Source organism: Gordonia sp. C13 (genome assembly GCF_023218005.1).
GTDB classification, from domain to species: domain Bacteria; phylum Actinomycetota; class Actinomycetes; order Mycobacteriales; family Mycobacteriaceae; genus Gordonia; species Gordonia namibiensis.
The window spans coordinates 57,672-170,900 of sequence record NZ_JALPSY010000006.1 but is presented as its reverse complement, the minus strand read 5'-3'; the positions used below and the strand labels follow the sequence as shown (position 1 = coordinate 170,900).

General features: G+C 68.0%; 106 protein-coding genes, 1 pseudogene and 1 riboswitch (2 of these 108 running past the window's edge). Of the genes and pseudogenes, 48 read left to right on the top strand and 59 right to left on the bottom strand.

Features of this window, described 5'->3' with window-relative positions; all coding sequences use genetic code 11:
- Positions 1 to 378: the 3' portion of a hypothetical protein gene (locus tag M1L58_RS07735; protein ID WP_248658424.1), read on the top strand. It extends 63 nt beyond the left edge of the window; only the last 378 of its 441 coding nucleotides appear in the window; its start codon lies off the left edge, out of view; it ends in the stop codon at positions 376 to 378.
- Positions 379 to 397: 19 nt separating this feature from the next.
- Here M1L58_RS07735 and glpK read toward each other — a convergent pair whose 3' ends face one another.
- Positions 398 to 1,885 (bottom strand): glycerol kinase GlpK, encoded by a 1,488-nt coding sequence (gene glpK, locus M1L58_RS07730; protein WP_248658466.1) that lies wholly within the window; start codon positions 1,883 to 1,885, stop codon positions 398 to 400.
- Between the two features lie 75 nt (positions 1,886 to 1,960).
- On the opposite strand from glpK, the gene glpD reads away from it, so the two are divergent.
- Together glpD and M1L58_RS07720 are read left to right on the top strand one after the other, a co-directional pair.
- Entirely contained in the window at positions 1,961 to 3,703 is a 1,743-nt protein-coding gene (gene glpD / locus M1L58_RS07725; protein ID WP_006865915.1) for a glycerol-3-phosphate dehydrogenase, read from the top strand.
- 116 nt (positions 3,704 to 3,819) lie between these two features.
- Positions 3,820 to 4,242, top strand: coding sequence for a pyridoxamine 5'-phosphate oxidase family protein (locus tag M1L58_RS07720; protein ID WP_006865914.1), 423 nt, complete (start codon positions 3,820 to 3,822; stop codon positions 4,240 to 4,242).
- Positions 4,243 to 4,256: 14 nt separating this feature from the next.
- Here the strand turns inward: M1L58_RS07720 and M1L58_RS07715 are convergent, their stop codons facing one another.
- Positions 4,257 to 5,048, bottom strand: coding sequence for a DNA-formamidopyrimidine glycosylase family protein (locus tag M1L58_RS07715; protein ID WP_248658423.1), 792 nt, complete (start codon positions 5,046 to 5,048; stop codon positions 4,257 to 4,259).
- The gene (locus tag M1L58_RS07710) at positions 5,041 to 9,675 is read right to left on the bottom strand and encodes an ATP-dependent helicase (protein ID WP_248658422.1); all 4,635 of its coding nucleotides are present in this window, start codon (positions 9,673 to 9,675) and stop codon (positions 5,041 to 5,043) included. Before M1L58_RS07710 ends, M1L58_RS07715 begins: the two co-directional genes overlap by 8 nt.
- A gap of 10 nt (positions 9,676 to 9,685) precedes the next feature.
- Positions 9,686 to 9,864: riboswitch (cobalamin riboswitch) on the top strand.
- Between the two features lie 36 nt (positions 9,865 to 9,900).
- On the opposite strand from M1L58_RS07710, the gene M1L58_RS07705 reads away from it, so the two are divergent.
- The 4 genes from M1L58_RS07705 to M1L58_RS07690 all read left to right on the top strand — a co-directional run bounded on the left by M1L58_RS07705 (position 9,901) and on the right by M1L58_RS07690 (position 12,846).
- Positions 9,901 to 10,134 carry a CbtB domain-containing protein gene (locus M1L58_RS07705; RefSeq protein WP_006865909.1) on the top strand — a complete coding sequence of 78 codons (234 nt, stop codon included), beginning with the start codon at positions 9,901 to 9,903 and terminating at the stop codon, positions 10,132 to 10,134.
- Between the two features lie 36 nt (positions 10,135 to 10,170).
- Entirely contained in the window at positions 10,171 to 10,998 is an 828-nt protein-coding gene (locus M1L58_RS07700) for a CbtA family protein (protein ID WP_248658421.1), read from the top strand.
- A 12-nt stretch (positions 10,999 to 11,010) separates the two neighbouring features.
- The gene (locus M1L58_RS07695; protein ID WP_248658420.1) at positions 11,011 to 11,535 is read left to right on the top strand and encodes a histidine phosphatase family protein; all 525 of its coding nucleotides are present in this window, start codon (positions 11,011 to 11,013) and stop codon (positions 11,533 to 11,535) included.
- An 84-nt stretch (positions 11,536 to 11,619) separates the two neighbouring features.
- The gene (locus M1L58_RS07690) at positions 11,620 to 12,846 is read left to right on the top strand and encodes an acyl-CoA dehydrogenase family protein (RefSeq protein ID WP_039880074.1); all 1,227 of its coding nucleotides are present in this window, start codon (positions 11,620 to 11,622) and stop codon (positions 12,844 to 12,846) included.
- Between the two features lie 44 nt (positions 12,847 to 12,890).
- On the opposite strand, the gene M1L58_RS07685 is transcribed toward M1L58_RS07690, so the two are convergent.
- The 7 genes from M1L58_RS07685 to M1L58_RS07655 form a co-directional block, all read right to left on the bottom strand.
- Positions 12,891 to 14,270, bottom strand: a complete 1,380-nt coding sequence (locus tag M1L58_RS07685) for a hypothetical protein (protein ID WP_248658419.1) — start codon at positions 14,268 to 14,270, stop codon at positions 12,891 to 12,893.
- A gap of 18 nt (positions 14,271 to 14,288) precedes the next feature.
- Positions 14,289 to 14,714, bottom strand: coding sequence for a DUF7144 family membrane protein (locus M1L58_RS07680; protein ID WP_248658418.1), 426 nt, complete (start codon positions 14,712 to 14,714; stop codon positions 14,289 to 14,291).
- A gap of 186 nt (positions 14,715 to 14,900) precedes the next feature.
- Positions 14,901 to 17,678 carry a molybdopterin-dependent oxidoreductase gene (locus tag M1L58_RS07675; RefSeq protein WP_248658417.1) on the bottom strand — a complete coding sequence of 926 codons (2,778 nt, stop codon included), beginning with the start codon at positions 17,676 to 17,678 and terminating at the stop codon, positions 14,901 to 14,903.
- 4 nt (positions 17,679 to 17,682) lie between these two features.
- Complete coding sequence (locus tag M1L58_RS07670; protein WP_248658416.1) at positions 17,683 to 18,495, bottom strand: FAD binding domain-containing protein; 813 nt, start codon at positions 18,493 to 18,495, stop codon at positions 17,683 to 17,685.
- Positions 18,495 to 19,850 carry an 8-oxoguanine deaminase gene (locus tag M1L58_RS07665; RefSeq protein WP_248658415.1) on the bottom strand — a complete coding sequence of 452 codons (1,356 nt, stop codon included), beginning with the start codon at positions 19,848 to 19,850 and terminating at the stop codon, positions 18,495 to 18,497. The genes M1L58_RS07670 and M1L58_RS07665 overlap by 1 nt, the downstream gene beginning before the upstream one ends.
- Positions 19,851 to 19,936: 86 nt before the next feature.
- Positions 19,937 to 21,433: an MFS transporter gene (locus M1L58_RS07660; protein ID WP_248658414.1), complete on the bottom strand. Its 1,497-nt coding sequence runs from the start codon at positions 21,431 to 21,433 to the stop codon at positions 19,937 to 19,939.
- A 118-nt stretch (positions 21,434 to 21,551) separates the two neighbouring features.
- Positions 21,552 to 22,352, bottom strand: coding sequence for an SGNH/GDSL hydrolase family protein (locus M1L58_RS07655; protein WP_248658413.1), 801 nt, complete (start codon positions 22,350 to 22,352; stop codon positions 21,552 to 21,554).
- Between the two features lie 423 nt (positions 22,353 to 22,775).
- On the opposite strand from M1L58_RS07655, the gene M1L58_RS07650 reads away from it, so the two are divergent.
- Positions 22,776 to 26,165, top strand: coding sequence for a pyruvate carboxylase (locus tag M1L58_RS07650; protein ID WP_248658412.1), 3,390 nt, complete (start codon positions 22,776 to 22,778; stop codon positions 26,163 to 26,165).
- Positions 26,166 to 26,305: 140 nt separating this feature from the next.
- Here M1L58_RS07650 and M1L58_RS07645 read toward each other — a convergent pair whose 3' ends face one another.
- The 4 genes from M1L58_RS07645 to uraD all read right to left on the bottom strand — a co-directional run bounded on the left by M1L58_RS07645 (position 26,306) and on the right by uraD (position 29,249).
- Positions 26,306 to 27,544, bottom strand: coding sequence for an HNH endonuclease (locus M1L58_RS07645; protein WP_248658411.1), 1,239 nt, complete (start codon positions 27,542 to 27,544; stop codon positions 26,306 to 26,308).
- Positions 27,545 to 27,760: 216 nt separating this feature from the next.
- Positions 27,761 to 28,375 (bottom strand): nucleoside/nucleotide kinase family protein, encoded by a 615-nt coding sequence (locus tag M1L58_RS07640; protein ID WP_248658410.1) that lies wholly within the window; start codon positions 28,373 to 28,375, stop codon positions 27,761 to 27,763.
- A gap of 5 nt (positions 28,376 to 28,380) precedes the next feature.
- Entirely contained in the window at positions 28,381 to 28,707 is a 327-nt protein-coding gene (uraH, locus tag M1L58_RS07635) for a hydroxyisourate hydrolase (protein WP_154882841.1), read from the bottom strand.
- Positions 28,704 to 29,249: a 2-oxo-4-hydroxy-4-carboxy-5-ureidoimidazoline decarboxylase gene (uraD, locus tag M1L58_RS07630; protein WP_248658409.1), complete on the bottom strand. Its 546-nt coding sequence runs from the start codon at positions 29,247 to 29,249 to the stop codon at positions 28,704 to 28,706. The genes uraH and uraD overlap by 4 nt, the downstream gene beginning before the upstream one ends.
- A gap of 72 nt (positions 29,250 to 29,321) precedes the next feature.
- On the opposite strand from uraD, the gene M1L58_RS07625 reads away from it, so the two are divergent.
- Together M1L58_RS07625 and M1L58_RS07620 are read left to right on the top strand one after the other, a co-directional pair.
- Positions 29,322 to 29,894, top strand: coding sequence for a nucleotidyltransferase family protein (locus tag M1L58_RS07625; protein ID WP_248658408.1), 573 nt, complete (start codon positions 29,322 to 29,324; stop codon positions 29,892 to 29,894).
- A 208-nt stretch (positions 29,895 to 30,102) separates the two neighbouring features.
- Positions 30,103 to 30,825 (top strand): hypothetical protein, encoded by a 723-nt coding sequence (locus M1L58_RS07620; RefSeq protein ID WP_248658465.1) that lies wholly within the window; start codon positions 30,103 to 30,105, stop codon positions 30,823 to 30,825.
- Between the two features lies 1 nt (position 30,826).
- On the opposite strand, the gene M1L58_RS07615 is transcribed toward M1L58_RS07620, so the two are convergent.
- The 3 genes from M1L58_RS07615 to M1L58_RS07605 are packed head-to-tail and all read right to left on the bottom strand — an operon-like array spanning position 30,827 to position 34,451.
- Positions 30,827 to 32,932: a xanthine dehydrogenase family protein molybdopterin-binding subunit gene (locus tag M1L58_RS07615; RefSeq protein WP_248658407.1), complete on the bottom strand. Its 2,106-nt coding sequence runs from the start codon at positions 32,930 to 32,932 to the stop codon at positions 30,827 to 30,829.
- Positions 32,929 to 33,939: an FAD binding domain-containing protein gene (locus M1L58_RS07610; RefSeq protein ID WP_248658406.1), complete on the bottom strand. Its 1,011-nt coding sequence runs from the start codon at positions 33,937 to 33,939 to the stop codon at positions 32,929 to 32,931. Before M1L58_RS07610 ends, M1L58_RS07615 begins: the two co-directional genes overlap by 4 nt.
- Positions 33,936 to 34,451 carry a (2Fe-2S)-binding protein gene (locus M1L58_RS07605; RefSeq protein WP_248658405.1) on the bottom strand — a complete coding sequence of 172 codons (516 nt, stop codon included), beginning with the start codon at positions 34,449 to 34,451 and terminating at the stop codon, positions 33,936 to 33,938. Before M1L58_RS07605 ends, M1L58_RS07610 begins: the two co-directional genes overlap by 4 nt.
- Before the next feature lie 74 nt (positions 34,452 to 34,525).
- Here M1L58_RS07605 and M1L58_RS07600 point away from each other — a divergent pair, with 74 nt between their 5' ends.
- A complete protein-coding gene (locus M1L58_RS07600; RefSeq protein WP_248658404.1) occupies positions 34,526 to 35,848 on the top strand; it encodes an NAD(P)/FAD-dependent oxidoreductase in 1,323 nt (440 codons plus the stop codon).
- 35 nt (positions 35,849 to 35,883) lie between these two features.
- On the opposite strand, the gene M1L58_RS07595 is transcribed toward M1L58_RS07600, so the two are convergent.
- Both M1L58_RS07595 and M1L58_RS07590 read right to left on the bottom strand, forming a co-directional pair.
- On the bottom strand, positions 35,884 to 36,372 hold the full coding sequence (locus tag M1L58_RS07595) for a 5' nucleotidase, NT5C type (RefSeq protein WP_248658403.1): 489 nt from the start codon (positions 36,370 to 36,372) through the stop codon (positions 35,884 to 35,886).
- Positions 36,373 to 36,389: 17 nt separating this feature from the next.
- A complete protein-coding gene (locus tag M1L58_RS07590) occupies positions 36,390 to 37,265 on the bottom strand; it encodes a TY-Chap domain-containing protein (RefSeq protein ID WP_248658402.1) in 876 nt (291 codons plus the stop codon).
- 347 nt (positions 37,266 to 37,612) lie between these two features.
- On the opposite strand from M1L58_RS07590, the gene M1L58_RS07585 reads away from it, so the two are divergent.
- Positions 37,613 to 38,740: a nitronate monooxygenase gene (locus tag M1L58_RS07585; protein WP_232715544.1), complete on the top strand. Its 1,128-nt coding sequence runs from the start codon at positions 37,613 to 37,615 to the stop codon at positions 38,738 to 38,740.
- Positions 38,741 to 38,761: 21 nt separating this feature from the next.
- Here M1L58_RS07585 and M1L58_RS07580 read toward each other — a convergent pair whose 3' ends face one another.
- The 5 genes from M1L58_RS07580 to M1L58_RS07560 all read right to left on the bottom strand — a co-directional run bounded on the left by M1L58_RS07580 (position 38,762) and on the right by M1L58_RS07560 (position 44,363).
- Positions 38,762 to 39,091 (bottom strand): rhodanese-like domain-containing protein, encoded by a 330-nt coding sequence (locus M1L58_RS07580; protein WP_248658401.1) that lies wholly within the window; start codon positions 39,089 to 39,091, stop codon positions 38,762 to 38,764.
- Between the two features lie 33 nt (positions 39,092 to 39,124).
- Positions 39,125 to 39,541 carry a MarR family winged helix-turn-helix transcriptional regulator gene (locus M1L58_RS07575; RefSeq protein WP_248658400.1) on the bottom strand — a complete coding sequence of 139 codons (417 nt, stop codon included), beginning with the start codon at positions 39,539 to 39,541 and terminating at the stop codon, positions 39,125 to 39,127.
- Positions 39,542 to 39,647: 106 nt separating this feature from the next.
- Positions 39,648 to 41,102, bottom strand: coding sequence for an aldehyde dehydrogenase family protein (locus tag M1L58_RS07570; RefSeq protein ID WP_248658399.1), 1,455 nt, complete (start codon positions 41,100 to 41,102; stop codon positions 39,648 to 39,650).
- Positions 41,103 to 41,133: 31 nt separating this feature from the next.
- Complete coding sequence (locus M1L58_RS07565) at positions 41,134 to 42,633, bottom strand: GMC family oxidoreductase (RefSeq protein WP_248658398.1); 1,500 nt, start codon at positions 42,631 to 42,633, stop codon at positions 41,134 to 41,136.
- Positions 42,634 to 42,860: 227 nt separating this feature from the next.
- Entirely contained in the window at positions 42,861 to 44,363 is a 1,503-nt protein-coding gene (locus M1L58_RS07560; protein WP_248658464.1) for a PAS domain S-box protein, read from the bottom strand.
- 207 nt (positions 44,364 to 44,570) lie between these two features.
- Here M1L58_RS07560 and M1L58_RS07555 point away from each other — a divergent pair, with 207 nt between their 5' ends.
- The 6 genes from M1L58_RS07555 to M1L58_RS07530 all read left to right on the top strand — a co-directional run bounded on the left by M1L58_RS07555 (position 44,571) and on the right by M1L58_RS07530 (position 49,783).
- Positions 44,571 to 45,746 carry a flavin-dependent monooxygenase gene (locus tag M1L58_RS07555; RefSeq protein ID WP_248658397.1) on the top strand — a complete coding sequence of 392 codons (1,176 nt, stop codon included), beginning with the start codon at positions 44,571 to 44,573 and terminating at the stop codon, positions 45,744 to 45,746.
- A gap of 62 nt (positions 45,747 to 45,808) precedes the next feature.
- Positions 45,809 to 46,171, top strand: a complete 363-nt coding sequence (locus tag M1L58_RS07550; RefSeq protein ID WP_248658396.1) for a hypothetical protein — start codon at positions 45,809 to 45,811, stop codon at positions 46,169 to 46,171.
- 86 nt (positions 46,172 to 46,257) lie between these two features.
- The gene (locus M1L58_RS07545) at positions 46,258 to 47,535 is read left to right on the top strand and encodes an aromatic ring-hydroxylating oxygenase subunit alpha (RefSeq protein ID WP_248658395.1); all 1,278 of its coding nucleotides are present in this window, start codon (positions 46,258 to 46,260) and stop codon (positions 47,533 to 47,535) included.
- Entirely contained in the window at positions 47,528 to 48,025 is a 498-nt protein-coding gene (locus tag M1L58_RS07540) for an aromatic-ring-hydroxylating dioxygenase subunit beta (protein WP_248658394.1), read from the top strand. The genes M1L58_RS07545 and M1L58_RS07540 overlap by 8 nt, the downstream gene beginning before the upstream one ends.
- A gap of 14 nt (positions 48,026 to 48,039) precedes the next feature.
- Complete coding sequence (locus M1L58_RS07535) at positions 48,040 to 48,792, top strand: SDR family NAD(P)-dependent oxidoreductase (protein ID WP_248658393.1); 753 nt, start codon at positions 48,040 to 48,042, stop codon at positions 48,790 to 48,792.
- Between the two features lie 40 nt (positions 48,793 to 48,832).
- Positions 48,833 to 49,783: a PDR/VanB family oxidoreductase gene (locus M1L58_RS07530; protein ID WP_248658392.1), complete on the top strand. Its 951-nt coding sequence runs from the start codon at positions 48,833 to 48,835 to the stop codon at positions 49,781 to 49,783.
- 12 nt (positions 49,784 to 49,795) lie between these two features.
- On the opposite strand, the gene M1L58_RS07525 is transcribed toward M1L58_RS07530, so the two are convergent.
- The 3 genes from M1L58_RS07525 to M1L58_RS07515 all read right to left on the bottom strand — a co-directional run bounded on the left by M1L58_RS07525 (position 49,796) and on the right by M1L58_RS07515 (position 52,041).
- The gene (locus M1L58_RS07525; protein ID WP_248658463.1) at positions 49,796 to 50,428 is read right to left on the bottom strand and encodes a response regulator transcription factor; all 633 of its coding nucleotides are present in this window, start codon (positions 50,426 to 50,428) and stop codon (positions 49,796 to 49,798) included.
- 11 nt (positions 50,429 to 50,439) lie between these two features.
- On the bottom strand, positions 50,440 to 50,682 hold the full coding sequence (locus tag M1L58_RS07520) for a hypothetical protein (RefSeq protein WP_248658462.1): 243 nt from the start codon (positions 50,680 to 50,682) through the stop codon (positions 50,440 to 50,442).
- A gap of 63 nt (positions 50,683 to 50,745) precedes the next feature.
- Complete coding sequence (locus M1L58_RS07515; RefSeq protein ID WP_248658391.1) at positions 50,746 to 52,041, bottom strand: amidase; 1,296 nt, start codon at positions 52,039 to 52,041, stop codon at positions 50,746 to 50,748.
- A gap of 158 nt (positions 52,042 to 52,199) precedes the next feature.
- Here M1L58_RS07515 and M1L58_RS07510 point away from each other — a divergent pair, with 158 nt between their 5' ends.
- From M1L58_RS07510 to M1L58_RS07500, 3 genes are read left to right on the top strand one after another with little or no spacing between them, the layout of a single operon-like run.
- Positions 52,200 to 53,657, top strand: coding sequence for an MFS transporter (locus M1L58_RS07510; protein ID WP_248658390.1), 1,458 nt, complete (start codon positions 52,200 to 52,202; stop codon positions 53,655 to 53,657).
- Positions 53,658 to 53,696: 39 nt separating this feature from the next.
- Entirely contained in the window at positions 53,697 to 54,869 is a 1,173-nt protein-coding gene (locus M1L58_RS07505; protein WP_248658389.1) for a flavin reductase family protein, read from the top strand.
- The gene (locus tag M1L58_RS07500) at positions 54,866 to 55,429 is read left to right on the top strand and encodes a nuclear transport factor 2 family protein (RefSeq protein WP_248658388.1); all 564 of its coding nucleotides are present in this window, start codon (positions 54,866 to 54,868) and stop codon (positions 55,427 to 55,429) included. The genes M1L58_RS07505 and M1L58_RS07500 overlap by 4 nt, the downstream gene beginning before the upstream one ends.
- Before the next feature lie 89 nt (positions 55,430 to 55,518).
- On the opposite strand, the gene M1L58_RS07495 is transcribed toward M1L58_RS07500, so the two are convergent.
- From M1L58_RS07495 to M1L58_RS07470, 6 genes are all read right to left on the bottom strand, one after another.
- The gene (locus M1L58_RS07495; RefSeq protein WP_248658387.1) at positions 55,519 to 55,881 is read right to left on the bottom strand and encodes a hypothetical protein; all 363 of its coding nucleotides are present in this window, start codon (positions 55,879 to 55,881) and stop codon (positions 55,519 to 55,521) included.
- Positions 55,882 to 56,076: 195 nt separating this feature from the next.
- Positions 56,077 to 57,867, bottom strand: coding sequence for an acetyl/propionyl/methylcrotonyl-CoA carboxylase subunit alpha (locus tag M1L58_RS07490; protein WP_248658386.1), 1,791 nt, complete (start codon positions 57,865 to 57,867; stop codon positions 56,077 to 56,079).
- A gap of 210 nt (positions 57,868 to 58,077) precedes the next feature.
- Complete coding sequence (locus M1L58_RS07485) at positions 58,078 to 59,613, bottom strand: condensation domain-containing protein (RefSeq protein ID WP_248658385.1); 1,536 nt, start codon at positions 59,611 to 59,613, stop codon at positions 58,078 to 58,080.
- Positions 59,610 to 60,059, bottom strand: coding sequence for a SufE family protein (locus M1L58_RS07480; RefSeq protein ID WP_248658384.1), 450 nt, complete (start codon positions 60,057 to 60,059; stop codon positions 59,610 to 59,612). Before M1L58_RS07480 ends, M1L58_RS07485 begins: the two co-directional genes overlap by 4 nt.
- A gap of 13 nt (positions 60,060 to 60,072) precedes the next feature.
- Positions 60,073 to 60,969, bottom strand: a complete 897-nt coding sequence (locus tag M1L58_RS07475) for a sulfurtransferase (RefSeq protein WP_248658383.1) — start codon at positions 60,967 to 60,969, stop codon at positions 60,073 to 60,075.
- A gap of 191 nt (positions 60,970 to 61,160) precedes the next feature.
- Positions 61,161 to 61,466 carry a hypothetical protein gene (locus M1L58_RS07470; RefSeq protein WP_248658382.1) on the bottom strand — a complete coding sequence of 102 codons (306 nt, stop codon included), beginning with the start codon at positions 61,464 to 61,466 and terminating at the stop codon, positions 61,161 to 61,163.
- Between M1L58_RS07470 and M1L58_RS07465 the strand changes: the two genes are divergently transcribed.
- Positions 61,465 to 62,190 (top strand): metalloprotease, encoded by a 726-nt coding sequence (locus M1L58_RS07465; protein WP_248658381.1) that lies wholly within the window; start codon positions 61,465 to 61,467, stop codon positions 62,188 to 62,190. The two genes, M1L58_RS07470 and M1L58_RS07465, sit on opposite strands and share 2 nt — an antisense overlap.
- A gap of 493 nt (positions 62,191 to 62,683) precedes the next feature.
- Here M1L58_RS07465 and M1L58_RS07460 read toward each other — a convergent pair whose 3' ends face one another.
- The 5 genes and pseudogenes from M1L58_RS07460 to M1L58_RS07440 form a co-directional block, all read right to left on the bottom strand.
- A complete protein-coding gene (locus M1L58_RS07460; RefSeq protein ID WP_248658380.1) occupies positions 62,684 to 63,379 on the bottom strand; it encodes a Maf family protein in 696 nt (231 codons plus the stop codon).
- A 3-nt stretch (positions 63,380 to 63,382) separates the two neighbouring features.
- Positions 63,383 to 63,619 carry an acyl-CoA carboxylase subunit epsilon gene (locus M1L58_RS07455; RefSeq protein ID WP_248658379.1) on the bottom strand — a complete coding sequence of 79 codons (237 nt, stop codon included), beginning with the start codon at positions 63,617 to 63,619 and terminating at the stop codon, positions 63,383 to 63,385.
- Between the two features lie 11 nt (positions 63,620 to 63,630).
- A complete protein-coding gene (locus M1L58_RS07450; protein ID WP_006359257.1) occupies positions 63,631 to 65,259 on the bottom strand; it encodes an acyl-CoA carboxylase subunit beta in 1,629 nt (542 codons plus the stop codon).
- A gap of 190 nt (positions 65,260 to 65,449) precedes the next feature.
- Positions 65,450 to 66,550: pseudogene (locus tag M1L58_RS07445) on the bottom strand (LLM class flavin-dependent oxidoreductase).
- Between the two features lie 144 nt (positions 66,551 to 66,694).
- Positions 66,695 to 67,462: a GntR family transcriptional regulator gene (locus tag M1L58_RS07440; protein WP_248658378.1), complete on the bottom strand. Its 768-nt coding sequence runs from the start codon at positions 67,460 to 67,462 to the stop codon at positions 66,695 to 66,697.
- 94 nt (positions 67,463 to 67,556) lie between these two features.
- On the opposite strand from M1L58_RS07440, the gene M1L58_RS07435 reads away from it, so the two are divergent.
- Complete coding sequence (locus tag M1L58_RS07435) at positions 67,557 to 68,348, top strand: biotin--[acetyl-CoA-carboxylase] ligase (RefSeq protein WP_248658377.1); 792 nt, start codon at positions 67,557 to 67,559, stop codon at positions 68,346 to 68,348.
- 1 nt (position 68,349) lies between these two features.
- On the opposite strand, the gene M1L58_RS07430 is transcribed toward M1L58_RS07435, so the two are convergent.
- Positions 68,350 to 69,003: a hypothetical protein gene (locus tag M1L58_RS07430; protein ID WP_248658376.1), complete on the bottom strand. Its 654-nt coding sequence runs from the start codon at positions 69,001 to 69,003 to the stop codon at positions 68,350 to 68,352.
- 113 nt (positions 69,004 to 69,116) lie between these two features.
- On the opposite strand from M1L58_RS07430, the gene M1L58_RS07425 reads away from it, so the two are divergent.
- Genes M1L58_RS07425 through M1L58_RS07415 form a run of 3 tightly spaced genes read left to right on the top strand, consistent with a single transcriptional unit; the run spans position 69,117 to position 71,789 of the window.
- Positions 69,117 to 69,698, top strand: coding sequence for a PH domain-containing protein (locus tag M1L58_RS07425; RefSeq protein ID WP_245548579.1), 582 nt, complete (start codon positions 69,117 to 69,119; stop codon positions 69,696 to 69,698).
- Positions 69,695 to 70,375 (top strand): response regulator transcription factor, encoded by a 681-nt coding sequence (locus M1L58_RS07420; RefSeq protein ID WP_248658375.1) that lies wholly within the window; start codon positions 69,695 to 69,697, stop codon positions 70,373 to 70,375. The genes M1L58_RS07425 and M1L58_RS07420 overlap by 4 nt, the downstream gene beginning before the upstream one ends.
- Positions 70,376 to 70,418: 43 nt before the next feature.
- Complete coding sequence (locus tag M1L58_RS07415; RefSeq protein ID WP_248658461.1) at positions 70,419 to 71,789, top strand: sensor histidine kinase; 1,371 nt, start codon at positions 70,419 to 70,421, stop codon at positions 71,787 to 71,789.
- Here the strand turns inward: M1L58_RS07415 and M1L58_RS07410 are convergent.
- A complete protein-coding gene (locus M1L58_RS07410; protein ID WP_248658374.1) occupies positions 71,761 to 72,321 on the bottom strand; it encodes a GtrA family protein in 561 nt (186 codons plus the stop codon). The two genes, M1L58_RS07415 and M1L58_RS07410, sit on opposite strands and share 29 nt — an antisense overlap.
- Before the next feature lie 78 nt (positions 72,322 to 72,399).
- On the opposite strand from M1L58_RS07410, the gene M1L58_RS07405 reads away from it, so the two are divergent.
- Both M1L58_RS07405 and purE read left to right on the top strand, forming a co-directional pair.
- Positions 72,400 to 73,713, top strand: coding sequence for a 5-(carboxyamino)imidazole ribonucleotide synthase (locus M1L58_RS07405; protein WP_282578440.1), 1,314 nt, complete (start codon positions 72,400 to 72,402; stop codon positions 73,711 to 73,713).
- A complete protein-coding gene (gene purE, locus M1L58_RS07400) occupies positions 73,710 to 74,231 on the top strand; it encodes a 5-(carboxyamino)imidazole ribonucleotide mutase (RefSeq protein ID WP_006360458.1) in 522 nt (173 codons plus the stop codon). The genes M1L58_RS07405 and purE overlap by 4 nt, the downstream gene beginning before the upstream one ends.
- Here the strand turns inward: purE and M1L58_RS07395 are convergent.
- The 4 genes from M1L58_RS07395 to M1L58_RS07380 all read right to left on the bottom strand — a co-directional run bounded on the left by M1L58_RS07395 (position 74,228) and on the right by M1L58_RS07380 (position 78,284).
- Positions 74,228 to 75,082: a dienelactone hydrolase family protein gene (locus tag M1L58_RS07395; RefSeq protein ID WP_248658373.1), complete on the bottom strand. Its 855-nt coding sequence runs from the start codon at positions 75,080 to 75,082 to the stop codon at positions 74,228 to 74,230. The two genes, purE and M1L58_RS07395, sit on opposite strands and share 4 nt — an antisense overlap.
- A gap of 6 nt (positions 75,083 to 75,088) precedes the next feature.
- Positions 75,089 to 75,463 carry a nitroreductase family deazaflavin-dependent oxidoreductase gene (locus M1L58_RS07390; RefSeq protein WP_248658372.1) on the bottom strand — a complete coding sequence of 125 codons (375 nt, stop codon included), beginning with the start codon at positions 75,461 to 75,463 and terminating at the stop codon, positions 75,089 to 75,091.
- Positions 75,464 to 75,540: 77 nt separating this feature from the next.
- Positions 75,541 to 76,281 carry a TIGR03089 family protein gene (locus M1L58_RS07385; protein WP_248658371.1) on the bottom strand — a complete coding sequence of 247 codons (741 nt, stop codon included), beginning with the start codon at positions 76,279 to 76,281 and terminating at the stop codon, positions 75,541 to 75,543.
- The gene (locus tag M1L58_RS07380) at positions 76,269 to 78,284 is read right to left on the bottom strand and encodes an LCP family protein (protein WP_248658459.1); all 2,016 of its coding nucleotides are present in this window, start codon (positions 78,282 to 78,284) and stop codon (positions 76,269 to 76,271) included. Before M1L58_RS07380 ends, M1L58_RS07385 begins: the two co-directional genes overlap by 13 nt.
- Before the next feature lie 515 nt (positions 78,285 to 78,799).
- On the opposite strand from M1L58_RS07380, the gene rfbD reads away from it, so the two are divergent.
- Genes rfbD through M1L58_RS07365 form a run of 3 tightly spaced genes read left to right on the top strand, consistent with a single transcriptional unit; the run spans position 78,800 to position 81,814 of the window.
- Positions 78,800 to 79,735: a dTDP-4-dehydrorhamnose reductase gene (gene rfbD, locus M1L58_RS07375; protein ID WP_248658458.1), complete on the top strand. Its 936-nt coding sequence runs from the start codon at positions 78,800 to 78,802 to the stop codon at positions 79,733 to 79,735.
- Positions 79,736 to 79,739: 4 nt separating this feature from the next.
- Positions 79,740 to 80,636: a glycosyltransferase family 2 protein gene (locus M1L58_RS07370; RefSeq protein WP_248658370.1), complete on the top strand. Its 897-nt coding sequence runs from the start codon at positions 79,740 to 79,742 to the stop codon at positions 80,634 to 80,636.
- Positions 80,637 to 80,680: 44 nt separating this feature from the next.
- Positions 80,681 to 81,814: a sugar phosphate nucleotidyltransferase gene (locus M1L58_RS07365; protein WP_154882873.1), complete on the top strand. Its 1,134-nt coding sequence runs from the start codon at positions 80,681 to 80,683 to the stop codon at positions 81,812 to 81,814.
- A gap of 84 nt (positions 81,815 to 81,898) precedes the next feature.
- Here the strand turns inward: M1L58_RS07365 and M1L58_RS07360 are convergent, their stop codons facing one another.
- Positions 81,899 to 82,546, bottom strand: coding sequence for an O-methyltransferase (locus M1L58_RS07360; RefSeq protein WP_006360466.1), 648 nt, complete (start codon positions 82,544 to 82,546; stop codon positions 81,899 to 81,901).
- Positions 82,547 to 82,823: 277 nt separating this feature from the next.
- On the opposite strand from M1L58_RS07360, the gene sigE reads away from it, so the two are divergent.
- The 4 genes from sigE to tatB all read left to right on the top strand — a co-directional run bounded on the left by sigE (position 82,824) and on the right by tatB (position 86,216).
- The gene (gene sigE, locus M1L58_RS07355; protein WP_248658369.1) at positions 82,824 to 83,444 is read left to right on the top strand and encodes an RNA polymerase sigma factor SigE; all 621 of its coding nucleotides are present in this window, start codon (positions 82,824 to 82,826) and stop codon (positions 83,442 to 83,444) included.
- Positions 83,445 to 83,675: 231 nt separating this feature from the next.
- Positions 83,676 to 84,197, top strand: coding sequence for a hypothetical protein (locus M1L58_RS07350; RefSeq protein ID WP_006865859.1), 522 nt, complete (start codon positions 83,676 to 83,678; stop codon positions 84,195 to 84,197).
- Entirely contained in the window at positions 84,194 to 85,732 is a 1,539-nt protein-coding gene (locus M1L58_RS07345; RefSeq protein ID WP_248658368.1) for a S1C family serine protease, read from the top strand. The genes M1L58_RS07350 and M1L58_RS07345 overlap by 4 nt, the downstream gene beginning before the upstream one ends.
- Positions 85,733 to 85,748: 16 nt before the next feature.
- On the top strand, positions 85,749 to 86,216 hold the full coding sequence (tatB, locus tag M1L58_RS07340; protein ID WP_248658367.1) for a Sec-independent protein translocase protein TatB: 468 nt from the start codon (positions 85,749 to 85,751) through the stop codon (positions 86,214 to 86,216).
- A gap of 9 nt (positions 86,217 to 86,225) precedes the next feature.
- Here tatB and M1L58_RS07335 read toward each other — a convergent pair whose 3' ends face one another.
- From M1L58_RS07335 to M1L58_RS07320, 4 genes are all read right to left on the bottom strand, one after another.
- Positions 86,226 to 87,371: an Mrp/NBP35 family ATP-binding protein gene (locus M1L58_RS07335; RefSeq protein WP_040535543.1), complete on the bottom strand. Its 1,146-nt coding sequence runs from the start codon at positions 87,369 to 87,371 to the stop codon at positions 86,226 to 86,228.
- A 69-nt stretch (positions 87,372 to 87,440) separates the two neighbouring features.
- Entirely contained in the window at positions 87,441 to 88,565 is a 1,125-nt protein-coding gene (locus M1L58_RS07330; RefSeq protein ID WP_248658366.1) for a lytic transglycosylase domain-containing protein, read from the bottom strand.
- A 451-nt stretch (positions 88,566 to 89,016) separates the two neighbouring features.
- Positions 89,017 to 89,541, bottom strand: a complete 525-nt coding sequence (locus M1L58_RS07325) for a DUF1003 domain-containing protein (protein ID WP_006865854.1) — start codon at positions 89,539 to 89,541, stop codon at positions 89,017 to 89,019.
- Entirely contained in the window at positions 89,538 to 90,851 is a 1,314-nt protein-coding gene (locus tag M1L58_RS07320; RefSeq protein WP_040535540.1) for a magnesium transporter MgtE N-terminal domain-containing protein, read from the bottom strand. Before M1L58_RS07320 ends, M1L58_RS07325 begins: the two co-directional genes overlap by 4 nt.
- Positions 90,852 to 90,949: 98 nt before the next feature.
- On the opposite strand from M1L58_RS07320, the gene M1L58_RS07315 reads away from it, so the two are divergent.
- From M1L58_RS07315 to M1L58_RS07295, 5 genes are all read left to right on the top strand, one after another.
- Positions 90,950 to 91,438 carry a general stress protein gene (locus tag M1L58_RS07315; protein WP_006865852.1) on the top strand — a complete coding sequence of 163 codons (489 nt, stop codon included), beginning with the start codon at positions 90,950 to 90,952 and terminating at the stop codon, positions 91,436 to 91,438.
- A gap of 319 nt (positions 91,439 to 91,757) precedes the next feature.
- Positions 91,758 to 93,119, top strand: a complete 1,362-nt coding sequence (locus M1L58_RS07310) for an extracellular solute-binding protein (protein ID WP_154882878.1) — start codon at positions 91,758 to 91,760, stop codon at positions 93,117 to 93,119.
- Positions 93,116 to 94,324 carry a carbohydrate ABC transporter permease gene (locus M1L58_RS07305; RefSeq protein WP_308221794.1) on the top strand — a complete coding sequence of 403 codons (1,209 nt, stop codon included), beginning with the start codon at positions 93,116 to 93,118 and terminating at the stop codon, positions 94,322 to 94,324. The genes M1L58_RS07310 and M1L58_RS07305 overlap by 4 nt, the downstream gene beginning before the upstream one ends.
- Positions 94,325 to 94,328: 4 nt before the next feature.
- The gene (locus M1L58_RS07300; RefSeq protein WP_006865849.1) at positions 94,329 to 95,159 is read left to right on the top strand and encodes a carbohydrate ABC transporter permease; all 831 of its coding nucleotides are present in this window, start codon (positions 94,329 to 94,331) and stop codon (positions 95,157 to 95,159) included.
- Between the two features lie 3 nt (positions 95,160 to 95,162).
- Positions 95,163 to 96,344 carry an ABC transporter ATP-binding protein gene (locus M1L58_RS07295; RefSeq protein WP_248658365.1) on the top strand — a complete coding sequence of 394 codons (1,182 nt, stop codon included), beginning with the start codon at positions 95,163 to 95,165 and terminating at the stop codon, positions 96,342 to 96,344.
- A gap of 31 nt (positions 96,345 to 96,375) precedes the next feature.
- Here the strand turns inward: M1L58_RS07295 and M1L58_RS07290 are convergent, their stop codons facing one another.
- Positions 96,376 to 97,233 (bottom strand): chromosome partitioning protein ParB, encoded by an 858-nt coding sequence (locus M1L58_RS07290; RefSeq protein WP_248658364.1) that lies wholly within the window; start codon positions 97,231 to 97,233, stop codon positions 96,376 to 96,378.
- Positions 97,223 to 97,927, bottom strand: a complete 705-nt coding sequence (locus tag M1L58_RS07285; protein ID WP_248658363.1) for a metallophosphoesterase family protein — start codon at positions 97,925 to 97,927, stop codon at positions 97,223 to 97,225. Before M1L58_RS07285 ends, M1L58_RS07290 begins: the two co-directional genes overlap by 11 nt.
- A gap of 58 nt (positions 97,928 to 97,985) precedes the next feature.
- Here M1L58_RS07285 and M1L58_RS07280 point away from each other — a divergent pair, with 58 nt between their 5' ends.
- The 3 genes from M1L58_RS07280 to M1L58_RS07270 are packed head-to-tail and all read left to right on the top strand — an operon-like array spanning position 97,986 to position 99,616.
- Positions 97,986 to 98,576, top strand: a complete 591-nt coding sequence (locus tag M1L58_RS07280) for a suppressor of fused domain protein (RefSeq protein WP_248658362.1) — start codon at positions 97,986 to 97,988, stop codon at positions 98,574 to 98,576.
- A gap of 36 nt (positions 98,577 to 98,612) precedes the next feature.
- A complete protein-coding gene (locus M1L58_RS07275) occupies positions 98,613 to 99,377 on the top strand; it encodes a HemK2/MTQ2 family protein methyltransferase (protein ID WP_248658361.1) in 765 nt (254 codons plus the stop codon).
- Complete coding sequence (locus M1L58_RS07270) at positions 99,374 to 99,616, top strand: CDGSH iron-sulfur domain-containing protein (protein WP_232715725.1); 243 nt, start codon at positions 99,374 to 99,376, stop codon at positions 99,614 to 99,616. The genes M1L58_RS07275 and M1L58_RS07270 overlap by 4 nt, the downstream gene beginning before the upstream one ends.
- A gap of 24 nt (positions 99,617 to 99,640) precedes the next feature.
- Here M1L58_RS07270 and M1L58_RS07265 read toward each other — a convergent pair whose 3' ends face one another.
- The 3 genes from M1L58_RS07265 to M1L58_RS07255 form a co-directional block, all read right to left on the bottom strand.
- On the bottom strand, positions 99,641 to 100,687 hold the full coding sequence (locus M1L58_RS07265) for an iron-containing redox enzyme family protein (RefSeq protein WP_248658360.1): 1,047 nt from the start codon (positions 100,685 to 100,687) through the stop codon (positions 99,641 to 99,643).
- Between the two features lie 108 nt (positions 100,688 to 100,795).
- The gene (locus M1L58_RS07260; protein WP_006865841.1) at positions 100,796 to 101,440 is read right to left on the bottom strand and encodes a hypothetical protein; all 645 of its coding nucleotides are present in this window, start codon (positions 101,438 to 101,440) and stop codon (positions 100,796 to 100,798) included.
- A 159-nt stretch (positions 101,441 to 101,599) separates the two neighbouring features.
- The gene (locus M1L58_RS07255; RefSeq protein ID WP_248658359.1) at positions 101,600 to 102,514 is read right to left on the bottom strand and encodes an alpha/beta hydrolase; all 915 of its coding nucleotides are present in this window, start codon (positions 102,512 to 102,514) and stop codon (positions 101,600 to 101,602) included.
- A gap of 95 nt (positions 102,515 to 102,609) precedes the next feature.
- Between M1L58_RS07255 and M1L58_RS07250 the strand changes: the two genes are divergently transcribed.
- Positions 102,610 to 103,161, top strand: coding sequence for a TetR/AcrR family transcriptional regulator (locus M1L58_RS07250; protein ID WP_248658456.1), 552 nt, complete (start codon positions 102,610 to 102,612; stop codon positions 103,159 to 103,161).
- 47 nt (positions 103,162 to 103,208) lie between these two features.
- Here M1L58_RS07250 and M1L58_RS07245 read toward each other — a convergent pair whose 3' ends face one another.
- Positions 103,209 to 104,300 carry a magnesium and cobalt transport protein CorA gene (locus M1L58_RS07245; RefSeq protein WP_006865838.1) on the bottom strand — a complete coding sequence of 364 codons (1,092 nt, stop codon included), beginning with the start codon at positions 104,298 to 104,300 and terminating at the stop codon, positions 103,209 to 103,211.
- 54 nt (positions 104,301 to 104,354) lie between these two features.
- Here M1L58_RS07245 and M1L58_RS07240 point away from each other — a divergent pair, with 54 nt between their 5' ends.
- Positions 104,355 to 104,975 (top strand): MarC family protein, encoded by a 621-nt coding sequence (locus tag M1L58_RS07240; protein WP_006865837.1) that lies wholly within the window; start codon positions 104,355 to 104,357, stop codon positions 104,973 to 104,975.
- A gap of 49 nt (positions 104,976 to 105,024) precedes the next feature.
- Entirely contained in the window at positions 105,025 to 105,993 is a 969-nt protein-coding gene (locus M1L58_RS07235; RefSeq protein ID WP_248658358.1) for a glycine betaine ABC transporter substrate-binding protein, read from the top strand.
- A gap of 3 nt (positions 105,994 to 105,996) precedes the next feature.
- Here the strand turns inward: M1L58_RS07235 and M1L58_RS07230 are convergent, their stop codons facing one another.
- Positions 105,997 to 106,827, bottom strand: coding sequence for an SDR family NAD(P)-dependent oxidoreductase (locus tag M1L58_RS07230; protein ID WP_248658357.1), 831 nt, complete (start codon positions 106,825 to 106,827; stop codon positions 105,997 to 105,999).
- 48 nt (positions 106,828 to 106,875) lie between these two features.
- Positions 106,876 to 108,432 carry a flavin-containing monooxygenase gene (locus tag M1L58_RS07225; protein WP_006865834.1) on the bottom strand — a complete coding sequence of 519 codons (1,557 nt, stop codon included), beginning with the start codon at positions 108,430 to 108,432 and terminating at the stop codon, positions 106,876 to 106,878.
- Positions 108,433 to 108,507: 75 nt separating this feature from the next.
- On the opposite strand from M1L58_RS07225, the gene M1L58_RS07220 reads away from it, so the two are divergent.
- Complete coding sequence (locus M1L58_RS07220) at positions 108,508 to 109,155, top strand: TetR/AcrR family transcriptional regulator (protein ID WP_006865833.1); 648 nt, start codon at positions 108,508 to 108,510, stop codon at positions 109,153 to 109,155.
- A gap of 6 nt (positions 109,156 to 109,161) precedes the next feature.
- On the opposite strand, the gene M1L58_RS07215 is transcribed toward M1L58_RS07220, so the two are convergent.
- Positions 109,162 to 109,641, bottom strand: a complete 480-nt coding sequence (locus M1L58_RS07215) for a DUF4383 domain-containing protein (protein ID WP_006865832.1) — start codon at positions 109,639 to 109,641, stop codon at positions 109,162 to 109,164.
- A gap of 195 nt (positions 109,642 to 109,836) precedes the next feature.
- Between M1L58_RS07215 and M1L58_RS07210 the strand changes: the two genes are divergently transcribed.
- Positions 109,837 to 111,237 (top strand): hypothetical protein, encoded by a 1,401-nt coding sequence (locus M1L58_RS07210; RefSeq protein ID WP_248658356.1) that lies wholly within the window; start codon positions 109,837 to 109,839, stop codon positions 111,235 to 111,237.
- 75 nt (positions 111,238 to 111,312) lie between these two features.
- On the opposite strand, the gene M1L58_RS07205 is transcribed toward M1L58_RS07210, so the two are convergent.
- On the bottom strand, positions 111,313 to 113,229 hold the 3' portion of the coding sequence (locus tag M1L58_RS07205; RefSeq protein WP_248658455.1) for a multifunctional oxoglutarate decarboxylase/oxoglutarate dehydrogenase thiamine pyrophosphate-binding subunit/dihydrolipoyllysine-residue succinyltransferase subunit. Its footprint extends 1,842 nt past the window's final position; the window shows 1,917 of its 3,759 coding nt (coding positions 1,843-3,759); its start codon lies off the right edge, out of view; it ends in the stop codon at positions 111,313 to 111,315.

Below are 113,229 nucleotides of genomic sequence, written 5' to 3'. Positions count from 1 at the left end.
GAGGACATCATCCGGTGTCTGCACCTCCTCGTTGCCACGGTGATGGACGTGACGGGTGCGTCGACACCCGAGATCCGCGACGTGATCCGACAGTGGCGCCAACAGGGCAGCGCCGACCCGGCGGGGGTGGCTGCGTTGAGAGTGGTTGTCGCACAACATGACTTCGACTCGTTCGCGCATCAGCGCCGCGGCGACGTCGACGCCCAGCTCGACTGCTTCCGGCGTGCCCGGGCCCTCGACTGCGCCCTCGCGGCCATGTCGGTGACGACGACGGCCGAGGCTCCGCGGACGGCCATGCGGGAGGCGGCCTACGAGGCTGCCGCAGCACTCGGCGGCAGCGCGGGCGTCGTCGGCGTCCTCGCCGACTTCGTCGCCTGAGTCACGCCGGACCGGTGGGTCACGCCAGGCCGAAGCTGTGCTCGACGGCCCGGTTCCACTCCGCGTACAGGCGGTCCCGTTCCTCCTCGGCCATCGTCGGCTTCCACCGCTTGTCCTCGGCCCAGTTGGCGCGGATCTCGTCCTCGCTCTCCCAGTACCCCACGGCCAGGCCGGCGGCGTAGGCCGCACCCAGCGCGGTGGTCTCGTTGACCACCGGCCGCACCACGGGGACGTCGAGGATGTCGGCCTGGAACTGCATGAGCAGTTCGTTGACCACCATCCCGCCGTCGACCTTGAGTGTGGACAGTTCCATGCCGGCGTCGGCCTGCATCGCCTCGATGACCTCGCGGGTCTGGAAAGCGCTGGCCTCTAGTGCCGCACGCGCCAGGTGGCCCTTGTTGACGAAACGGGTCAGCCCGACGATCACGCCGCGGGCATCCGAGCGCCAGCGCGGTGCGAACAGGCCGGAGAACGCCGGGACGAAGTATGCGCCGCCGTTGTCGTCGACCTCCGCGGCCAGCTTCTCGACATCCGACGCCACCGGGAAGAGGCCGAGATTGTCCCGCAGCCACTGGATGAGCGACCCGGTCACCGCGATCGACCCCTCCAGCGCGTACCGCGCCTGCTGGTCGCCGATGCGGTAGCAGACCGTCGTCAGCAGGCCGTGCTCGCTGAAGACCGGCTCGGTGCCGGTGTTGAGCAACAAGAAGTTTCCGGTCCCGTAGGTGTTCTTGGCCTCGCCGGGGTTCAGGCAGGCCTGACCGAAGGTGGCGGCCTGCTGGTCGCCGAGGATGCCGGTCAGCGGGACGCCGGGCAGCGGGCCGTTCCCGCGCAGCGAGCCGAATTCCCCGGATGAGCTGCGGATCTCGGGAAGCATGGACATCGGGATGCCCATCTCCTCGCAGATCTCCTCATCCCAGTCCAACGTCCGCAGATCCATCAGCATGGTGCGCGAGGCGTTGGTGACGTCGGTGACGTGCTGCCCGCCGTCGACACCACCGGTCATGTTCCACGCGATCCAGGAATCCATTGTCCCGAAGCACAATTCGCCTGCCTCGGCGCGTTCGCGAAGACCGTCGACGTTGTCGAGCAGCCAGCGCACCTTGGGGCCGGCGAAGTAGGTGGACAACGGTAGGCCGGTGCGTTCTCGGAAGCGGTCGGCGCCGACGTCGCCGGCAAGCTCCTTGCACACCTCGCTGGTGCGGGTGTCCTGCCAGACGATCGCGTTGTGGACCGGCTTCCCGGACTCGCGGTCCCAGATCACCGTCGTCTCGCGCTGATTGGTGATCCCGCAGGCGACGATGTCCTTGGCGGTCAGCTCGGCCGAGGCCAGCGCGGCGGCACCCACGCGCCGGGTGTTGCGCCAGATCTCGGCGGCGTCGTGTTCGACCCAGCCGGCCCGCGGGAAGATCTGTTCGTGTTCGAGTTGTTCGACGCCGACGACGCGCCCCTTGTGGTCGAAGATCATCGCCCGGGTGGAGGTGGTGCCCTGGTCGATCGCCGCCACGTATTTGCCTGAACTGCCCACGCCGTCAGTGTCGCACGCTGTGGTGCGGCCCGAGATCAATTAGGCTCGGTGAACATGAACACCGAGTTCAACCCGGACCGGCCGGCGGACATGGGACCGCTCTACCGAGCCGAAGCGTGGCGACGTCTCGGTGAGGAACAGTTCGACGTCGTCGTGATCGGCGGCGGGGTGGTCGGCGTGGGTGCCGCACTCGACGCCGCCACGCGCGGTCTGCGAGTGGCGCTGGTCGAGGCCCGCGACATCGCCTCGGGAACGTCGAGCCGGTCGTCGAAGATGTTCCACGGCGGCCTGCGCTACCTGGAACAACTCGAATTCGGGCTGGTGCGTGAGGCACTCAAGGAGCGCGAGCTCTCGCTGCGGCTGCTGGCCCCGCACCTGGTGAAGCCCCTGCCGTTCCTCTACCCGCTGACGCAGCGGGTCTGGGAACGGCCCTACGTCGCGGCGGGAATCTTCCTCTACGACCGCATGGGCGGCGCGAAATCGGTGCCCGGGCAGAAGCATGTGACCCGCTCGGGTGCCCTGCGCGTGGCCCCCGCGCTCAAGCGCAGCTCGCTCATCGGCGGAATCCGGTACTACGACACGGTTGTCGACGACGCGCGGCACAGCCTCACGGTGGCCCGCACCGCGGCCAACTACGGCGCGGTCATCCGCACCTCGACGCAGGTGATCGGCTTCCTCCGCGAATCCGATCGTGTTCTCGGGGTCCGCGTGCGCGACACCGAGAACGGCGACGTCACCGAGGTGCGGGCCCACTGTGTCATCAACGCCGCCGGGGTGTGGACCGACGAGGTGCAGGCATTGTCCAAGCAGCGCGGGCACTTCAAGGTGCGCGCGTCGAAGGGCGTGCACATCGTGGTGCCGCGCGACCGGATCGTCAGCGAGACCGCGATCATCCTGCGCACCGCAAACTCGGTGCTGTTCGTCATCCCGTGGGAGACGCACTGGATCATCGGCACCACCGACACCGACTGGAACCTCGACCTCGCGCATCCGGCCGCCACCCGGGCCGACATCGACTACATCCTCGAACGCGTAAACGAGGTGCTGGTCACCAAGCTGAACCACGACGACATCGAAGGCGTCTACGCCGGCCTGCGACCGCTGCTGGCGGGTGAGGACGACGAGACGTCGAAGCTCTCGCGCGAGCACGCCGTGGCCACCGTGGCGCCGGGTCTGGTGTCGATCGCGGGCGGCAAGTACACCACCTACCGGGTCATGGCCGCCGACGCCGTCGACGCGTGCAACGACTTCATCCCCACCCGGGTGGCGCCGTCGATCACCGAGCGGGTGCCGCTGCTCGGTGCGGACGGCTACTTCGCGCTGATCAACCAGTGCGAGCATCTCGGGCAGCGATACGGCTTGCACCCGTATCGGATTCGGCGACTCCTCAACCGCTACGGCTCGCTCATCGACGACGTGCTCTACTACGCCCAGGAAGACAGGTCGCTGCTCGCGCCGCTGGCTGCTGCGCCGCAGTACCTGCGCGTCGAAGTGGTCTACGCCGCGATCGACGAGGCCGCACTGCATCTCGAAGACGTCCTGGCCCGGCGGACCCGCATCGCGATCGAGTACTCACACCGCGGCGTCGACTGCGCCGACGAGGTCGCGGACCTGCTCGCACCGATCCTGGACTGGACCACCGAACAACGCGACTTCGAGGTCGCGACCTACATCGCCCGGGTCGAGGCCGAGGTTGCCTCGCAGCAACAGCCCGACGACGACTCCGCCGACGCACTGCGCGCCGCCGCCCCCGAGGCACGGTCGGAGATCCTGGAACCGGTGCCCGTCCCCGAGTGAGATCGTCGGACCCACCGGTTCGGTGACATTGTGTCCCGGACAGGTGGGTCGTTGGTCTCTGTTCGATCCCACTGTCCCGCGGCAGGATCGAGGGTGGGGGAGAGAAGGGACTGGTCATGACAGAGACTCCGGTTCAGGTCCTCGGCCCGCACGAGGCGTGGGAACTGCTCGGCTCCGCCGAGTTGGGTCGTATCGCGTTGAGCGTCAACGGTTCACCCGATATCTTCCCCGTCAACTATCATGCCGCGGACGGCAAGATCACCCTGCGCACCGGCGAGGGGACGAAGCTCTCCGAACTCGTCGTGAACGACCGGGTGGCGTTCGAGACCGACGCCCACACCGACACCGGCGGCTGGAGCGTCGTCGCCAAGGGAACGGCCCGCATCCTGACGTCGTTCGGCGACATCGAGGCGGCCGACAAGCTGCCCCTGCGTCCGTGGATCGCGACGGTGAAATACAACTACGTGGAGATCGCCGTCGACGAGATCACCGCGCGCCGCTTCGAGTTCGGTCCCGAGCCCGAGCGGTATCCCGTCTGACGCCGTTTCGCGTGTCAGGTCTGGCAGCGCGGGCACCAGTAGATGGATCGATCGCCGCCGGTCGACGGGATCTCGCCGCGTCTGATGATCGTCGCGCAGCGGCGGCACAGTTGTCCCTTGCGGCCGTACACCCACATCCGTCCGTTGGGTGAGGTCTGGCCGGTGGTGGTGCGGGCCGAGCGCATCCGGTTGGCCCATAACAGGCGTCGGCTGAGATCGACCATCGGACCGAGATCCACCTCGCCGACCGGGCGTGTAGGGAGAACGCCACGGAGATAACAGATCTCGCTGCGGAAGACGTTGCCGACGCCGGCCATCAGCCGTTGGTCGAGGAGTGCCGCGCCGATGGTCTGCTCCGGGTCGGCGGCGAGGCGTCGGATCGCCTCCTCGCGGTCGAAGTCGTCGGCCAGCAGGTCCGGGCCCAGGTAGGCGAGGGCAGCGTCCGGGTCGGCGAGCAGTTCGAGCGTGCCGAGGTCGAAGCCGACGGCCTCGGTGTCGTCGGTGCGGAGGACGACGCGCGCCTGATAGGCGGGGCGGCGCCACTTCTGGCCCAGGCGATGGACATGCCAGACACCTTCCATCTTCAGATGCGAATGGATGCTGAGCGCGTCGCCCGCACCGGGCTCGCTCTCGCCGACGTCGATGAGCAGATGCTTGCCGCGCGACCGGACGGAGACGACGGTCCGTCCCGACAGGTCCGACGTCGCGAGCGATGGGATGCGGAACTGCGTCGACGTGAGGGTTCGTCCCTCGAGCCCCTGGCGTAACCGGGCGGCCGCGGCGAAGACGGTGTCGCCCTCAGGCATGGGTTCCGTACCGGAGTCGGATGCCGCGCGGCGTCGTGGCGAACCCGGCCTCGACGAGGACCTTCCCGAAATCGGTGGCGCGCACCGGCTCTGAGTCGATCTGGTCGATCGTCAGCCGGGAGATGCGACCGGCGCGCACCAGGGCCACCAGCGCACCGGCGGCGGATTCCAGCGAGGGGATCGAGTCGGTGAACGTCAGCAGCGTCTTGCCGCCACGTTCGACGAAACACACGAGTTCGCCGTCGACGAGCACCACCAGCGCGCCGGGCTTGCGGCCCGGGCGGTGTCCGGCGTCGGCGTCGCGGGATCGGGGCCACTCCAGAGCCGCGCCGTACGGGTTGGCCGGGTCGGTCGCGGCGAGGATGGTCGCCTCGCGCGGTGGCTTGCGGTCGGGGAGGGCGTGGCGCCGCAATTCGTCGACCGTGGCCGGGGAGGCGAACTGCGCGCCGCCGAGACCGTCGACGTAGTAGCCGCGGCGGACCTGGCCGTTGTCCTCGAAGACGGTGAGCGCCTTGTAGACCCGGGCGAAACCGCCGGTCACCTCTTCGGCGACGACGCTGCCGCGCGTGATCACGCCGTAGCGCGTGAGCAGTTGGTCGCACAGGGCCTGTGTGGCAATGGTCGAGTCGATCTCGGGTCGGTCCAGCGCGAACCAGCGTCCGCTCGCGGTCGGCGACACCGGCGGTCCGGAGGCGTGCTCGGTCAGGTATCGCGCGGAGAGACGACCGGCGCGGAGCCGGGGTGCCCGACCCCGGGCGCGGTGCGCGGGCGTCGACCGTGGCGTCGTCGGGTTACGCCGGGGATGCAACAGTGCACGGACGGGCGCGAACGTGTCGTTGCTGACCTGTCCCGCCCAGACCAGGTCCCAGAGTGCTGACTCGATGTCCGCGGCCGGCGTCGTGGTGCCGGTGCTGATGTCCCCGGCGATCTGCGGGAACCGCAGTGCGCCACCGGGTTGGAGTGCCGTGGTGATCGCGTCGTGCACGGCGGTGGTGTCGATCGTGTCGGCCTCGGCGATGGTGAATGCGGCCACGTCGGCAGGGTGCAGGGCCACCCAGCCGTCGGCGTTGCCGATGCGGCCGTGCCCCGACCAGACGACCTCGCCGCTGCTCAGCAGCTCGTCGAGCATGGACGGGGCATAGTCGGAGACACGTGCGGGCAGGATCAGCGACTCCCAGGCCGACGCCGGCAGCGGGTACCCGGCCAGCTGGTCGATGACGGTCGCGACGCCGTCGATCCCGCGCAGCTGGGTGCCGGGCGAACCGTGCTGCCATTCCACGAGGAAGCGGGTGAGTACCTCGGTGCCGACCGGTGCGACCTCGGCCCGGCTCGCGGCGAGCGAACCGCGACGGATCTGACCGAGGACGTCGGTGTGACACCACTGGGTGGTCGGCGCCGCGCCCTGAGCCGGATCGGCGGTGCCGGTCTCGGGCAGAAAATCGCCTTCGACGACGCGCCGTTCCGCGGCCAGGCGGGCCAGGGTGTCGCGGACGACCGCGGTGGCGATGCCGAGGGACGCCGCCGCGTCGGTGACGGTGAACGGCCCGTGGGTGCGGGCGTAGCGCCCGATGAGGTCGCCGACGGGGTCGGGTACCGGTTCGAGGTAGGCGGCCGGGATGCCCATCGGCGCCGGGACCCCGAGTGCGTCGCGCAGCCGTGCGGTGTCGTCGATCGACGCCCACAGGGCGCGCCGGTTGTGGTTGATCGAGATGATCTGTCCGCTGCGGTGCAGGTCGGCCAGCACCTCGGCCACTGCTGCATCTCCCCGGTATCTTTCCTCCACTTCTTCGGTGGTCAGGGGGCCGAGCCAGCGGAGCAGGTCGACGACGTCCTCGGCGTCACGCGCCTGCCGCTCGGGGGAGAGACGTTGCAGGCGGGCGATGACCTCGGCGATGACACCGGGATCGAGCAGTTCGCGGAGGTCGACGCGGCCGAGCAGCTGTGCGAGGAGGCTGGTGTCGAGGGACAGTGCGGCCGCCCGACGTTCGGCGAGCGGAGCGTCGTCGGCATACATGAAGGCGCCGACGTAGCCGAACAGCAGCGACGCCGCGAACGGCGACGGACTCGGGGTCTCGGTCTCCACGACCCGGATGCGGCGCGACCGGATGCGGCCGAGCAGATCGAGCAGTGCCGGGAGGTCATACACGTCCTGAAGACACTCGCGAACCGCTTCCAGAACGATCGGGAAGTCCGGGAATTTCGATGCGACGGAAAGCAATTGGGCGCTGCGCTGGCGCTGCTGCCAGAGCGGCGCGCGCCGACCAGGATCCCGACGGGGCAGAAGCAGTGCGCGCGCGGCACATTCGCGGAACCGAGAGGCGAACATCGACGAGTCGGCAAGACCGTCGGTCACGAGCTGTTCGACCTCGTCGGGATCGAGGAGGAAGACGTCGGCACCCGGGGGTGCGTCGTCGGTGTCGGGGAGACGCAGGATGATCCCGTCGTCGGACGCGGTGGTGGCGCCCTCGATCCCCAGCGTCGCGAGGAGTCGTTGGGAGATGGCGCTCGCCCACGGCGCGTGGACGCGCAGACCGTAGGGCGAGTGCAGGATGACGCGCCAGTCGCCGAGTTCGTCGCGGAATCGTTCGACGACGAGTGTCCGGTCGGTGGGGAGGTGCCCGGTCGCCTCGCGTTGTTCGGCGATGAGGGTGGCGAGGTTGGTGCGCGCGTTCTCGGTGAGTCCGAGACGCTCGGCATGGGTGTCGAGCTTGCCGGGATCGGCGATGGCCCCGGTGAAAGCGCCGATCGCCGCACCGAGTTCGGCGGGACGCCCGATGGCGTCGCCGATCCAGAACGGCAGCCGGCCGGGTTGGCCGAAGGCCGGGGACACCAGGACGCGGTCGTGGGTGATGTCCTCGATGCGCCAGCTGGTCGCGCCGAGGGCGAACACGTCGCCGACCCGCGACTCGTAGACCATCTCCTCGTCGAGTTCACCCACGCGCGTGGACTTCTCGCCGACCATGAAGACGCCGAAGAGGCCGCGGTCGGGGATCGACCCGCCGGAGGTCACGGCGAGGCGTTGGGCGCCTCGGCGTCCCGTGATCACGCCCGCGTCGCGGTCCCAGTTGACCCGCGGCCGCAGTTCGGCGAACTCGTCTGAGGGGAAGCGCCCGGCGATGAGGTCGAGTGTCGCGTCGAAGACACCGCGTCCGAGATCGTGGTAGGGCGCCGCCCGACGCACGACCTCGTACCAGTGGTCGACGTCGAGGTCGTCGACGGCGGCGGCTGCGATGGTCTGCTGCGCGAGGATGTCGAGGGGGTTCTGGGGAACCTTGATCTCCTCGATCGCGCCGTCGAGCATGCGGCCGACGGTGACCGTGCAGTGCAGCAGGTCGGTGCGGTGTTTGGGGTAGAGGATGCCCTGGCTGATCTCGCCGACCTGGTGGCCCGCGCGACCGATGCGCTGCAGGCCGCTGGCCACCGACGGCGGCGCCTCGACCTGGATCACCAGATCCACCGCGCCCATGTCGATGCCGAGTTCGAGCGAACTGGTCGCCACGACGCAGGACAGGCGACCGGCCTTGAGGTCGTCCTCGATCTGAGCGCGCTGCTCCTTGCTCACCGAGCCGTGGTGCGCCCGCGCGAGGACGGCCTCGGCGCCGGAGCTCGCGCCGCTGCCCATCACGAACGCGGGAGCCCCGCCCGCGACCGTCGGGTTGGCGGCGGCCTCGGCTGGGACACCCTGCCGCTCGGCGTGGATCTCGTTGAGCCGGGCGGTCAGTTTCTCGGCGAGGCGCCGGGAGTTCGCGAACACGATCGTCGCCCGGTTGGCCTCGATCTGGTCGACGATCGACGCCTCCACATACGGCCACAGCGATCCGGCCGTGGGGGAGAAGGCGTCGTCGAGTTCGGCGGAATCCGCGCCCTCGGGGCCGGGTGCCGGCGGGATGTTCGCCATGTCCTCGACCGGCACGTCGACGCGGAGATCGAAGGTCTTGTCGGCCTTGGGCTTGACCACCTGGCAGGGCGCCGACCCGGAGAGGAACCCGGCGACCACCTCGGGTGGCCGGACGGTCGCGGACAATCCGATCCGCTGGGCGGGCTTGTCGAGGAGCTCGTCGAGGCGTTCGAGGGTGAGTGCGAGGTGCGTGCCCCGCTTGGTCGCGGCGACCGCGTGGACCTCGTCGACGATGATCGCCTCCACGTCGGTGAGGCTCTCCCGTGCCGCGGAGGTCAGCATGAGGTACAGCGACTCCGGCGTGGTGATCAGGATGTCGGGAGGGGTCTTCACCAGCGCGCGGCGGTCGGCGGCCGAGGTGTCGCCGGAGCGGACGCCGACCGTGATGTTCGGCTCGGGGAGGTCGAGTTCCTGCGCCGCGCGGGTGATCCCGGTGAGCGGTGCGCGAAGGTTGCGCTCGACGTCGACGGCGAGAGCCTTGAGCGGAGAGATGTAAACGACCTTGGTACCGGGGCGGCGCTCACCGGCGTCGGCGGCGAGCCGGTCGAGCGCCCACAGGAATGCCGCGAGGGTCTTGCCGGAGCCGGTCGGGGCGATGACGAGGGTGTTCGCTCCGTCGGCGATCGAGGTCCAGGCGCCCTTCTGGGCTGCAGTCGGCTTGGTGAACGCTCCCGTGAACCATCGCCGGGTGGGGGCGGTGAATCGATCGAGAACAGAGGGGCGGGGCATCTATCCACTATGTCTCACATGTGTGACAGGTCGGGGTATACAGTCGACACACGCCTGTACGGGGAATCCGGTGAGAATCCGGAACGGTCGCGCCACTGTGAACGCCGACTCGGGGACGCGGTCGAGGGATTCGACGGTGCCCCAGAGAAGACGTGAGTCAGGATGCCGTGCCGGCGGTATCTGATCCACAACTCTCCGACGCGAGATCGGCGAAAGGACAATCCCATGACGGGTCCCCGTACGTCCGAAGCAGTCACACCCTCTCCGCGCGCCCTGGCGGTACCGAACCTCTCGGTCGCGAGCGCAGCGCTCTGGCTGAGCCTCACGGTCCTCCTGGCCGGGCTCGCCTACTACTTCCTCGGCTACGACCAGGGGGTCGTGTCGGTGTTCGGCGAGAACACCTACGTGCACGAATTCGTGCACGACTCCCGCCACTTCCTCGGCTTTCCCTGCCACTGAGTCGGCCTGATACCGAAACGGCAGGGACAAGTTCACATGGAGAAGAAATTCATCGGCGCAGGTCTGCTCTCGGGCCTGATCGCCGGCATCATCTCGTTCGTCTTCGCGCGGTTCTACCTCGAACCCGTGGTGTCGAAGGCCGTCGACTACGAGGCCGAGCGCTCGGAAGCCGAAGAGGTGCTGGTACATGCGGCCGGCGGTCATTCACACGGCGAAGGTGGTGAGGTCTTCACCCGCGCGATGCAGGAGAATCTCGGCGCCGGGGTCGGCAACCTGGTGTTCGCCCTGTGCATGGGGGCGTTCGTCGCGGTTGCCTTCACCGTGCTGTGGAGCCATCTGGGCAACCGGTACCCGGCCACCGACGCACGCGCAGTCGCCGGGGCCCTCGGGGCGATCGGGTTCGTCGCCGTGTTCGGTGTGCCGTTCTTCGCGTACCCGGCCAATCCGCCCGCGGTCGGGGACGACGACACGATCGGGGAACGGACGGGTGCATTCCTGACCGTCACCATCGCGTCGGTCGTGCTGATGATCGTGGCCGTCGTTCTCGCGCTGTGGCTGCGGCCGCGGATCGGCGGACTGGTGTCGGCCGTGGTGGGCGGCGCCGCGTACGTGATCGCGGTCGGCATCACCATCGCACTACTGCCGACGTTCAGCGAGGTGCCGGAGCCGGTGCGCAACGACGCCGGCCAGATCGTGTTCCCCGGCTTCCCCGCGGACGTCGTCGCCGACTTCCGCGTGTACACGATCACCAACCAGGTCATCCTCTGGACGGTGCTGACGGTGACCTTCGCGCTGGTCCTCGGCGCGATGGCGCGGTCGGAGAGCCCGGCCACCTCCCGGACGGTCGACGCCGCCCAGAGCTGAGCGCCTTGATTCATGCAGATCATCACCGCCGGGCGCACCGGTCCCAACCGATCGGTGCGCTTCGGCGGTGATGCGCCCCTCGACGACCGCGGTCGCCGCGACATCGAAGCGTTGGCGGCGTCGGTCGTCGGGGCTCTGACCTTCTGTGGGCCGGAACCCGCGACACTCGAGAGCGTCCGGCTCCTGGGCGGTCGGCCCGAGATCGACGAGGAACTCCGCACGCTCGACGTCGGAACCTGGGCGGGATCGGCGCCCGAGGAGATCGATCCTCGCGAGCTGGCGGTCTTCTTCACCGACCCGGCGGCCCGGCCCCACGGCGGCGAGAGCGTCGAGGAGTTCGTGATGCGGGTGCACGACCGGCGCAACACCCTGAACGCCGACGTGGCGACGGTCGTCGTGGCGATGCCTGTTGCGCAGGCACTTCTGTGTGACGACGCCGCGGGGTACTTCCGGGTCGAGATCCGGCCGGCGACCTCCTACTTCTGGCCGGCCCTGAGAATTCGCCCTGAAGAAACAGATTCGAGGGGACGTACCTAGACATCGTGAGTGACTCCTGACACAGTTGAGTCGGCAAAACTGAAACGTGTTCGCCCCGGCGGGCACTGTCTGGGGAGAGTGACGATGTTCGAGTGGTCCGAAGAAGATCTGATGGTGCGGGACGCGTTGCGTGCGTTCATCGACAAGGAGATCCGACCACATCTCGACGAGCTCGAGTCCGGCGTTCTGCCTCCGTACGACATCACCCGCAAGCTGCTCTCGACCTTCGGGGTCGACGCGATGGCCAAGGACGCGCTCGAGAAGGAACTCGAGGCGGAGGCCAACGGGGAGAAGAAGAAATCGTCCGGCGACGGCGGCGGTATGAGCGGCTCGATGTTCATGATGGTCAACATCGAGCTCGCGGGTGTGTGTCTGGGACTCGTCGCCTCGCTCGGTGTGAGCATGGGCCTGACCGCCTCGACGATCCGCGGCAAGGGCACGCTCGCTCAGAAGAAGCGCTGGCTGCCGGAGCTGGTCACGATGGAGAAGGTCGGCGCCTGGGCCATCACCGAACCCGATTCGGGCTCCGACGCTCTCGGCGGCATGAAGACCACCGTCCGCCGCGACGGTGACGACTACATCCTCAACGGCCAGAAGACGTTCATCACCAACGGTCCGTACGCCGACACCATCGTCGTGTTCGCGAAGCTCGACGACGGCAGCGGCACCCCCATGCGCGACCGCAAGGTGCTGTCCTTCGTCCTCGACAAGGGCATGCCGGGCCTCACGCAGGGCAAGCCGTTCAAGAAGATGGGCATGATGAGCTCGCCCACCGGTGAGCTGTTCTTCGACAACGTGCGGGTCGGCAAGGATCGTCTGCTCGGCGAGACCGAGGACACCGGTCAGGATTCGCGCGGCTCCGAAGGCGCCAAGGCCGGTTTCACCGCCGAACGCGTCGGCATCGCCGCGCTCTCGCTGGGCATCATCAACGAGGCCCAGCGGCTGTCGATCGACTACGCCAAGACTCGCAAGCTGTGGGGCCAGGAGATCGCGCAGTTCCAGCTCATCCAGCTCAAGCTCGCCGAGATGGAGATCGCCCGCATCAACGTGCAGAACATGCTCTTCAGCGCGATCGAGCGCGGCAAGGCGGGCAAGCCGCTGAGCCTTTCGGAGGCGTCGGCGATGAAGCTCTACTCGTCGAAGGCCGCCACCGACGTCGCGATGGAAGCCGTTCAGCTGTTCGGCGGCAACGGCTACATGGCCGAGTACCGGGTCGAGCAGCTTGCGCGAGATGCCAAGTCGCTCATGATCTACGCCGGCAGCAACGAGATCCAGGTGACCCACGTCGCCAAGGGGCTGCTGCGCGGCTGACGTTTCACGTTTCAGCTCGAAACCGCGCTCAGCGCGGTTTCGAGCTATGAAATGGATCGTTGAGCGGGACGGATCACGATCTCGACGACGAGCAGGGCGATGAGACCGCACAGAACGATCAGCAGCACCACCAGGCCGGTGGGGTAGTTCCAGAACATCAGCAGCACCGCGGCGACGCCGACGATCGCGGCGCGAAGAGCGACGCGTCCGCGGTAGACCGCCGACTCGAAGGTGTTCGGGGGTCGCGATTTCCGTAGATTCTGCAGCGAGTCGAGTCCGCGGGAGAATCCGTGGCGGACCGCGACGGCCGACGCGGAGCCACCGACCAGGAAGGCGCCGATCGCCACCACGAGCCCCAGAACCGCGACGGCGCGCAAGGCGAGCCGCAACGGTTGGGTGACCGTGTCGGCGATGGCTGCTGCGGCGTCCGGGGACAGGATGTCGGGCGGTATGTCGTCAAGATACAGTGCGCGCGCGACGATCAGCGCGACGGCGAGCGTCAGCATGGCGAGTACCAGCGAGAGGCCGACCACGGAGAATGCCCGCAGGCGCCGACCCCGCGGTGCGACGGCTACGGCGGCCAACGCGCAGGCGATCGTGAGCCAAGGCAGCACGTCGGCGGCGGTGTCGAGTGCCGAGACCGCGTGTTGCGCCTTGACCAGTTCGGGTGAGCGGAACAGGACGAATTGCTTGTCGACCGCCGGGATCTTCTCGGCGAAGCTGAACCCGCGGTCCAGAAGTCGGGCCTTGACGTTGTCGATCACCGTCCCCAGGGCGATGCTCACGGTTCCTGAGTCGTCGACGGTCACCGAGGACGGACCGGCGTCACCGGTGACCACGGCGACGAGGGCGGTGTGCCCCCGACGATTCGCCTCCACCCACAGGGTCTCGAACTGATCGCTCTCGACCAGGGTCGACACCGTCTGCTCGACGAAGCTGCGGGCCTGACCGGCGAGGACGGGCGCCAATCCGTCGACTGCACGATCCACGCGGGGGGCGTTCTCGGTGGCGGGCACGGCATCGGTCAGCGCGTTGAGGGCGGTGGCGGTCAGCTCCTCGACGTCGATCCGGTTGAAGATCTCGTCGGTGACGGTATCGGTGATCTCCTGTTGCAACGCCGGTTCGGAGGCAAGAGGGGACACCATCGTCAGATAGCGGTCGGTGTCGAGCAGCTCCCCACGGACGTAGCGGGACGTCACCGACGCGATTGCCAGCAGGGCGACGAGGACACACAGCACACCTACCGCGAACCAGCGCCAACCCGACCGCCGTGTCTCCGCGTCGCGCGGTGGGGTCGTGCCGGCTGCGGCGCGCAGTGCGGCCACCTCGGCGCGCAGCCGCTCTAGCTCAGCGCGTTCGGAGGTGGTGAGCGCCGCGGAATCCCCGGGCTGATCCTTGGCGGGCCCGGGGATCTCCGTATTCACGGATGGCGCCGATCGGTGTCAGTACTCGGCTCTGGGGTTCCAGGTCGACACGGCCCAGATGACCACCACGTCGAGCGCGATGACCAGGATCGACCACCACGGGTAATAGGGCAGCCACAGGAAGTTGGCGATGATGGACAGGCCGGCGATCACGATGGCGGTGAATCGGGCCCAACCCGCCCCGCCGACGAGGCCGGCACCGACGATGATCGCGATGGCTCCGAGCACGATGTGAATCCAGCCCCACGTCGTGAAGTCGAATTTGTAGACGTATTCGACGCCGCGGATGAACACCTCGTCTTCGGCGACCGCGGCGATTCCCTGGGCGAGCTGGACGACTCCGACGACGATCAGGATGATCGCGGCGCCGATGGACGTCCCCGCGGCGACTCCCTGCTTGGCAGACAGGGTTCCGCGCTCTTCTCCGGGTGCAGTGTGTGTCATGACGCCCTCCTCTGGACTGTGGACAGTGAGGAGTGTGCGACTCGGCGAGATGAATTCGCAGGACTTCCGGAGAACTGTTCGGTATCTGGTCCCGAAATGCACTCTCAAATGAAATGAGTTGGGTGCCGATTCGTGAGGAAATGAGACTCGGGTTTACCGATCAATTGTCGGGTGTTTGTCACACCATTACGTCGGTGCTTTCTCAACGGCTTCGGGATGCGTGAGACGCCAGATCCGGTCTCGCGACATCGGCGTCTCGTACGGACGGACGTCGAGGGCCCGGCGGATGGCGTTGGCCAATGCGGGGGCCACCGGGTTGAAGGGTGACTCCGACATCGACTTCGCGCCGAAAGGACCGAGTTGGTCAGCGGTTTCGGCGAAGTACACCTCGGTGAACGGGATGTCCGCCATCTGGGGGACACGGTAGGTGCGGAACACCTTGGTCACGGGGGATCCGTTGTCGAGCATGATCTCCTCGAAGAGGGCCGCGCCGATACCCTGTGCGACACCGCCTTCGACCTGACCGCGGCACTGCTCGGGGTTCATCACGGTGCCGGCGTCGGATGCGTGGACCGACTGCAGGATGGCGACTGCGCCGGTCTCGGTGTCGACCGCGACACGGAACGCCTGCACATCGAATGCGATGGAACGCATCTCGCCCCGTTCCTCGCCCGTGGCAACGGCGCGCGGACCGTCCGGATACCGCACACGATGACCGTCGTCGACCGCGTCGATCAGGTCCCGGAAACCGATCAGCCGACCGCCGGCCACCGCGCCGTCGGGGTGCAGTTCGACGTACTCGGGGTCGACGCCGGTGAGTCGGCTCGCCGCCTCGACGAGGGTGTCGCGGAGCGCGAGACTCGCGCCGTGCACGGCCTTTCCGGCGACGGTGGTACCCGCGGAGGCGAACGCGCCGGTGTCGTGGGGTACGGCGTCGGTGTCCCCGTGCCAGAGCGAGACCCGGGCCGGATCGGTCGACAGCGCCGACGCCACGATCTGCGTGTGCACCGTGGTGGTGCCGTTGCCGAACTCGCAGGTGCCGACGCCGACGTGGTAGGTGCCTGCGGAGTCGACAGCGACCGTGACATCGGCGAAATGACCACGCGGGGCCATCGTGGCGATCGCGGAGATCGCCATCCCCTCACCGACCCGCCACCGCGGACCAGGCGGGACGGCGGCGCCGTTGCCCCGGCGCAGAGCGGATTCGGCGAGGTCCAGGCACTGGTCGAGACCGTAACTGCCGTACACCAGATCGATCTCGGGGTCGGGGCGGGCGATGAGGAGCGGATCGCCGTCGGCGACGGCATTGCGTCGCCGGAGTTCGAAGGGGTCGATGCCGAGTCGGACCGCGAGTTCGTCCATCGCCGACTCGACGGCGAAGATCACCTGTCCGAGGCCGTAACCGCGGAAGGCACCCGACGGCGGGTTGTTGGTGTAGACGGCCTCGGCGTCGATCCTCTTGACCGGGCAGTTGTACACCGAGACCGATTCGGCGCACGCATGGAACATGACGCCGATCGCGTGGTTGCCGTATGCGCCGGTGTCCGACAGCATGTCCACCCGCAGCGCGGTGAGACGGCCGTCGTCGTCGGCCCCGAGATCCACGGTCACCCGCATCGGGTGACGGTAGGTGGTCCGCGTCATCTCATCGGTGCGGGTCATCTCGTAGACGCAGGGACGTCCGGTGCGGAGCGCGGCGAAGGCGGCGAGATCCTCGGTCAGCATCTCCTGTTTGCCGCCGAAACCGCCGCCCACCCGGCCGCTGAACACCCGGACCTTCTCGGGTGGGAGGTCCAGGATCCGGGCGAGCTCGTCGCGCACGAGGAACGGGACCTGGGTGCTGGTGCGGACCACCAGGCGTCCGGTGGCGTCGGTCCAGGCGATCGAACCGTGGGTCTCCAGCTGTGCGTGCGAGACCCGCCCGGTACGCCATGTTCCGTGCACGGTCGTCGACGACGCCGCGAGCGCCTCGTCGACGTCGCCGCCGAAACCCTCGTGGAATGTGGCGACGATGTTGTGTTCGGCATCCATGACGCGGTCGTCGACGGTGCGGTCCGGATGGATCGCGGGGGCCCCGGGTGCGCGGGCCTCCTCGGGATCGAAGACCGCGGGCAGTTCCTCGTAGGTGACGCGGATCAGCGCGGCTGCCTGCTCGGCGATCCCGGGTGTCGCGGCGACGACGGCGGCGACGCGCTGTCCGACGAAGCGCACGACCGGATCGAAGATCAGTGTGTCGTCGGGATCTTCGAGTCGGTTCTGGTGACGTCCTGTGGAAAACCTTGGCGTCGAGACGTTCTCGTGGGTGAGGATGGTCTCCACGCCGGGAAGGGCGGCGGCGTCGCTCGTGTCGATGGCGACGATGCGCGCATGCGGGTGCGGCGAGCCGAGTACGTGGATGTGCAGTGCGCCGGTGACGGGAACGTCGAAAGTGTAGGCCTCGGTGCCGGTCACGACGCGTCGGGCCGCGGGCGGGGTCACCGAGGTGCCCACGCCGGTGCCCTCACCCGCGCTGCCGCCCGGACGGGGGCGGGTAGGTGCGACGGCGTTGCCGATCGCCTCGCGGATCGACCGGTATCCGGTGCAGCGGCAGATGTTTCCCTTCATCCGCCGCGGCAGGTCACCGAGATCGTCGGGGGTGAGCGTCGACGCGGTGACGATCATGCCCGCGGTGCAGAACCCGCACTGGAAGCCGAAGTTGTCGACGAAGGACTGCTGCACCGGATGGAGGTCCTCGGGTGTGCCCAGGCCGGCGACCGTGGTCACCGACTTCCCGGCGACGCGCTGCGCGGGGAAGATGCAGGAGTGCACGGGTTGTCCGTCGACGAGTACCGAACACGCGCCGCAATCGCCTGCGTCGCAACCCTTCTTCACCTCGAAATGGGCGTGCTGGCGGAGCAGCATCCGGAGGCATTGTCCCGCAGCGGGTTCGGCGTCGATCTTCTCGCCGTTGACCTCGAACTCCATCGTCCTACCCCGTTCCTGTGAGTTCGCGGAGGATCTCCTCGGCGAGGACCGCCGACACCCCACGACGCCAGTCGGCGGACCCGAGCGGATCGGTGTAGTAGCCGGGGGCGGTGGTGATGTCGCGACGCAACCGGTCCGCGGCCGGCGGGCGGGGATATCGCAGTACCGTGGGCCACTCCGTCGCGGCCGTGATCCCGAAGACCGTGGTGCCGTCGGGGTCGATGCGGCCGGTGACGACGGCGCCGGAACGGCCCAGGTCGGCGAGGGCGATCTTGCGGAAACCGGTGACGGCGGCCAACGCGTGTGCGGGGAAGTCGACGGCGCGCAGGACCTCGCCGGGAGCGAGGACGTTGATGCCGTTGCCGATCACCAGGTCGGCGACCGGCACATCGCGGTCGGCGCCGTCGGGATTCCAGATGTGGGCGGTGGCGTCAAGTGCGACGGACAGCGAGACCATCGACGCCGCCGCGAAGGATCGGCAGATGTTCCCGCCGACCGTGGCCATGTTCCAGATCTTGAACGACGCGAGAAGGGCGTTCGCGCACTGGGCGAAGAGTGGATGCGCGCGGAACCCGGGGCGTGGCGGCAGCGCCACCAACTCGGCGATGGTGCAGGTGGCGCCGATGCGGAGGCCGCCGTCGGGCAGGTCTTCGACCGATTGCCAACCCATTTCGCTGAGGTCGACGAGACCGGTCGTCGCGGGCTGGGGTTCGGAGAAGACCCACGTGCCACCGGCCACGAGCTGTTCTCCGGGGGCAGGGAACACCTCGTCGCGTGAACGCGCGAATCGGTACTGGGTGACTGCGGTGAGATCCATCAGCGTGCCTTGTCGAGAAGGCGGCGGTGCTGCGTCGCGACGGCGGTGGTCATCTGTTCGGTGTCGATGGTGAGCAGGTCACTGTCGGCGACCACCTGTCGTCCCTGTACCCACGACGCCTTGATCGGTGGGATCGCTCCCAGGACCAGTGCGGCAACCGGGTCGTCGATGTCGCGGTGGGCGACGGTGGACAGGTCCCACAGTACGAGGTCGGCGAGCTTCCCGGGTTCGATCGACCCGATCTCGTCCTCGCGGCCCAGCACCCGTGCACCGCCACGGGTCGCGAGATCGAGTGCGGTGCGGGTGGTCAGCGCGGTGGGGCCGCCGCGGGCCCGGGCCATGAGGACGGCCTGATGTGCCTCCTCGAGAAGTCGGGCGGACTCGTTGGATGCCGCGCCGTCGACCCCGAGCCCGACAGGTACCCCGGCGTCGACGAGGTCCCGGGTACGACAGATCCCGTTGCCCAGACGGGCATTCGACGTGGGGCAGTGGGCGACACCGGTCGAGGTGGCGGCCAGGCGGGCGATCGCCGCGTCGTCGAATTCGACGCCGTGCGCGAACCACACGTCGGGACCGACCCAGCCGACCGACTCCATGTACTCCAATGGCGTCGAGCCGAAATGCTCGGCGCAGTAGGTGTTCTCGTCGACCGACTCGGCGAGGTGCGTGTGCATTCGAACGCCGAGTTCTCGGGCGAGGACCGCCGACTCGCGCAGCAGGTCGGTGGTGACGGAGAAGGGCGAACACGGGGCGAGAGCGATCCGCAGCATCGAATCCGGGGACGGATCGTGCCAGCGCGCAACGGCATCGGAGCTCGCGGCGAGGATCTCGTCGATCGTCTGGACCACGGTGTCCGGCGGTAGTCCGCCGTCCTTCTCCGACAGGTCCATCGAGCCCCGGGTCGGGTGGAACCGCAGACCGATCTCGCCGGCCGCGGCGATCTCGGCGCCGAGCAGATCGCCACCCTCGCGGGGGAACACGTAGTGATGATCGGTGGTCGTCGTGCAGCCCGACAGCGCGAGTTGGGTCAGTCCGCCCAGAGCTGCGGCGTGGAGGGCCTCTTCGTCGATGCCGGCCCAGATCGGGTAGAGCGTGGTGAGCCACTGAAACAACGTGTGATCGGCCGCAAGGCCGCGTGTGATCCATTGGTAGAGGTGATGATGCGTGTTCACCAGACCTGGCGTCAGCACGCATCCGCGGCCGTCCACGCGGATGGCGTCGCCGGCGTCGATCGGGTCGGTCGACACCGCGACGATCGTCGATCCCTCGATGAGCACGGACGCGCGGGGAAGCTCCCGACGCTGCGCGTCGACGGTGAGGACGAAGGTGTTCTCGATGAGCGTCGCTGGAGCCACGGCGTCACGCTACGTGGATCGGACCGCCCGCGCATCTCGATGTGGCGCGCGTCGCCGCGCCCCGACAGCGACCGCGAGGTCCGGTGTCACACCGGGGTTTCGGTCAACCCGCGGCGTGCCGGGATGGCCATCGCGACCACGGAGGCGACCACGCACGCGGCGAGCGCGATACCGGCGGCCCAGAGGTAGCCGTCGCTCGCCGGGACCTCGACGGGTGAACCGCCCGGATCGGTGATCGTGATCGTCGACCACGTCAGCAGCATGCCGACGACGGCCGAGGCGGTCGAGGTGCCGATGATGCGCATCAGGGCGTTGACGCCGTTCGACTCGCCGGTCTGCTCGACGCTCACCGACTGCATGATGAGTGCCGGCATCGCGGAGTAGGCGATGCCGAGTCCGGCACCGATGCAACAAGCGATGACCACCATGTGGATCCAGGTCAGGGCCCAGGGGCCGGCGATCCCGACGATGAAGACGATGTAACCGACGCCGATGATGACGCCGCCCAGCGCGAGGGAGATCCGCGCGCCGAAGAGTGCGTTGATCCGCCCGCTGATGTGCGAGAACGCGAACATGACGAGACCGCTCGGAGCGAGGATGAGGCTCGCGTGGACCATGTCGTAGCCGAAGCCGTCGGGGCTGTTGGTGGGCGCCATGAGCAACTGGATCGGGATGAGCTGCATGGCATAGAACGCGAAGCCGGTGGCGATCGACGCCAGGTTGGTCATGAGCAGTGGCCGCTCGCCGAGGATTCGGAGGTCGATCAGCGGGTTGGTCCGGCGGAGTTCGATGAGCGCCCAGACACCGAGCAGTACGACGAACCCCGCGAAGCAGCCGAGGGTGAGCGGGTCGCCCCAGCCCCATACCGCGCCCTTCGACAGTGGCAGGAGAAGGCAGATCAGTACGCCGGTGAGGCCGACCGCGCCGAGGAAGTCGAAGCGACCGCCCGACGTGACGGTGTTGGTCGGGACGGTGAGCACGACACCGACGGCCGCGAGGGCGGATGCGGCCGCGCACGACCAGAACAGCGCATGCCAGCTGACGTGCTGCGCGATGGCCGCGGCGAACGGCAGACCGAGCGCACCGCCGATGCCGAGGGACGCGCTCATCGTGCCGACCGCCGAGCCGAGGTATCGGGCCGGGACGATGTCGCGCATGACGCTGATGCCCAAGGCGACGATGCCGAACCCCAGGCCCTGAAGGCCGCGACCCAGGATGAAGACGGGCAACGAGGTGGCGAGCGCGCAGGCGACGGACCCGAGCGCGACGAATCCGAGGCTGCCGAGGATCGCGAGGCGTTTGCCGTACATGTCGCCGATGCGGCCGCCGATCGGCGTCGCCACAGCACCCACGAGCAGGGTGATGGTGATCGCCCAGGTGGTGTTGGAGGCATCGGCGTGCAGCAGGGTCGGCAGCTGAGGGATCAGCGGCACGATGATCGTCTGCATCAGCGCGACGACGATGCCGGCCAGGCAGAGAATGGCGACCGCGGCCCGGGGATGCGTGCGCTCGTCGGTCTCGTCCGGGGAGGTGTGCAGGTTGTCTTCGCCCTGCGATCCGTTGGTCTCGGTCCTGCTGGTCACTCGCTCATCCGGCCCGTCGTACTCATGTGTAGTTCACACCTCCGAACGGCCAGAGTATCCCGACGCACTCCGCAGAGAACGTTTGCGTCCCTGTCCGAGACGAGCGGACGGACGGGTCTCAGCGCGCGAGCAGATCCGCGCCCGACACCGGTTCGGGCCAGCGGGGCGTCACGCCGTCGCCGGAGGAGATGCCACGCACGCGCCGCAGCACCCAGGGGCCGAGGAAGGTGCGTACCCACTCGGCGTTCTGTCGGCGCTGTTCGCGTCGGGTCAACTCGGCAGCCGCCTCCAGTTCGACGGGAGAGATGTCGTGCTGGACGCCGAGCAGCGTCAGGACCTCCGCCGCCATGCGGGTGTGGCCCAGCGGCGACATGTGCAGGCGGTCGGTGTCCCACATGCGGTAGTCGTCGTAGCCCTTGAGTCGCCAGTAGTCGAAGACGACGACGTCGTGCCGCTCGGCGACCTCGCGGAGCAGCTCGTTGTAGATGGCGATGCGGCCGCGCAGCTTGCGGAACACGGGGGCCCAGCCGGTGTCGTAGGCGGTGAAGACGACGACCGTGGCGCCGGTGGCCACCAGTTTGCCGATGGCGGCGTCGTAACGGGCCATCAGTGCGTCGAGGTCCACCGATGGGCGCATGATGTCGTTGCCGCCGGCGTAGAGGGTGACGAGGTCGGGGTTCATCGCGACCGCCGCGTCGAGCTGCTCGGCGATCACGGCGTCGAGCAGGCGGCCACGGATCGCGAGGTTCGCGTAGCTGAAGTTCTCGTCGCGGGCGGCGAGCTGTTCGGCGACCCGATCGGCCCATCCACGCAGACCGTTGGGCCGGGTCGGGTCCGTGTCACCGACGCCTTCGGTGAACGAATCCCCGAGCGCGACGAAGCGTGTGAAGCCCACGGTGTTGACCTCCCGGTCTGTCATGACTGATCCGGGGTCGACGCTAGTTGTGGGCGACCCGCCGGGCCAAAGCCTGCGGCGTGGGTCACTGCCGCGCGGGGCGGGCAGGCCGACCCGTATTGCGGAAATCGGACCGATTAATTCGCAATCCGGATTCCGGTACGAGCGAATTTCGACAGAGCGATCGGTCGGTATTCGACCGTATTTCGCGTTGGTGATCTCTCACCTTGCCCACCTGCGGTGAGAGCGTTACACAACGCCCGCGCAATCTGTTCCGGTTACCTTGTCCGGCAGTCTGTTTCGGTGCGATTCGGGGAGGTCGTGGGGGGTGCTCGGGGTGGGTTGCGGCGTGAGTAGGATCACGTGATGTACTTCATTGGTCCGTCAAGTGAACGGGCCGGCGACAATTCGACGAAAATGCCGCTGCGGGAGAAAAGGGAACACCCGATGTTCGACAAGGTTCTGGTTGCCAACCGGGGTGAGATCGCGATCCGTGCGTTCCGCGCCGCCTACGAGTTGGGTGCGCGCACGGTGGCGGTGTTCCCGTATGAGGACCGCAACTCGGTTCATCGGCTGAAGGCCGACGAGTCCTATCAGATCGGCCTGCCGGGCCATCCCGTGCGGGCGTACCTCTCGGTCGACGAGGTGGTCTCCGCGGCGGTCCGTTGCGGCGCCGACGCGATCTACCCCGGCTACGGATTCCTGTCGGAGAACCAGGGCCTCGCCGCCGCCTGTGCCGAGGCCGGGATCACCTTCGTCGGGCCGAGCGCCGACATCCTGGAGATGACCGGCAACAAGGCCACCGCGGTGGCCGCGGCCAAGGCTGCGGGAATCCCCGTGCTGGCGAGTTCGGAGCCGTCGTCGGATCTCGACGAACTGCTCGCCGCGGCCGAGGACATGCACTTCCCGGTCTTCGTGAAGGCGGTCGCCGGCGGTGGCGGACGCGGCATGCGTCGCGTCGACGACCGTGCCGACCTGGCCGAGGCGATCGCCGCCGCATCGCGTGAGGCGGAGTCGGCATTCGGCGACGCGACGGTGTTCCTCGAGCAGGCCGTGGTCAACCCGCGCCACATCGAGGTACAAATTCTCGCCGATACCCACGGCAACGTCATCCACCTGTACGAGCGCGACTGCAGTCTGCAGCGTCGCCACCAGAAGGTCATCGAGCTCGCGCCGGCTCCCAACCTCTCGGACGACCTGCGGGAGAAGATCTGTGCCGACGCGGTGGCCTTCGCCCGCCACATCGGTTACACCTGCGCGGGCACTGTCGAGTTCCTCCTCGACGAGCAGGGACGCCATGTGTTCATCGAGATGAACCCGCGCATCCAGGTCGAGCACACCGTCACCGAGGAGATCACCGACGTCGACCTGGTGAGCTCGCAGCTGCGTATCGCGGCGGGGGAGTCCCTCGACGATCTCGGCCTGTCGCAGGAGTCCATCCGTATCCGTGGCGCCGCGCTGCAGTGCCGCATCACCACCGAGGACCCGTCGAACGGCTTCCGCCCCGACGTGGGTCGGATCACCGCCTACCGCAGCCCGGGCGGCGCGGGCGTCCGCCTCGACGGCGGCGCCAACCTCGGTGCCGAGGTGAGCGGCCACTTCGACTCGATGCTGGTCAAACTGACCTGTCGCGGACGGGATTTCCCGACCGCGGTGCGTCGTGCCCGGCGCGCGGTCGCCGAGTTCCGCATCCGCGGTGTGGCGACCAACATCCCGTTCCTGCAGGCCGTGCTCGACGATCCGGACTTCCGTGCCGGTCGGGTCACCACCTCGTTCATCGACGAGCGCCCGGGCCTGCTGACCCAGCGCGTGTCGGCGGACCGCGGTACCAAGATCCTGTCGTACCTCGCCGACGTGACGGTCAACAAGCCGCACGGTGAGCGGCCGACCACGGTGTACCCGCGGGACAAGCTGCCCACCGTCGAACGCGCGGTGCTCGCGTCGCCGAAAGACGGTTCGCGGCAGCGTCTTCTGCAGCTCGGACCGGAAGGGTTCGCCCGCGATCTGCGGGAGAACCCGCGTCTGGGCATCACCGACACCACCTTCCGTGACGCACACCAGTCGCTGCTCGCGACCCGCGTGCGCACCACCGGTCTGGTCAACGTCGCGCCTTATGTCGCGGCACTGACCCCGGAACTGCTGTCGGTGGAATGCTGGGGCGGCGCGACCTACGATGTGGCGCTGCGCTTCCTGAAGGAGGATCCGTGGGATCGCCTGGCGCAGTTGCGCGAGGCGATGCCGAACATCTGCCTGCAGATGCTGCTGCGCGGCGCCAACACCGTCGGGTACACGCCGTACCCGACCAAGGTCACCACGGCCTTCGTCGAGGAGGCCACCGACGTCGGCATCGACATCTTCCGGATCTTCGACGCGCTCAACAACATCGACGCGATGCGCCCGGCGATCGACGCGGTCCGCGAGACGGGCACCGCGGTGGCCGAGGTGGCGATGAGCTACACCGGTGACCTGTCGTCGCCGTCGGAGGACCTGTACACCCTCGACTACTACCTGCGGTTGGCCGAGCAGATCGTCGACGCCGGTGCTCATGTGCTCGCCATCAAGGACATGGCCGGTCTGCTGCGTGCCCCGGCGGCGACCAAGCTGGTGACGGCCCTGCGCAAGAACTTCGACCTGCCGATCCACGTGCACACCCACGACACCCCGGGTGGTCAGCTGGCCACCTACATGGCGGCCTGGCAGGCCGGTGCGGACGCGGTGGACGGTGCGAGTGCGGCGCTGGCCGGCACGACCAGTCAGCCCCCGCTGTCGGCGATCGTCGCGGCCACGGCGAACACCGACCGTGACAGCGGCATCGACCTGGCCCGGGTCTGCGACCTCGAGCCGTACTGGGAGGCGCTGCGAAAGGTATACGCGCCGTTCGAGTCCGGGCTTCCGGCTCCGACCGGTCGCGTGTACTCGCACGAGATCCCCGGCGGTCAGCTGTCGAACCTGCGCCAGCAGGCCATCTCGCTGGGACTGGGCAACCGCTTCGAGGCGGTCGAGCAGGCCTACGCCGCCGCCGATTCGATGTTGGGTCGTCTGGTGAAGGTGACGCCGTCGTCGAAGGTCGTCGGTGATCTGGCGCTGGCACTGGTGGGTCGCGGGATCACCGCGTCGGACTTCGCCGCCGACCCGAGCTCCTACGACATCCCGGACTCGGTGATCGGGTTCCTGCGTGGCGAACTCGGCGACCCGCCCGGTGGCTGGCCGGAGCCGCTGCGCAGCCTCGCACTCGAGGGCCGGGCGCCGGCGCCGGAGGTCAAGCAGCTGACCGCCGACGACGAGGCGATCCTGGACAAGCCCGGCCGCGACCGTCAGGTGCGTCTGAACCACCTGCTGTTCCCCGGCCCCGCCAAGGAGTTCGAGGAGCACTACGAGACCTACGGCGACACCTCCCGGTTGTCGGCGAACCAGTTCTTCTACGGTCTCCGCTACGGCGAGGAACACCGCGTCAACCTCGAGCCCGGCGTGGAATTGATGATCGGACTCGAGGCCATCAGCGAACCGGACGAGAAGGGCATGCGCACCGTGATGTGCGTGCTCAACGGTCAGCTGCGTCCGATCGCGGTCCGCGACCACAGCATCGACTCCGCGGTCGCCAGCGCCGAGAAGGCCGACCGGTCCAACCCGAAGCACGTCGGGGCGCCGTTCGCCGGCGTGGTGTCGCTGTCGGTCGATGTGGGCGACGAGGTCGCCGTCGGCGCGACGATCGGCACCATCGAGGCGATGAAGATGGAGGCGGCCATCACCGCCCCCGTCGGCGGCAAGGTCACGCGCGTCGCGATCGGCCCGGTCACCCAGGTGTCGCCGGGTGACCTGCTTGTCGAGATCGGCTGACCTCGCCCCCTCCGGGGTCTCGCTCACGGGTTCCGTTCCCGCTCACTGATTCTGGTAAGCGGGAACGGAACTTGTGAGCGGCAGCGCTTTCACACTGTGGAGTTGTCAAAGAACGAGGCGGTTTCGCGGCTGATGGTGTGTCAGGCGGCGTCGTCGAGTCGCATGGTGCGTCGGTTGTAGGCAGGTAGTGGCCGCCGTTGCGGGTCGATGTCGGCGGGCGGGATGAGCCAGGGGTGGCGGTCGAAGCCGATCATTATGTCCCACCCGTTGTGGTGGACCCGGGTGTGGCAGCGCTGGCACAGCAGGCAACCGTTGTCGAGCTCGGTCTCACCGTCATCGCTCCAGTGCACGATGTGATGAACCTGGGTATGTGAGTGCGGCGCACCGCAACTGATGCAACATCTGTCCCGGATGATGATGGCCTTGCGGATGTGTGCGGGGAACAGGCGTCGTTCACGACCCATCTCCAGGGGCACGGTCTCACCGTCGATGATGATCTCGGTGATGGTGCCGTCGCAGGAGAGTTTCTGCGCGGTGGCCTGGGTGACCGACCCAGTCCAGGGTAGGTGGGCGGGGTCACCACCGTCGGCGGGGATGGTCAAAAGGGTTTGGGTACGTGGAGCGCCGATGCTGTCCAGGGATGCTCCGTGGGCGGCTTGGTCGAGGAGTACTTCGAGGGCGTCGGAGCGTCGTTGATCGGCGGATCGTCGGTCGTCGGCGCCGTCGGGTTCGGGGCGTGGTGTAGCACGTTCGTCGATCATGGCGATGAACTTCTCGCCCACGGCCTGTGTCACGTTGGCATGAATCTCGACGCGGCTGTCGTCGGTGGTGTGGTGCGACAACGTGTCCAGAGACTTGTCGTCGGACGCGGGGATGCCGTCATCGTCGTCGGCGATGGCATTGCCGATCGTCCGCGCGTGTCTCTGTATCTCGGCGGGTGTGGCACCGGACAGAGCCTGGGTGAGGAGTTCGGTTTCGTAGATCGTTCGGTCGTGGTCGGAAAGTGCTGTGGGTGAGCGTTTCCCGATTGTGCTGAGTCCGCGGACGATGGCGTCGACGACTTCACCTGAGAGGCGCCCGTCGGCGGCGCAGGCCTCGACCTTGCTCAGGTCGCCGATGTTCTCGGCGATACGGGCAGCGCGTGTGGCGACGGCGGGCGGGAAACCCATCTCGATCAACAATCTCCCGGTGGTGGAACCGTGTCGCTCCGCCACTTTGAGATCGTCGAGATTGGTTGTGTGCGAACTGAGTAGATGGTCCGCCGTGTTGCGGATCAGTCGAATCATCTCGAGTTGGGCGAAAGTCTTTGCCCCGGTCGGGTCGTCGGCCGGTGGGGTGACCTCGATGAGTTGGTGGAGAATCTGGTCCAGCGGTGCCATGACTCCACTTTACGGGAACATATGTTCGAGCGCAGTCACTTTTCGTGTGCACCAAAGGCGCGAATCATCATGATTTGCAGGATATTTCGTATGGTGAACGGTCGGCGGATTTGTTGACGCGGCACCGTTTCCTTCTTGCTCGTGATGTCCCACCAGCGCGAGAGAAACAGGCGAGCGGAAGGGAAATGGTTACGCGGGAACTGAATTCGTGAGCGGTCAGTCGACGATCGTGTCCGCCCGCGCGCGGGTCGTGGCGATGAGCTCCGCATTGGGCTCGTCGACCGCCTCGACCCATGCGCGGGCCTCGGCGTCCCTCTTCCCGGCTTCGACGTGCCGGCGGAGCAGGCGTTCCCGTCGGGTGGCATCGTCGGCGTCGACGTAGATCAGGCGGTCCAGGAGTGGGCGGACGTCGCGCCATCCGGGTTCTTCGAGACCGAGGTAGTTGCCTTCGACGACCACCAGCCGTGCAGATGCGGGCACGACCAGCGACCCCGAGATCGGCTCTCCCGCAGTATGGTCGAAGTCCGAGACGTAGACGTCGTCCAGACCCTCGCGGATGCGGCGCAGAGTGGCGACGAATCCCGCGACGTCGAAGGTGTCGGGTGCGCCCTTGCGATCGCGGCGGCCGAGCCGATCCAGTGCGGCGTTCGACAGGTGATAACCGTCCATCGGGACGTACCCGACCGAGTCGGGGTCCAGGGTCGAGGTGAAGTCGTCGACGAGGGACCGCGCGAGGGTCGTCTTACCCGCGCCCGGCGGGCCGGTGATGCCCACGACGATCCGCCCCGCACCCGACCCGAGCAGCGCGGCGACGTCGTCGTGGACGGGCATCCGGGTCAGCTACCGCGGTACGTCGAATACGCGAACGGGCTCAGCAGCACCGGGACGTGATAGTGGCGGTCGGCGTCGTCGACCTCGAAGCAGATGTCGATCTCCGGGTAGAACGCCTTGATGTCGTTGTCGGCGAACCAGTTCCCGGTGTCGAAGACCAGATGGTAGATGCCGGGGACGAGGGCCTCGGTGTTGACCTTGCCGATGCGTCCGTCCGAATCGGTGGTGCCCGAAGCCAATTCGGTGCCCGATGCGTCCTGTAGGGACACCTCGACGCCGACGGCAGGGGAGCCCGACGTGGCGTCGAGGACATGGGTGGACAGGCCGGTCATGCGAAGGCTCCCTCGTCGGTGTCTGGTGTCATCAGCATACGGATCAGGCGGCTGCGGTTGATCTTCGCCAGCTCGGTGCGCAGCACGCGGCGTTCGGTCGCGGGGTCGTTGTCCATGCGTTCCTTGAGGATTCCGAGCAGCTCGTCGGCGGGGCGGCCGTTGGCGAACACCAGGTAGACGTGGCCGAACTTGTCCTCGTAGGCCGCGTTGTACTTCGTCAGTTCGTCGATGACCGCTGTGTCCGCGCCGGACACCCCGGACTGTTCACGGGCCGACGAGGCGTTGTCGGGCCGGTCGCCGATCCGGGGATGCCCGGCGAGAGCCTGGTCGATGTCGGTCTCGGCCAGCTCGACCAGTAGGTCGTCGGCCCGATCCAACAGTGCTTGTGGATCGGCGAAGGGGCGCTCTTCCGCGACGCGTTGTGCCCAGGTGAGCGAGCTGCAGCAGGCGAGCAAACGCTTGACGCACGCGTCGGTGGTGAGATCGTTGAAGCGGTCGAGCTGTCCTCGTCCGCCGGGGTCGAGGTCTTCGTCTGGGCGCACGCGTACAGCCTAGGAGGTCCGCCCGAGGACCGCCGATTCACCAACGGCTCCTGGGATTGGGAAGATGGAACGGTGACGGCGTCAGGTGCGGACAACGAGATCGGTGAGGTTCTCGGTGTGGTGCTCGCCGCCGGCGCCGGCAGCCGGTACGGGATGCCCAAGATCCTCGCCCACGACGGCCGCTGGTTGCAGACCGCGGCGGACGCGCTCCGGGCCGGTGGGTGCGCGGACATCGCGGTCGCGATGGGGGCTGCGGTCGTCGAGCCGCCCGCCGGCACCACCGCACTCGTCGTCGACGACTGGGCCGACGGAATAGGTGCGTCGGTGTCGGCGGCGCTCGACTGGGCGAAGCGTCGGCCCGGAGTGGGCGGTGTGGTGCTCACGGTGGTCGACACCCCCGATGTCGGACCCGACGTGGTGCGTCGCATCGTCAAGGCATCCGGAGGGCGGCGCGGGGATCTGGTACGTGCCGTCTTCGACGGCCGGCGGGGGCATCCGGTGTACATCGGCGCCGACCATCTCGGTCCCGCAGCCGAGGTCATCCACGGGGATGTGGGTGCGCAGCGGTACCTGCGAGATCAACAGGTGACCTGCATCGAATGCGGCGACCTGGCCACGGGACAGGACATCGACACCCGGGAATGAGCCTCCCCCTACGGCGTGCCCATTTCGAGACCTTCTCGTCGCCTTTCCGGTGCACGCGGATCCTGCTTCTGCCGATCGTCCGTGCATAGGGTGCAGACAGAGCCCGCGTCGGTACAGCCAGAGCCGGCGCACACCGGGCCCGTCGAAGACCATCACCGTCGAAGAAGGTGATCACGTGGCGCGAGGACACCGCCGTCGAATCGTCGCGATGGTCGCCGCGCTGGCTGCGGGTCTCGGACTGGCCGCGTGCGCGGGATCGCCGGACCAGGCTCCGCCCGATCGCCCCGCCGCCCAGGACTCCCACCTCCCGCCCGGTTTCGACACCACTTTCCGTTGGTCGTCCACACCGGTGCTCGACCCCCAGTCCGCCGAGGGCACCTTCGTCCGCGCTTACGTCGAGTCGTTCGAACTCGCCAACGCCGGGGCGTCGGTCGAGTGGGGATACCCGGGGTTCGCCGAGGCCTCGCCGTCGAACATCGACCAGATGGTGACCGCCTACCCGTCCGAGGTCTCCGCGGCCCAGCGCCAGGTCGGCACCGCGTTCTACACCGGCCTACGACGCGTAGACGACGTCGACTGGACGCGAATCGTGCTGTGCCGTCAGGGATATCGTTCGGTGGAGAGCGATGGGACGTGGGCGGTCGGGTATGACACGTCGCGTCCCGTCGAAATCGACATCCGACGCACCGGGGACCAGCCGCCGGCGGCTCCGCGGGGTGGTCAGCGGACGCCGGAGACCGACGTCTTCGGCGGCTGGTACACCTCGCGGTACGACTTCTCCGCCCTGTATCCCACCCCGACCGCCGACCAGAAGGCTTGCGCGGCAACGCGACAGGTGGGGATGCCGCATTGGCTTCCCGCCCAGGCCGACGAGCCGTGGCCGGTGTCGCCCGCGGTACCGGGCTGGTCGACCTATCCCGGAGTCGGCTGACTCACTGGTCCGGTAAACCCTCGAGCAGGTCGTCGAGGTGCACGGGCAGGTCCCGGACGCGCACGCCGGTTGCGTTGTACACCGCGTTGACGACGGCCGCCGCACTGCCGACGATGCCGATCTCGCCGGCGCCGCGCGATCCCATCGGCGTCGCGTGTTCGTCGGGATCGTCGAGCCAGACGGCGTCGACGTCGGCGATGTCGGCGTGCACGGGCACGTGGTATTCGGCGAGATCCTGGGTGACGACGTGCCCGAAGCGCGGATCGCGGACGCTCTCCTCGAGCAGTGCCATCGAGATGCCGAACGTCATCCCCCCGATGAGCTGGGACCGCACCGTGCGCGGATTGATGGCGCGCCCGATCGAGAACACCCCGAGCATGCGGGGGATGCGGATCTCGCCGGTGTCGACGTCGACGCGGACCTCGACGAAGTGGGCACCGAACGAGGCGATCCGGAATTTCTTCAGATCGGGGTTCTCGTCGGTCTTGGCGCTGACCTCGGCGCCGTCGGCCGGAGCGTCGCCGAACCGGGTGCGAAATCGTTGTGCCGCGGTGACGATCGCCGATCCCCACGACGATGTGCCCGACGACCCGCCCGCGACAGAGCCGCTCGGCAGGGCGCTGTCACCGATCTGCAGGTCGACTTGTTCCGGCTCGATCCCGAGCGCGTCGGCGGCGATGAGCGTCAGTGCCGTCCACGCTCCCGTGCCGATGTCGGTGGCCGCGATCCGCACCGCGTACCGGCCGTCCCGATAGGAGATGGAGGCCTCGTTGCCCGGGTTCACCATGTGCGGATACGTCGACGCCGCGACGCCGTAGCCGATGAGCTGTCGTCCGTCGCGGGTGGTGCCGGGCTCGGCGCGGCGACGGTCCCAGCCGAACCGTTCGGCGCCCTCGCGGAGACATCGGACGAGCTGCCGCGACGACCACGGTTTCCCGCTCTCCGGGTCGTCGGCGGGTTCGTTGCGGATGCGCAGCTCGATCGGATCGAGTCCGACGGCATGGGCGAGTTCGTCCATGGCGACCTCACCGGCGAACATGCCCGGTGCCTCGCCGGGAGCCCGCATCCAGAACGGCGGCGGGACGTCGAGGGGGACGACGTGGTGGTCGGTGCGCCGGTTGGGGGCGGTGTACATCATCCGCGACGAGACGGCCGCCTGCTCGGCGAACTCCTTCGCGTGAGCGGAGTGCGCGTGTGCCTCGTGGATCAATGCGGTGATGTTGCCGTCGCCGTCCGCGGCGATTCGCAGCCGGGCACGCGTCGGCGCACGATGGCCGACGTAGGCGAACATGTGCTGGCGCGTCACCGCGAACTTCACGGCCCGGCCGGGCACCCGCATCGCGGCCATGGCGGCCAGCACGTCGTGCGAATGAGGGGAACCCTTGGACCCGAACCCGCCCCCGACATGCGGCGCGATCACCCGCATCTGTGCGGGTTCGAGTCCAAGGACGGGCGCCAGCGCGGAGACCACGCCCTGCGTCGACTGCGTCGAGTCGTACAGGGTGAGGAGCTTCTCGTCGGGCGCCCACGTCGCGACCACGGTGTGTGGTTCCATCGGGTTGTTGTGCTCTTCCGGCGTGGAGTACCACTCGTCGACCACCACCGAGCCGGACGGAGGGTTGTCGAGGATCCGGTCGGGTTCGCCGCTCTCGGAGGTGGGTTCGAAGCCGCCGTTCACCTTCTCCGGCCGGTACCGATTGGGATGATCGGCGCGGAACTCGGTGTCATGGGGTGCCTCGTCGTAGGACACGGTCACCGAAGCTGCTGCCTCCCGCGCGATTTCGGGAGATTCGGCGACCACAGCGCCGATGAGTTGACCGCGGTAGGCGACCTCCGGCGTCTGCAGGATCGTGAGATCGCCGTCGGAGGTGTCGGCCAGCCGGGGTGCATTGTCGATGGTGAGGACCGCGACGACACCTTCGGTCGATTCCGCTGCGGCGGTGTCCATCGAGGTCACCCGACCGCGGGCGACGGTCGCGGTGATCGGCCACAGGTAGGTTGCGTCGGTGAGGTGTTCGTATGCGTACGGCGCTGTGCCGCGGACCTTTTCGACGCCGTCGATCCGCGCATGGCCGATGGGGGCGGGCGACGATCCGACGACGCTCATCGGGTCAGCTCCTCGAGGACGGCGCTGAGGGTGCGACGGACGAGTGGGATCTTGAACTCGTTCCCGTCCAGGGGCCGGGCGTCGGCGAGTTCGGCATCGGCTGCCTCGGTGAACAACTCGCGCGACGGTTGCCGTCCGCGGAGGACGGCTTCGGCGCGTTCGGCGCGCCAGGGTTTGTGCGCGACGCCGCCCAGGGCGATCCGCGCCTCGCCGATGGTGCCCCCGTCGGTCGTGTCCCCGGCCATGGTGATCTCCGCGCCGACCGAGACCAGTGCGAAGGCATACGACGCCCGGTCGCGGACCTTGCGGTACGTCGAGACGGACCCGGCCGGCGGCGCGGGGATGTCGATCGCGACGATGACGTCGTGCGGGTCGAGGACCGTGTCCAGGTCGGGATGTTCACCGGGGTGGCGGTACAGCGCGCGGACATCGAGTTCGCGTTCGCCGTCCGGACCCTGCACGACGATCCGCGCATCCAGGGCGGTGAGCGCGACGGCCATGTCCGACGGGTGGGTGGCCACGCAGGTGTTCGGGTCGTCGGCGTCGGGAGTGCCGAGGATGGCGTGATAGCGCGTGTAGCCGCCGATCGCCGAGCAGCCGCTACCGGGTGAGCGCTTGTTGCACGGCGTCGTGACGTCCTGGAAGTAGACGCATCGCGTCCGCTGCAGCAGGTTTCCGGCGTTGGTCGCCAGGTTGCGCAACTGCGGTGATGCGCCCGCCAGCAGCGCGCGGGCGAGGATCGGGTAGCGGCGTCGGACCAGGGGATGGGCAGCTGTGTCGGCGTTGCGGGCGGTCGCGCCGAGACGCAGGGAACCGTCGGCGTTCTCACTGATCTGGTCCAGGGGGAGTCGTGAGATGTCCACGAGTGCGGGCGGGTTGGCGACACCGAGCTTCATGTGGTCGACGAGGTTGGTGCCGCCGGCGAGCAGTTTCGCTCCGGGATGGTCGCGGAGGAAGTCGACGGCGCTCGCCACGTCGTCGGCGCGTTCGTAGGTGAAGGGGATCATCCCTCCGCCGCCTGCCGGATCGCCGCGACGATGTTGGGGTAGGCCGCGCAGCGACACAGGTTGCCGCTCATCCGTTCCCGGATCTCCTCGTCGCTGAGGGCCTCGTCCGCCGCGTCGGGGTCGAGGTTGTCGGTGGCGTGGCTGGGGTGCCCGTTCTTCGCCTCGTCGAGCATGCCGATCGCCGAGCACACCTGGCCGGGCGTGCAGTACCCGCATTGGAAGGCGTCCTGGTCGATGAACGCCTGCTGCAGGGGATGGAGATCGCCGGGTTCGGCGAGTCCTTCCGCGGTGACGATCTCGGAGCCCTCGTAGCTGACCGCGAACGACAGGCAACTGATGATGCGCCGACCGTCGACGAGGACGGTGCACGAGCCGCACTGGCCGTGATCGCAACCCTTCTTGGGCGAAAAGATGCCGAGGCGGTCGCGCAGACCGTCCAGCAAGGTGGTGCGGGTGTCGACGACGACGTCGTGGGCCACACCGTTGACCGAGAGAGAAACCCTGGTTTCCACACGGCGCGTGTACCCGGCGACGCGAAGCCCAAACCAATCCCACGGGTCCGTATCAGTCTGGAACAATCGGCGGAATGGCCCCCTCGAGACCCAGAGTCGTCGTCATCGGTGCAGGATTCGCGGGGATGCACTGCGTCCGGCGGCTACGGAATGCCCCGGTCGACGTGACCTTGGTCGATCGCAGCACCAGCCACGTCTTCCAGCCGCTGCTCTACCAATGCGCCACCGGTTTGCTGTCGGAAGGTGCGATCTCGAGTCCGATCCGGCACCTGACCCGGCGCCAGCGCAATCTCGACGTCGTCCTGGGGGAGGCCGCCGACATCGACGTGCAGGCGCGGGAGGTCGTCGTCGACCGTCTCGACCGGTCGTCGTTCCGCCTGCCCTACGACTACCTCGTGGTCGGGACCGGGATGCGGACCGCGTACCGGGGCAACGACCAGTTCGCGAAGTACGCACCGGGGATGAAAACCCTCGACGACGCGCTGACGATCCGCCGCAAGATCATGGCCGCGTTCGAGATGGCCGAGACGATCACCGACCCCGAGGAACAGCGGTCCTGGCTGACATTCGCGGTCGCCGGGGGCGGACCGACGGGAGTGGAGCTCGCCGGTCAGATCCGGGAGCTCGCCACCAGGGCGCTGGAGCGTGAGTACGACGCCATCGATCCCGCCCAGGCGCGGGTCCTGCTGTTGCACGGTGGGGAACGGGTGTTGCCGTCGTTCGACGCCCGGCTCTCGGCCAGTGCCCAACGGACTCTCGACGACCTCGGCGTGGAGACGCACCTCGGCGTGCACGTGACCGACGTCGGTGAGGACTACGTGGAGACCACCCGCAAGGCCGACAAGCACAAGGACCGGTACCCGGCGCGAACGACGCTGTGGACCACCGGCGTCGAGGCCGTCCCGTTCGCCAACACCCTGGCGGCGGCACTCGGCGTCGAACAGGACCGGGCGGGCCGGATCCCGGTGGAGGCGGACCTCTCGGTCCCCGGACATCCCGAGGTGTTCGTCGCCGGCGACATGATGGCGTACAAGGACCTCGCCGGCGTCGCCGAGGTCGCCATGCAGGGTGGCCACCACGCGGGCAAGGTCATCGCCGAAACCGTTGCGGGAAAACAGGAACGGGCGCCGTTCAAGTACCGCGACCTCGGAACCGCCGCCTACATCGCGCGCCGTCGCGCCATCGTGCAGTCGGGACGGTTCCAGATGTCGGGGTTCCCGGGCTGGGTCGCGTGGGGCGTCATCCACATCGCCTTCCTCGCCGGCGTCCGCAACCGCCTCGGCACCGTGATGACCTGGGGTGCAACGCTGATCACCGAATCCCGTCGCGAACGAGCGATCATCTACGGGGACACCGAGACCGCGAGGACGCCGTACGCGCGCCGAGATACGACGTAGTCAAGAGGGTTCGATCGCCGGGCACTCGGGCGTGATCAGGCCTTCGTGCGCATGTATGCGACGACCTTTTCCCAGTCTTCGAAGCCGGCCTGGCCGAAGTGGATGTGCTCGCCCTCGAAGGCGTCGACCCCGCGCATGGTTCGGTCGTCGATGATGAAGTCGCCCTTGTTCAGGTTCTTGTGGTGCGACAGGATGACCCGCTTGTAGGCGGGCGACTTCTTGTCGCGGCCGAAGTGCATCTTCACCCAGAGCAGTTTCTCGGTCCACGCCATGGGGTTGTCCCAGGGCGCGGTCGAGAGGATGTAGGTGTCGAAAAGCTTTGCCAGTTCTTCGTAGGCCTCGATGGCGCCATCCATCGGGTCCATGAGCGAGAAGATGCCGGGGACGTCGTCGAGATCGCCCTCGAACCGCTTGCGCTCGGCGTCGCTCAGCTTGTCGATCCCGGACTGGAAGTCGACGAGGGTGTTGTCCATGTCGACGTAGAGGATCTTCTTCTTCGGCTGCGCTGCAACGTTTTCGGTCACGTCTGCTTCCTATCGGGTCAGTATTCGGTGAGTCGGGGCCGCAGGGACGGCACACGGTTGACGAGTTTCGGTCCGCGAGACCGCGGCACCACCGGGCCGGGTTTACGAACCGGCGGGAGTGCGGCGGGCAGATCGTGGTCGATGAAATCGAACCACTCGTAGACGGCCTGGAACAGGTCGCCCCGGAAAAAGGTGCTGGCATCGATCGAACGGACGGCGTAGAGATCGTTGCCGTGGCGGATCAGTTCGATGTCCGGGCGCTTCTCGGCGAGGTCGGTGAGCGCGGCGCCGGCGAAGCGGCGATGGGCGTTGTCGGCGACCTGCCCGACGATATCGATTCTCGGCTCGTCGTGACTGATGCCGATCGACGACTCGACCTGCGTGGTCGGTAGAAGGATCGTGGCGTCGGACCGGATCGGCAGGCTTCCGCCCGCGTAGGTCTCCAACTCCTCCCGGACCAGGGCCAGCAGCCCCGTCGGACCGAGCTCACTTGTCGAGAGGACCGGAGCCCAGTCGGGGCGGGGGCATCCGAGTTCGGCGAGGAACGACGGGTCGGGCACCGACCACAGCTCGCGAACCGTGCGCACGACCAGGTCGGCGATGGCTCCGGCGCGACCGGGCGTCTCGTGGCAGATGAAACGGCCGTCGCGGAGCCGCCGCCAGCCGAGGTGGGTGAGGAACTCCGCGTCGCCGGCACACGATGACGCGACCGTGCAGCGCAGGCCGCGCGCGTTGCTGATTCGAAGAGCGAACCAACCGTCGTCGTAGAGCGCGCGCATCGGCGTGATGAACGCGGTGTCGTCGCGTTCCATCATCGAGAGCCGGGTGGCGAGGCGGGTCTGGAAACCCTGCCAGGAGTTCTCGACTGCTGTGTCGAATTCGTTGTCGGGCATGACAACTCCTTTCTCGAGCAGCGTCGGCCACCGCGGTTGTCCGCGGAGGGGTCGAGCTCGGTGAATGTGCCCCGAGTCGGAGCGGAAGGCGCCTCACTGAACCGGGAGGATCACCTGACATCTGCAGGATAGGGCAGGGGTGCGACAGTTCTCGTCGAAGTCGTGTCATCCGGTCGACCTCATCTCGACTGGCAGGCCTCGATCGACGTCTGGGAGTCGAGTCGAGGTTCGCCGGTTCGCGGCCCTGGGTCCCGGGACGGGTGTTCCGCGGAACGCTTGTCCGACGGCGCGCAGCCTGGTATCCAGATTAGAACACGTTCTAATTCTGACACTGGCGAGGAGTCTGTATGCACACCCCGATCTGCGATGAACTCGGTATCGAGTTCCCGATCTTCGCGTTCACCCACTGTCGTGACGTCGTGGTCGCGGTCAGCAAGGCGGGCGGCTACGGAGTGCTCGGCGCGGTGGGCTTCACGCCGGAGCAGCTCGAGATCGAGCTGAACTGGATCGACGAGCACATCGGCGATCACCCGTACGGCGTCGACATCGTGATCCCCAACAAGTACGAGGGCATGGACGCGAACATGTCGGCAGAGGAACTCACCAAGTTGCTCCAGTCGATGGTCCCCAACGAAACCCTCGAGTTCGGCCGCAAGCTGCTCCTCGACCACGGGGTGCCGCTCGCCGACGGTGACGACAACTCGCTCCAGCTGCTCGGCTGGACCGAGGCGACCGCTACGCCGCAGGTCGAGATCGCACTGCAGCACCCGAAGGTCACCTTGATCGCCAACGCGCTCGGCACGCCGCCGACGGACATGATCGAGAAGATCCAGGCCGCCGGACGCAAGGTCGCCGCGCTGTGTGGTTCGCCGAAGCAGGCGCGCAAGCACGCCGACGCCGGTGTCGACATCATCATCGCCCAGGGCGGCGAGGGCGGCGGCCACTGCGGTGAGGTCGGTTCGATCGTGCTCTGGCCGCAGGTCGTCAAAGAGGTTGCGCCCGTGCCGGTTCTGGCCGCCGGTGGTATCGGCAGCGGTGAGCAGATCGCGGCCGCACTCGCACTCGGTGCGCAGGGCGCGTGGAGCGGTTCGCAGTGGCTGATGGTCGAGGAAGCGGAGAACACCCCCGTCCAGCAGCAGACCTACATCGATGCGTCGAGCCGCGACACCGTCCGCAGCCGCTCGTTCACCGGCAAGCCGTGCCGCATGCTGCGCAACGACTGGACCGAGGCCTGGGAGAACCCCGAGAACCCCGATCCGCTGGGAATGCCGTTGCAGTACATGGTGTCCGGCATGGCGGTCGCCGCGACGCACAAGCATCCCGACGAGAGCATCGACGTCGCCTTCAACCCGGTCGGCCAGGTCGTCGGGCAGTTCGAGAAGGTCGAGAAGACCTCGGCGGTCATCGAACGCTGGGTGACCGAGTACATCGAGGCGACCGGCAACCTCGACGCGTTCGCGAACGCGACGGCCTAGTTCACGTGACCGGTGGCGGGCTCATTCGCTGAGTTCGCCACCCGCGGCGCGCCAGCCGATCAGGCCGCCGCTCATGTTCACGGCGTCGAAACCGTTCTCCACGAGGAGATTTGCTGCACCGGCGGATCTGATTCCGCCGGTGCAGAACGCTATCAGGAGGGTGTCTTCCGGTAGCTCGATGCACCGCTCGGGCAGCACTTCCAGCGGCATGTGAACCGCATCGGGGATGTGAACCCGGTTCCATTCGAAGTCGCGGCGAACGTCGACGACCAGCGCGCCGTCGTGCACCAGCTGCAGGGCCTCGGTCGCGGACACGGTCGGCGGCCGGCGCAAGTAGTGGCGGACTCTCACAACCTTCAGTTTAACTGAAGGTCGGCTCGGGTGTCAGCTCCCCGGGAAGGACCGCATCATGTGGATGCGGAGGGCTTGCGCCAGTTCGGGGTCGCGCGCGAAGAACTCGGCGTCGAGCCGGGCCACCTCGCCGGCCGCCCGCGACAGGATGTCCTCGCCCGCCGCAGTGATCCGCAGGCTCGACGCGCTGCCTGCGTGCGCGGTGCCGTCGTCGACGAGTCCGGCCTCGACGAAGCCCGACACCGCGGAGTGCACGCTCTGGACCGTGATGCGCGACCGTCGCGCGAGTTCGCTGAACGAGATCCCCGGAGTGCCGCGAATGTGGCCCAGCAGACCGTACTTTCGGGTGTTGAGCCCCAGCGGTTTGAGTGCGGCCGCGAGGTCTGATTCCCAGACCCGGCTCAAGGTGAGCAGCATGATCGTGGGACTGAACGGCGGCGGCTCGGGCATGGGGGCAGGCTAACAGTCGCGACGCCGACGCCGACTGGGCCGGAGCGGGCAAGGTGGGGACGACCACCCCGCCCGCCTCCGGCTTCTCAGTCAGATGGCTGAGGCATCACAACACGATGGTCACCGTTTTGGTCTCGGTGTACGCGAGGATTCCCTCGTAGCCGAGTTCTCGGCCGATTCCGCTGGCCTTCACGCCGCCCCACGGCAACTGGGGTGCGAGTGGCGACCAGCCGTTCACACCGACGGCACCGGCCTCAACCCGAGCCGACACCGTGTGAGCGCGGCTGAGGTCGTTCGTCCAGACGGTGGCCGACAACCCGTACTGGTTGTCGTTCGCGAGGGTGATGGCCTCCTCGTCGGTGTCGAAGGGCACGACGACGCCGACGGGACCGAAGATCTCCTCCCGCGCGACCGTCATTTCGTTGGTGCCGGCCAGCACGGTCGGCTCGACGAAGTACCCCGGTCCCTCGGGAGCGGACCCACCGGTGATCACGTCGGCGCCCTCGCCCACGCCGATCTTCATGTAGTCGAGGACGCGGTCCCGCTGTCGTTCGTTCACCAACGGGCCCATCGTGGTCGCGGCGTCGAACGGGTCCCCGACCACCTGTACCTGCGCGGCCCCCTTGAGGCCGTCGATCACCGCGTCGTACACCTTGCGGTGAGCCAGGATTCGGGTTCCCGCCGCGCAGACCTCGCCCTGGTTGAAGAACAGCCCCATGGCCGTGCCCTGGATGGCCGCGTCGAGATCCGCGTCGTCGAAGATGATCTGCGGGGCCTTGCCGCCGAGTTCGAGCGCGGTTCGCTTGAAGTTGGTTGCCGAGTTCCGCAGGATCGCCCGGCCGGTCTCGGTCGATCCGGTGAAGGAGATCTTCGCGACGCGCGGATGGAGGGCCAGCGCCTCGCCCGCGACCTTGCCCAGGCCCGGCAGGACGTTGACGGTTCCGGGTGGGAATCCCGCCTCGGTGACCAGTTCGGCGAGATGCAGGATGGACAGCGAGGCGTCCTCGGCAGGCTTGATGATCACGGTGTTCCCACAGGCCAGCGCCGGGGCCAACTTCCAGCCGAGGATCATCAAGGGTGCGTTCCAGGGAACGATAGTCGCGACCACGCCCAGTGCTTCACGTCGCGTGTATGCGTGGGTGGGGGCCGGTCCGCCCATGTAACCGTCGTTGGCGATCAGGTCTCCGTTGATCTTGTCGGCCCACCCGGCGTAATAGCGCAGGGAGGCGATGAGATTGGGGATCATCATCGCGGCTCCCATGCCGACCGGCCGGCCCATGTCGATCGATTCCAGGGCAGCCAACCGCTCGACGTCGCGTTCGACGAGATCGGCAAGGGTGTTCAGCAGCACACCCTTGCGGGACGGAGCGAGCGCTCCCCAGTCGCCGCGGAAGGCCGACTCGGCGGCATCGACGGCGGCATCGACGTCGCTCGCGCCGGCGGCGGCGAGTTCGGCGAGCGGTTGTCCGGTCGCGGGGTTGTGGGTGGTGAAGGTCTCCTGTCCGTCGTGCCAGTCGCCGCCGATGTACAGGCCGGTGTGCAGGTTCGAGATGTCGATCATGGTGTCTCTCCTTGATAGGGCGTGCCGGCGGTCAGCGCGCGGCGATCAGTTCGGCGGCACGCTCGGCGATCATGGCCGTGGGCGCGTTGGTGTTTCCGGTTGTGACAGAGGGCATCACCGACGCGTCTGCGATCATCAGATTTGTCACTCCGACTGCACGGAGGTCAGGTGATACGACCGCACCGGGGTCGGTGCCCATCCGGCAGGTACCGGCCTGATGATGGTAGGTGTTGACCGCGCGACGCACCCATGCGGCGAGTGCCTCGTCGCTGTCGTCGACGTCGGGGCCGGGAAGCACGGGGTATGCGCCCCACTCATCGGCGAGCGGCCCCTGGCGGCCCACCTCGCGGCACTGACGTACGGACCTGATGAGTGCAGTCAGGTCTCGCTCGTCGTCGAACAGGTTGAAGTCGATGACGGGTTCCGACGCGGGATCGGTGTCGCGCAAGGTGACGCTTCCGACGCTGTGTGGTCGGATGAGACCGGCGTGCAGAGTGAATCCTGATGCGGGGCCGGACATTCCCTCGTCGTAGTAGAAGGGGACGCTGAAATTGATCGGCTGGGTGTCGGGTACCGGCAGGGTCGGATCGCTCTTCCAGAACCAGTGGGTCTGGGTCACCGGCTGGAAGGGCTGTGGCGGATCGACCGGTCGTTGCGTACCGAAGATCACGGGAACCAGGAAATGGTCCTGGAGATTCCGTCCGACGCCCGGTACGTCAGCAAAGACCTCGATGCCGTGTGCGCGGAGTTCGTCGGCCGGCCCGATCCCGCTACGCAGCAGAACAGTCGGCGACCCGACCGCACCGGCACACAAGACCACGAGTGCAGAGGACAATTCGCGATGATCGCCGTCCCGGTCGATGATCCGCGCGCCGGTGACCACCCCGTCGGCCACGATCAGCGAGTGGACGAGTGCCTCGGTCTCCACGGTCAGGCGCGGATGATCGAGTACGGGACACATGTAGGCAGCCCACGTCGAAAGACGTCTCCCGTCACGGAGATTGAGCTTCATCCGTGAGACGCCCTCTTGGTCGCCCGAGTTGTAGTCGGGGTTGAGCGGAAGCCCGTGGGAGACGGCTGAATCGAGAATGCCCTGTTGGATCGGTGACAGGTTCGGTTCGACGCTGTCCATCAGGCCGTCACCGCCTCGTGCGCTCTCGAGTCGTTTGAACAGCGGGGAGACCGACTCCCAGTCCCATCCGGTGTTGCCCGCGGCCGCCCACTGGTCGTAGTCCCACGGCGAGCCGTGCACCCAGATGGTGCCGTTCAACTGGTTGGAACCGCCGACGACCTTGCCGCGGGGAACGTGCAGCCGCCGGTTCATGGCACGTGGCTGCGGCGCCGAGAAGTAACCCCAGTCCTCGGGTCCCAGCCAGAGCTCGCCGACGCGGGCGAGATCGTGGATCGCGGGGTTCGTGTCGGTTCCGCCGGCTTCGACGAGTGTGACGGACAGACCTGCGTCGAGCAGTCGTCGTGTCACCACAGAGCCGGCGGTGCCGGCACCGAGAACCAGTACGTCGGGGCTGTGCATGGATCCTCCTTGACGCGAACGCGAGCCGGTCAAGGAGTCGCGGCGCCCACACAAGGGGATTGCCCGACCCGACGCGTGATACGGCCCGCAGGATGCGATATCGATGATGGGGGAGACGTGACCACGCTGTCTGTCTCGGTAGTGGCGGCGAAACCGCTGGTCATAAGGCTATGCAGCGCGCCGACGCGGCGCCACTGGGTCTTGCCAACGCAGGTCTACGGGAATCTTTACCCGATCGGGCGATCCACACCTGTGTCCGTCGCTGCCGCGAGCGGCAAAGTCACCAGCACCGCCGTCCCCGACGGTTCGTTCGGCAGGTAACGGATCGTGCCGCCGTGCCGCTCGACAATGTGTTCGGAGATGATCAGCCCGATGCCCGAGCCGTCCTGCTTGGCCGAGAAGGCGCCGGACGCAAGCCGATCGGTGGGTGCGCCGGTCATGCCGCGGCCCTGGTCCCGGATCCACACCGAGGCCAGTCCGTCGGCCTCGCCGGTCTGGATCGAGAGTTCTTTGACCTCGGTCGTCGGACGGACGATCTCGTCGAGTGCGTTCACGCAGAGATTGATGATGACCTGACCGATGAGCACGCTCTCGCCCTGGATGGGTAGGTCGCGGTCGGGGATCTCGGCGTAGACGCGCACGCTCTGCTCGGCCGCGCGCAGTCGCACGAAATACAGGCTCTCCTCGACGGTCTCGTTGAGGTCCATGAGGGTCGCCGTACTCTCGATGCGTCGCACATAGCGGCGGACCGACGCCACGATGTCGGCTGCACGGTGGAGTTGCTTCTCGATCTGGTCGATGCCGTACGCGAGGCTGCGGGCGTCGACGGTCTCGGCCGAGACACGGGCCTTCAGACCGCTGAGGTAGTTGGTCGACGCCGCGAGCGGTTGACCGAGCTCGTGGGCCAGGATCATGGCCATGTCGCCCATCGCGTGATAGCGACTCAGGTACTGGAGGTTGGCCTCCTGGTAGGCGTTGCGTCGTTCCCATTCGACCCGGTCGGTCACGTCGCGGACGGTCAGTACCCGCGACCGGATGCCGTCATGGGCGACGATCTCGAGTTCGCCAGCCAGCCACACGGTGCTGCCGTCGTCCTTGATGATCTCCTGCTGGATCTCCACCGAGCCCGCACCGTCCGTCAGACGTTCGACGACGGGATCACTGGTGAGTCGCGGCTCGCACCGCCCGAGGTCTTCCAGATGGACCCCCGACAGTTCGGCGGGGGTACGGCCGAACAGCTTCGCGGCCAGCGGTGAGATGTCGTCGATGCAGTTGTCGTCGTCGAGCACGACGATGCCGGCTGACGTGTGGGTCATGATGCGCTGCAACGACTCCGACACCCACGTGAGTTCCTCCTGCAACTCGACCTCGTCGGAGATGTTGCGGAACTCGACCATCACGACCGGCCCGTCCTCACAGTGCACGAGGGTGGCGCGCGCATCGGTGAGGAATTCGGTGCCGTCCCTGGCGCGGTACTTCCACTGTTTGCGACTCGACCCGTGGACCACCGCCGACTGGAGCCACGCCACCCCGACCTCCCGACGGTACTGACGTTCCTGGGCGCTCATGTGATGCGCCTTCAGGGGCTTCAGCTCCTCGAGGGTGAACCCGAAGATGCGGCAGGCGGCCGGGTTCGCCCACAGGATGTTCTTCGAGCTCGCCTCGTGGATGAGGATGCCGGTTCCGGTGTGGAGGATCATCTGCTCGAAGTCCCGACGAGCGGGGAACATCGCCATCACCACTCCTTCGTCCGTGTTCGGCATTCACCCCAGCCAGGATTCCACCCAGCCGACCTTCGCCCCCGCCACGATGCCATGCAGGTGACGACACGCAAGTAAGGAATTGCTTACCCACGACGCGGGAAATCCCGATACCGCGTCCGACTCCACGTCCCTAGTGTCGATGTGGAGATCGAGAGTCGATTCCGAACGGAGGCAATGATGACCGCGGAGAGCCTGACCGAACGGGTGTGTGCGGAACCGGTGGGGGCGGCACGCGACGCGGCCTTCGATCATGCGCTCGACGTACTCCGGGATCGTCGCGACGAGTTCAACTCGCAGCGGTATGTCCCCGCCGACTACATCGCGTTGCTGAAACGGACCGGCATGTACCGGGCCTCGACGCCCGCGGTGTTCGGGGGTGAGCCGATGGCTCCGTCGGACTTCATGTCGCTGGTCGAGCGGATCTCCGCCGTCGACCCCGCCACCGGCTGGGTGTCCAGCTTCGGGTCGTCGCTGGTGTACTTCGCCGCACTCCCGGCCGAGACGCAGCGGAAGATCTACGCGCACGGACCGGACATCGCCTATGCGGGCGGACTCTTTCCGATGCAGGAGGCCCAGAAGGTCGACGGCGGCTACCTGTGCACCGGCGTCTGGCAGTTCGCGAGCGGCTGTCGCGGCGCCGACCTCATCGGCATCGGCCTCGCCGGCGGACCCGAGACCGACGGCAAGCCGCTGACGGCACTGGTCGATCCGGCCGACGTGGAGATCGTCGAGAACTGGGACGTCGCCGGGATGAAGGCGACGGGCTCGCACGCCGTCCGCGCCGATCGGGTGTTCGTGCCGGAGGAGATGACCTTTGTCCGTGGCGGCGTGCCCCAGATCGACGAACCGCTGACCCGCTACCCGGCGCTGGCGTACGCCGCCCAGGTGCTCGCGGTGGTGACACTGGGCGCCGCCCGGGGCGCGGTCGACTACGCGATCGAGGTCGGCGCCGCGCGGACCTCGATCACCGGCGGCGCCAGCAAGGGCAACCGGCCGGCCTACAAGAGCGGCCTCGCGGTCGCCGAGGCCGAATTGCGTTCGGCACGGGCGTTCTTCTACGAGAGCACCGACCGGGTGTGGGCCAAGGCCATAGCCGGACAGCCCATCTCGACCGACGATCAGGCGCTGCTGAGGTTGAGCGCCACCCACGCCGCGCATGTCGGACGCAGTGTCGTGCTGCAGGTCTTCGATCTCGCCGGGACCGGCGCCATCTACGAGACCCATCCACTCCAGCGGTTCCTGCAGGATGCGCTCGTGCCCGCCCAGCACGCCATGTTGCAGACCAACACCTACGAGGCCGCCGGTGCCCTGCTGCTCGGTCTCGAGGCCGGAATCCCCAGCTTCCCCTGACATCCACACATCGGCCCGGCATCACGCCACACGTCATCTCGACCCCGAGGAGTGCACCACCCATGACCGACGAACCGTTGCGCACGCTGTTCTGCGTGGGAAACAACCAGAACTTCTTCGACCTGCCCAAGGCCGACATCGGGCCGGTGTGGGAAGCGACGATGGAGTTCCTCACGGGTCTGAAGAACCTCGACGGCGTCGACATCATCGGGACCTTCGACGACGACGCCCACATGGTCGGGCCGTCGGATGGCTGGCCCTGGACGTTCTACGTCCTCGCCGACGTGCGCGACCAGCAGACCGTGCAGGCAGCGTGCAACCTGCTGCGCACCACCATGGTCGGCGAGTACGCGCTCTGGAAGTACTTCAAGGTCGAGGCTCGGATGGGCCGAGCTCTCACCATCCGCGACGACGTTCCTTCATGACCGTCGCCTCCTGACCGTCGCCTCCTGACCGTCGCCTCCTGACGCGGCAACCGAACCCGACCCCCCGACCACACGAAGGAATATCGATGACCACCATCGAGCGGCCGACCCGCGGCTTCGCGGACCTCGCCGAGAAGGACCGCGTCGCCGGTCAGCTCTACACCGATCCCGAGATCTTCGCCGAAGAGATGCGCAAGATCTTCTACCGCACCTGGGTGTGGGTCGCGCACGAGAGCGAGGTCCCCGAGGCGGGCTCGTTCAAGACCACCCAGGTCGGTGATCAACCGGTCATCGTGACCCGGGATCGCAAGGGCAACTTCAACACCCTGCTCAACCGGTGCCGGCACCGCGGCGCGACGGTGTGCGACCAGCGCAGCGGCAAGGCGAACGGGTTCACCTGCCCGTACCACAATTGGTCCTACACCCTCGACGGTCGGCTGCGTGGCATCCCGTACCCGGACGGGTACGAGGGCGTCGTCGAGAAGAACGACTTCCCCCTGCAGAAGCTGCGCACCGAGAGTTATCTCGGCATGATCTTCGCGACGTTCAACCAGGAGATCGAGCCGCTCGAGGATCATCTCGGCGACGCCAAGATCTGGATGGAGCGATTCCTCAAGCAGTCCAACGGATTCCCCACCAAGGTCCTCGGCAGCCACAAGTTCCGTTTCAAGGGCAACTGGAAGATCCAACTCGAGAACACCACCGACGGTTACCACTTCCCGATGGTGCACAAGTCGTGGATGGCTTCTGTGGACGCCGAGACCGCGAACATGATGTCGTTCATGGACGACCCGGCGGCGGAGACGCACGCACTGGGCAACGGGCACAGTGTCGCGATCATGGCGGCGGCGCACGCGGACCTCGACATCGACGACGGCAGTGAGGAGATCCAGCCGCGGTTCCAGCACCTGGTCGACGAATTGGCCGAGGCCGGTGAGAGTCCCGAGCGCATCCGCCGCTACATGCGTTCCATGCACGGCTGTGGGTTCAACCTCAACATGTTCCCGAACATCGCGATGTCGTCGTCGTTCTTCCGGGTCCTCATCCCCATCAGCGTGGACGTCACCGAGGTGTGGCACATGGCGATCGGCATGGACGGCGGGCCGGAGAGCATCAACCGAGAACGCCTGCGTATCCACGAACACTTCCAGGGCCCCTTCGGGTTCGGAAGCCCGGACGATGCGGAGGGGTGGGACCGGGTGCAGATCGGTGCCGGGGGCAACCCGAACATGCCGATCCTGGTGAATCGCGGGGAGAACCGTGAGTACACGACCGAAGAGGGCTGGCCGACTTCGCATGTCACCGACGAGACCGGCATGCGTGAGTCCTACGGCATGTGGAAGAAGATGATGAGCGATGACTGAACTGCACACCTTCAACGACCCGCGCGTCCTGCGCGCGATCGCGCTCGTGTGGAAGGAGGCCGAACTCCTCGACGCCAAGGACTATCCGGCGTGGGAGGCCCTCTACACCGACGACGCGCACTACGTCATCCCGATCGATCCCGACACCGACGACTTCGACTCGTCGCTCAACATGGTGTACGACGACAAGCGGATGCGCCGGCTGCGCGTCGAGCGGATGATGCAGGGGTACGCGCCATCGGCGGTCGCCGCGGCGCGGACGGTGCGCGTCATCTCGCGTTTCACGGTGTCCGACGTGAACGACGACACCGTCATCCTGCGTTCGGCGCAGATCCTCAACGCGTTCAAGCGTGACACCTTCTCGACGATCGGCGCCGAGCTCACCCACACCATCGAGCTCGGACCCGACGGGACGGACCGGATCAGCCTGAAGGTGGCCCGCCTCATCGACAGCGAGGACGCCGTCAGCGCCTCGGGATACCTGGTGTGAGGGCGGGAGTGGACATGGAGTCGACCACCAAGGGGATCGCGGTCGTCACCGGTGCTGCCGGCGGGATGGGTTCGTCCATCGCCCGGCGATTGCACCGGGACGGTCATCGCGTCCTGCTCACCGACATCGCGCTCGACGCGGCCCAGGAGATCGCCGACGAACTCTCGCCCGACGGGTCGACCGCTCGGGCGGCGGTGCTCGACGTCGCGCACCGGCAGAACTTCGTGGACGCGCTGGCGCACGTGCAGTCGGTGTGGGGCACACCGACGATCGTCGTCAACAATGCCGCCCTCACCCAGGCGGCCGAGCTCATGACGATCGACGAGCCGGACTTCACGCGCGTGCTGAACACCAACGTCAACAGCATCTTCTTCGGCTGCCAGGTGTTCGGGGCCGCGATGGCCGACGAGGGCTACGGCCGCATCGTCAACATGGCTTCGCTGGCCGGTCAGAACGGCGGCACTGCCACCGGCGCGCACTACGCCACGTCGAAGGGCGCGATCCTCACGGTCACCAAGATCTTCGCGAAAGAGCTTGCGGCGAAGGGTGTCACGGTCAACGCGATCGCGCCGGGACCCCACGACCTTCCCGTCGTGAAGGCGACCGTGCCGCCGGAGAAGCTCGATGCCGTGATCGCCGGCATCCCCGTCGGCAAGTTGGGCAGCCCCGACTTCATCGGGGACATGGTCGGCCTGCTGACCGCCGAGAACGCCTTCTTCGTCACCGGTGCGTGCTGGGACGTCAACGGCGGGCTCTTCGTTCGCTGACCGCACCATCCGAATCACCCGTCATCACCAGGAGCACACCATGGCCCTCACCGACGTCGTCGTCTCCGCGATCGTCCAGGAGACCCCGAGCATCAAGACCTTCTACTTCTCGAAGCCCGACGGCTCGTCGATGGGGGAGTACACGCCGGGTGCGCACATCGACGTCGTCGGACCGACCGCCATCACCCGGCAGTACTCGCTTTGTAGTCGTCCCGACGGCCGGGAGTCGTTCGCCGTGGCGGTCAAGCGCGAGGACCAGTCCCGCGGCGGGTCGGCGGCACTGCACGAGCTGCGTGTCGGTGACCGGTTGCAGATCAGCGAGCCGCGCAACCTGCTCGGGATCGACTCCACGGCAACGCATCACGTGCTGGTGGCCGCCGGTATCGGGATCACGCCGATGCTGAGCATGGCGCGGTACATGGATGTGCACGGCATCAGCTTCGAGTTGCACTACTTCGCCCGCACGGCCGAGGACGCCGCGTTCCTGCCGCTGTTGCGCGAACGCTGCCCGGAGAAGCTGCACGCGCACATGGGGGTGGGTCGCGAGGCGCACGGTCCGATCCTGACCGCCGCGCTACACGCGGCGCCGCAGCACTCGCACGTCTACGTCTGCGGTCCGGACGGTTTCATGACCAAGGTCCGGGAACTGGCCGAACGTTTCGTCCCGGCGGAGGCGGTCCACTTCGAGAACTTCCACGCCACCGACCAGCCGGACGCATCGGCGAATTCCGCGTTCGACGTCGAGCTCGACGGGGAGACGTACCACGTGCCGGCCGACCGGAGCATCGTCGAGGTCCTCGAGGACAATGGTTGCGACGTCGACACCTCGTGTCAGGAGGGCATCTGCGGGACCTGCATCATGCAGGTCCTCAGCGGTGAGCCCGAACACCGCGACAACGTGCTGACCAAAGCCGAGCGCGAATCCGGCGAGGTGATGGCGGTGTGCGTCTCGCGGACCACCGGCGCGAAGCTCGTGCTCGACTACTACTGACCCGCCGAACTACTACTGACCCGCTGAGGGAGGGGTCGGCACCTCGACGTCGAACCGCAGGATGTCGCGCACGAGCGTGCTGATGCTGTCGGCGTCGGTCTTGCTCTTGATCCGCGCTCGATGCACGTCGACCGTCTTCACGCTCATGTCGAGCCGGCGGGCGATGTTCTGGCTCGGCAGTCCCTCGACCACCAGCGCGAGGATCTCCCGCTCCCGCGGGGTGAGCAGTGCGACCTTCGATTCCACCGACCGCTTGTGCTCGTGGGTGCGGAACCGTTCGACCGCCTTCTCCATGCCGGCCTGGACCGCGTCGAGGAGCCGCTGCGGATCGTAGGGCTTCTCCAGGAAGTCCATCGCGCCGGCCTGCAGCGTGGACACCGACATCCGGATGTCGCCGTGGGCGGAGACGAAGATGATGGCGACGTGCGGCGCGAACTCGTTGAGCTTCTCCTGCAACCGTGGACCGCTGATCCTCGGCATGCGGACGTCGAGCACGATGCACGCGGGGGTGTCCCCGGAGTACTGCGCGAGGAAGTCGTCGGCACTGTGACAGATCCGCGGCGAGATCCCGATGCTGCCGAGCAGCCAGTCAACCGATTCGCAGAGTTCCGGATCGTCGTCGACGACATACACCGTCGCGGTCATGTCTGCTGCGGTCACACCCACGCCGCGTCTGCCGTCCAGTAGTTCATACCGACGGCACTGACCTGATGCCGCCACTCCGAGGTCCGGTTCAGCCAGGGTTCCTCGCGCCGGACCGACTCGTCGGCGGCTTCCGGGCCATCGGCTTCGACGGTCCAGTGCACCCAGTTGACCTCCCGGCCGTACTCGTCGTGCACGAACAGGTCGACATGGTGCCAGCCGTAGTTGAAGGTGTCCTCGTAGCACGTGAGGAACATCCGGTGATGTGTCTCGGGACGTGGTTTGATCGTCAAGGCAGATCTTCTCTCTTCCAACCGGACTCAGGCCGGAACGACCGGATGGGACCGGAGCTCGGTCTCGAGGACTGCGGCGACCTCGAACAGCGCCGACTCGCGTCCGGGCAACCCGATCACCTGGAGGCCGAGGGGCAGCCCGGCGTCGGTGGTGGCACCGGGCACGACGACGACCGGACATCCGAGGAGTTGCCATGGACGGCTCAGCACCGGCGATCCGGTGGCCGCGAGACCACGGGGGGCGGGGCCGGGTGCGGCGGGACCGACGATCACGGAGTGCTCGCCGAGGGCCTCGGCGAGCAGATCGCGAGACCGGTCACGTCGGATGAGGGCTGCCGCGTGCTCGGCGGCGCCGACCGCGCGGCCCGCGTCGACGAGTTCGCGGAGAGCCGGACTGAGTGCGGTGGTGTGTTCCCGGACGACACCGTCCAGCGTTCCGGCCGCCTCATGGGACATCACCGTCACGTGGTCGTCGGCCAGGGTGCGGACATGATCGTCGAATTCGAGCGCCCGCGTCTCGACGCCCGCTGCGTCGAGCAGCTCCGGCAACCGGTGGATCAAGTCCGACATCGCGGGGTCGATCGGATGCAGATCGCTCCCGCCCCACACCACCACGGTCCGGACGGTGGAACGTCCCGGCACCATCGGTGAGCGACCCGAGAAGGCGGAGTACACGTACTGCAGGTCGGCGATGTCCCGCGTCAGGATGCCCAGCGAATCCAGCGACTCGCTGAGCCCGGTGACGCCGGACAGGTCTGTCGAGCCGTGCGCGAGGACCAGGCCCGCGGCACCGCAGTACGCGGCCGGACGGGTCAGCGAACCCGCGGTCTGCGTACCGAGCGCGACCGGGATGACGCCTGCACCGACGGCGGCCGCCGATCCGCTCGACGACCCGCCGGGAGTGTGCTCGTGCTGGTGCGGGTTACGTGTCGGTCCGGGCGCGAAGTAGCCGAACTCGGTCGTGACCGTCTTGCCCTGGATCACCGCCCCGAGTTCGCGAAAACGGCTCACACAGGGTGCATCCGAAGCAACCGGTGACGGCGACGTGGTGGGCGAACCGGCACGGGTCGGCAGCCCGGCGACGTCGATGAGGTCCTTGACGCCGAGGGAGACACCGCGCAAGGGTCGACGACCCGGCATCGCATCCTGGCGGCGGGCGTCGTCGACGACGGTCGGGGACAGCTCGACCCACGCGTGCAGGTCGGTGTCGGTACGAACGATCTCCGCACGAACCTGTTGCGCGAGACCTTCCGCCGACACCACCTTTTCGTGGACCGCGGTCGCCTGCTCACTGATGGGCTGTTTCCAGTAGGCCGAACTCACCGTTCCTCCTTCTTGTGTTGGCACCAGTCTGCCCTCTCGCGCGTCGCGGCGACAGTAAAGATTTCCCTCGTATCGCCGTAGGCGCGTGGGGCCATAGCGTCGATGTCAGCCCTTCGAGATCCAGGCGTCATCTCAGCCCGCCAGCCCAAGGAAACGCAATGACCATCAGAGAATCCGAGGTGGCGACTCCGTCGTCATCGCCGGCCGCCACCGAGCGACGAATCGACCTCAGCCGCATGTCGAGACGCGCGTGGATCGTCACCGGCATGCTCGTCCTGTTCCAGATCATCGCGTTTGCCGACAAGGCGGTCCTCGGTCTGGTCTCGGCCGATGCCATGCCGGAACTCGGCCTGACGCCAACCGAATTCGGATTCATCGGTAGTGCGTTCTTCTTCCTCTACGCGATCGTGTCGGTCGTCACCGGGTTCCTGGCATCGAAGATCTCGGTGAAGTGGATCCTGTTCGCGATGGGCGTCACCTGGGCGGTCATGCAGTTCCCGATGTTGCTCGGTGGCGGCGCCGCCTTGCTTCTCGTGACACGAATCGTGCTCGGCGGTGCGGAGGGTCCGGCCACGGCCATGTCGCTCACCTCCGCACACACCTGGTTCTCGCCGACACGACGCGCGCTGCCGTCCAACCTCATCGCCGCCGGGTCCACCCTGGGCCCGGTCTTCGCGGCACCGTTGCTCGCCTGGGTCATCGCCGTGTGGGGCTGGCGCTGGGCGTTCGGTGTTCTCGGGATCATCGGTCTGGTGTGGGTGATCGCCTGGTGGGCGATCGGCGCGGACGGCCCCTACCGGCCCAAGAAGACCGCGTCGCCGGACGAGCCCGCGCTCGACGCCGACGAGTCGGTGACCGACACGAAGGAGGTCGCGACCTCCGGGGTCGACGAGCAGAAGCCGGTCGTGATCTGGCGGGCATTGCTCAGCGTGGCTTTCCTGTCCGCCGTGGTCGGCGGGGCGTCGAACTTCTGGGTCCAGGGCTTCCTGACGACCTGGCTGCCCCAGTACCTCGGTACCGTCGTCGGACTCTCGCTCGGTGAGGTCGGCGCGATGACGACCGTGCCGTGGGTGGTAGGAGCGCTCGTACTGCTCGGACTGGGTGCGCTCGGGCACCGGATGATGCGTCGCGGGAGCTCGGCCCATCTGGCGATCGCCGTTCCGTTCGGCTGCGCCGCGGTGTTGGCGGGCTTGTGCTTCATCACGATCCAGGCGACGTCGGGGATCACCGCGGTCGCACTGCTGTGCCTCGCCGGCGGATGCAGCCTGGCGTTTCCGATGACCGCCACCGCGATCGGTTACGCGGTCGGCGCCCGGCAGCGGCCCATCCTGATGGCGACTCTCGGCGGTGTGGCGTCGCTCGGCGCCGTCATCTCGCCGATCCTCGTCGGACGGCTGATGACCGACGCCGGGTACACCTCACCCCCGAAGGGCGAGAAGCCCAGCGCGGAGATGGCCGCGAACATGGCCGACGGCGTGCATCAGGCCTTCACCATCACCGGGATCGTCTTGCTCGTCGGCGGCGCGCTCTGCATCGCCTTCCTCCGGCCGGAGCGACTCGGCGCGACTCTGCAGAAGCGCTACATCAAGGAGCCGGCCGAAGCCCCGGCCGGCTGACCACAAGACCGCAGCGACGATTCGATTTCAGGAGAAGCCATGACCGACAACGTAATCAGTGCCATCGATCCAAGCATCTTCCGGAATGTGATGGGGCACTATCCCACCGGCGTGGTGGTGGTGACCGGACGCGAAGACGACGGATCGGTGCTGGCCATGGTCGTCGGGACCTTCAGCTCGGTCTCGATGGACCCGCCGCTGGTCTCCTTCATGCCGATGAAGACCTCGCGCACCTTCGAGAAGATGCGGAGCTGTGAGTCGCTGTGCATCAACATCCTCGGGGGTGAACAGGAGGACGTCGTGCTCACGGTCGCGCAGCGGTGGGAGAACAAGCTCGAGGGCATCGAGTGGTTCTCGTCGCCGTCCGGGGACCCGGTGTTAACCGACTCGGTGGCCTGGATCGACACCCGCATCCGCAACGTCGTCGAGGCAGGCGATCACTGGATTACGCTCTGCGAGGTGCGGGACCTGGCCGTGACCAACCCCGTGGCACCGCTCATCTTCTTCCAGGGCGGCTACGGCAGCTTCGTGTCGACGTCGCTGATGGCCAGGATGGACCACGAGATCCTGCCGACGATCCACGCCGCGCACGCGGCGCGCCCGCAGGTCGAGGCGCTGGCGGCGTCCGTCGGCTGCGAAGTCTCCGTCCTGACGGCAGTCAGTCGCGATGAGATGGCGGTGGTGCTCTCGGCCACCGCCCCGGGCGTCGACCGTGAGGAGGGCCTGGCGTATCGCATCCCGATGGTGCCCCCGATCGGGGACACCTATGTCTTCGACCAGGACGACGAGATCCGCGAGCGGTGGCTGGCAAAACTACGGAACGCCGACGACGATGTGCGACAACTGCATCGGGACAGGCTGGAGTTCGTCCGGCAGCACGGGTATCTGGTGTCCTTCCTGCCCGAGGAAGGCTCGACCGCCTACGAGGAGATGCGGGCGGCCACGAAATCCTATGAGCGGGGACGGTTGACGCCGTCGCAGGAACGAGAGATCTGTGAGTCGATCGGGAAATCGCCTGTCGACTACCGGATCCGCGACGTACGGTCCGATCAGACCTACGACGTCGGTTCCCTCGTGTTGCCGATTCGGGATGCTCGCGGCGGCTACTCGATGACGCTCCGGCTGTCGCAGCTGCCGCCCGGTGTGGGCGGTGCCCAACTGGAGGCCTGGATCGCGCAGGCCCGCGCGGTGGTAGAGGTGCTCGGGCGATGACCGAAGCGGACATCGATGCCCGGATCGCCACCCTGGTGGCCCGCGTCGAAACGCTGGAGGCCGAAGCCGACATCCGTCGGCTACAGGCTCGATACATGTTCTTGTGTGACACCCCGTGTCCCGAACCCGGTCTCACGAACGACGCGGAGCGCATCGAACGCATCCTCGACCTCTACACCGACGACGCGGTGTGGGAGGGGGTCGGCGAGTACTACGACGGACAGTTCGGACGCGCGGAGGGCAAGCAGGCGATCCGCGAGCACTTCCAGCGCTTCTGGGGCGAGAAGCGTGACCCGGAGCTGCTGCTCAACGCGCACTACCTGACCTCCGAGCAGATCCACCTCGACGGTGACGAGGCGCAGGGTCAGTGGATTCACATGCAGCCGTGGCTGTTCGGTGACGGGACGGCGCTGTTGCGCTCGAGCCGACTGAACAACGCCTTCCGCAAGGACGACGGTCGCTGGCGGATCACCCGAACCCGCACCGAGAACGTCTTCATCGCTCCGCTGCCGACGGGATTCGCCGAGAGCTACCCGTCGTCGTCGGTGCTGATGGGCTGAGTCGACGGTGGGGTACCGGCCCCCAGACCCCGGCACGAGTCGGTCATGCGCCTAACGCCCCACCACATCGCCAGGCCATGATCCCGCTCTCAGCGAACTCCGTGCGAGAGCGGTTGCTCGACAACAAGTCCGAGCGCACCCTCGGCGAATCGCGACGCCGGTCCGATCGCGGCGTCGAGCGCCTCGTCGTAGCCCTCGCGCGCTTGACCCCACAGTCGGCCCGAGTCGCCGTACGGGGTCACCCCGATCAGCGCGATGAGCTCACCCGTTGTGGGGATGCAGATGGCCCACACGAAGTGGGTCTCGGACTCCCAGTCGGCGTTGGCTTTCGCGACGTAGTCACCGGGGGCGTCGACCCCGAGAAGAGACAACGCCGGGACGTCGGTGATCCGGTCGTCCGCACGAAGCGAGCGCAGATACCACGCCCCGGCGTTGATCTCGACTGGTTGCACGATGTCCCTTCGATACGCTCGCGCCCGCTGTTCCTGAGATGCAAACGAGGGTGCCGACCACTGCTCCCTGAGGTGCGAGCGAAGCGAGCCTCGAAGGCCGGCGAGGCTGTCTCACCAGGCCTTCGTGGCTCGTCGCTTGCGCTCCTCGCACCTCAGGCGGCGGGGGTGGTTCCTCGCCGCTCAGACGGCGAGGGGTTACTTCAGCTCGAGCAGAACGGTGCCCTGGGTGACCGCGGCGCCGGCTTCGATGGCCAGGCCGGTGACCACGCCGTCCTTGTGGGCGGTGACCGGGTTCTCCATCTTCATGGCCTCGAGGACGACGACCAGATCGCCGGCGGCGACCTCCTGGCCCTCTTCCACGGCGACCTTGACGACGGTGCCCTGCATCGGTGCGGCCACGGCGTCACCGGAAACGGCTGCGCCGCCGCCCTTCTTGCGCGAGCGGGCCTTCGGCTTCTTGCGGATGACACCGTTGGTCGAACCGCCGCCGCCACCGAGGGCGAGATCGCCCGGCAGCGAAACCTCGACGCGGCGTCCGCCGACCTCGACCACGACCTTCTGGCGCGGTGCGGCGTCGTCCTCCTCGATCGGCTGTCCACCGGTGTACGGCTCGATCGGGTTCTCCCAATCGGTCTCGATCCACTTGGTGTAGACGTCGAACTTCTCGCCGTCGCCGATGAAGGCGGGGTTGGAGACGATGTGGCGGTGGAACGGGATGACCGTGGCCAGACCCTCGACCTGGAACTCGGCGAGCGCGCGACGCGAACGCTCGAGTGCCTGCTCGCGGTTCTCACCGGTGACGATCAGCTTGGCCAGCATCGAATCGAACTGGCCGCCGATGACGTCGCCCTCGACCACGCCGGAGTCGACGCGGACGCCGGGGCCGGTCGGCTCCTTGTAGACCGAGATGGGGCCGGGGGCCGGCAGGAAGTTGCGGCCGGCGTCCTCACCGTTGATGCGGAACTCGAAGGCGTGGCCGCGCGGGGTCGGGTCCTCGGTGAACTCGAGCTTCTCGCCGTTGGCGATGCGGAACTGCTGGCGCACGAGGTCGATGCCCGCGGTCTCCTCGGTGACCGGGTGCTCGACCTGCAGGCGGGTGTTGACCTCGAGGAACGAGACCAGGCCGTCGTTGCCGACCAGGAACTCGACGGTGCCCGCGCCGTAGTAACCGGCCTCGCGGCAGATGGCCTTGGCGGACTCGTGGATCTTGGTGCGCTGCTCGTCGGTCAGGAACGGCGCCGGGGCCTCCTCGACGAGCTTCTGGAAACGACGCTGCAGCGAGCAGTCACGGGTGCCGGCGACGATGACGTTGCCGTGCTGGTCGGCGATGACCTGGGCCTCGACGTGGCGGGCCTTGTCCAGGTAGCGCTCCACGAAGCACTCGCCGCGACCGAAGGCGGCGACGGCCTCACGGGTCGCCGACTCGAACAGTTCGGGGATCTCCTCGATGGTGTAGGCGACCTTCATGCCGCGGCCACCGCCACCGAAGGCGGCCTTGATGGCGACGGGCACGCCGTGCTCTTTGGCGAAGGCGACGACCTCATCGGCGTCCTTGACCGGGTCCTTGGTGCCGGGTGCCATCGGGGCGTCGGCCTTGAGGGCGATGTGGCGGGCGGTGACCTTGTCACCGAGGTCGCGGATCGACTGCGGCGACGGTCCGATCCAGATCAGCCCGGCGTCGATGACGGCCTGGGCGAAATCGGCGTTCTCGGACAGGAAGCCGTAGCCGGGGTGGATCGCGTCGGCACCGGACTTGGCGGCGGCGTCGAGGATCTTGTCGAACACGAGGTACGACTCGGCCGAGGTCTGGCCGCCCAGTGCGAACGCCTCGTCGGCGAGCTTGACGAACAGTGCGTCCGCGTCGGGCTCGGCGTACACGGCGACGCTCGCGAGGCCCGCATCCCGGGCTGCGCGGATCACGCGGACAGCGATCTCGCCACGGTTGGCGATGAGGACCTTGCTGATTGCGGAAGAGGTACTGGGCACTTGTTCTCCTGGGCCTTACTCGTACTCAGGTGTTCGCAGCGCGGGGCTAGCGCGCGACACGGTTGTCGGACAAACGGTCAAGACGGGGGGGTACACCCTCGTCGACCGGGATGCGGACGGCTCGGGCGATGGACGACGCCGGGAGTCCAGCATCGCGACCTTCCGGCCAATACCCTAGCCCACCGAGCAAACGTTCGGTGGAGCCGTGGGTCACAACGCCGCGGAGAATGTGCTCGCATCACCGAGCCGACGGACGAGTTCGGCGAAATTGTGCAGGTAGGCGTGCACGGGACCGATGGTCGGGTCGATGTCACATGCCTGTGCGTCGGGCGGAAAAGGTGACGCATCAGGCATCAGGGCCGCGGCTGCCGGAATGTCGGTCGACGACTCGTCGACGCCGAGTTCGCGGAGCGGTGACTCGCGCGGGAAACGGGCCGAGTAACGCAAACCGGACGGGGTCCGGTTGATCCAGATGTAGACCTCGTGCGGCGAGTAGCTGTGGCTGCGGATCACCTTCGCGCGCCCGGCGTCGGCGGCCCCGGATCCCGGGGCATAGCGGGTGTCGATGAACGAGATGACGAACCGCGGCTCTCCCTGATGACCGATCAGTTCCGCCACCCGGAGGAACGGCAGCGCGGCGCCCTGACGGCCGCGCTTGAGGACGGCGGTGGAACGGGCGACCGCCTGATCGAACGTGGGTGAGTCGGACATGTCGACCCAGAACGGTGCGACGCCGACGAACCAGCCCAGGGACGTCAGCCACTGGGTGTCGTTGCGAGTGTGGCGGGGCAACACACAGCGGAAGTCCGCGTCGCCCGTCATCTCGTGATGGACCATCGCGAACGCGGCGAGGATGCCGGCGGTCAGCGTTCCGCCGGCTTCCGAGCAGATCGCGGTGAAGCGATTGGCCGTGGCGTCGTCGGCGATGACACCCCACAGCGACTCCTGCGGGATCGTCGTCTCCTCGAGGTACTCGCGGTCGGCGTTCTCGACGTCATCGGCGTGTGAGCGCAGCAGGGCGGGCATGTCGCCGGCGCCCGTGCGCAGGAACTCCGACCACAGGGCCACCGCCGGATGGTCGCCGCCGGTCTGGTCCGCGAGGCGTCGTTCCTCGGCGCTGAAGTCGACGTAGCTGCCGACCTCGGGCAGGTTGGCGCTGCGGTGTTCTCGAGCCGCACGATACAGCGAGACCAGCTCCTGTTGGGCCATGATCAGCGAGTACCCGTCGACGAGGGAGTGGTCGGCAGCGAACAGCAGTGTGAACGAATCGGCCCGGCCCACCGTCGCGAACAGGTAGGCGGGCCAGTGCAGCGGTGCGGTGGCACGGTCGAAGGAACCGCCGAGTTGTTCGACGAGCGGCCCGGACTCGCGGAACCAGCCGATCCGGCCCATCTTGAGTTTCACGGTGCCCGGGTCGGTGGTGAGCCGCTGCAAGCCGGTGCCCTTGATCACCACATGGCTGCGCAGCACCTCGTGGCGGTCGATCCACTGGGTCAGCACCGAGCGGATCGCCGGGATCGACAACGGCTCGTCGAACTCGATCGACAGACCAAGCCACGCCTCGCGGCCGCCCTCGCGCTGCGTCTGCATGCGGTACTCGAAGGCCGCACGTAGGTGCTGCTCGTGGTTGTGCGAGGTCAGGCGGGAGTCGTGATCCCACGCTCCCAGTCCGCCGGGGACATAGGGAGTCCACTCGACGAGCCCTCCCGGGGCGATGGGCTCATCGCGGATCTGGATGAACTTCATGCCCCGGGTGCGTCGGACCCGGAATCGGAGGTCTGATTGCGAACCTGCGCCTTGATCCGGCCGAGCATGCCCGCCATACCCCGGAGACGGAGCATGCTGACCACGCTGCCGAGGCCGAGGTCGTAGTAGAAGTCCGACGGGACGTCGAGGATCTCCTGTGCCGAGGCGGTGTCGAGTCCCTGGTGCAGGATCGCCGCGAAGCCGCGCGTGGTCGGTGCCTCGCGCGGCGCGGTGAAGTACAGGCGTACCGATTCCGGATCACCGGCATCGACGGACAGGAACACCGGTGACTGGCACTCCGGTACCGGTTCCATCGCTTCCTGCTGCAGATGCTCAGGGAGGTCGGGGAGTTCGTCGGCGAACTCCAGGAGCAAGGTGATCTTGTCCGAATCACCAAGCGCGGCAAAGTCATCGACGATCTCGGCCAGGGCTGCGGGCAAACTCATCGTCGATCAGGGCTCACTTGGAGCCGGGTGCGGCACCCGGCTCGTCGCCGACCGCGATGGGCACGCGCACCGCGTTGCCCCACTCGGTCCACGATCCGTCGTAGTTGCGAACCTTGGTGTACCCCAACAGGTGGGTGAGCACGAACCAGGTGTGGCTGGACCGCTCGCCGATGCGGCAGTAGGCGATGGTCGGGGTGTCCTTGTCGAGGTCGCCGTAGATCTCGTCGAGCTCGGTGCGCGAACGGAACCGGCCGTCCGGTGCGGCGGCCTTGGCCCACGGGATCGACACCGCGGTGGGGATGTGGCCGCCGCGCAGTGCGCCCTCTTCGGGGTAGTCGGGCATGTGGGTGCGTTCGCCGGTGTACTCCTGCGGCGAGCGGACGTCGACGAGTGGCTCGGTGCCGAGCACCTCGAGGACCTGCGGGGCGAAGGCGCGGATCTTGGTGTCGTCGCGCTCGACGACGGGGTAGTCCGACCGCGGGTACTCGGGGACGTCGAAGGAGGTGTCGCGGTCCTCGGCCATCCACGCGTCGCGACCGCCGTCGAGCAGGCGCACGTCCTCGTGACCGAACAACGTGAACACCCAGAGTGCGTAGGCTGCCCACCAGTTGGACTTGTCGCCGTAGATGACGATGGTGTCGTCGCGCTCGATTCCCTTGCTGCGCATCAGTTCTGCGAACTGCTCACCGTTGATGTAATCGCGGGTGACCGGATCGTTGAGGTGCAGGTGCCAGTCGATCTTCTGCGCGGTGGGGATGTGGCCGATGTCGTAGAGCAACACGTCCTCATCGGATTCGATGATCTTGAGGCCCTTCGCGCCCAGGTGAGCCGACAGCCACTGAGTGGTCACCAACCGCTCGGGGTGGGCGTACTCGGCGAAGGCCGGATTCGGGTCGGTTTCAACACTCACGGTCTGTTCTCCAGCTTGGTGCGTTCGGGCGTCTCGACATTCATCGCGCGGACCGTGACCGGTCCCGGAGATAAAGGGTAGGGCATCGCCCCGCGGGACCGCCCGGTGGCAGATCGGGTGCGGTCTGTGGTGCCCGACCGGGCTGTGCTTCGGTCGGATGACAAACCGCAGGTCAGTGGGGTGGTTGCCTGCTAAGTTCGCCCAATGATCGATCGACGTGGGGCTCGGGTGGAGCGCCGGAGTGTCTCGCGACTCATGCGGTGGGGTGTCCCGCTGGCGGCGGCCGTGCTCGCCGCGACGAGCGGATGTTCGCTCATCTCCGCCGACGACTCGTCGAGCCGAGCGTCGTCGTCGACTTCGTCCGCAGAGCCGGGGTCGCCGACCCCGAGTTCGCCGTCGCGGTCGAGGATCCCGTCGTCGACGCCGAGCAACGCCGACCCCACCCGGTGCAGTCTCGACGACTGCCCCGAACTGGTGACACCCTCGGCGGAGCTCATGACCAGCGGGGTGAACTCGTCCAACGTCGACACCGCGGTACCGAAGTACCTCACCACGCTGCTCGACGACCTCGACCAGACCTGGGGCGGCTGGTTCGGCGAACTCGGCTGGGGCGACCCCGCGCCGGGACGGGTCCTCATCGAGTCGGGCACCACCTTTGCCACCGAATGCATCGACGAGGACGGGGCGTCGAACCGGATAGCGTCCGACGAGGCCAACGCCTTCTTCTGCGGGGTCGACGAGGAGCCCAACGGTGAGGGGCAGGAGACCGAGGGCAGCGTCGTGCTGCCGGTCGACACCTTCGCCGCCATCTGGGACGGGAACGTCTTCGGGGTGCCGTCGCCGATCGTCGGGGACTTCACCGCCGCCATCGTCGTCGCCCACGAGTACGGGCACAACGTGGTCTTCCGGATGGCGGAGGCCTTCGACATCCCGGAACGACGCCTGCCGCAGGGCAAGAACAGTGAGCTGGTCGCCGACTGCCTGGCCGCGAACTGGGCCGCCACCGCCTATCAGCGTGACGGGTTGGGACCCAGGGAGATCCTGCAGGTCGCGACGCTGCTCCCGATCATCGGCGACACCGGCGGGGCGACGGGACACGGCTCGGCGGTCGAGCGTGCGCGAGCGCTGACCATCGGACTCACCGGCCCGAAGTTCAATCGCCAAGGTCAGCCGGTGGACTGCCTGCAGCGGTACTGGCCGGAGTTCTTCGAGGTCGAGTGACGCCGAATGAGCGGGTACGGAATGACGTCGCACGCGACATCAGTCCGGCCGTTCGATTTCGGCCGAAGTCGTTCCCTCAGATTGATGTCGCGCGCGACATCGATCGCCGCGCAGCGGGACCCGGGAGAATGCGGCACGGCGGCGCGAAAATCTCGTCCCCCTGAGCGGCTTTCGAGGGCAATATGCCCTCGGATGGTGCTCACGGGGACGAATTTTTCGTCAGTTCACCGGGCCGTACTGGTCGAGTGGTTCGAGGTGCGCTGACCCTTCGAGGCTCGCTGCGCTCGCACCTCAGGGAGCGAGGGGGACGCTGCGCTCGCACCTCAGGGAGCGAGGGGGACGCTGCGCTCGCACCTCAGGCAGCAGAGCTGTGTGCGTCGCGCTCTTTCGGATCAGGGAGCGAGTGGGAGCGCTCGCTCGCACCTCGGGAGCGGCATCGCCGCGGATGGACGAATGCGGAATGACGTCGCACGCGACATCAATCTGGGTGGGCTCAGTGCAGCCAGAAGTCGGTGACCGACAGCTCGACCTCGGTCAGCAGGCGCTGCACGAGTGGTAGGCCGATCCCGATGACCGACGACGGGTCGCCGTCGATGCGCTCAACCAACCAGCCGCCGAGGCCGTCGAGGGTGAAGGCACCCGCGACCTGCAATGGTTCGCCGCTGTCGACGTAGCGCGCGATCACGTCGTCGTCGGCGTCGGTGAAATGGATCGTCGTGGAGGAGGTCCCGGTCGCAGTGGCGGAATCGTCGCCGGGGCTCAGCCGGATCAGGTGATGGCCGGTGAGCAGATCGGCGCTGCGCCCGCGCATCTCGCCCCACTGGGCCAGTGCGCGTTCGGGGGTGTGCGGCTTGCCCAGCAGACGATCGCCGAGAAGCAGCATCGAGTCGCAGCCGATCACCACGACCGTCTCGCCGTTCTCGACCGCGCCGGCGATGTCCGGGAGCGCGGCGACGGCCTCGGCCTTCGCGCGCGCCAGTGCGGCGACCACGGCATCGGGGGGAGTGCCGGGCGATAACTGGGCCAGCACCGCGTCCTCGTCCACGTCCGAGACACGGACCACCGGTTCGACACCCGCGGCACGCAAAACCCGAAGACGGGCGGGGGACGCGGACCCGAGCACGAAGACCGGGCCGGCGGTGGCCGGCCCGGTCTCGTGTGTGTTCGACCCGATCTGGGAGTCAGGCACGTGTCAGTAGCGCATGTTGGTGAAGCTCGACGGTGCGCCCCACTGCGGACGCAACCGGTCGACGGGCCGGCCCCAGTCGTTGCGGATCTCCGGTTCCGGCTCGCCCCCACCGGCGCCCGCGCCGGCCAGGACGCTCACCAGAACGGCGAGGTCCTCGTCGGTCGGGTTGCCGTTGACGACGGTCAGGAACGGCTTCTCTGCCGCCTTCTCGGTGCTCTCGTTCACGGATGCCTCACTCACGCCGCTCTCGCTCACAGGGGGATGTTCCCGTGCTTCTTCGGCGGCAGGTTGACCATCTTGCGCTCGAGCAGCTTGAGCGCGGTCGCGATCTGGCCGCGGGTGTGGCTCGGCGGGATGACCGCGTCGACGTATCCGCGGGCCGCGGCGACGTACGGGTTGACGAGGGTGTCCTCGTACTCCTGCTGCAGCTCGAGGCGCAGTGCGTCGACGTCCTCGCCCTTCGCGGCGGCTTCCTTGAGCTGGTTGCGGTAGACGAAGCCGACGGCGCCGGAGGCGCCCATGACGGCGATCTGCGCGGTCGGCCACGCGAGGTTCACGTCGGCGCCCATGTGCTTGGAGCCCATGACGTCGTATGCGCCGCCGTAGGCCTTGCGGGTGATGACGGTGATCTTGCCGACCGTTGCCTCGCCGTAGGCGTAGAGCAGCTTGGCGCCGCGTCGGATGATGCCGCGGTACTCCTGGTCGGTACCGGGCAGGAAGCCGGGCACGTCCACCAGGGTGACGATCGGGATGTTGAAGGCGTCGCAGGTGCGCACGAAGCGGGCGGCCTTCTCCGAGGCGTCGATGTCGAGGCAGCCGGCGAACTGGGTCGGCTGGTTGGCGACGATGCCGACGCTGCGTCCGTCGACGCGGCCGTAACCGACGATGATGTTCTTCGCGTAATCGGCCTGGATCTCGAGGAATTCGTCGTCGTCGAGGATGCGACGGATGACCTCGTGCATGTCGTACGGCTGGTTCGGCGAGTCCGGGATGAGCGTGTCGAGCTCGAGGTCCTCGTCGTTCAGGGTGTCCTCGATGGACCCGGCGGCCGGCTGCGCGACCGGCAGGCGAGGTGCGTCGGCGCGGTTGTTGCTCGGCAGGTAGCTCAGGAGCTCCTTGACGTACTCGAGCGCGTCCTCCTCGTCGGAGGCGACGTAGTGTGCGGTGCCCGACTTGGCCATGTGGGTGGTCGCGCCGCCGAGTTCTTCCTGCGTGACCTCTTCACCGGTGACGGTCTTGATGACGTCCGGGCCGGTGATGAACATCTGGCTGGTCTTGTCGACCATGACCACGAAGTCGGTCAGTGCGGGCGAGTACACATGGCCGCCGGCGGCGGCACCCATGATCAGCGAGATCTGGGGGATGACACCCGAGGCGCGGACGTTGCGGTGGAAGATCTCGCCGTACAGGCCGAGGGAGACCACGCCCTCCTGGATACGGGCGCCGGCGCCGTCGTTGATGCCGATCAGCGGGCGGCCGGTCTTGATGGCCAGATCCATGACCTTGACGATCTTCTCGCCGTAGACCTCACCGAGGCTGCCGCCGAAGACGGTGGCGTCCTGCGAGAAGATGCAGACCTCGCGGCCGTCGATCGTGCCGTAACCGGTGACCACACCGTCTCCGACAGGTCGACGCTCGGCGAGACCGAAGTTGGTGCTGCGGTGCTTGGCGAGCGCGTCGAGTTCGACGAACGATCCCTCGTCGAGCAGGTGGGTGATCCGCTCGCGGGCGGTCAGCTTGCCCTTCGCATGGGTCTTCTCGACGGCGGCCTCGCCCACGGGGTGCTTCGCCTCTTCGAGACGATTGCGCAGATCGGCGAGCTTCCCCGCTGTCGTGTGGATGTCGGGAGCGGCGGAATCGTCGCGTGAAGCTGTGGTCATGACTGTCGATGCTAACTACCTGAGTGTGAGCCACGTCAACCGGATCAACGTGAGATATCCCTCAGGTTCCCGAGCGATCGGTCGGTGGCGGTCTGTTTGTCCGTTTCTCGGTGCCCTCGGGTGCCTCTGAGCTGGACGGACGCGGTCCCGCGCGGGTCGGCGGACGACCTGCGCGAGACCGCGATCCGACTCACACCGCAGCGAGGTGACTGACGCGCGGTGCCACGTTCTGCATGAAGGCGGAGACGTCGGTCGTGTAGTCGGGGAACGACAACACGCTGCGGTCTACGCCGGCGACCTGGTCGAGATCGTGGAGGAATGCGGCGATGCGGTCGTAGGAGCCGACGAGGTGCGGGTGGAACAGGCAGGAACCGGTGACGACCGCGGCGCGGGTCGGGTAGTCGAAGTCGATGTCGAGCACCTGGCGGCGCTCCTGGGTCTGGATCTTCGCGGACATCCCGGTCGGGTCGCCGGCGGCTGCGGCGCGGAGCCCGTCCGCGGCCTCGACGTCGGTGTCGGCGGCGAACGACTGCACCATCTCCACCGCCTCGGCATCGGTGGGGGCGGTGATGATGCCGTACAGCGCAGCGGTCCCGACGTCGCGCCCTGCCCGCGAGGCGACGGAGACGAGGTCGGCGCGTGCCTTGGCGACCTGGTCGAAGTCACCCAGCGCGAAGTTCACGTCGGCGCGGTTGGCGGCAGCCTCGATCGACCGCGGGGACTGACCCGGGATGACCACCGTGACCCCGTGACGCGGTGTCGGCTGCACGAGGCAGTCGTCGAGCCGGAAGTGTTCGCTCTCTTACGTCATCCGTCCGGTCTCCCAGAGGGTCCGCAGGATGTGGACGTACTCGTCGACGTATCCGTAGCGCTTGCTCGGGTAGTCCTCGCCCGGCCACAGACCCATCTGTGCGTACTCACTGCGGTTCCACCCGGCGACGATGTTGATGCCGAACCGGCCGCCGCTGGCGTCGTCGTAGGTGGCGGCGATCCGGGCGGCCATCGCCGGATGGACCGGCGGTGCGCCGACTGAGCCCCAGATCTTGATGGTCGACGTCGCGCCGATGAGCGGTCCAACGACCGCGAGCGGGTCCTGGGCGTAGTCCCAGAAGCCGCTGCCCTCGGAGCCGTAGCCGCGGAACTTGGACATGGTCAGCACGAATTCGTAGCCGGCGGCCTCGGCGTCGACCGAGATCTGTTTGTTCAGTTCATAACTCGGCATGTACTGCGGGGAGGCCTTGGACAGGATGTAACCGTTGTTGACCGTCGGGAGGAAGACGCCGTACTTCATCATCGAGACTCCTGGGGTGAGGTGAGCGGGAGAAGATCGCCGGGGCGTTCTGAGATGAAGGTAGGAATCCGGTGTTTCGTGGACCGTTCCGACGGCGTAAACGAACTTTGCGCCGGTGCTCGCGCCCTCTACCTGCGACGATGCTCAATCCTGCATCGTGACTGCCAGCGGGTCGGTGACGAAAGACGTCCGGTCGGCGCGGTAGTGGTCGAAGGACACCTGCAGCGGACGCCCGTCTGCATCAGAGAACACCTGGGTCCGGCACAACACCGGCGAGCCTTCGGCGATACCGAGTTGTTCGCTCGTCCGGGCGTCGGCAGCCGCGGCCGTCACCTCGGTCACCACAATCGCGATGGGCGCCGGAAAGTGCAGGGAGGACACAGAACCCATCGTGACCGGACCCGAGTACGCGCCGAAGTCGAACGTGACCTCCGCGGAGAAGTAGGCGGTCCGGACCCCGATCACCTCGCCGTGGCGTCGGATCAAGATGTCGAGGAGCCGGACGGATTCGTCCTCCGTCGCCAGACATGATCGGAGGAACTCGGTCGTCGCGACCGTGCGCTGATCGAGGATCTGCAGCGAGATCTCGGGGTCCTGCCACGACCTGTCCACGGTGTCGGAGATCTCGAGCCGCGCATGTCGCGGATGGACGATGGTCCCCACCCGGGGTCTCCGGACGAGAAGACCGTCCTCGGCGAGCGACCGGAGCGCGGCGCGGACCGTTCCGCGGCTCGGGCCGAGTTCGCTGACGAGCGCGTCCTCGGCGAGTTGTGCAGACTCCGGCAGATGGCCCGCGCGGATCGACGCCGCCATCATGTCGCGCACCCATCGCACGGTGGAGTGGCGGCCTCGAGCCGATCCGCCGTGCATCCGTGGGTGTTTCGAGGGCTGGGCGAAGACATCGACATCCATGTGCGCACACTAGGGACCATTTGCTACGCAAACGTTTCGGCGGGTTTGCGCCGCTCGTCATCCCTGGGCGAGGCACCCAGTAGGTTCTTCAGACATGACCCTCGACGCCGATCTGCTCCGGACCCGACTCGCCGACACGCGCTGGCACCGGATCGAGGTGGTCGACGCGACGGGGTCGACCAACGCCGATCTCGTGACACGCGCGGCCACCGAATCGATCGACGGGACGGTACACCTGACCACCGATCAGAGCGCGGGCCGCGGACGTCACGCGCGGACGTGGACGGCGCCGCGCGGGACCCAGCTGGCGATGTCGGTGGCGGTGGAGGTCGGTGAGCACACCGAGGACCTCGGTTGGCTGTCGCTGCTGGCCGGCCTCGCCGCGGTCCAGGGCATCGGCGAGGCGGTGGGCGTGCGGCCGACCCTCAAGTGGCCCAACGACGTTCTGATCGAGGGGCGCAAGACCGCCGGAATCCTGTCGGAGTACACGCGTTCGCCGCACACCCGGCACGGGGACGGGGGAGTGGCGGTGATCGGGACCGGCCTCAACACGACGATGACGCAGGAGCAGTTGCCGGTGCCCACCGCGACGTCGTTGCAGCTGGCGACCGGCAAAGACGTCCCGCTCACCGAGCTCGCGGCGTCGTACCTGCGGGCGTTGTCGGAGCTGCTCGACCTCTGGCCGCACGACGTCGACGGACTCGCGGCCCGCTATCGGGAGGACAGCGACACCATCGGGCGCCGCGTACGGCTGCTGCTGCCGGGCGACGAGGAGGTCGTCGGCACCGCGACCGGCGTCGACGCGTCCGGGCGGATCGTCGTCGACGCCGACGGGCGGCAGGTGATCGCGGCCGCAGGCGACGTCACGCACCTGCGGCCGGTCTAGATCAGCCGGCAGGACGCTGCAGGCTCTTGATGCCCATCGCGGGGATGATCGTCAACGGCGGCAGGCCGATGACGAAGTGCAGGATCGCGGTCTCGATGCCGACCGAGGTCTGCTGGTAGGTGAGGATCGGGATCAGCACCGCGGCGACCAGGAGCAGGCCGACGATCCAGCGGTAGAACTGGTTGGGCGCCGGCGTGATCAGCTGGAGGACGTACCAGAGGGCGCCCGCGGCGAGCGCGCACAGGAAGCCCACGACGCCGAACCAGATCTCGCTGGCCGCCACCGGATTCCACACCCCGAGCTTGCCGGACTCGTTCACCTTCTCGACGAAGGCCGAGATGATCCACGCGACCAGCCAGGCCGCCAGGCCGGTGACCACACCGGTCATCACCACGCCACCGGCGAAGGTGACCGGGTTGACGTCCGGGCCGCGTCGCGGCGCCCGCGCCGGCCGCGGCTGCTCCGCATATCCGCCCGCGGCGCGGTAGGCGTCGCCGCCGCCGTAGGGCTCGGCGGGGTACTGGTCGCGGTACGGCTCCTCGTAGGGCGCGCCCTGCTGGCTGTAGGCACGCGAATCGGGGTTGTAGCCGGACTCGTAGCGGGCGGTCCGGGGATCGGGATCGCGGTGCGGGCCCCGCGGTTCCTGGTAGGTCATCACATCTCTCCTCGCCGACCGCCCCAACGTGCCCGGCAGTCGATCGGTACTGGTGCCTCGCAGTCTACTCAGCGTGCCCCCCGGGCACGCCCGTCCCGATTATGCTGAGCCGCATGGCTTACCCGCGGGAGAACCTGGCGCCCGGTGAACGTGTGGTTCTCCACCGGCACCCTCATTGGAAGTGTCTGCTCGGGCCGTTCCTGCTATTCGGGATCATCACCGCGGCCGCAGGTGTCCTCGCCGGCGTGATCGCCGGGTCGTCGCTGAGCTCGACCCCGCGGACAGTGCTGCTGATCGTCGTCGGCGTGGTGTGGGCGCTCGGCCTCATCTGGTACTTCATCCGCCCGCTGCTGTCCTGGAAGACAACGCACTTCGTGCTGACCGACCGCCGGGTGATGTTCCGCAACGGAATCCTCACGCGGTCCGGGATCGACATCCCGATCCGGCGGATCAACACCGTCGAATTCCGCCACGGCGTGATCGACCGGATGCTGCGGACCGGAACGTTGGTCATCGAGTCGGCCTCCGACGAGCCGTTGTCCTTCGACGACATCCCGCAGGTGGAGAAGGTCCACTCCCTGCTCTATCACGAGGTGCTCGACATGTACGGCGACGACGACCATCCAGACGACGCCTACGGCGACCCGGACGGCCCCGCCGACCGTCCCGAGAGCAGAGGGGCGCGGGAGCGTTGACCAATGTGCTGCTCGCCGAGGACGACGCCGCGATCGCCGAACCGCTCGCACGTGCGCTGACACGGGAGGGATACGGGTGCGAGGTCGTGAGCACCGGCGCCGACGCGCTGGAGAAGGCGCTCGACAGTCGCTACGAGCTGCTCATCCTCGACCTCGGGCTCCCGGTTCTCGACGGACTCGAGGTCTGTCGGCGGGTGCGTGCCCAACGTCCCGCACTGGCGGTCCTCATGCTCACCGCACGCACCGACGAGGTGGACTTCGTCGTCGGCCTCGACGCCGGTGCGGACGACTATGTCGGCAAACCCTTCCGGCTCGCAGAACTCCTCGCGCGCGTGCGCGCCCTGCTGCGGCGCCGCCAGCCCGGCGACGGTGACGAGGTGCTCGAGGGCGGCGAGATCCGGCTCGACGCCCGGGCGCGCCGCGTCCTGGCCGACGGACAGGACCTCACCCTGGCGAACCGCGAGTTCGATCTCCTGCGGTTCCTCATGGAGCGCGCCGGCGAGGTCGTGACACGCGAGGAGATCCTCACCGAGGTCTGGGGGTCGGTGGATCTGCGGTCGTCGAAGACCCTCGACATGCACATCTCGTGGCTGCGCCGGAAGATCGGCGACGACCGGCACAGCCGCCCGCGGCACATCGTGACGGTGCGCGGCGTCGGTTTCCGGTTCGACCCCTAAGCCGATGCCCATACGACCCGCTTCGATTCGCCGCCCGGCGTCCATGCGGCGACGCCTGCTCACCACGATGATCGGCGTCCTGATCGCGGTCGGATGTCTGCTGGGCATCCCGTTGAGCGTGGTCGCCTGGTGGTGGGTCGCCGACAACGCCCACCAGGACCTCGACAACCGGCTCAAGATCATCGCCGATCAGCTCATCCGCCAGGAGGGCGCCGACGGGCGCATCCCGCGCGACTCGGTCAACCGGGAGTCCTTCGAGCTGCTGCTGCCGCCGAACGGGCGTCTGACGATCACCTACCCGGATCTCGAGGGGACGGCCCAGCGGTTGGTCGTGGGCGCCGACATCGGGGGTTCCCGGCTGTCGGAATCCATCGGTCTGGGCTCCGCCGGCATGTTGACCCTGTCCATCCCGCGCGACGAGGTCCGCGACGACCAGATGACCGCGACCGGGATCGTGCTGCTCGTGGTGCTCTCCTCGGTGATCGGCGGATCGGTGGTGGCCACCGTGACGGCCGGCCGGATCGTCGACCCCCTGACCGATCTCGCCGACCGGGCGGCGACGCTCGGGCGCGCCGACTTCCGCACCGAATGGAAGATGTACGGCATCGCCGAGCTCGACCGGGTGTCCCGGGCGCTCGCCGACGCCAACACCGCGCAGGCGCTGCGGATCGAGCGGGAGCGTGAGATCGCCGGCGACGCGTCGCATCAGCTGCGCAGCCGGCTGACCGCCATCCAGCTACGACTCGAGGAGCTGACCCTGCACGAGGACCCGGCCGTGGTCACCGAGGCCGAGGCCGCGCTCGATCAGGTCGAACGACTGGCCACCGAACTCGACGAACTGGTGGAGGCCTCGCGGGCCGACGAACCCGCACCGCATTTCATCGACGTCGGGGAGATGCTCACCACGCTGGTCGAGGACTTTCGCCACGCCTTCGATGCCCAGGGCCGCGAGCTGACCGTGGAGGTCGACGGGGCGCCACAGGCACTCACCTCGCAGTCCGGGCGCCTACGCGAGGCGGTCAGCGTGCTCGTCGACAACGCCTTACAGCACGGCCGCGGGATGTGCCGGATCGACGTGAGCACGCTGCAGGCCGGTGATCTGGTCCGCATCACGGTCGCCGACGAGGGCGAGGGGGTGGCCGACGAGATCTCCGCGCACATCTTCCGGCGGGGGTTCTCGGCCGGGAAACGGCCGGGTGCCGGTCGCAGCGGCGTCGGACTGTCCCTGGCGCGGGCGCTCATCGAGGCCGACGGCGGACGACTGGAACTCACCGTGCGACGCCCCCCGGTCTTCGCGATCGTCGTCCCGGCCCGGTATGCGAGCGGCTACGGCGAGGACCCGGACGAGCAGGAGGATCCGGGTCAGGACGACTCGGACACCGGCATCACGCGTGACCGAGTTCCTCATCGTTGAGTTCGGCGAGCGTCGGGTGCAGGTCGGTGGACCCGGCGTCGCCGCCGCGCAGCAGCTCCTCGGGGAACGCGAACTTGCGCAACGCCCAGAACCGGAAGGCCATCTGCATCAGGTTGCCGATGATGTAGCCGAGGACGAAGTCGACGACGACGACCTCGGACACACTCAGGTTGGACCGCATGTCGAAGACGTTGTTGCCGATGAACAGCGGTGCGGCCTGCAGGATGACACCGATCCCGCTGATGATGAAGAACAGCAGCGCCTCGTGGTGCCGCTCCCGGCCCCCGCGGTTCTTGAAGGCCCACTCGCGGTTGAGGATGTAACTGAGGATCGTCGCCAGCACACCGGCGATGACCTTGGCGATCACCGGCTTGGTCTCGAGGATCGTGAGACTGAGGCTGTAGAAGATGGCGAGGTCGAAGACGAACGTCGTGCCGCCGACCATCGCGAACTTGATGAGTTCGTGGTGCCGCATGACGAGCCGTCGGGCCGGCGCTGGGAGGCGAGCGATCAGCTCGTCGATCAATGGCACAAGATCCGAGTGTACGAAACAAATCGGTCGGGACAGTTCTCCGGGCGGTTGTGCGGATGACGGACCGGACATGGAACGATGGTTCGCGTGAATCCTCGCGTGCCGGATGAAGCGCCCGAAAACGGGCCGGTGACCTCGAATTCCACGGTGCCTCCCACTCCCGAAGCGGCACGGAGTGCCGGTGCGGCGTCGGGTATGCCGAAGGTCACGATGATCGGCGGCGGACAGCTCGCCCGGATGACCCATCAGGCCGCGATCGCCCTCGGCCAGTGTCTGCGTGTCCTGGCCGCGTCCGAGTCCGATCCAGCCGCGCAGGTGAGCGCCGACATCGTCCTCGGTTCGCACGACGAACTCGACGATCTCCGCCGCGCCGCCGCAGGTGCCGCCGCTCTCACCTTCGACCACGAGGGTGTGCCGCTGGCGCATCTGGAGGCGCTCGAAGCCGAAGGGGTGGCGGTCCTCCCGCCGTCGAAGGCGCTGCACTTCGCCCAGGACAAGCTGGCCATGCGCGTGCGGCTGGCCGAGCTGGGTCTGCCGGTACCGGCGTTCGCCGATCTCGCCGGCGACCGTGAGGCCGCCCGTGCGCGTCTCGTCGAGTTCGGCGAGGCCAACGAGTGGGAGATCGTCATCAAGGCGGTCCGCGGCGGATACGACGGCCGCGGGGTCTGGCTGGTCGACGGCGCCGACGAGGCGCTCGCGGTCTTCGACGAGTACCCGTCCGACGCACCGGCCCTGCTCGCCGAGCAGAAGGTGCCCATGCGCCGCGAACTGTCGGCGATGATCGCTCGGTCCCCGTTCGGGCAGGGCGCCGCGTGGCCGGTCGTGGAGACGATCCAGCGTCATGGCCAGTGCGCCGTCGTGCTCGCGCCCGCACCGGATCTCTCCGACGAGGTCGCTGAGCGGGCCCAGCAGATGGCCTTGCGTCTGGCCGATGAACTCGGCGTGGTCGGCGTCATGGCGATGGAACTCTTCGAGACCGTCGACGGGGAGCTCGTCGTCAACGAACTCGCGATGCGTCCGCACAACAGCGGTCACTGGACGATGGACGGCGCGGTCACCTCGCAGTTCGAGCAGCATCTGCGTGCCGTCCTCGACTACCCGCTGGGCAACACCGCACCCACCTCGCCGCTGACCGTGATGGCCAACATCCTGGGCGCGCCGAGCGCCCCGGCGATGTCCATGGACGAGCGCCTGCACCATCTGATGGCGCGCATGCCGGAGGCGAAGGTGCACCTGTACGGCAAGGGTGAGCGGCGCGACCGCAAGATCGGCCACGTGAACATCGTCGGCCGCCAGGGGGAATCAATGGAATCGGTGCGCGAGCGCGCCGAGCGTGCCGCGCAATGGATGTCGCACGCGACGTGGACCGACGGATGGGATGTTCATTCATGAGTGAGACCGCAGAGTTCCGGGGTCCCCGCGTGGGCCTGATCATGGGCAGCGACTCCGACTGGCCGACGATGAAGGCCGCCGCGGAGGCGCTCGCCGAGTTCGACGTGCCGTTCCAGGTGGGTGTCGTCTCGGCGCACCGCACCCCGCAGCGGATGCTCGACTACGCCGCCGGCGCCGCCGCCAACGGCATCGAGGTCATCATCGCGGGAGCCGGTGGGGCAGCGCATCTTCCGGGCATGGTCGCCTCGGCGACCCCGCTGCCGGTGATCGGTGTGCCGGTTCCGCTGCGACACCTCGACGGTCTCGACTCGCTGCTGTCGATCGTGCAGATGCCCGCGGGTGTGCCCGTCGCGACCGTCTCGGTCGGCGGTGCACGCAACGCCGGTCTGCTCGCCGTGCGGATCCTCGCCTCCTCCGACCCTGCCCTGCAGGAGCGGATGGTGTCGTTCCAGAAGGGCCTCGAGCAGATGGTCCTGGACAAGGATGCCGCGCTGCAGCAGGAACTGCTCGGCGACTAGCCCAGTCCGGCAGGCGATTCCGGAGTGGTGGGCGGCAAGCCGAGTTTGTCGGTGAAGAAGTCCATCACCCGGTCGAAGGCCTGCCTGGTGGGTTGTCCGGGTTCGTCGTAGAGGTCCTCGGTCAGCACCGAATGTGGCCGGGGGAACATCGAATCCGGGTTGGCGGCGTCGTCGGGTAGTTCGATCCCGATGAACGAGTCGCCGAGAAGCTCTTGGAGATAGGCGAATCGCGACCGCGGCGAGAGTTGGTCGCCCGCGAAGCGCAGGCCCATCACCTCCAGACCGCGGGCGCATCGGGCCTGTACCTTGGCGAGATCACCGGCGTCGACGTCGATGGCGCGTGCCCGTCCCGGGAGCACCGCGAACGGCAACGACGGTTGCGACAGCACCGGGGCCAGCATCCGTTCGTCGGTGGCCATCGCCAGTGCGAAGCCGCCGGTGAAACACATCCCGACCGCGCCGACCCCGGGGCCGCCGCAGCGGTCGTGCTCGCGGGCGGCGAGGTCGCGCAGCCAGGCCGCGACCGGTGAGGTCTTTCCCGTTGCGAGAATGGTGAATTCGCGGGTGATGCAGGTCTTGGCGATGGTGCCCAGCATGTTGCGCACCGAACCCACCCGGCCGAGGTTGTCCGGTCGTGGGTCCTGACCGTCGACACCGAACAGGGAGGGCATGACCGCCGTCGCACCGAGATCGGCGATGCGTCGGGCGACGTCGGCGACCTTCGGGCTGATGCCGGGCATCTCGGCGATCACGATGACCGCGGGCCCGGTGCCCTTGCGGTAGACGCGGCGGGTGTCGCCGCGCAGGGTCACGTCCTCGGCGGTGAAATCGTCGAGCGGGTCGTCGGCCATCGCGGGTCAGTCCTTGTGCAGGGTGCCGAGGAGCGCCGACTCGAAGGGCATCGCGAAGATCTTGGCGCCGCGGGCGAGGTCGGGGGAGTCCGACGGCACGACCCGGGGCCCGGTGACCCGGTAGCGCTTGTCCTTGCGGACGATGACGAAGGAACCGGCCGCCTGCACATTGCGCACCCAGTCGGTGTGCCTGCCATAGGTGAGGACGATGGTGAGTTTGTCGCGGTCGACCCAGGCGAGTACCGGGTTCGAATAGGTCTTCCCGGATTTGCGGCCGACGTGCTCGACCATCGCGAACGGCGGCAGGTGTGGTGCCCACTGCCGCTGGATCGGGTTGGTGACGATCTTGTTGAACCGGGCCAGTGCGTCAGGTAGTCGCATGTGCCCACTGTGCCTCAAAACCCGCGATCCCGCGGGGCCTTGGTGTCTGCTCCCGTGGGGTCGCGCGGCATTTGCGGCTATCGGGGTAGGACGACTCCGGCTTTCTCGACATCGGCGATCGCGGTCACACGTTCCGCGGACGCGTTGGCGACGTGCACGAGGCTGCCGCCGGTGACGAGCGGCGCGAGAAGGTGGGCGAGCACGCCGGATGCGGTGTGCCACGGCCGCGTCGACACCACACGGGTGCCGGCGGCGATGCCGTCGCGCTCGGCGACGGCGCGCGCCTCGGTGATCACCTCGGCCGTCGGGGTGCCGTCGAGCGCCTCGACGGCGGGGGACCGGGAGATGAACTGGTCGCCGTGCACCCGCACGACGCTCCCGTAGTCGCCGACGCCGGGCGGTAGATCACGCAGCGGCAGGGCGAACGGATCGAGAGACGCCACCACGACCTCGTCGGCGTCGGGATGATCGTCGAGACGATCGCGCGAGGTGAAGACCACCAGCGGCTCGGATGCCGGTTCCGTGGCGTCGGGACCCGCGACATGGACGTCGGCGCCGGCCCACAGTGCACCGAGCAGGATTCCGGCGGTCTGCCAGTGCTCGGGCAGGTCCACCACGACGACATCCCCGGCGCCCACACCGATCTCGTCGGCGAGATAGTTGGCGGTCTTGGCCGCCCAGTTGCCGAGTGTGGCCGCCGACAGCTCGGTGCGCTCGCCCGTCGCCTCGTCGTAGTAGGTCAGCAGCGGACGCGAATGATCCGCCACCGCACCGAAGATCGCGTCGGCGACCGTGTTCGGACTGTTCAGTTCACGCACATCGGCCCCTTGGTCCCGGCGGTGATCGGCGGCCGCTTGTTGCCGACGCGTTCACTGGCCGGGGTGTTGTCGGTCTGTTCGCCGGTGTCGCCGAGTCCGCCCGGTCCGGCGTAGGTGTTGGTGAGGATCACCTTGAGCTGGTCATCGGCGAGGTTCGGGTCCTCGACGACCTTCACGCCGCCGAGGTCCTTGGCGAGCAGTCGGGCGGCGTCGCCGTTCTCCTTGGCGTAGACCACCGAGTCCTTGGTGTCGGCCTTGCCGCTGGAGGTCTCCCCGGACTGATAACCCTTGTTGGTCAGGATGTTCGCGACATTCGACCCGAGCCCGTCGATCGTGCCGGCGTTGACGACGTCGACCTTGAAGTCGCCGCGCTGGGTGTCGCCGCCCGCCTGCTGCGGGGTGAGGAGATCGCTGGTGTAGGTCTTGACCGCCTGCGGATCGACCTCGACGACGGACTGCATCCCGTCCTCGCTCCAGCCCTGCTCGGTCACGATCGGGATGGTCGCGAACTTCACGCGGCCACCGCTGAGATCCTTGAGCTGCTCGGCGAAGTTGATGATGTTCCAGCCGTCGTCGATCACGATGGAGCGCGCGACCGCGTTCTGCATCTCCGAGAGCTTGCCCGGGTCGGTGAGAGTGCCTGCGGAGAGCACCTTCTGGGTCAGCGACGCCATGAAGGCCTGCTGCCGCGTGATGCGGTCGAGGTCGCCACGGGGGAGTCCGTGACGTTGACGCACGAAGCTCAGGGCGCGGGGGCCGTTGAGGGTCTGGACACCCTTGCGGAACCGGGCGCCGCTGAACGGATCCCGGACGGGCGCGTTGAGGCAGACGTCGATGCCGCCGACCGCATTGGTCAGCAGGACGAAGCCGAGCAGACCGACCTCCGCGTAGTGGTCGACCTGGACGCCGGTGAGGTTGGCGACGGTGTCCACCAATGCCTTCCGGCCCGCGAGCGTGCCTTCCTTCTCCGCTTCCTCGGGTGACTGCCCGGCTTCGACGGCGCGAGCGCGCACGCCTTCGCGGGTGGTGCCGTAGGCGGCGTTGATCTTGCTCATGCCGATTCCCGGCACGTCGACGTAGGAGTCACGGGGGATCGAGATCGCGGTGGCCGACGAACCGTCCTCGGGGATACGCACCAGCAGGATGGTGTCGGTGTTGGTGGCCACCTCCTCGCCCGACCGGAGGAGTTTGATCTCCTCCGGCGAGAGCGGGTTGCCCTTCGCGTCGGTGCGGGAGTCGGTGCCCACCAACAGGATGTCGACGGCGCCGTCTTTCGCGCCGCCCAGGCCGAGGCCACCGAGCTGCGTGATGCGGGTCTCGAGATCGGACATCGTGTTCCAGGCGTAACCGGTGCACAGCAGCACGGCGACCGAGGCGATCGCGATCAGCGCACGACCCCACCCGGCTCCGGATGCCCAATGGGCGCGCGGGCGCGACGAGGTGCCGGGAGGTGCGGTCGGCGGAGTCGCCGGCGCGGTGGATTCTCCACTCACCGAGAGCTTCTCGGACACCGCGGCGGCGCCGGCGGTGGCCGACCGGCGCTTCCGGCGTGGAGGAGTGCCGGTGGTGGCCTTCGAGGGTGCCCCGGTCTTCGAGGGTGCACCAGTCCTCGGGGCGCCCGACTTCGATGCCCCCTTCTTCGGGACGGCGTTCTGGACCGAACCCTGTTCGGCAGTCGCCTTGGGAGCGGCCGACTTCGGGGCGCCGGACTTCGGGGCGGCCGCCTTCCGAGGTCCTGCCTTCGCCGGCCCGGCCTTCTTCGCGGCGCTCTTCTTCGCCGGGGCCGTGGCCTGCTCGGCGTCGGGGCGGGGCCGGCGCTTGCGGGCAGGGTCCTGCGGTGCGGGCTGCTGCCGTTCGGCGGGCTTGGATCGCGTGTGGATCTCGCCGGAGGATCGTCGACCTAGAGGCTCGTCGGCACGACGCGGACGGCGGGGCGATGCCGGATCCTGCGGGGGCACGCGCCGCCGGGGATCACGCTCGTCGGCGTGGCGTCGTCGGGGCATCCCTTCGTCCCGGGCGGGGATCCGTTCCGGGGGCGGCTGGCGTCGCGCACGCTGTGCGGATTCGGCTCGGGTCGGTTGCTCGGGCGCACGCCGAACCACGCGGCGTCGGGGGCCGGCCGCCTCGGCGTCCACGGGACGGGGGCGGGCTCCCTGGCTGGGCCGTCCCGGTTCACCAGCGCGTTCGCCGCGCACGGGCCGTCGGCCGTTGTCGGCATCCGGAGTGCGCCGGTTACCCGGCTCCGGCGGTACCGCACGCCGGGGGCGCGGCCGCCCACGTGCGCCGTCGGATGGTGAATCCACTGGTCAGCGATCCCTTTCGCGGTCATCAAGCTGCTCGACGGTGGCGCCCGGTCGGTCCGCGCCATGGGATTGTCGGTGCAGAAGTGAAAGTTGGTGTTGTGCTGTCGCCAGGCTACTGAAGTGATTCGGGAATTCGAGAACGCAACGCCGAGGAGTCGAGTAGCGGTCGTCACGTGGATGACGTGGAGTCGTGGCCCACCGTGGTCTGCGGCACGATGGTGCGCATGCGTGTCACGCCCAGCACCCCCACCGTGTACATCGTCGGCGCCGGCGGTCAGCTCGGCACCGCCCTCCAGGGGAGGTCGGCGCAGGCACCCGACTCCGTGGTGTGGCGCCCGCTGACCTCGGCCGACATCGACATCGCCGACGAGACGTCGGTGGCGGCCGCACTCGGCGACCTCGGTCCCGAGGACGTCGTCGTCAACTGTGCCGCCTACACCGACGTCGACGGCGCCGAATCGGACCTCGCCGGTGCCCGCCGCGTCAACGTCACCGGTCCCGCAGTGCTCGCGGCCCACACCGCCGCCGCGGGGGCGTGGCTGATCCATGTCTCCACCGACTACGTGTTCCCCGGTGCCGCACCCGACTCCGATCGTCCGGAGGGCTACGAACCGGACGACGTGAGCGGCGAACCGGCCACCGTCTACGGGGCCACCAAACTCGCAGGCGAACGCGCCGTCCTCGAGGCCGACCCGCGCGCCACGGTCGTGCGCACCGCCTGGGTGTACACCGGCGGTCCCGAGAGCCGCGACTTCGTCGGGACGATGCGGCGCCTCGAGAAGTCGCGCGAGACCGTGTCGGTCGTCGACGACCAGCTCGGGTCGCCCACGTACTGCATCGACCTCGCCGACGGGCTGTGGGAACTCGTCGCCGCCGGGCCCCGCCCCGAGGTCACCGGCGCCGTCCTGCACGCCACCAACGCGGGTCACGCGACCTGGTTCGACGTGGCCGCGGCCGTCTTCGAGGAGGTCGGCGCCCAACGGTCACGCGTGCTGCCCACGACCACGGCGGAGTTCCCGCGCCCGGCACCGCGCCCGGCCTACTCGGTGCTCTCCGGGCGTTCCTGGGCCGCGGCAGGGTTGACCCCGCTGCGGGACTGGCGTGCCGCGCTGCACGCGTCGATCGCCGCGTCAGAGGGTTCGTTACCCTGAGCCGGTGCCCGCTCAGCTAGCCGTCGTCACGGTGACCTACTCCTCCGGTGATCACCTCGCGACATTCCTCCGCAGTCTCGACGCCGTGACCGACGTGATGCCGCAGGTCATCATCGCCGACAACGGCTCCGACGACGGCGCACCAGAGAAGGCCGAGCAGGACTACGAGTCCGTCACGCTGGTCCGCACCGGCGGCAACCTCGGCTACGGGCGTGCGATGAACCGCGGCGTCGCCGAACTCGATCCCGACATCGAGTTCGTGCTCATCGCCAACCCCGACGTCGAGTGGAAGCCCGGCTCGATCGACGAGCTGCTCGCCGCCGCGCAACGCTGGCCGCGTGCGGGGTCGCTCGGACCGCTGATCCGCGAACCCGACGGCACGGTCTACCCGTCGGCGCGTCGTGTCCCGGACCTCGTCTCCGGCACCGGCCACGCCATCCTCGGCACGGTGTGGAAGTCCAACCCGTGGACCGCGGCCTACCGCGCCGACGACGAGGCCCCCTCGGAACGGGCCGTCGGGTGGCTCTCCGGCTCGTGCCTGCTGATGCGTCGCGAGGCCTTCGACGCCGTCGGCGGCTTCGACCCGCGCTACTTCATGTACATGGAGGACGTCGACCTCGGCGACCGACTCGCCAAGGCCGGCTGGCAGAACGTCTACGTGCCCTCCGCCGAGATCGTGCACACCAAGGGACACAGCGCGGGCCGGCACCCGGAGAAGATGCTGCCCGCGCACCACGAGAGCGCCTACCGGTTCCAGGCCGACCGCAACCCCGGCGTCCTACGCGCCCCGCTGCGGCTGGCGCTGCGGGCCGGACTGGCCGTGCGCTCCCGTCTCGCGGTACGGGCCGCCCGCCGCGCGCTGTCGGCCCAGGACACCCCGACGAGCGAAACCAACGGATAGGTGCTGAAGTGAGTACCGATCATCACGAAGAAGGGACCGATCAAGTGGATCAATACACCGTGCGCGACTCGGTGGGGAGTGAAGCCGTCGGGGGATCGGGCCCGGTCGCCGAGGACGTCCAGGCGGTCGTCCTCGTCGGCGGCAAGGGCACCCGGCTCCGCCCGCTAACCCTGTCGGCGCCCAAGCCGATGCTGCCCACTGCGGGCCTGCCCTTCCTCACCCACCTGCTGTCGCGCATCCAGGCGGCCGGTATCCGCGATGTGGTCCTCAGCACCTCGTTCAAGGCCGAGACGTTCAGCGAGTACTACGGTGACGGCTCCAAGCTCGGACTGAGCATGCGCTACGTCACCGAGGAGGAGCCGCTCGGCACCGGCGGCGGTATCCGCAACGTCCTCGACGAGCTGACCGCCAAGACCATCGTCGTCTTCAACGGCGACGTGCTCGGCGGCACCGATGTCCGCGACGTCATCGACACCCACCGCAAGGCCGACGCCGACGTCACCATCCACCTGGTCCGGGTCAGCGATCCGCGCGCATTCGGCTGCGTGCCGACCGACGCCGACGGTCGGGTCACCGCCTTCCTGGAGAAGACCCAGGACCCGCCGACCGACCAGATCAACGCCGGCACCTACGTCTTCGAGCGCGAGATCATCGAATCGATCCCGTACGGCGTGCCCGTCTCGGTGGAGCGTGAGGTGTTCCCGCGTCTGCTCACCGAGGGCAAGCACGTCCACGCGCACGTCGACCACGCCTACTGGCGCGACATGGGCACCCCGGAGGACTTCGTCCGCGGTTCGGCCGACCTGGTCCGCGGCATCGCGCCGTCGCCGGCACTCGGCGACCGTCGCGGTGAGTCGCTGGTCCACGAGGGTGCGGGCGTCGGCCCGGGCGCGCTGCTCATCGGCGGCACCGTGGTCGGCCGCGGAGCCGAGGTCGGCCCCCGCGCGCGCCTCGACGGTGCGGTGGTCTTCGACGGCGCGGTCATCGAGGCCGGCGCGGTCGTCGAGCGCTCGATCATCGGTTTCGGCGCACGTATCGGTCCGCGGGCCCTGATCCGTGACACCGTCGTCGGCGACGGCGCGGACATCGGCGCGCGCTGCGAACTGCTGCGCGGCGCCCGGGTGTGGCCGGGAATCGAGATCCCCGACAACGGAATCCGCTTCTCGACTGACGTGTAGAACACGCAAACCCACCCTTTTTCGGCAAACCCACCACCCGCACGGGTGGTGGGTTTGCCGAAAAAGGGTGGGTTTGTCTTGCGGTCAGCGCGTCTTGACGGCGGCCAACACGCCGGGCCCGAGCGGGATGACGACCGGCAGGAGGCGCTCGTCGTCGGCGATCAGCAGGGCGGCCTCGCGGGCAGCGGCCGTCGGCGGGTCGGTGCGGGACGGGTCGCCCACGGTGCCGTCGGCGGTCGCATTGTGCACCACGACGACGCCGCCGTCGCGCAGCATGCGTACCGCCTCGGTCACGAACCGCGGCAGGTCCAGCAGCGGCCCGTCGATGAAGACCAGGTCGTACGACGAGTCGGACAGGCGCGGCAGCACATCGGTGGGCGTGCCGTTGATCAGACGCGTCCGGCCGGGGGAGATGTCGGCCCCGGCGAACGATGCCCGCGCCGCGCGGTGATGTTCGGGCTCGGGGTCGATCGTGGTCAGGACACCGTCGGCGGCCATGCCGTTGAGCAACCACAGACCGCTGACGCCGGTGCCGGTCCCGATCTCGGCGACCGCCTTGGCATCTGCGGTGCGGGCCAGGAGCGCCAGCAGCGCACCGACCGCCGGGCTCACGGGCGTGGCGCCCAGTTCCTCGGCGCGGGCACGGGCGGCGATGACGGCATCGTCCTCGACGATCGCCGACTCGGCGTAGGCGATCAGATCGGGGCCGGCGGACGGGGTTGACTCGGTCACGCGTCGAGGTTAACCGCCGCTCGGTCCAACCCGGACATGGCACGCCGACCTGCGCGAATCCGGGTCGCCCCACATCCTCAGGGAACACTCAGCCGACTCATACGGCGACCACACTCCGGTAGGAGAGGGTAAGGGCGTCCGGTTGACGGTAATTCCGCTCCAGGCTGGTGTGAACGCCCGCCGAATGGGGAATACCCGATCGGTGCGACGTTGTTCCACACGGTGAGTGCTCAGGGTCACCGGGCTGTGTTCACGAGAGAGGAACCGACCACCCACCATGACCGATTCCCGCGATTCCATCGACGACGTGCCTGCCGTTCCGGCGGGCACGGCAGGTTTCGACGCCACCGGTGACGAAATGCTGATGCCGTCATGGGACGAACTGGTGCGCGAGCACGCCGACCGCGTCTACCGCCTGGCCTACCGGCTGTCGGGAAATCAGCACGACGCCGAGGATCTCACCCAGGAGACCTTCATCCGGGTGTTCCGTTCGCTGTCGAACTACCGGCCCGGCACCTTCGAGGGCTGGCTGCACCGCATCACCACCAACCTGTTCCTCGACATGGTCCGCCGCCGTAGCAAGATTCGGATGGAGGCGCTGCCGGAGGAGTACGACCGCGTGCCGGCCGACACCCCCGACCCGCAGCAGATCTTCGACGCCACCAATCTCGATCCCGATCTGCAGCGTGCCCTGGATTCGCTGGCGCCCGACTTCCGCGCCGCCGTCGTCCTCTGTGACATCGAGGGCCTGTCCTACGAGGAGATCGCCGCGACGCTGGGCGTCAAGCTCGGCACCGTCCGCAGCCGTATCCATCGCGGCCGGCAGAGCATCCGCGACGCGCTGGCGGCTCAGGGCCACACCAGCAGCCGTTCCGTCGCCATCGGCGCGCGCAGCTGAGGTGTCGTTCCGGGATCGGTCGATCGTCGGACACCTCACCTCCGCCGACTCTTCGGCGGAGTCCGGGAACCACAAGGCGACGAGCGTCGTTGTCTGACTCGGATAAGCTGAGACGTTGCGTGCACGCCACGTGCGGCAGCACAGTCCGCCGGCGGTGAGTACCGTGGCGAACAGACTCGGCAGGCTGAGATCGGATTGCGGCGGACACGTCGTGGAGAGGGGTGACCGACGATGATGGACGGCGATCGCGGGCGTCCGACCCGGGGCGGCGGTATCGAGCCCCCAACCCCCAATCTCCGTCGCCGGCGGTCCTCCTGGAGTGCGGACTCCTGGACACCGGCCCCGTCGTCCTTCCTGCCCAATCGCGGCTATCGCGCGCCCGGCACCGCCGGCGGACGCCGCTTCGCACCCACCGAACATCTCGCCCCCGAGGCGGTCGCCGCCTTCGTCGACGGGGAGCTCGGCATGTCGGCGCACGCCCGCGCCTCCCACCACCTCGCGCTCTGCCCGGAATGCGTGGCAGCCGTCGACGCACAGTCCCTGGCCCGCACCCGACTCCGCGAGTCCGGTCAGGTGTCGGTGCCCGCATCCCTGCTCGGTGCACTGTCCCAGATCCCGACCCGCGAGATCGATCTCGGCTCGGACGCCCCTACCGACGGCATCCCCGGCGCCCGCGACGCGATGCGTCCGCCCGCGAACCCGCTCACGCGTGACACGGGCCGTGGCCGCAACTTCCGCCGTCGGGGTCGGTGAACGTGGCCGACGGAACCGGATCGCAAGACGAGGACACCTCGACTCCCGGTGGTGACGCCCAGTTCGCCCGCCGCGAAGATCCCCCGAACACCCAGCGCCTGACGCCCGGGCGCGCACGACACTCCCCGGTGTCGCCGTCGACCGCGCAGGTCTTCGGCCGGCCCTCGGGGGTTCGCGGGTCGTTCGCGACCACCCCGAACAATCACTCCGCGCCGCAGCCCCATGTCGCCGATCCGGATCCCGTGCTCGCCGAGGCCTTCGGCCGCCCGCCGGGTTCCGACGAGACCCTCCAGCGCGACCCGCTCGCCTCGTACGGCCAGACCGACGAGGAGCCACGGGCCAACGACCCCTGGCGCGACCCGGAAAGCCCGGCGCGACTCGTCGACCCGGCACTGCCGACCGCGTCGTCGGCCCCGGCCACCGACCCCGGACCCAAGCTCGGTGTGCGAGATGTGTTGCTGGGCAACCGGATCAGCTGGAGCGCGCTTGCGACACTCGCGATCATCGCCCTGCTCATCGCTCTCGTCGGCGGCCTGATGGGGCGCTGGACCGCCGAGGTCGCGGCCCCGCTGACCACCGATTCGGTCGAGCTGTCCACCGACGACTCCGGCGACGGATCGGCACCGCGTTCGTCGATCGCCGAGGTGGCGCGGGCCGTCGAGAAGTCCGTCGTCGCCATCGACGTACGCGCCTCCGGGGCCTACTCGACCGGTTCGGGCTTCGTGATCGACAAGGCCGGGTACATCCTCACCAACAACCACGTGATCGCGATGGCCGCGAACGACAAGGCCGCCAAGCTCGAGGTCATCTTCTTCGACCGTCAGCGGGTCGCCGCCCGCATCGTCGGCCGTGATCCCAAGACCGATCTCGCGGTGCTCAAGGTCGAGAACGTGAAGAATCCCACCGTGTCGGTCCTCGGTAGCTCCGAAGATCTGCAGATCGGCGAGGAGGTCGTCGCCTTCGGATCGCCACTGGGCCTCAACCGGACCGTGACGAGCGGCATCGTCAGCGCCACCAACCGTGCGGTGGCCCTCACTCCCGACGCCGAGTCCGACACCGATGCGGTCATCGACGCGATCCAGACCGACGCCTCCATCAACCCCGGCAACTCCGGTGGCCCCCTGGTCAACGCCGACGCCAAGGTCGTCGGTATCAACACCGCAGGTCGGCTCGGTGCCGGCGGCGGTTCCATCGGCCTCGGCTTCGCCATCCCGATCGACGAGGCCAAGCCCATCGCCGAGGCCCTCATCCGCGACGGCAAGGTCAACCACGCCCAGATCGGCATCAACGCCAGCTCGGTCCGCAACGAGCGGGTCCTGGGCGCGCAGGTGCGCAACGTGGTCTCCGGCGGACCGGCCGAACGCGCGGGGGTCCGCGAGAACGACGTCATCACCTCGTTCAACGGACGGCCCATCGAGAGCGCCGACGAGTTGAATGTCGCGGTCCGGACCGCGAAGATCGGTGAGGAGATCCCGTTCCAGTACTGGCGGGACGGGCGCACGTTCGACGGCAAGATCACGCCGCAGAGCGACTGACACCGGGACGAGGTAGATGTTCAGCAGTATCGGATGGGGCGAGATCGCGATCCTGATCGTGGCGGCCCTCGTCATCCTCGGACCCGAACGACTTCCCGGCGCGGTGTCGTGGTCGATGCAGTCGTTGCGCAAGGTCCGCGATTACGCGACCGGCGCGACCAACCAGCTCAAGGACGAACTGGGTCCGGAGTTCGAGGACCTGCGCAAACCGCTCGCCGACCTCAACGAGCTCCGGGGCATGACGCCTCGCTCGATCGTCACCAAGCATCTGCTGGACGGTGACGACTCACTGTTCCGTCTGGGAGAAGACGCCACGACCGTCGATCGCAGCACCACGCCGGCACCGCCGATCAAACCGGTGTCGGCGCCGATGTCGCTCGACAAGAGCACCGACACACCGTCGGCCGAGCCGTCCTCGGGTGGTGCGCAGGCCGAACGCCGGACCGGTCGTCGTCCCGCCGTCACCGACTGGGACGCGACCTGACCTGACCGCTCAGGAGTGGCGGACGGTGTCGAGTCCGAGGCTCATGCCGGCGAGCCCGCGCTTGCGTACGGCCAGCTTCGCGGCGATCGCCCGCAGGGCCGATCCGGCGGGGGAGTCGGGGGCCGACAGGACCACCGGGACACCCGCATCGCCGCCCTCGCGCAGGGCGGTCTCCAACGGCACCTGACCCAGGAGTTCGACGGGGGCGCCGACCGCACGGGTGAGTCGCTCGGCGACCTTCTCGCCGCCACCCGAACCGAACGGTTCCATGCGGGTGCCGTCGGGCAGTTCGAGCCAGGACATGTTCTCCACGACGCCCAGGATCTTCTGGCGGGTCTGCAGTGCGATCGCACCGGCGCGTTCGGCGACCTCGGCCGCGGCCTGCTGCGGGGTGGTGACCACCAGGATCTCGGCACCCGGGATCAGCTGTGCGATCGAGATCGCGACGTCGCCGGTGCCCGGCGGCAGGTCGAGCAGGAGGACGTCGAGGTCACCCCAGTAGACGTCGGCGAGGAACTGCTGCAGTGCGCGGTGCAGCATCGGCCCGCGCCAGGTGACCGGGGTGTTGCCGTCGGTGAACTGGCCGATGGAGATGAACCGCACGCCGTGGTTCATCGGCGGCATGATCATCCGCTCCACCTGGGTGGGTTTGGCGTCGCTGCCCAGCATCCGCGGCACGGAGTGGCCGTAGATGTCGGCGTCGAGAACACCGACGGTGAGTCCGCGCTCGGCCAGTGCGGTCGCGAGATTGACCGTGACACTGGACTTTCCGACGCCGCCCTTACCGGAGGCGACGGCGTAGACGCGGGTCAGGGACCCGGGCTGGGCGAACGGGATGACCGGTTCGGCCTTGTCTCCGCGTAGCTTCTTGCGCAGTTCGGTGCGCTGCTCGTCGTCCATGACGTCGAGTTCGACGCGCACTGCGCCGACACCGGCGACATCGGCGACGGATTTCTCCACGCGCTGGGTGATCTCGGTGCGCAGAGGGCATCCCGACGTCGTCAGGTAGATCCCGACATCGACGCTCGCGTCGTCGTTGATCGTGACCGACTTGACCATCCCGATGTCGGTGATGGGCTTGCCGATCTCCGGATCCTTCACCTTGCCCAGAGCGGCGCGAACTGCCGATTCCGTGGGCGCAACTCCTGTAGTCATCTGCTCCAGCGTACCGGCGTCACCGGCAGACCCCGGTGGTGGTCCCGGGGACGGTTGCGGGGGGCCGGATCAGCGGACGGGCACCGGAGTCGTCGCGGGTCCGGGCACCCCGACGCGGGGGTTCGGCTGGGGCGCCTTCTTGGTGATCGGTGCCTGCTTCTTGGTCGGCGGCGGTGCCTGTCCGGGCAGGGTGATCGTCGGCAGGCAGACGATGAAGCAGTTCTGCGGCGGGGGTGCCGGCTTGCGTACCGAGGGCGACGACGAGGACGGTCCCGACGGCGGCGTCGACGAGGACGAGGAAGAACTGGACTTGCTCTTGCTCTTGGAGCTCGAAGCCTTGCGCTTGGCCTCGGGGATCGGGTTCGTCGGCATCACGCCGGTGGCGTAGGCGCCCGCCCAGCCGAGCACGTTCGCCACGTACTCCATCGAGCGGTTGTATCGCAGGACCGCAGCGACGCGGGTGCCCTCACCCATGATGTCGCTGACCCCGGCGCACAGGTAGCGGCCCGCCGAGTAGGTCGCGTCGAAGATGTTGTTGGGGTCGGCCTTGCCGTCGCCGTTGGCGTCGGAGCCCCACGACGCCCAAGTGCTGGGGATGAACTGCATCGGTCCCATGGCGCGGTCGTGTTCGGGGTCGCCGTCGATGCGGCCGCCGTCGGTGTCCTTGATGACGGCGTTGCCGGCCAGCGATCCGTCGAGCACGGGGCCGGCGATCGGGTTGATCGTGGTGCCGTACTGATCGACCGAGCCGTTGCTCGCGTGGTTGGACTCGATCCGGCCGATGCCGGCGAGGAGGAACCAGGGCAGCTTGCACTGCGGGCTCTCGGCGCCGACCCGGTTGGCCGCGAGTTTGTAGGCCTGCAGGACCACGCCGGGGATGCCCAGCGGGCCGGACGGGAGATCGTTCGCGAGCCGGAACTGGGGCGCGGGCAGTGCGGCGGCCGGCTTCTCCGGCGGCGGTGCGAAACCGAGGAGGGTGACCGGCGAACCCGGCACCACGTCGGCGACGACGACCGGGGCCTCGGGTTGTTCCGGTGTCGCGGCGGCGAGCACGCCGTGCGCGCTCGACGACGCGGTGCCCAGGACCATGGTGCCGACGAGAGCGCCACCGACGACGATGGTCGCGGCTCGGCGGGGAAACTGCAGGGGACGCTGCGGCCCACGACGGTGCCGCACCAGGTTGAGCGGGCTCACCGACGACCACCGTCGTGTGCTGTGCGCCCGTTCGCCGGGCGCCCCGTCTCCGTGTGTACTCGGCGGTTCACCGCCGATCCCCGCGGATGGCTCGCCATCCGATTCTTCGTTCCCGCCTGCACGATCACATGTACTCCGTTGTCAAAACACCACACGTCTGCCCCCGAGGACGCAGTGATTGCCCGCTCTGGCCGCACGGCCTGGAGCCGAGAGCGAATGCGCCCGACCGGCTCTGGCGTCGTGTGACCGACACCCGGTTCCGGCCGAACTGTGACCCACCATACATATCGGGTCTGATGACCCAATGGCGAACTCCGCATTTGCTCGTCGTCACTCACTTCGTCGCTGCGATGCGAAAAGTTACGGCGGCAAACTCATGGGAGAGAAGTTACTGGAGTGACATAACGGAGCGATGACGAGCGTCTATCGGACCAGATCGGGGGACAATTCGTCACTGGGATCGGTCGTCGGCGTCCGCTTCGTCCGCGCTCTCCGCGTCGCGAGCGGCGAGCCTTTCGGTCAGCTCGTCGAGCAGGTCGTCGAGCTCCTTGCGCAGGTAGTCGCGCGTGACGGTGTCGCCGACGGCCAGGCGGACGGCGGCCAGCTCGCGGGCAAGGAACTCGGTGTCGGCCTTGGTCTGCGCCGACCGCATCCGGTCCTCCTCGAGCGCCACCCGGTCGCGGTTCTCCTGGCGGTTCTGCGCGAGCAGGATCAGAGGAGCGGCGTAGGCCGCCTGCGTGGAGAAGGCCAGATTAAGGAGGATGAACGGGTACGGGTCCCACCGGATCGTCACCGCGACCAGGTTCAGCGCGATCCACACGATCACGACCACGGTCTGGATGGCCAGGTACCGGCCGGTCCCGAGGAATCGCGCGACACGTTCGCTGTACATCCCGACCACGTCGGAGTCGAGATTGAACGAGATGGTACGCCGCGTGCTCGGGGTGTCGAGTTTGCGTCCGCCCTGTTCGCTCATCGGATCCTCACCTGCGCGCCGGCGCCGGACGGCCGGTCGATGTCCTCGGGTTCGGTCTCACGCCAGTCGCGCGGCAGGATCTCGTCGAGGAGGTCGTCGACGCTGACGGCGCCGAGTAGGTGGCCGGCCTCGTCGACCACCGGGCCGCAGACGAGGTTGTAGGTCGCGAAGTAGCGGGTCATCGTCTCCAGGGAGTCCTCGGGGTGCAGCTGGGCGAGGTCGGTGTCCAGGATGCCGCCGACGAGGTGGGCGGGCGGCTCCCGCAGCAGCGCCTGCAGATGGACGCAGCCGAGGTACTTGCCGGTCGGCGTCGACGTCGGAGGGCGCACGACGAAGACGATGCTCGCCGCGGCCGGGGTGAGGTCGGGGTTGCGGACGCGGGCGAGCGCCTCGGCGATCGTGGTCGACGGGCTGACGATGATCGGCTCGGAGGTCATCACACCACCGGCGGTGTCGGGGGAGTGCAACAGGAGTCGGCGGACCGGTTCGGATTCCTCCGGGTCCATCTCCTCGAGCAGGGCCTCGGCCTCGGTGTCGGGCAGCTCGCCGAGGAGGTCCGCGGCGTCGTCGGGGTCCATCTCCTCGAGGATCGTGACCGCCCGGTCACGGCCGAGCGCGGTCAGCATCGCCTTCTGGTCGTCGGGCGGCAACTCCTGGAGGACGTCGGCGAGCCGTTCGTCGTCGAGCGCGGCCGCGATCTCGCCGCGTCGCTTCGGCGGCAGCTCGCGCAGGGCGTTGGCCACGTCGGCCGGACGCATCCCCTCGAACTGCATCAGGGCCTGGGCGACGCCCTGTCCCGGCAGATCGAGGGAGGACTGCGTGATCCCCTGGACGCTGGACCATTCCACGACGTGGGTCTCGTGACGCCGACGCAGCCCACGACGGCCCGCACGAACGGCCACCCGCGACACGACCCAGTCCCGGGTACGGGTGCGCTCGATACCGAGATCGACCACGGTCACGTCGGCGTCGGCGAGTTCGGGCAGATCGGGATCGGTGACACGGACCCGCGTGTCGAGGATCTGACCGATCGCCAGGGCCTCGCCGGGACGCAGGTGCAGCTTCCGGAGGCTCACCGTTCCGGTGTTGAGGGTCACCGCCCGCGGCTCGATACCGGTCACGCGCAGCATCGGGACGAAAATCCTTCGGCGGGTGGTCAATTCGACGGCGAGGCCGAGCGCGCGCGGCTGCTGACCCGACAATCGGATCGAGATCACCACGTCACGGACCCGCCCGATGGATTCACCATCGGGACCAAGGACGGCCAACCCGACTAATCTGGCCACGAACACCTTGCTCACCGACGACATGGGAGTAAGGGTAGTGCCAACGGTTCGGCGAACGTCGTCGGCGAGTATGGATCAGCCGCGACGTCCGTCGATCCACTTCCACGAGGGAGGTCCCGAAAATGACGAACCCCATGCGCCCGAGCCGGGAGACACCGGGCCTGCCGACCCCGCCCAAGGGCTGGCCGATCGGCTCCTACAGCACCTACGCCGAGGCCCAGCGTGCGGTGGACTACCTGTCCGACGAGAACTTCACGGTTCAGGACGTCACGATCGTGGGCGTCGACCTCATGCAGGTCGAGCGTGTCATCGGGCGCCTGACGTGGGGCAAGGTGATCGGTGGCGGTCTGGTGTCCGGCGCCTGGCTCGGGTTCTTCTTCGGGTGTCTCGTCGCCCTCGTCTTCACCGGCTCGCCGCTCGGGCCGATCATCGCCGGCATCGTGGGCGGCATGGTCTTCGGTGTGATCTCGGCGACGATTCCGTACGCCGCCACCCGCGGACAGCGCGATTTCGCGTCGACGATGCAACTCGTCGCCGGACGCTACGACGTCCTCTGCGACCCGAAAAGCGCAGAGAAAGCGCGCGACATGCTCGCCCGCCTGACGATGTGAGACTCCTGTCCTAGAGGACACGGGGCGATCACGATCGACACGGGAGTGGCACGCCCATGCCGGATGTGTTGCATGTCACGAATCGCGACGTATAGCGTTGCACCTCGGACGCTCACGGCGGAGCACCTCGGGTGTTCGCCGCGTACGACATCGAGGAGGCTGCGTGCGGAGCAGGGTCAGCACTGATGATGGAACGGGCCGCACTGGCCGATCGGGGGGTTCCCGACGATCGGAGGGCGGCCCGCCCGGCTCTCGAACCACAAGTCGCGTAAGGCGAAAGGTCCTCGCGGCGGCAGTCGCCGCGGCCGCGGCGCTTCCCGTGTTGTCGGCGTGTGGCTCGGGATATGAAGCGGGCGTACTGAATTTCTATCCGCCGGCCGACGGTGCCGACACCTTCGCCGCGATCGGCGACAAGTGTTCGGCCGACTCCAACGGTGCCTACAAGGTCGTCACGACGCCGCTGCCCAAGGGCGCCGACGATCAGCGACTGCAGTTGGCCCGTCGCCTCGCGGGCAACGACTCCGGGCTCGACCTCATGGGCATGGACGTGGTGTGGACCGCGGAGTTCGCCGACGCCGGCTGGATGGTCCCGGTGCCGGACGCGATGGCCGCGGAGGTCTCCGCGCGCTCGCTCGGCGGCCCCCTCGACACCGCGGTGTGGAAGACGGATGAGGATGAGCGCGAACGCCTCTACGCGATCCCGTTCTCCACCAACACCCAGTTGCTCTGGTACCGCAAGGACGTCCTCGAGGACAAGGTCGACCGACGACGCCCCGCCTCGACGTGGGACGGGATGCTCGAGGACGCACTGGTCAGCGGCCGCAACGGCGGACCGACCTACATCATGGTGCAGGGCAGGCAATATGAGGGCCTGATGGTCTGGTTCAACTCGGTGCTCGTCAGCGCCGGCGGGCAGGTCGTCGACCCCGACAACCCCGACCAGGTCACCCTCAACGACACCCCGGAACATCGCGCCGCCACGGTCCGCGCACTCCGCACGCTCAAGGCGGTGGCCACCGCACCGGGCGCCGACCCGTCGCTGACCAATTCCGACGAGGGGGCGGCCCGACTCGGCATGGAGAGCGGCAAGGCCCTCTATGAGGTCAACTGGCCCTTCGTGTTCCCCGGCATGCGCGAGAACGCGGTCGCCGGCGCGGTTCCGTTCCTCGACCTGACGCAGTACGCGAACCTGTACGCCGACAGCGCGAATCCGCCGTCCGACCGGGATGTGATCCCGCTCAACCGCGAGATGCAGAAGGTCTTCGACTTCGCGCCGTACCCGGGCTTCGAGGGCTTGCCGACCAAGACGACCCTCGGCGGTATCAACATCGCCGTCGCGAGCACCTCCGAGCAGCAGGAACTGGCCTGGCAGGCCGCCGAGTGCATCACCAGCGAGGCCTCGCAGAAGAACTTCTCGCTCAACGCGGGCCCGCCTCCGGTGATCGAATCGATCTATGACGACGCCGATTTCCGCCTCGCCTACCCGATGGCCGAGGAGATCAAGCGCCAGCTCCAGCCCGAGCACGCCGCGGTGCGGCCGAAGTCGCCTGAGTACCAGGCGATCTCGACCCTGCTGCAGGCGAAGCTGAGTCCGGTGGGGGCGTGGGATCCGGAGACACTGGTGGACGAACTCGCCGAGGCCGTCCAGAAGGCAATCGACGGGGAAGGGTTGGTTCCGTGACCGACGACAACACACCCGGGCGCAGGCCGAACAAGGACGAGTCCACGTTCCGCGCCGGCCGTCACGCGCTGCCCGACGATGCACCGGCCCAGACCGGTCCGATCCCGATCGTGGGCGACAACCCGCCGGTCCACTCGGACGAACTGTGGAAGGCCCCTCCGGGAGGACGCCACGAGGCATCTTCCGGTTCGAACCCGTCGGCGTCGTCGGCGGTGAACCCGGTGGGATCGAGTCCAGGATCCGTCGGTGTCGCACCGTCATCGGGGGCTGCCACCGCCGTCGCCGAACGACCCCGCACCGAGTCCGCGACGAAACCCCGCAAGCGCAGTGAGGGCAAGACCGCCGAGCGGCGGCTCGCCTTCTGGCTCGTCGCGCCCGCTGCACTGATGATGCTGCTGGTGACCGGTTATCCGATCATCTACGCGGTCTGGCTCTCCCTGAACAAGATGAGCCTGTCGGCACCCGGCGAACGCGAGTTCGTCTGGTTCTCGAACTACGCGACGGTGCTGACCGACAACTACTGGTGGACGGCATTCGGTGTCACCGTGGGGATCACGGTCGTGTCGGTGCTCATCGAACTCGTCCTGGGCATGGCCATCGCACTGGTGATGCACCGCACCATCTTCGGACGCGGCACGATTCGCACGGTGGTCCTGATCCCCTACGGCATCGTGACCGTCGCGGCGGCGTTCTCCTGGTACTACGCGTGGACCCCGGGCACCGGCTACCTGGCGAACCTGCTGCCTGACGGCAGTGCGCCGCTCACCGAGCAGTGGCCGTCGCTGGCGATCATCATCCTCGCCGAGGTCTGGAAGACCACGCCGTTCATGGCGCTGCTGCTGCTGGCGGGTCTGGCACTGGTGCCCGACGACCTGCTGAAGGCCGCACAGGTCGACGGCGCGGGAGCGTGGACGCGTCTGTGGCGCATCATCCTTCCGCTGATGAAGCCCGCCATCCTCGTCGCGCTGCTGTTCCGTACGCTCGACGCGTTCCGCGTGTTCGACAACATCTACGTGCTCACCAGCGGGTCCAACAACACCTACTCGGTGTCGATGCTGGGCTACGACAACCTGTTCGGCGCATTCAATCTGGGAGTCGGATCGGCGATCTCGATCCTGATCTTCGTCTGCGTGGCGATCATCGCGTTCGTGTTCATCAAGGGGTTCGGCACCGCCGCACCGGGTTCCGACGACGAGGGGAGGTAATCCGGTGAATTCGAGCGGAAAATCCAAGGCGTGGTGGTCGATCGCCAACATCCTGGTGATCCTGTACGCACTCATCCCGCTGCTGTGGATCATCAGCCTGTCGTTCAAGCCGGCGTCGAGCGTGACCGACGGGAAGTTCATCCCGACCGAGTTCACTCTCGACAACTACAAGTCGATCTTCGAGACCAGTGCCTTCACCTCGGCGCTGATCAACTCGATCGGCGTCGGTCTGATCACGACCCTCATCGCGGTGCTCCTGGGCACCATGGCCGCCTACGCCGTTGCCCGACTGGAGTTCCCGGGCAAGAAGGTCCTCATCGGCGCGGCGCTGCTGATCGCGATGTTCCCGCAGATCTCGCTGGTGACACCGCTGTTCAACATCGAACGTCGGCTGGGTCTCTTCGACACCTGGCCGGGCCTGATCCTGCCGTACATCACCTTCGCGCTGCCGCTGGCGATCTACACGCTGTCGGCCTTCTTCCGGGAGATCCCCTGGGAGCTGGAGAAGGCGGCGAAGATGGACGGCGCCACCCCGTGGCAGGCGTTCCGCAAGGTGATCGCGCCGCTGGCCGCGCCGGGTGTGGTGACCGCCGCGATCCTGGTGTTCATCTTCGCCTGGAACGACCTGCTTCTCGCGCTGTCGCTGACCTCAACCGAACGAGCGATCACCGCGCCGGTGGCCATCGCCAACTTCACCGGCAGCTCGCAGTTCGAGGAACCGACCGGGTCGATCTCGGCCGCCGCGGTCGTCATCACCATCCCCATCATCATCTTCGTGCTGTTCTTCCAACGTCGAATCGTGGCCGGTCTGACTTCCGGCGCCGTGAAGGGATAACCCATGGCAGACATCGTTCTGGACAAGGTCACCAAGCAGTACCCGGACGGCTCCACCGCGGTCCACGGGGTCGACATCGAGATCGGCGACGGCGAGTTCGTGATCCTCGTCGGACCGTCGGGATGCGGAAAGTCGACGACGCTCAACATGATCGCGGGACTCGAGGACATCTCCTCGGGCGAGCTGCGGATCGGCGGGGAACGCGTCAACGAGCGTGCCCCCAAGGACCGCGACATCGCCATGGTGTTCCAGAGCTACGCGCTCTATCCGCACATGACGGTGCGTGACAACATCGCCTTCCCGCTGACGCTGCAGAAGCTGCCGAAGGATCAGATCGCCGCCAAGGTCGACGAGGCCGCGCGCATCCTCGATCTCGGGCAGTACCTGGACCGCAAGCCGGCCAACCTGTCCGGCGGTCAGCGTCAGCGTGTGGCGATGGGCCGCGCGATCGTGCGCTCGCCCAAGGCATTCCTCATGGACGAGCCGTTGTCGAACCTCGACGCCAAGCTGCGTGTGCAGATGCGCACCGAGATCGCCCAGCTGCAGCAGCGACTCGGGACCACCACCGTCTACGTGACACACGACCAGACCGAGGCGATGACCCTCGGCGACCGTGTCGTCGTGCTGCGTGGCGGACACGTCCAGCAGATCGGCTCGCCCCAGGAGCTATACAACAACCCGACCAATGTGTTCGTCGCCGGGTTCATCGGGTCGCCTGCGATGAACTTCCTGTCCGGTCGCCTGGGCACGGACGGCATCGAGACCGCGATCGGCACCATCGCCCTCGACGACCATCGCGCCGTGGTCTCACGCGCCGGTGACGTCGGCAGCAGCGGTGAGGTTCTCATCGGCATCCGCCCCGAGCACCTCGAGGACGCCTCCCTCGTCGACGACACCACTCGTCGCCAGGGTGCGACGTTCACCGCGAACATCGACGTCCTGGAGTCGATGGGCTCGGACATCTACGCCTACTTCGGTGTCGGCAACGGGTCGAACCGGGCGTCGAGCGATGCGCTCGCCGAACTGTCCGCCGACTCCGGCGCCGATCTCGGTGGCAATCAGCTCATCGCCCGCCTGTCGCCGGACTCGAAGGTCACCCGCGGTTCGACCGCCGAGCTGTTCTACGACGCCTCGAAGGTGGCGGTCTTCGACCAGAGCTCGGGAGAGTCGCTGCGCCGCCGCTGATCCGGGTCCGCGTCACGTCGCTGCGCGACCACTACCGCCGTTTACGGTCGGAGTGGTCGCGCAGTTCGTCGAAGACCTTCTCGTCCCACACGTGCCTGCGCACCAGGCGATAGCGTTCGCATGCCACCCACATGTAGAGCTCGGCGTCGCTGGTCAAGTCGTCGCGAATGCCCGCCCGGCGGGCCATGCGGACGACGGGCAGGAACTCTTCGCCGAACCAGCGTCGGGCGACCTCGGTACGGCTCAGGAACTCGCCGAGCTCCTGGGAGAGCCGAAAACCCCACGCCTCCACGTTCTCCGCGAGTTCGGCGTAGTCGAAGGCGTCGGTCAGTTTGATCGCCTCGGCCTGCGCTCCCTCGAGCGGGACCCGCGACAAGAACAGCCGCCGGTGGTCCTTGAGAATCAGATCCGACGGTGCGTTGATGCCCTCCGGTGAGATGCGCGTGTGGATCTCGGTCACGTAGGCGTCGATCGTGGTCAGATTGCGTGCGATGGCGATCGACACGCGGTGGTGGCCGTCGATGACGAAATGCATCGATCCGACCCGGTAGAGCTGCACCGGCGGCACCGACTCGCCCCGGCGCTGGGCGGCGGCGATACGCTGCCACCGTTCTCGCATGTGTGACGAGGTGGGGCGGAAGTACCGGTCGAAATCCTTGGTCCGGTCGACGCTTCCGACGATCGAGGACACCTCGACGACCTGGAGTCCGAGCACGGTCTTGCCCGTGGCGCCGAGTGCCGCGACGACCTCGTCGAAGGGCAGGACGGTGTTGACGTCCGCCGGCTGCCGCATGAACCACTGTGCGAGACGGGCACGTTCGGCCCGGCGTCGTAACCGGGCGAAGTCGTTTTCGGCGTCGGCCTCGGGGAATCCGGTGTCACGCGCCATGCCTGCGCCTCACGATCTCCACCTTCCGCGTCGCGGGATCGATGTCGAACTGGCAGAAGCCCACGACGTTCATCGACGTCGTCGTCTCGCCGATCGGTAGGTCGCGTGGGCGACTGCCGTAGGGATGAACGTGCCCGTGGACGAGCAGTGTCGGGCGCAGTGCGCGCACGAGGGGGTGATAGCAGTCGAAACCCTGATGTGGGGTGTCGTCGCCGTCGCCGACGCCGCGCGCGGGACTGTGGGTGAGGAGGATGTCGGTGCCGCCCGAGTTCGCCTGCGTGGGTTTCGACAGGACGTTCCCGCAGCGCAGCCGCATCGCCCGCAGACGTTGCTGGATGTCGGTGTACTGGTTGGTCCCGCCGTTGTAGCAGCGGCTTCCGCCGAGTCCGCTGATGCGCAGTCCGGCGACCGTCACGGTGCGGCCGTCGGCGTTGATGCCGCCGCACGGACCCGGGTCCTCGGCGGGGATGCCCGCGCGGGTCCAACCGGTACGCCCGCGCCGGTAACCCCGGAGTTCCCGGTCGTGGTTGCCGGGGACGTAGACGCACGGGGCATCGCACAGCGTCGACAGGATCTCGAGATAGTCGAACGGGAGGTCGCCGGCGCCGAGGATGAGGTCGGGACGCCCCTCGATACCGACGCCGTAGGTGAGAGAGTCCACCACCTCGTCGGCGACCGCCAGAACCCGGACCATTGTTCCAGGCTAGACGAGGGCTCAAATCGGTCGCAGACTTCTCGGTAGCCTGTCGGACGTGACTGAATCGGTGACCGACCTCGTCGGGAAACATCTCCGGGATCGGCTGGGCGCCGAACCACAGCGGGCGTCGGTGACGTTCCTCGGCGTCGAACCGATCGACGTTCTGCGATTCGTGCTCGACGACGCCGCTCCCGGTGAACTGGTCTACGTGACGTCGGGATGCGCACGCCACCCGATGTCGGATCCGACCGATCTCCACGCCGACCCGGTGAAGGGGCCACGCGCCGAACTCGTCGTACGAATGCGCGCGGGTTCCCCGCTCCCGGGGCTGCACAAGCGCATGGCGACGCTGGCGGCCGCGCCGGCGGTCGAGGGATTGATCCTCGACGCCGATGCGCTCGTCGATCTGGGCGAACCGCTGTGGGACGGCGCCACCTGCACGGCGGTGCTGCTGTCCGCCGACGAACTCGGCGAGGTCGAGCTGTCCGATCCGATGGACCCCGTCCGTCTGCTCCGGGCGGTGCCGATCACCGCCAACGAGGCGGCCTGGGTGCGGCTCAAGGGCGCAGACGCTCTCCGGGACGCGTGGCGGGAGGCCGGTATCGACGTCACGGAGCCGAATCGCGCGTCGGCCACGCCCGGCTGAGGTTTCACCACAGTGAGAAACGGGAACGATGCACTGGTGACGCTGACATCCGCATCGCCCGCAACGCCGCGGGCCACCACCGCCGCCTCCGGGATCGCCACGGTCGGCGAGGTCTATCTGCCCCAGCAGGACACCGAACTGCTCATCGACATGGTGCGTTCCCTGGGCGTGGACGGCAAGAACGTCCTCGATCTGTGTACAGGTAGCGGTGCGATCGCGATCGCCGCCGCGCGCCGGGGCGCAGCCGAGGTCACCGCCGTCGACGCATCCGCCGACGCAGTGGCCTACGCGCGCTGGGCCTCGCTGACTGCCGGGGTGTCCGTCACCGTCCAGCACGGCGACCTGACCCGCCACGTAGGGCAGTACGACGTCGTGACCTGCAACCCGCCCTACGTGCCGACGCCCCCGGTCGACGATCCCCGGTACCACCCGGCGGGACCGTCGCACGCCTGGGATGCCGGCCTCGACGGTCGGGCGGTGTTGGACCTTCTGTGCGAGCACGTCCCGACGCTGCTGCGGCCCGGCGGAGCGTTCCTGCTGGTGCATTCCGAGTTCGCCGACGAGGAGGCGTCGCTGCGTGCTCTCCGTGCCGGCGGTCTGCACGCCGAGGTCGTCTCGGAGCGGTTCATCCCGTTCGGCCCTGTCATGACCGCGCGGGCCGAGTGGCTCGAGGAACGCGGGCTGCTCGAACGCGGATGCCGCGTCGAACGACTGGTCGGCATCGCGGCCGTCGCACCGGGCGGCGAGAAGGTCGACGGGAAGCCGGCACCGGGCCACACTGCTGACACGGAACAGTCATGACCTTGGAGGACGTCACCGTGGCGCGAACCGAGAACGGCGCGGGCGCCGAGCGCACCGCGGTGCGGGTGGTACGTGGGGGACCGGTGCTCGTCGAGGGCCCGGTCGACATCGAACTACCGGATGGCTGCCGTGTGCAGTCCGACCGGTTCATGGTGGCCATCTGTGCGTGCGGGCGCAGCAAGAACTACCCGCTGTGCGACACAAGTCACCGCAAGCGCCGTCGGCGCTCGGCCGACTAGTCCGTTCTTCTGGATTCCGTTCTTCTAGATTCCGGGGAAGGCGCTCTCGCCGCGTTCCCAGGCACCCATCACGTGTGCCTCGAGTGCGTCCTCGACGAACAAGAAGGCACGGATTCCGAAGATGACATCGGCCTCGGCACTCGGGTCCTGCCGGACGAGGTCGCCGACCACGTCTGTGCGCAGGATCTGCTCGTGGACCGCGTCGGCTTCGACGTGCTCACGGTAGAAGTGCCGGCATGCCTCGGGTGCGTCGAGCCGTTCGAGTCCGGCGAGCAGCCGCTGGGAACCGGGCGACGAGGTGATCTCGGTCGCCGCGAGGTGCCCGACGGCTGCACCGCGGTAGCGGCGGTGCAGGCCGAAGAGCGACATCAGGTTCACCGGGGTCAGGGCTGCGGCGGGAACGGTGTCGAGGTAGCCGAGATAGTCGGCGGACAGGTCCGCCGAACGGAGCAGGTCGGCGAAGAGCTCCTGGTGCACGGCCCGTCCGCGACCGCCGCCGAACTCGTCGAATTCGACTGCGACGAAAGAGGCCTTGGCCTGCCCGCGGAGTCGCGGGATCGCCCAGGCGTGTGGATCTGCCTCCTTGAGGTGATACAGCGACCGGAGTGCGAACATCTGGCGGTACTGCTCCCAGGTCCCGTTGTCGCGGAGGAAGTAGGACGCGCCGTCGCCGTCGAGATTCTCGATGCAGAGTTCGTCCATCTCGGCCTGCACCGACTCGTCCTCGACAGCGGTGGGTACGTCGCGGTGGAGGGCCTCCAGGAAGCGCCGCTCGAGACCGGCGCGCAGTGACAGGAGCGCCGGCGACCACTCCCAGGTGCCGTCGGCGTCGGCGAACCCCACATAGTGCATCTCGTAGCAGAGGTACAGCGCCAGCTGTAGGTCGTCGCCGTACGGGTCGGCGTCATGTAGGGCAACCGGCACCTCGACGGTCGTCGTGACGTCGGGATCGCTGCGCAGGAGGTCGATCACCGCTCGGGACAGCGGACCGCGGGCGCGGGGAAGTGTCGGGACACGAAAGACCCCATCCGTCGTCGGATCGGTTGCAATCGCCTCAGCTGACACCAGCACTCCTCACGTTCGTTGTCCACAGTGGGCGCGAATCGGTCCTCGATTGCCCGCGGAGCGCAGGACTCAAACCTGGACGTCCATCGCCGCACTCCCAGGATAGGCCCGCCCTCAACCGGCCTTGAGCTCGTCGAGCAGGTCTTTGTCCAGCGATGCCCGCACCAGGGCGGCGGCGAGCACCTCGGGCCTGCCGTCGGCGAGATCTGCGAGACGGCCGGGGTCGTCGGGCAGCCCGAGGTCCTTCGCGGCGGCGAGAGCCCGTTTGTCGAAATGCGGTGCGACCCAGTCCCACACCGACTGCACCTCGCGCAGGAAGATGTCGGCGCCCACCGGGCCGATGCCGGTGAACTCCTGCAAGAGCTCGGCGGTCGCATCCGGGTCGGAGTCGGCCTTCGCAGCGAGTTCACGGAGATCCCCGTGGTAGTCGTCGACGACCTTCCGGCCCGCCTCCTTGAGTCGGGTGGCAGTGCTCTCGTCGTAGCGCTTGTAGTGCCCGCGTCCCAGTGCGTCGACGAGGTTCTGCCACGACGCCTGCGCCATCTTCTCGGGCGTGCGATGCCCGGCGGCGAACAGCTCGCGAGCTGCGGCGACCGCGATGTCGGCGGAGATCCGCGTGCTCAGCAGGAGCGACAGGACCAGGAGTTCGAAGAGCGGCGACGGGGTGTTCTTCAGGGTGATCCCGGCGTCGTCGGCGTAGGTCCGTCCGGCACGCTCCATCAGGGCCTCGACGGTGGCATCGGTGTCGGTGGTGCTCATGCCAGGTCGACTACCCGGTGCGGTCACCGGACAATCGCGCTCCCGGCGGGTCCGTTCGCGTCCGGTCGCCGACAGTTGCGCACCGTCGTCACTCGAAGGGGTTGAGTGTGCGACCCAGGACGGGCTTTCCCGCGGTGGTGCGTCGACGATCGTTCGTGGTCATCGCCGGTCTTGCACGTGGCGGTCGAGGAAGTCGATCTGATGCTCGATGATGGTGTCGAAGTACGGATCGAGATACGGCTCGAAGTGGGCGCAGTCGTAGGTGTGGACTTCACCCTTCGGTATGCGACGCGCGATGGCCTGGGCCTTGTCGATGGGTGTGACGTCGTCCTTTGTGGCGAGCTGTACGAGCACCGGGACATCGATGTCGGCTGCGTGGCGTCCGGGGGAGTAGAAGGGCACCCGCAACGCGATTCGGGCGGCCACGTCGTTCTCGGCGAGGAGTTCCTCGCGCATGTCTCCCATGCGTTCGACCTGCTCGTAGGCGCCGGGCGAGGTCATCATGGCGATCTCGCCGGGTCGCGCGACGGCGGCCATGCGGTAGGGCGGCCGCCCCGTGCATGCCCGCAACTGGTCACGTACTCCGGCGAGGATCAAGCGGCTCACCAGTGCCGGGGACTGGGAGAACGCCGACGCGGGCCCGCTCACGTGCGGCACCTGGACGATCGCGGCGGCCAGGTCGCGGTCGTGGGCGGCAAGTCTCAGGACGTGGCCGCCGGCGAAGGACGTCCCCCACGCCACCACTCGACGCGTGTCGACGCCGTCGAGACCCCGGACGTAGGCGATCGCGGCATCCCAGTCGGCGTGCTGCTTGGCGATGTCGAGGACACGACGCGGTGAGCCCTCACTGGCACCCCAGTGGCGGTAGTCGAAGACGAGTGCGGCATAGCCGGCCTGGGCGAACCGTGCCGCATAGGCGTCGAGCCGTAGTTCCCGGAATGCCGCGAAGCCGTGGGCGAGGACGACGATCGGAGGGTTCTCGGCGCCCTCCGGACGGTAGAGCCAGGCGGCGCACCGGGCGTCGCCCGACCGGAACGTGACATCGGACCGGACGTAACTGAACTGACGTGACATGGGTAGAACCTTCGCCGGGGTATCTTGAACGGTGTTCAACACGGTAACAGTGTCTTGAACGGCATTCAAGAGAATCTGTGGAGGTGACTTCTTCAGTGGCGCGGAACAAGCGGCCGCAAGCCGCCGACGAGAAGCGTGAGGAGATCGTCGCCGCCGCGCGGAGGCTGTTCATCGAGGGCGGGTACGAGGCGACGTCGATGAACCGGTTGGCCAAGGAAGCCGGTGTCGCGGCCAACACCATCTACTGGTACTTCGACGACAAGGACGAAGTGCTCGTCGCGGTTCTGTCGGCCGTGATGGCCGATGTGTGGCCCATGTATCAGGCGGTGTCGGGTGAGCCGATCGCCGCTCGGGTGCTGTGGATCGTGCAGCGGTTGACGGAGATGCGCGGTCTGGTGACGACGGTGCATGCCCGCGTGCCGCACTCACCGGCGGTGGCGGAATGGCACAACAACTTCCACCTGCTCACCGGCAGTCTGTTCCGTGCCGAACTGGAGACGGCGGGAGTCCCGCCGGAGACCGTCGACGCCGAGGTGATGATCGCGGTGTTCACCGTCGAGGGATTGCTGATGCACGCGCGGGACGAGAGCGAGCAACGTTCGGTGTGCGAGACGCTGGCCTCTCGATGGCCGACGACCACCGGTTAGGTAACGGCACTCACCGGCCGCCCCCGGGTACCCGGGGGCGCTCGTCGTCAGAGCCAGTGGCTGCGGCGGAATACCACGAACAGGGCGACGCAGGTCGCGACCAGCACACCGAGAACGAGGGGATAGCCCCACGGTTGGTGCAGTTCGGGCATGTGGTCGAAGTTCATCCCGTAGATCCCGGCGACCATCGTCGGCACCGCGGCGATCGCGACCCACGCCGAGATCTTGCGCATGTCGGTGGTCTGCTGGATGCCGACCTTCGCGGCGCCGGCCTGCAGCATCGAGTTCAGCAGCTCGTCGTACTCCAGGACCCGTTCGATGACGGTCGTGAGGTGATCGGCGACGTCGCGCAGGTGTCGTCGGACCTCTTTGGGCACCAACGGGTTACCGCTCGCGGTGAGGGTCTGGAGCGGCGTCGAGAGCGGGGTGACCGCGCGCCGGAGTTCGAGCACCTCGCGTCGCAGCAGATAAACCGGGTCGATGTCGAGCCAGCGGTTCTGCCGGCTGAACACCGACTCCTCGATGGCGGCGACGTCGACGTCCATACGGTCGGTCACCGCGAGATAGCTGTCGACGACCTTGTCGGCCACGGCGTGCAGGACGGCAGTCGGGCCGAGGGCGAGTCGTTCGGGACGGCTCTCGAGATTCCGTCGCATGCCCGACAATTCGGTGTGTTCACCGTGACGCACCGTGATCACGAAGTCGGGTCCGGCGAACACCATGATCTCGCCGGTCTCCACCACCTCGCTGGCCATCGCCATCGACTCGTGTTCGACGTACTGCACGGTTCTCAGCACGAGGAACTGCGTGTCGTCGTACACCTCGAGCTTCGGCCGCTGGTGTGCGTGCACGGCATCCTCGACGACGAGTTCGTGAAGGCCGAACGTCGTGCCCACATCGGTCATCTGGGAATCGTCGGGGGAGTGCAGGCCGACCCAGACGAAACCCTCGCCGGATTCGCGGACCTGAGCCAGCGCGTCGCGGTAGGAGATGTCACCCGGCTGACGGTGGCCGTTGATGTAGACCGCGCAGTCGACGACGGCGCGCGATACCCGCGCCGGCTTCTCGGAGGCGGGCGCCGGGTGGTGTTCTCCGCGCGGCGGGAGGCCGCGCGGACCGGAACGGGGGATCGTCGCCACGCCTGCCGATGGTACCCGCGGGGCCCGGGCACGCCTCCCCAGTAAGATTCGGCCGTGCCTTTCGACGTCACCGTGTACACGACCACGTTGATCACGCTGATCGTCATCATGGACCCGCCCGGACAGATTCCGTTGTTCCTCAGCCTCGTCGGCCAGCGGTCGCCCGAGTACCGGCGGCGCGCGGCGTGGCAGGCGCCCCTGGTGAGCCTCCTGGTGATCAGCGTCTTCGCGATCGGCGGCAAGGCGATCCTGAACTATCTGCACATCGGCATCCCCGCACTCCAGGGTGCGGGTGGACTGCTGTTGTTGCTGGTGGCGCTCCAGCTGCTCACCGGGCTGGGCAACGCAGGCAACCCGAAGGCGTCCGACGACGTCAACGTCGCGCTCGTGCCCCTCGGCACCCCGCTCCTCGCCGGGCCGGGCGCCATCGCCGCGGTCATCGTGCAGGTCAGCAGCGTCGACGGTCAGACCGCCGGCTACCTGGCCATCGCGGCCGCGATCATCAGCGTGCACATCGTGGTGATGCTGGTGCTCCGGTACTCGACGGTCCTGATCCGCGTACTCGGCGTCGGCGGCATCACCCTGCTGGCCAAGATCGCCGGTCTGCTGCTCGCCGCGATCGCCGTCCAGCTCATCGCGAGCTCGATCATGGGCTTCATCGCCGAGGGTGTCTGAAGCCGGTGGGGCAGAACAGATGGCGGCGCATAACAGATACGGTGACAACGTGCGTAAACGTCTCGCCCGCAAGCATCTCGTGGTGGTCACCGGGCTGATCGCAGCCCTGGCCGTCGTCCTCGCCGGTTGCGGGGACGAAGCCGGCTCGCCGCCGCGGGGCATCGTGATCGGCTCGTCGGAAGAGCCCGCCATGCGGGTGATGGCCGAGGTGTACGCGGGCGCCCTGCGGAACGCGGGTTCGGTCGTGTCCGCCGATCAGCTACGCGGAGACGACGCGGAGCTCCTCGACGAGATGGACCGCGCCGACCTCGACCTCTTCCCCGCCTTCACCGGGGACCTCCTGACGATGCTCGCCCCGTCGTCGACCGCCGTCGGTGCCGAGGACGTCTACGTCGAGCTGAACCGTTCGCTGCCGCAGGGAGTCTCGGTGGGCGACGAGACACCGGTGTCCGGCGCACCTCAGATCTTCGTGTCGACGACTCTCGCCGGCAGCGTCGGCGCGAGCGGACTCGACGACTGCGCACTCCTCCCGCCGGGACTGCCGGTGGTCGCCACCTCCGACCCCGACCCGGCGACGCTCGATGCGTTCGCCTCGGCGGGTTGCCGTCTGGGGCCGGTGCAGACGGTCGGAGCCACCGACGAGGTGCTCCGGCGTGCATCGGAGGGCGACGCGGTCGGCCTCCTCACCCCGCTCGACATCGCGGGAGAGGACGCCGAGAGCGCGTCGTCGGACGTTCAGGCCCTACGCGGTTCGGCCGGTGGCGGCGACACCGCCGACAACCCGCCAGCCGACGAGCCGAGCGCCGAGGCCGGACCGGTCGACCAGTCCGGGCCGCGCGCCGAGGTGCTCGTGCCCGTCTTCCGGTCCGCCGCACTCAACCGTGATCAGGTCAAGACCATGAACAAGGTCGCCGGCGAGATCACCACCGCCGACCTCGCCACGATGGCGGGCGAGGTCGAGACGGGCAGCGATCCGCGGGAGGTCGCGCTCGAGTGGCTGGCCGAGCACGGCCTGTAGTCGTCACTGGGCCTTCGACAGCGCCCAGCTGGTGGCCTTCGCCGAGACCCACTGGTACTTCGACGCGACGATGCGCACCGCGATGTCGAGGATCTTGGCGTCGGCGCCGACGAGGATGCGCGCCTTGTCCTTCCGCACGCCCGCGATGATGACGTCGGCGGCGTCCTCGGACGACATCCGTGCGAGGTAACGGTCGAAGAAGGCGGCGGTGGCCTTCTGATCGTGGTCTCCGGAGACGGTGGCGTTGCGGGCGATCGCGGTCTTGATACCACCCGGGTGCACGCAGGAGACCTTCACCGGGTGCTTGGCGATGATCATCTCCTGACGCAATGCCTCGGTGAAACCGCGGACGGCGAACTTCGCCGAGTTGTACGCGGCCTGACCGGGTTCGGCGAGAAGACCGAACAGCGACGACGTGTTGACGACGTGGCCGTCGCCGGAGGCGATCAGGTGCGGCAGGAACGCCTTGGTGCCGTTGACGACTCCCCAGTAGTCGACGTCCATGACGCGCTCGATGTCCTTGAACTCGGTGCGTTCGACCTCACCGTGATGCGCGATGCCCGCGTTGTTGAAGACCACGTTGACGACGCCGAAGTGGTCCTTGACGGTGTCGGCGTAGGTCAGCACCGCCTCGCGCTCGGCGACGTTGAGAAGTTGCGAATGCACCTCTGCGCCGGCCGCTTTCACGAGACGCTCGGTCTCCGCCAGTCCGTCGGGTGTGACGTCGGAGATGGCGAGGCGGGCGCCCTGGGCGGCGAGTTTGACGGCGATGTCGCGGCCCATGCCCGAACCGGCACCGGTGATCACCACGACCTTGTCGCGAAAGTCCTTCATGAGTTGTCTCTCCTCGAGATGGTGTCGAAATCTGTTGGCGTCGAACGCTCAGGCGTTCACGGCCGCCGGCTGATCCGACGTCGACTCGTCGCCCCGGTCCGGGGCGGGGGTCAGCGGACGACGCGCACCGCGGGTGACATCGTATGCGGCGATGTCGAAGCGGCGGGTGGTGTTGCGGAAGGCGAAGGTGAATCCCGGCCACAGCGTGGTGATGTTGCCGTTGGCGTCCTTGTACCAGGATGCGCAGCCGCCGTTGACCCACACGCTGTTGCGCAGCTTGTGCTGGATGCCCGCGTTGTACTCCTGCTGGGCCGACAGTCGCACCTCGGTCCGGGTGATCCCCTGTGCCCGAACGGTTTTCAGGTAGTCCACGAGGTAGTTGAGCTGCGACTCGATCATGTACACCATCGAGGTGTGGCCGAGGCCGGTCGACGGTCCGACCATCAGCATCATGTTCGGGAAGCCGTGGACGAACGAGCCCTTGTAGCCCTGCATGCCGATCTCGGACCAGACGTCGGCGAGGCTGCGCTGGTCCTTTCCCACGATCTTCTCGAACACGGGGGAGTCGGTGACGTGGAAGCCGGTGGCGACGACGATGACGTCGACCTCGCGCGTCGTGCCGTCCTTGGCGACGACACCGTTCGCGGTGATGCGGTCGATTCCGTCGGTGACGAGGTCGACGTTGGGGCGGGCGAGGGCGGGGTACCAGTCGTTGGAGCGCAGGATGCGCTTGCAGCCGACCTGGAAGGTCGGGGTGGCCTTGCGGCGGAGCTCGGCATCACGACCGATGCCGCGCAGGATGTTCGCCCGGCACAGCAGTTCGACGGGCTTGAGTGCGGTCGGCGAGTAGGTCAAGCCGAAGGCGACGACCTCGTTGGCGGCGTAGATCCCGCCGCGGACGGCCGACTGGTAACCCGGGACGTTCTTGTAGGCCCAGTGCTCGAGCTTGGTGTAGGCGCGCTCGGTGCGGGGGACGATCCACGGTGCCGTGCGCTGGTAGACGTCGAGGCGCGAGGTCACCTTGGCGAGCTCCGGGACCAACTGGATGGCCGACGCGCCGGTACCGATGACCGCGACACGCTGTCCGGTGAAGTCGTGGTCGTTGTCCCAGCGGGCCGAGTGGACGATCTTGCCCTCAAAGGACTCGATGCCGTCGATGTCGGGGAGGTTCGGCTCGCAGAGCGGCCCGACACCGCCGATCATCACGCGGGCGCGGACCTGCTCGGTCTTGCCGTCGCGTGCGGTGTCGATGATCCAGCGACCCTCGTCCTCGTTCCACGCGGCGTTGGTCACCTCGGTGTTGAAGCGTGACCGGGCGGCGATGTCGTGGCGGGCCGCGACATCGTTGATGTACGCGTGGATCTCCGGTTGGTGCGAGTACGACCGCGACCACGTCGGGTTTTTCGCGAACGAGTAGGAGTACAGCTGCGACGGCACGTCACAGGCGGCGCCGGGGTAGGTGTTGTCGCGCCAGGTCCCGCCGAAGTCGCTACCGCGATCGAGCAGGACGAAGTCGTCGAATCCGTGTTGCCTCATCCGGATGGCGGCACCCAGCCCCGAGAAGCCGGCCCCGATGATGGCGATCTCTACATCGTTCGTTGTCATGGTGCCACCATAGGGGTGATACTGAACACGTGTCAATAGTTATTGAACAAGGCTCAATAGGAGTAGTCTGGCCGGGTGACCAGTAGAGGAACGGCTGCCGCGCAGGTGATCGAGGACAAGCGAACCGCATCCAAGCGCACCCGGATGAGTCCGGAGGCGCGTCGTGACCAGCTCTTGGAGTTCGGTCTGGAGATGGTGCGGGACCGTCCCCTGGAGGAGATCACCATCGACGCCATCGCCGACGCGGCCGGGGTGTCCCGGGCGCTGCTGTTCCACTATTTCGCCTCCAAGCAGGACTATCACGTCGCAATCGCGCAGGCACAGGCCGATCGGATGCTCGCGTGCACCGAGCCCGACGAGTCCCTGGGTGACCCGATCGCCATCCTGACCGCCTCGATGGCGGCGTTCGTCGACTTCGTCAGCGAGAACCGCTCCGCCTACACCGCGCTCATCCGCGGGGCGTCGAGCTCGGACCCCGCGATGCGCGACGTCTTCGACCGCACCCGCGAGGTGATGGTCGGCCGCGTGCTCGATCACGCGCCGGGCTTCGGGGTGGAGGTGAGCCCGACGGTGGTGATGAGCGTGCACGGGTGGATCGCCTTCGTCGAGGAGACGACGATCCGCTGGCTCACCTCACCGACGGTCACCCGTGAGGAGCTCCTCGGGCTGATCACCGCCGCCCTTCCGGCGCTGGCGGCCGCGGCCGCCCAGGCCACCTCGTAGCTGTTCTCAGACTGCCGGGCCACCAGCCGGGTTGACGTCTGCCGTCGTCGGTCGATCGCGGCGTCCACGCAGCAGGAAGCCGAGTCCGATCATGCCGGCCCCGAGAACGAAGTGCAGCCAGTTGTCGGCGGTGTTCACCGGCACGAAATTGGCGCCGCTGTCGTGATCGATGACCAGGCCGTAGATCCAGAGCACCAGGTAGACGGCCCCGCCGACGACCAGGTAGAGGAACGCGGTGGATGCGGCGCGCGACAGGAGGATGCCGGCCACGCCGAACAGCAGGTGGACGATGTTGTGCAGGATCGAGACCTGGAAGATGCCGAGCAAGGCGGCTTCCGAGTGATGACCCGCGAACGTCAGCGTGTCGTAGTCGGTGGTGATGCCGGGGATGAAACCGAGTACTCCGACCAGCAGGAAGACTGCGCCCACGACCAGCGCCGCGGTTCGAATGGGTGAACGGGTGGCACGGACATTCGTGGATGACATGAGATCGACCTCCGAGGATGTCTACGGTTGTCGCGGCATGGGCTCGACCACGGCGTGACTTCGGTGAAGGAATAACCAGGATGTGACCGGTGAAACCTGGGTGCGCGCGTCTGAGTCGCGGGTGAGATCCTCGTACGCGGGGAGAACGACGGGGGATCGGCATCGACCACGGTCGATCAACATGAGGTTGGACTGATGGCGCTCTTGTCACGCCCAGAGACGAATGACGGCCGGTACGGACGACTCGCCACCGACGACGCGCCGTTTTGGTTCGCCACACCGGCACTCGGCTGGTCGGTGGTGCTGCAGCTGGTCTGGGTCTTCGACGAGGAGGTCTCCCTCGAGGCGATGACCTCCATGAACGCCGCGCTCGCTCGAGGACGCATGCACCGGATGCTGGTGCCGTCCACCGTGTACGGCTCGCGTCCGAGCTGGGTCCCGGCACCCGACGCCCCGGGCCTGGCCGTCGACTCCCTTCCCGTTCCCGATGCCGGCGTCGACGCCTGGGCGACCGCCGAGATGTCGACGGTCCCGCTCGACGCCGAGGGCGGTCGGTGCTGGCGTCTGCGCTGCGCACCCACCGAATCCGGCGGCACCGTGCTGTCCCTGAGTGCCCTGCACGTGGTCACCGACGGACGGGGCATGGTCGCTGCGGCCGCCGAGGCGGCACGCGAGTCGGGCGTTCCTGTCGCCGTCGCGGCTGACCGTACCCCCTCGTCGGCCTCCTCGGAATCCTCTGTCCCGCTTCGTAGGCGGCGTCTCGCCGACGCGGCCGACGCCGTCGCGCAGGCCGGTGCCGTCGTCGCGGGGATCGTGCGGGCCGTGGCCGAGCGCCGCAAGGCCTCGGGCCTGGAACCGGATCCGCGACCGGAACGCCCCCCGCTCGCCGAGCGATTCCCGGCGGCCAAGTTCACCTGGGCGACTGCGTCGATCCCCGCGGGCGACTGGGACCGCGTCGCAACCGAGCACGGCGGAACCCCGAACACCCTCTTCATCGCGGTGGTGAGCGGGCTCCTCCGGTCGAGCGGACGATCCCCGCTGGGCACGCCGATCAAAGTCGGCGTCCCGGTGGATCGTCGTGCGGGAGAGGAGGACAACCGGACCAACGCGATCGCGGGGGTCTCGGTGTACCTCACCGACGAGCCGGTGCCGGGCGGAGATCTCACCGGGGTCCGGGCCGCGTGCAAGGCCGCCTTTGTACGGCTGTCCGAAGGGCGTCGCGCACCCCACATCCATCTACGCCCGCTCGCCTGGTTCCTGCCGCCGTCGGTGCTGATCAAACTCGTGGGCGGTGGCGCGGGCAAGGGCATGCCCGACGCCGTGATCTCCAACATCGGTGAGGTGACCCCGGAGGCCACTGTGGTCGGCGGCCGGACCGCGCGCCGGATGGTGCTGCGCGGCACGACCCAGGGCGTCGATCCCGCGGCCGGTCACCGGTTCGGCGACGGCGTGCAGTCCTGGCTCGTCCGAACCCCGCAACAGGTGTCGTTCACCGTCCTCGGACTCGACGACGAGGCCTTCGGCTCCGACGCCGTCCTCCGGGACCTGCTCACCCGTGAACTCACGGAATGGGAGCTGCCGCACGACATCTGGTGATTCCCGGACAGCAGGAGGCCCCTGCCGGATGATTCCGGCAGGGGCCTCCTGTGGTGTCGAACGGGTCGGCGTGGGCTACTCGCCGAACGCCTCGTCGAGGATCTCCTGCTGCTCGACCGCGTGCACCTTGCTCGAACCCGAGGACGGGGCCGACATCGGGCGACGCGAGACGCGACGCAGGCCACCGAGGACATCGGGCAACACCTCGGGCAGCCACAGGCCGAGGAACGGCCACGGGCCCTGGTTGGCCGGCTCCTCCTGGACCCAGCGGAACTCGCTGGCGTTGCCGTACTGCTCCAGCGTGTTGCGTAGGCGGCGGTGCGGCACCGGGTAGAGCTGCTCGATGCGGACGATCGCGATGTCGTCGCGATCCTCCTTGTCACGACGGGCCGCGAGCTCGTAGTAGAGCTTGCCGCTCACCAGCAGGACGCGCTTGACCTTGCTGCGGTCGGCGTCGCCCTTGGCGAACTTCGGATCGTCGATGACCGAGCGGAACTTGTCGTCGGTGAAGTCCGACAGCGGGCTGACGGCGGCCTTGTTGCGCAGCATCGACTTCGGGGTGAAGACGATGAGCGGACGGCTGATGCCGTCGAGCACGTGACGACGCAGCAGGTGGAAGTAGCTCGCCGGGGTCGACGGCAGTGCCACCGTCATCGAACCCTCGGCACACAGCTGCAGGAAACGCTCGATGCGGCCCGAGGTGTGGTCGGGACCCTGGCCCTCGTGTCCGTGCGGCAGCAGCAGGACGACGTCGGAGAGCTGGCCCCACTTGGCCTCACCGGACGAGATGAACTCGTCGATGATCGACTGTGCGCCGTTGACGAAGTCGCCGAACTGCGCCTCCCACAGGACGAGTGCGTCCGGATTGCCCACGGAGTAGCCGTATTCGAAGCCGACGACGGCGAACTCGGAGAGCGGCGAGTCGTAGACCATGAAGCGGCCGCCGTTGTCCTCGGCGTCGGCGGGCAACAGGTGGTTCAGCGGGGTGTACTCCGAACCGTTCTCCCGGTCGATGAGCACCGAGTGACGCTGGGTGAAGGTGCCGCGGCGCGAGTCCTGACCGGACAGGCGGACGGTGCGTCCTTCCATGACCAGCGAACCGAACGCGAGGAGCTCGGCGAAGGCCCAATCGATGCCGCCGTTGCGGGCGGCCTCGGCGCGACGCTCGAGAACCGGCCTCACGCGCGCATGCGGGTTGAAGCCTTCCGGGACGTTGACGAAGGCGTCACCGATGGTCTGCAGGACTTCCTTGTCGACCGCGGTCACCAGCTTGGTCGGCAGGGTCTGGTCGGACTCCACCGACGGCGACGGCTCGGCGTGGTACTTCTCGAGTTCCTTGACCTCGTTGAAGACCCGTTCGAGCTGTCCCTGGTAGTCACGCAGGGCGTCCTCGGCCTCCTTGGTCGAGATGTCACCACGACCGATCAGGGCCTCGGTGTAGCTCTTGCGGACGCCGCGCTTGGTGTCGATGACCTCGTACATCGCCGGCTGCGTCATCGAGGGGTCGTCACCCTCGTTGTGGCCGCGGCGGCGGAAGCAGACGAGGTCGATGACGACGTCCTTGTGGTACGTCTGGCGGTAGTCGACGGCGAGCTTCGCAACCCACACGCAGGCCTCGGGATCGTCGCTGTTCACGTGGAAGATCGGCGCGCCGATCATCTTCGCGACGTCGGTGCAGTACTCGGTGGAACGCGAGTGCTCCGGGGCGGTGGTGAAGCCGACCTGGTTGTTCACCACGATGTGCACGGTGCCGCCGGTGCGGTAGCCGGGCAGCATGGCCATGTTGAGCGTCTCGGCGACCACACCCTGACCGGCGAATGCGGCGTCGCCGTGCAGCATGAGCGGCAGGATCGGGAAGCTCTCGTCGTCGGCGTCGGCGATGAGATCCTGCTTGGCGCGGACCAGGCCCTCGAGGACCGGGTCGACCGCCTCGAGGTGGCTCGGGTTGGCGGTCAGCGAGACGTTGATCTCGTTGTCCCCGAACATCTGGTA

Excerpts from the sequence above, each read along its gene's own strand:
- glpD (WP_006865915.1), top strand. The coding sequence starts at position 1,961 with ATGAACACCGAGTTCAACCCGGACCGGCCGGCGGACATGGGACCGCTC.
- M1L58_RS07720 (WP_006865914.1), top strand. The coding sequence starts at position 3,820 with ATGACAGAGACTCCGGTTCAGGTCCTCGGCCCGCACGAGGCGTGGGAA.
- M1L58_RS07715 (WP_248658423.1), bottom strand. The coding sequence starts at position 5,048 with ATGCCTGAGGGCGACACCGTCTTCGCCGCGGCCGCCCGGTTACGCCAG.
- M1L58_RS07710 (WP_248658422.1), bottom strand. The coding sequence starts at position 9,675 with ATGCCCCGCCCCTCTGTTCTCGATCGATTCACCGCCCCCACCCGGCGA.
- M1L58_RS07705 (WP_006865909.1), top strand. The coding sequence starts at position 9,901 with ATGACGGGTCCCCGTACGTCCGAAGCAGTCACACCCTCTCCGCGCGCC.
- M1L58_RS07700 (WP_248658421.1), top strand. The coding sequence starts at position 10,171 with ATGGAGAAGAAATTCATCGGCGCAGGTCTGCTCTCGGGCCTGATCGCC.
- M1L58_RS07695 (WP_248658420.1), top strand. The coding sequence starts at position 11,011 with ATGCAGATCATCACCGCCGGGCGCACCGGTCCCAACCGATCGGTGCGC.
- M1L58_RS07690 (WP_039880074.1), top strand. The coding sequence starts at position 11,620 with ATGTTCGAGTGGTCCGAAGAAGATCTGATGGTGCGGGACGCGTTGCGT.
- M1L58_RS07680 (WP_248658418.1), bottom strand. The coding sequence starts at position 14,714 with ATGACACACACTGCACCCGGAGAAGAGCGCGGAACCCTGTCTGCCAAG.
- M1L58_RS07675 (WP_248658417.1), bottom strand. The coding sequence starts at position 17,678 with ATGGAGTTCGAGGTCAACGGCGAGAAGATCGACGCCGAACCCGCTGCG.
- M1L58_RS07670 (WP_248658416.1), bottom strand. The coding sequence starts at position 18,495 with ATGGATCTCACCGCAGTCACCCAGTACCGATTCGCGCGTTCACGCGAC.
- M1L58_RS07655 (WP_248658413.1), bottom strand. The coding sequence starts at position 22,352 with ATGACAGACCGGGAGGTCAACACCGTGGGCTTCACACGCTTCGTCGCG.
- M1L58_RS07650 (WP_248658412.1), top strand. The coding sequence starts at position 22,776 with ATGTTCGACAAGGTTCTGGTTGCCAACCGGGGTGAGATCGCGATCCGT.
- M1L58_RS07645 (WP_248658411.1), bottom strand. The coding sequence starts at position 27,544 with ATGGCACCGCTGGACCAGATTCTCCACCAACTCATCGAGGTCACCCCA.
- M1L58_RS07640 (WP_248658410.1), bottom strand. The coding sequence starts at position 28,375 with ATGCCCGTCCACGACGACGTCGCCGCGCTGCTCGGGTCGGGTGCGGGG.
- uraH (WP_154882841.1), bottom strand. The coding sequence starts at position 28,707 with ATGACCGGCCTGTCCACCCATGTCCTCGACGCCACGTCGGGCTCCCCT.
- M1L58_RS07620 (WP_248658465.1), top strand. The coding sequence starts at position 30,103 with ATGGTCGCCGCGCTGGCTGCGGGTCTCGGACTGGCCGCGTGCGCGGGA.
- M1L58_RS07615 (WP_248658407.1), bottom strand. The coding sequence starts at position 32,932 with ATGAGCGTCGTCGGATCGTCGCCCGCCCCCATCGGCCATGCGCGGATC.
- M1L58_RS07610 (WP_248658406.1), bottom strand. The coding sequence starts at position 33,939 with ATGATCCCCTTCACCTACGAACGCGCCGACGACGTGGCGAGCGCCGTC.
- M1L58_RS07600 (WP_248658404.1), top strand. The coding sequence starts at position 34,526 with ATGGCCCCCTCGAGACCCAGAGTCGTCGTCATCGGTGCAGGATTCGCG.
- M1L58_RS07590 (WP_248658402.1), bottom strand. The coding sequence starts at position 37,265 with ATGCCCGACAACGAATTCGACACAGCAGTCGAGAACTCCTGGCAGGGT.
- M1L58_RS07585 (WP_232715544.1), top strand. The coding sequence starts at position 37,613 with ATGCACACCCCGATCTGCGATGAACTCGGTATCGAGTTCCCGATCTTC.
- M1L58_RS07575 (WP_248658400.1), bottom strand. The coding sequence starts at position 39,541 with ATGCCCGAGCCGCCGCCGTTCAGTCCCACGATCATGCTGCTCACCTTG.
- M1L58_RS07570 (WP_248658399.1), bottom strand. The coding sequence starts at position 41,102 with ATGATCGACATCTCGAACCTGCACACCGGCCTGTACATCGGCGGCGAC.
- M1L58_RS07565 (WP_248658398.1), bottom strand. The coding sequence starts at position 42,633 with ATGCACAGCCCCGACGTACTGGTTCTCGGTGCCGGCACCGCCGGCTCT.
- M1L58_RS07560 (WP_248658464.1), bottom strand. The coding sequence starts at position 44,363 with ATGTTCCCCGCTCGTCGGGACTTCGAGCAGATGATCCTCCACACCGGA.
- M1L58_RS07555 (WP_248658397.1), top strand. The coding sequence starts at position 44,571 with ATGATGACCGCGGAGAGCCTGACCGAACGGGTGTGTGCGGAACCGGTG.
- M1L58_RS07550 (WP_248658396.1), top strand. The coding sequence starts at position 45,809 with ATGACCGACGAACCGTTGCGCACGCTGTTCTGCGTGGGAAACAACCAG.
- M1L58_RS07545 (WP_248658395.1), top strand. The coding sequence starts at position 46,258 with ATGACCACCATCGAGCGGCCGACCCGCGGCTTCGCGGACCTCGCCGAG.
- M1L58_RS07540 (WP_248658394.1), top strand. The coding sequence starts at position 47,528 with ATGACTGAACTGCACACCTTCAACGACCCGCGCGTCCTGCGCGCGATC.
- M1L58_RS07535 (WP_248658393.1), top strand. The coding sequence starts at position 48,040 with ATGGAGTCGACCACCAAGGGGATCGCGGTCGTCACCGGTGCTGCCGGC.
- M1L58_RS07530 (WP_248658392.1), top strand. The coding sequence starts at position 48,833 with ATGGCCCTCACCGACGTCGTCGTCTCCGCGATCGTCCAGGAGACCCCG.
- M1L58_RS07525 (WP_248658463.1), bottom strand. The coding sequence starts at position 50,428 with ATGACCGCGACGGTGTATGTCGTCGACGACGATCCGGAACTCTGCGAA.
- M1L58_RS07520 (WP_248658462.1), bottom strand. The coding sequence starts at position 50,682 with ATGTTCCTCACGTGCTACGAGGACACCTTCAACTACGGCTGGCACCAT.
- M1L58_RS07510 (WP_248658390.1), top strand. The coding sequence starts at position 52,200 with ATGACCATCAGAGAATCCGAGGTGGCGACTCCGTCGTCATCGCCGGCC.
- M1L58_RS07505 (WP_248658389.1), top strand. The coding sequence starts at position 53,697 with ATGACCGACAACGTAATCAGTGCCATCGATCCAAGCATCTTCCGGAAT.
- M1L58_RS07500 (WP_248658388.1), top strand. The coding sequence starts at position 54,866 with ATGACCGAAGCGGACATCGATGCCCGGATCGCCACCCTGGTGGCCCGC.
- M1L58_RS07485 (WP_248658385.1), bottom strand. The coding sequence starts at position 59,613 with ATGAAGTTCATCCAGATCCGCGATGAGCCCATCGCCCCGGGAGGGCTC.
- M1L58_RS07480 (WP_248658384.1), bottom strand. The coding sequence starts at position 60,059 with ATGAGTTTGCCCGCAGCCCTGGCCGAGATCGTCGATGACTTTGCCGCG.
- M1L58_RS07465 (WP_248658381.1), top strand. The coding sequence starts at position 61,465 with ATGACCAGCGGGGTGAACTCGTCCAACGTCGACACCGCGGTACCGAAG.
- M1L58_RS07470 (WP_248658382.1), bottom strand. The coding sequence starts at position 61,466 with ATGAGCTCCGCCGAGGGTGTCACCAGTTCGGGGCAGTCGTCGAGACTG.
- M1L58_RS07450 (WP_006359257.1), bottom strand. The coding sequence starts at position 65,259 with ATGACCACAGCTTCACGCGACGATTCCGCCGCTCCCGACATCCACACG.
- M1L58_RS07440 (WP_248658378.1), bottom strand. The coding sequence starts at position 67,462 with ATGGATGTCGATGTCTTCGCCCAGCCCTCGAAACACCCACGGATGCAC.
- M1L58_RS07435 (WP_248658377.1), top strand. The coding sequence starts at position 67,557 with ATGACCCTCGACGCCGATCTGCTCCGGACCCGACTCGCCGACACGCGC.
- M1L58_RS07430 (WP_248658376.1), bottom strand. The coding sequence starts at position 69,003 with ATGACCTACCAGGAACCGCGGGGCCCGCACCGCGATCCCGATCCCCGG.
- M1L58_RS07425 (WP_245548579.1), top strand. The coding sequence starts at position 69,117 with ATGGCTTACCCGCGGGAGAACCTGGCGCCCGGTGAACGTGTGGTTCTC.
- M1L58_RS07415 (WP_248658461.1), top strand. The coding sequence starts at position 70,419 with ATGCGGCGACGCCTGCTCACCACGATGATCGGCGTCCTGATCGCGGTC.
- M1L58_RS07405 (WP_282578440.1), top strand. The coding sequence starts at position 72,400 with ATGGTTCGCGTGAATCCTCGCGTGCCGGATGAAGCGCCCGAAAACGGG.
- purE (WP_006360458.1), top strand. The coding sequence starts at position 73,710 with ATGAGTGAGACCGCAGAGTTCCGGGGTCCCCGCGTGGGCCTGATCATG.
- M1L58_RS07395 (WP_248658373.1), bottom strand. The coding sequence starts at position 75,082 with ATGGCCGACGACCCGCTCGACGATTTCACCGCCGAGGACGTGACCCTG.
- M1L58_RS07390 (WP_248658372.1), bottom strand. The coding sequence starts at position 75,463 with ATGCGACTACCTGACGCACTGGCCCGGTTCAACAAGATCGTCACCAAC.
- M1L58_RS07380 (WP_248658459.1), bottom strand. The coding sequence starts at position 78,284 with ATGCCCCGACGACGCCACGCCGACGAGCGTGATCCCCGGCGGCGCGTG.
- rfbD (WP_248658458.1), top strand. The coding sequence starts at position 78,800 with ATGGTGCGCATGCGTGTCACGCCCAGCACCCCCACCGTGTACATCGTC.
- sigE (WP_248658369.1), top strand. The coding sequence starts at position 82,824 with ATGACCGATTCCCGCGATTCCATCGACGACGTGCCTGCCGTTCCGGCG.
- M1L58_RS07350 (WP_006865859.1), top strand. The coding sequence starts at position 83,676 with ATGATGGACGGCGATCGCGGGCGTCCGACCCGGGGCGGCGGTATCGAG.
- tatB (WP_248658367.1), top strand. The coding sequence starts at position 85,749 with ATGTTCAGCAGTATCGGATGGGGCGAGATCGCGATCCTGATCGTGGCG.
- M1L58_RS07335 (WP_040535543.1), bottom strand. The coding sequence starts at position 87,371 with ATGACTACAGGAGTTGCGCCCACGGAATCGGCAGTTCGCGCCGCTCTG.
- M1L58_RS07325 (WP_006865854.1), bottom strand. The coding sequence starts at position 89,541 with ATGAGCGAACAGGGCGGACGCAAACTCGACACCCCGAGCACGCGGCGT.
- M1L58_RS07320 (WP_040535540.1), bottom strand. The coding sequence starts at position 90,851 with ATGTCGTCGGTGAGCAAGGTGTTCGTGGCCAGATTAGTCGGGTTGGCC.
- M1L58_RS07315 (WP_006865852.1), top strand. The coding sequence starts at position 90,950 with ATGACGAACCCCATGCGCCCGAGCCGGGAGACACCGGGCCTGCCGACC.
- M1L58_RS07295 (WP_248658365.1), top strand. The coding sequence starts at position 95,163 with ATGGCAGACATCGTTCTGGACAAGGTCACCAAGCAGTACCCGGACGGC.
- M1L58_RS07290 (WP_248658364.1), bottom strand. The coding sequence starts at position 97,233 with ATGGCGCGTGACACCGGATTCCCCGAGGCCGACGCCGAAAACGACTTC.
- M1L58_RS07285 (WP_248658363.1), bottom strand. The coding sequence starts at position 97,927 with ATGGTCCGGGTTCTGGCGGTCGCCGACGAGGTGGTGGACTCTCTCACC.
- M1L58_RS07270 (WP_232715725.1), top strand. The coding sequence starts at position 99,374 with ATGACCTTGGAGGACGTCACCGTGGCGCGAACCGAGAACGGCGCGGGC.
- M1L58_RS07260 (WP_006865841.1), bottom strand. The coding sequence starts at position 101,440 with ATGAGCACCACCGACACCGATGCCACCGTCGAGGCCCTGATGGAGCGT.
- M1L58_RS07255 (WP_248658359.1), bottom strand. The coding sequence starts at position 102,514 with ATGTCACGTCAGTTCAGTTACGTCCGGTCCGATGTCACGTTCCGGTCG.
- M1L58_RS07230 (WP_248658357.1), bottom strand. The coding sequence starts at position 106,827 with ATGAAGGACTTTCGCGACAAGGTCGTGGTGATCACCGGTGCCGGTTCG.
- M1L58_RS07225 (WP_006865834.1), bottom strand. The coding sequence starts at position 108,432 with ATGACAACGAACGATGTAGAGATCGCCATCATCGGGGCCGGCTTCTCG.
- M1L58_RS07215 (WP_006865832.1), bottom strand. The coding sequence starts at position 109,641 with ATGTCATCCACGAATGTCCGTGCCACCCGTTCACCCATTCGAACCGCG.
- M1L58_RS07210 (WP_248658356.1), top strand. The coding sequence starts at position 109,837 with ATGGCGCTCTTGTCACGCCCAGAGACGAATGACGGCCGGTACGGACGA.